106 protein-coding genes, 1 tRNA gene and 9 pseudogenes (1 of these 116 running past the window's edge) are annotated in these 114,791 nt (G+C 45.1%); 65 read left to right on the top strand and 51 right to left on the bottom strand.

The window, feature by feature from the left end:
- Positions 1 to 10: the 3' end of a sensor histidine kinase gene (locus tag NDI42_RS00575; RefSeq protein WP_199311100.1), read on the top strand. The gene continues 2,462 nt to the left of window position 1, outside the view; only the last 10 of its 2,472 coding nucleotides appear in the window; the start codon falls outside the window, past its left edge; its stop codon occupies positions 8 to 10.
- Positions 11 to 120: 110 nt separating this feature from the next.
- A complete protein-coding gene (locus NDI42_RS00570) occupies positions 121 to 1,329 on the top strand; it encodes a DUF3747 domain-containing protein (protein WP_190454065.1) in 1,209 nt (402 codons plus the stop codon).
- A gap of 19 nt (positions 1,330 to 1,348) precedes the next feature.
- Here the strand turns inward: NDI42_RS00570 and NDI42_RS00565 are convergent, their stop codons facing one another.
- The 3 genes from NDI42_RS00565 to NDI42_RS00555 form a co-directional block, all read right to left on the bottom strand.
- On the bottom strand, positions 1,349 to 1,501 hold the full coding sequence (locus NDI42_RS00565) for a hypothetical protein (protein WP_190427845.1): 153 nt from the start codon (positions 1,499 to 1,501) through the stop codon (positions 1,349 to 1,351).
- Between the two features lie 47 nt (positions 1,502 to 1,548).
- Complete coding sequence (locus NDI42_RS00560) at positions 1,549 to 2,103, bottom strand: GNAT family N-acetyltransferase (RefSeq protein ID WP_190454062.1); 555 nt, start codon at positions 2,101 to 2,103, stop codon at positions 1,549 to 1,551.
- Positions 2,104 to 2,345: 242 nt separating this feature from the next.
- Positions 2,346 to 2,921, bottom strand: coding sequence for a DUF924 family protein (locus NDI42_RS00555; protein ID WP_190454059.1), 576 nt, complete (start codon positions 2,919 to 2,921; stop codon positions 2,346 to 2,348).
- A 259-nt stretch (positions 2,922 to 3,180) separates the two neighbouring features.
- Between NDI42_RS00555 and NDI42_RS00550 the strand changes: the two genes are divergently transcribed.
- From NDI42_RS00550 to NDI42_RS00540, 3 genes are all read left to right on the top strand, one after another.
- Positions 3,181 to 8,793, top strand: a complete 5,613-nt coding sequence (locus NDI42_RS00550) for a PAS domain S-box protein (protein WP_190454056.1) — start codon at positions 3,181 to 3,183, stop codon at positions 8,791 to 8,793.
- A 128-nt stretch (positions 8,794 to 8,921) separates the two neighbouring features.
- Positions 8,922 to 9,314 carry a response regulator gene (locus NDI42_RS00545; protein WP_190427841.1) on the top strand — a complete coding sequence of 131 codons (393 nt, stop codon included), beginning with the start codon at positions 8,922 to 8,924 and terminating at the stop codon, positions 9,312 to 9,314.
- A 4-nt stretch (positions 9,315 to 9,318) separates the two neighbouring features.
- The gene (locus NDI42_RS00540) at positions 9,319 to 11,079 is read left to right on the top strand and encodes a GGDEF domain-containing response regulator (protein WP_190427839.1); all 1,761 of its coding nucleotides are present in this window, start codon (positions 9,319 to 9,321) and stop codon (positions 11,077 to 11,079) included.
- 25 nt (positions 11,080 to 11,104) lie between these two features.
- On the opposite strand, the gene NDI42_RS00535 is transcribed toward NDI42_RS00540, so the two are convergent.
- Both NDI42_RS00535 and NDI42_RS00530 read right to left on the bottom strand, forming a co-directional pair.
- Entirely contained in the window at positions 11,105 to 12,844 is a 1,740-nt protein-coding gene (locus NDI42_RS00535; protein WP_190454053.1) for an EAL domain-containing response regulator, read from the bottom strand.
- A gap of 33 nt (positions 12,845 to 12,877) precedes the next feature.
- The gene (locus NDI42_RS00530; protein WP_190454048.1) at positions 12,878 to 17,416 is read right to left on the bottom strand and encodes a PAS domain S-box protein; all 4,539 of its coding nucleotides are present in this window, start codon (positions 17,414 to 17,416) and stop codon (positions 12,878 to 12,880) included.
- A 320-nt stretch (positions 17,417 to 17,736) separates the two neighbouring features.
- Here NDI42_RS00530 and NDI42_RS00525 point away from each other — a divergent pair, with 320 nt between their 5' ends.
- Both NDI42_RS00525 and NDI42_RS00520 read left to right on the top strand, forming a co-directional pair.
- A complete protein-coding gene (locus NDI42_RS00525; protein WP_190454415.1) occupies positions 17,737 to 18,696 on the top strand; it encodes a threo-3-hydroxy-L-aspartate ammonia-lyase in 960 nt (319 codons plus the stop codon).
- An 18-nt stretch (positions 18,697 to 18,714) separates the two neighbouring features.
- Positions 18,715 to 19,419: a Crp/Fnr family transcriptional regulator gene (locus tag NDI42_RS00520; RefSeq protein WP_190454045.1), complete on the top strand. Its 705-nt coding sequence runs from the start codon at positions 18,715 to 18,717 to the stop codon at positions 19,417 to 19,419.
- A 12-nt stretch (positions 19,420 to 19,431) separates the two neighbouring features.
- On the opposite strand, the gene NDI42_RS00515 is transcribed toward NDI42_RS00520, so the two are convergent.
- Positions 19,432 to 19,504: transfer RNA gene (locus NDI42_RS00515), tRNA-Ala, on the bottom strand.
- A 171-nt stretch (positions 19,505 to 19,675) separates the two neighbouring features.
- On the opposite strand from NDI42_RS00515, the gene trhO reads away from it, so the two are divergent.
- On the top strand, positions 19,676 to 20,500 hold the full coding sequence (gene trhO, locus NDI42_RS00510; RefSeq protein ID WP_190454042.1) for an oxygen-dependent tRNA uridine(34) hydroxylase TrhO: 825 nt from the start codon (positions 19,676 to 19,678) through the stop codon (positions 20,498 to 20,500).
- Positions 20,470 to 22,104 (top strand): adenylate/guanylate cyclase domain-containing protein, encoded by a 1,635-nt coding sequence (locus NDI42_RS00505; RefSeq protein ID WP_242017592.1) that lies wholly within the window; start codon positions 20,470 to 20,472, stop codon positions 22,102 to 22,104. Before trhO ends, NDI42_RS00505 begins: the two co-directional genes overlap by 31 nt.
- 231 nt (positions 22,105 to 22,335) lie before the next feature.
- Here NDI42_RS00505 and NDI42_RS00500 read toward each other — a convergent pair whose 3' ends face one another.
- Positions 22,336 to 23,112 (bottom strand): EcsC family protein, encoded by a 777-nt coding sequence (locus tag NDI42_RS00500; protein ID WP_190454036.1) that lies wholly within the window; start codon positions 23,110 to 23,112, stop codon positions 22,336 to 22,338.
- A 136-nt stretch (positions 23,113 to 23,248) separates the two neighbouring features.
- Between NDI42_RS00500 and NDI42_RS00495 the strand changes: the two genes are divergently transcribed.
- The gene (locus tag NDI42_RS00495; protein WP_190454033.1) at positions 23,249 to 23,389 is read left to right on the top strand and encodes a hypothetical protein; all 141 of its coding nucleotides are present in this window, start codon (positions 23,249 to 23,251) and stop codon (positions 23,387 to 23,389) included.
- Positions 23,390 to 23,422: 33 nt separating this feature from the next.
- Here the strand turns inward: NDI42_RS00495 and NDI42_RS00490 are convergent, their stop codons facing one another.
- From NDI42_RS00490 to NDI42_RS00480, 3 genes are all read right to left on the bottom strand, one after another.
- On the bottom strand, positions 23,423 to 23,785 hold the full coding sequence (locus tag NDI42_RS00490; protein WP_190454409.1) for a hypothetical protein: 363 nt from the start codon (positions 23,783 to 23,785) through the stop codon (positions 23,423 to 23,425).
- 119 nt (positions 23,786 to 23,904) lie between these two features.
- Positions 23,905 to 24,135 (bottom strand): hypothetical protein, encoded by a 231-nt coding sequence (locus NDI42_RS00485; protein ID WP_190454030.1) that lies wholly within the window; start codon positions 24,133 to 24,135, stop codon positions 23,905 to 23,907.
- The gene (locus NDI42_RS00480; RefSeq protein ID WP_190454024.1) at positions 24,113 to 24,403 is read right to left on the bottom strand and encodes a BrnT family toxin; all 291 of its coding nucleotides are present in this window, start codon (positions 24,401 to 24,403) and stop codon (positions 24,113 to 24,115) included. Before NDI42_RS00480 ends, NDI42_RS00485 begins: the two co-directional genes overlap by 23 nt.
- 202 nt (positions 24,404 to 24,605) lie before the next feature.
- Here NDI42_RS00480 and NDI42_RS00475 point away from each other — a divergent pair, with 202 nt between their 5' ends.
- Positions 24,606 to 26,057 (top strand): pentapeptide repeat-containing protein, encoded by a 1,452-nt coding sequence (locus NDI42_RS00475; RefSeq protein ID WP_190454021.1) that lies wholly within the window; start codon positions 24,606 to 24,608, stop codon positions 26,055 to 26,057.
- Between the two features lie 187 nt (positions 26,058 to 26,244).
- Here the strand turns inward: NDI42_RS00475 and NDI42_RS00470 are convergent, their stop codons facing one another.
- The 4 genes from NDI42_RS00470 to NDI42_RS00455 all read right to left on the bottom strand — a co-directional run bounded on the left by NDI42_RS00470 (position 26,245) and on the right by NDI42_RS00455 (position 29,169).
- Positions 26,245 to 26,985 (bottom strand): alternative oxidase, encoded by a 741-nt coding sequence (locus tag NDI42_RS00470; RefSeq protein WP_190454016.1) that lies wholly within the window; start codon positions 26,983 to 26,985, stop codon positions 26,245 to 26,247.
- Positions 26,986 to 27,339: 354 nt separating this feature from the next.
- A complete protein-coding gene (locus NDI42_RS00465) occupies positions 27,340 to 27,825 on the bottom strand; it encodes a hypothetical protein (RefSeq protein WP_190454013.1) in 486 nt (161 codons plus the stop codon).
- Between the two features lie 67 nt (positions 27,826 to 27,892).
- The gene (locus NDI42_RS00460) at positions 27,893 to 28,240 is read right to left on the bottom strand and encodes a cupin domain-containing protein (RefSeq protein ID WP_190454007.1); all 348 of its coding nucleotides are present in this window, start codon (positions 28,238 to 28,240) and stop codon (positions 27,893 to 27,895) included.
- A gap of 149 nt (positions 28,241 to 28,389) precedes the next feature.
- Positions 28,390 to 29,169: a class I SAM-dependent methyltransferase gene (locus NDI42_RS00455; protein ID WP_190454004.1), complete on the bottom strand. Its 780-nt coding sequence runs from the start codon at positions 29,167 to 29,169 to the stop codon at positions 28,390 to 28,392.
- Positions 29,170 to 29,511: 342 nt separating this feature from the next.
- Here NDI42_RS00455 and NDI42_RS00450 point away from each other — a divergent pair, with 342 nt between their 5' ends.
- The 4 genes from NDI42_RS00450 (at position 29,512) to NDI42_RS00435 (ending at position 34,020) form a co-directional block, all read left to right on the top strand.
- Positions 29,512 to 30,087, top strand: coding sequence for a hypothetical protein (locus tag NDI42_RS00450; RefSeq protein WP_242017590.1), 576 nt, complete (start codon positions 29,512 to 29,514; stop codon positions 30,085 to 30,087).
- 51 nt (positions 30,088 to 30,138) lie between these two features.
- Positions 30,139 to 32,151, top strand: coding sequence for a glycoside hydrolase family 10-like protein (locus tag NDI42_RS00445; protein WP_190454001.1), 2,013 nt, complete (start codon positions 30,139 to 30,141; stop codon positions 32,149 to 32,151).
- Positions 32,152 to 32,580: 429 nt separating this feature from the next.
- Positions 32,581 to 33,363 carry an alpha/beta fold hydrolase gene (locus NDI42_RS00440; RefSeq protein ID WP_190453998.1) on the top strand — a complete coding sequence of 261 codons (783 nt, stop codon included), beginning with the start codon at positions 32,581 to 32,583 and terminating at the stop codon, positions 33,361 to 33,363.
- A gap of 168 nt (positions 33,364 to 33,531) precedes the next feature.
- Entirely contained in the window at positions 33,532 to 34,020 is a 489-nt protein-coding gene (locus NDI42_RS00435; protein WP_190439642.1) for a hypothetical protein, read from the top strand.
- Positions 34,021 to 34,210: 190 nt separating this feature from the next.
- Here NDI42_RS00435 and NDI42_RS00430 read toward each other — a convergent pair whose 3' ends face one another.
- Together NDI42_RS00430 and NDI42_RS00425 are read right to left on the bottom strand one after the other, a co-directional pair.
- Positions 34,211 to 34,678 carry a DUF4829 domain-containing protein gene (locus NDI42_RS00430; RefSeq protein WP_190453995.1) on the bottom strand — a complete coding sequence of 156 codons (468 nt, stop codon included), beginning with the start codon at positions 34,676 to 34,678 and terminating at the stop codon, positions 34,211 to 34,213.
- 158 nt (positions 34,679 to 34,836) lie between these two features.
- The gene (locus tag NDI42_RS00425) at positions 34,837 to 35,079 is read right to left on the bottom strand and encodes a DUF8620 family protein (RefSeq protein WP_190428018.1); all 243 of its coding nucleotides are present in this window, start codon (positions 35,077 to 35,079) and stop codon (positions 34,837 to 34,839) included.
- 664 nt (positions 35,080 to 35,743) lie between these two features.
- Here NDI42_RS00425 and NDI42_RS00420 point away from each other — a divergent pair.
- Positions 35,744 to 36,484 carry a MerR family transcriptional regulator gene (locus NDI42_RS00420; RefSeq protein ID WP_190453993.1) on the top strand — a complete coding sequence of 247 codons (741 nt, stop codon included), beginning with the start codon at positions 35,744 to 35,746 and terminating at the stop codon, positions 36,482 to 36,484.
- 64 nt (positions 36,485 to 36,548) lie between these two features.
- On the opposite strand, the gene NDI42_RS00415 is transcribed toward NDI42_RS00420, so the two are convergent.
- Positions 36,549 to 37,727 (bottom strand): MFS transporter, encoded by a 1,179-nt coding sequence (locus NDI42_RS00415; protein ID WP_190453990.1) that lies wholly within the window; start codon positions 37,725 to 37,727, stop codon positions 36,549 to 36,551.
- Between the two features lie 263 nt (positions 37,728 to 37,990).
- Between NDI42_RS00415 and NDI42_RS00410 the strand changes: the two genes are divergently transcribed.
- The 5 genes from NDI42_RS00410 to NDI42_RS00390 all read left to right on the top strand — a co-directional run bounded on the left by NDI42_RS00410 (position 37,991) and on the right by NDI42_RS00390 (position 40,754).
- A complete protein-coding gene (locus NDI42_RS00410; protein ID WP_190453988.1) occupies positions 37,991 to 38,149 on the top strand; it encodes a hypothetical protein in 159 nt (52 codons plus the stop codon).
- A 101-nt stretch (positions 38,150 to 38,250) separates the two neighbouring features.
- Entirely contained in the window at positions 38,251 to 39,144 is an 894-nt protein-coding gene (locus NDI42_RS00405) for an SMEK domain-containing protein (RefSeq protein ID WP_190453985.1), read from the top strand.
- Between the two features lie 249 nt (positions 39,145 to 39,393).
- Entirely contained in the window at positions 39,394 to 39,738 is a 345-nt protein-coding gene (locus NDI42_RS00400; protein ID WP_190453982.1) for an ArsR/SmtB family transcription factor, read from the top strand.
- A complete protein-coding gene (locus NDI42_RS00395) occupies positions 39,728 to 40,225 on the top strand; it encodes an SRPBCC domain-containing protein (RefSeq protein ID WP_190453979.1) in 498 nt (165 codons plus the stop codon). Before NDI42_RS00400 ends, NDI42_RS00395 begins: the two co-directional genes overlap by 11 nt.
- A gap of 121 nt (positions 40,226 to 40,346) precedes the next feature.
- A complete protein-coding gene (locus tag NDI42_RS00390; protein ID WP_190453974.1) occupies positions 40,347 to 40,754 on the top strand; it encodes a VOC family protein in 408 nt (135 codons plus the stop codon).
- 23 nt (positions 40,755 to 40,777) lie between these two features.
- Here NDI42_RS00390 and NDI42_RS00385 read toward each other — a convergent pair whose 3' ends face one another.
- Complete coding sequence (locus NDI42_RS00385) at positions 40,778 to 41,335, bottom strand: STAS domain-containing protein (RefSeq protein WP_199311099.1); 558 nt, start codon at positions 41,333 to 41,335, stop codon at positions 40,778 to 40,780.
- 167 nt (positions 41,336 to 41,502) lie between these two features.
- Here NDI42_RS00385 and NDI42_RS00380 point away from each other — a divergent pair, with 167 nt between their 5' ends.
- The 3 genes and pseudogenes from NDI42_RS00380 to NDI42_RS00370 all read left to right on the top strand — a co-directional run.
- Positions 41,503 to 43,902 carry an MASE1 domain-containing protein gene (locus NDI42_RS00380; RefSeq protein WP_190453971.1) on the top strand — a complete coding sequence of 800 codons (2,400 nt, stop codon included), beginning with the start codon at positions 41,503 to 41,505 and terminating at the stop codon, positions 43,900 to 43,902.
- A 59-nt stretch (positions 43,903 to 43,961) separates the two neighbouring features.
- Positions 43,962 to 45,278, top strand: coding sequence for a hybrid sensor histidine kinase/response regulator (locus tag NDI42_RS00375; protein ID WP_190453968.1), 1,317 nt, complete (start codon positions 43,962 to 43,964; stop codon positions 45,276 to 45,278).
- Between the two features lie 124 nt (positions 45,279 to 45,402).
- Positions 45,403 to 45,606, top strand: a pseudogene (locus NDI42_RS00370) (SAM-dependent methyltransferase); the annotation flags it as partial.
- 189 nt (positions 45,607 to 45,795) lie between these two features.
- On the opposite strand, the gene NDI42_RS00365 reads toward NDI42_RS00370, so the two are convergent.
- Positions 45,796 to 46,656 carry a universal stress protein gene (locus NDI42_RS00365; protein ID WP_190453962.1) on the bottom strand — a complete coding sequence of 287 codons (861 nt, stop codon included), beginning with the start codon at positions 46,654 to 46,656 and terminating at the stop codon, positions 45,796 to 45,798.
- Positions 46,657 to 46,668: 12 nt separating this feature from the next.
- The gene (locus NDI42_RS00360) at positions 46,669 to 48,189 is read right to left on the bottom strand and encodes a SulP family inorganic anion transporter (protein ID WP_242017589.1); all 1,521 of its coding nucleotides are present in this window, start codon (positions 48,187 to 48,189) and stop codon (positions 46,669 to 46,671) included.
- 519 nt (positions 48,190 to 48,708) lie between these two features.
- Between NDI42_RS00360 and NDI42_RS00355 the strand changes: the two are divergent.
- Positions 48,709 to 48,859: pseudogene (locus NDI42_RS00355) on the top strand (tryptophan synthase subunit beta); the annotation flags it as partial.
- An 8-nt stretch (positions 48,860 to 48,867) separates the two neighbouring features.
- Here NDI42_RS00355 and NDI42_RS00350 read toward each other — a convergent pair.
- Positions 48,868 to 49,485 (bottom strand): TetR/AcrR family transcriptional regulator, encoded by a 618-nt coding sequence (locus tag NDI42_RS00350; RefSeq protein ID WP_190453953.1) that lies wholly within the window; start codon positions 49,483 to 49,485, stop codon positions 48,868 to 48,870.
- Between the two features lie 166 nt (positions 49,486 to 49,651).
- On the opposite strand from NDI42_RS00350, the gene NDI42_RS00345 reads away from it, so the two are divergent.
- From NDI42_RS00345 to NDI42_RS00335, 3 genes are read left to right on the top strand one after another with little or no spacing between them, the layout of a single operon-like run.
- Complete coding sequence (locus NDI42_RS00345) at positions 49,652 to 50,848, top strand: ABC exporter membrane fusion protein (protein ID WP_190453950.1); 1,197 nt, start codon at positions 49,652 to 49,654, stop codon at positions 50,846 to 50,848.
- Positions 50,845 to 52,017 carry an ABC transporter permease DevC gene (gene devC, locus NDI42_RS00340; RefSeq protein WP_190453947.1) on the top strand — a complete coding sequence of 391 codons (1,173 nt, stop codon included), beginning with the start codon at positions 50,845 to 50,847 and terminating at the stop codon, positions 52,015 to 52,017. Before NDI42_RS00345 ends, devC begins: the two co-directional genes overlap by 4 nt.
- A gap of 9 nt (positions 52,018 to 52,026) precedes the next feature.
- Positions 52,027 to 52,734, top strand: coding sequence for a DevA family ABC transporter ATP-binding protein (locus NDI42_RS00335; protein WP_190453945.1), 708 nt, complete (start codon positions 52,027 to 52,029; stop codon positions 52,732 to 52,734).
- A 10-nt stretch (positions 52,735 to 52,744) separates the two neighbouring features.
- On the opposite strand, the gene NDI42_RS00330 is transcribed toward NDI42_RS00335, so the two are convergent.
- The 3 genes from NDI42_RS00330 to NDI42_RS00320 form a co-directional block, all read right to left on the bottom strand.
- Complete coding sequence (locus NDI42_RS00330; RefSeq protein ID WP_348231347.1) at positions 52,745 to 52,867, bottom strand: hypothetical protein; 123 nt, start codon at positions 52,865 to 52,867, stop codon at positions 52,745 to 52,747.
- Between the two features lie 56 nt (positions 52,868 to 52,923).
- Entirely contained in the window at positions 52,924 to 54,054 is a 1,131-nt protein-coding gene (locus NDI42_RS00325) for a WD40 repeat domain-containing protein (protein WP_190453942.1), read from the bottom strand.
- Positions 54,055 to 54,353: 299 nt separating this feature from the next.
- Positions 54,354 to 55,190: a hypothetical protein gene (locus NDI42_RS00320; protein ID WP_190453939.1), complete on the bottom strand. Its 837-nt coding sequence runs from the start codon at positions 55,188 to 55,190 to the stop codon at positions 54,354 to 54,356.
- Positions 55,191 to 55,731: 541 nt separating this feature from the next.
- Between NDI42_RS00320 and NDI42_RS00315 the strand changes: the two genes are divergently transcribed.
- Positions 55,732 to 57,612: an ABC transporter ATP-binding protein gene (locus NDI42_RS00315; RefSeq protein WP_199311098.1), complete on the top strand. Its 1,881-nt coding sequence runs from the start codon at positions 55,732 to 55,734 to the stop codon at positions 57,610 to 57,612.
- Positions 57,613 to 57,652: 40 nt separating this feature from the next.
- Here the strand turns inward: NDI42_RS00315 and NDI42_RS00310 are convergent, their stop codons facing one another.
- Positions 57,653 to 58,558 carry a helix-turn-helix domain-containing protein gene (locus NDI42_RS00310; RefSeq protein WP_190453938.1) on the bottom strand — a complete coding sequence of 302 codons (906 nt, stop codon included), beginning with the start codon at positions 58,556 to 58,558 and terminating at the stop codon, positions 57,653 to 57,655.
- A gap of 201 nt (positions 58,559 to 58,759) precedes the next feature.
- On the opposite strand from NDI42_RS00310, the gene NDI42_RS00305 reads away from it, so the two are divergent.
- The 3 genes from NDI42_RS00305 to NDI42_RS00295 are packed head-to-tail and all read left to right on the top strand — an operon-like array spanning position 58,760 to position 60,693.
- Positions 58,760 to 59,263 carry an MAPEG family protein gene (locus NDI42_RS00305; protein WP_190453935.1) on the top strand — a complete coding sequence of 168 codons (504 nt, stop codon included), beginning with the start codon at positions 58,760 to 58,762 and terminating at the stop codon, positions 59,261 to 59,263.
- A gap of 34 nt (positions 59,264 to 59,297) precedes the next feature.
- Positions 59,298 to 60,008, top strand: coding sequence for a DUF4336 domain-containing protein (locus NDI42_RS00300; RefSeq protein ID WP_190453932.1), 711 nt, complete (start codon positions 59,298 to 59,300; stop codon positions 60,006 to 60,008).
- A gap of 19 nt (positions 60,009 to 60,027) precedes the next feature.
- On the top strand, positions 60,028 to 60,693 hold the full coding sequence (locus NDI42_RS00295) for an SDR family oxidoreductase (RefSeq protein ID WP_190453928.1): 666 nt from the start codon (positions 60,028 to 60,030) through the stop codon (positions 60,691 to 60,693).
- Positions 60,694 to 60,777: 84 nt separating this feature from the next.
- On the opposite strand, the gene NDI42_RS00290 is transcribed toward NDI42_RS00295, so the two are convergent.
- Positions 60,778 to 61,059, bottom strand: a complete 282-nt coding sequence (locus tag NDI42_RS00290; RefSeq protein WP_190453925.1) for a hypothetical protein — start codon at positions 61,057 to 61,059, stop codon at positions 60,778 to 60,780.
- Between the two features lie 38 nt (positions 61,060 to 61,097).
- On the opposite strand from NDI42_RS00290, the gene NDI42_RS00285 reads away from it, so the two are divergent.
- The 3 genes from NDI42_RS00285 (at position 61,098) to NDI42_RS00275 (ending at position 64,181) form a co-directional block, all read left to right on the top strand.
- Positions 61,098 to 62,216: an AAA family ATPase gene (locus tag NDI42_RS00285; RefSeq protein ID WP_190453923.1), complete on the top strand. Its 1,119-nt coding sequence runs from the start codon at positions 61,098 to 61,100 to the stop codon at positions 62,214 to 62,216.
- Positions 62,203 to 62,763, top strand: coding sequence for a hypothetical protein (locus tag NDI42_RS00280; RefSeq protein ID WP_190453920.1), 561 nt, complete (start codon positions 62,203 to 62,205; stop codon positions 62,761 to 62,763). The genes NDI42_RS00285 and NDI42_RS00280 overlap by 14 nt, the downstream gene beginning before the upstream one ends.
- A gap of 227 nt (positions 62,764 to 62,990) precedes the next feature.
- Positions 62,991 to 64,181 (top strand): GUN4 domain-containing protein, encoded by a 1,191-nt coding sequence (locus NDI42_RS00275; protein WP_190453917.1) that lies wholly within the window; start codon positions 62,991 to 62,993, stop codon positions 64,179 to 64,181.
- On the opposite strand, the gene NDI42_RS00270 is transcribed toward NDI42_RS00275, so the two are convergent.
- Together NDI42_RS00270 and NDI42_RS00265 are read right to left on the bottom strand one after the other, a co-directional pair.
- Entirely contained in the window at positions 64,159 to 64,779 is a 621-nt protein-coding gene (locus tag NDI42_RS00270) for an alpha-ketoglutarate-dependent dioxygenase AlkB family protein (RefSeq protein ID WP_190453914.1), read from the bottom strand. The two genes, NDI42_RS00275 and NDI42_RS00270, sit on opposite strands and share 23 nt — an antisense overlap.
- Positions 64,780 to 64,831: 52 nt before the next feature.
- A pseudogene (locus tag NDI42_RS00265) lies at positions 64,832 to 65,008 on the bottom strand (TrpB-like pyridoxal phosphate-dependent enzyme); the annotation flags it as partial.
- Between NDI42_RS00265 and NDI42_RS00260 the strand changes: the two are divergent.
- Positions 64,968 to 65,138 (top strand): hypothetical protein, encoded by a 171-nt coding sequence (locus NDI42_RS00260; RefSeq protein WP_348231355.1) that lies wholly within the window; start codon positions 64,968 to 64,970, stop codon positions 65,136 to 65,138. The pseudogene NDI42_RS00265 and the gene NDI42_RS00260 sit on opposite strands and share 41 nt — an antisense overlap.
- Positions 65,139 to 65,223: 85 nt before the next feature.
- On the opposite strand, the gene NDI42_RS00255 is transcribed toward NDI42_RS00260, so the two are convergent.
- From NDI42_RS00255 to NDI42_RS00245, 3 genes are all read right to left on the bottom strand, one after another.
- The gene (locus NDI42_RS00255) at positions 65,224 to 66,150 is read right to left on the bottom strand and encodes a hypothetical protein (protein ID WP_190453911.1); all 927 of its coding nucleotides are present in this window, start codon (positions 66,148 to 66,150) and stop codon (positions 65,224 to 65,226) included.
- A 154-nt stretch (positions 66,151 to 66,304) separates the two neighbouring features.
- Complete coding sequence (locus NDI42_RS00250) at positions 66,305 to 66,484, bottom strand: hypothetical protein (RefSeq protein ID WP_190453908.1); 180 nt, start codon at positions 66,482 to 66,484, stop codon at positions 66,305 to 66,307.
- Complete coding sequence (locus NDI42_RS00245; RefSeq protein ID WP_190453904.1) at positions 66,484 to 70,128, bottom strand: CHAT domain-containing protein; 3,645 nt, start codon at positions 70,126 to 70,128, stop codon at positions 66,484 to 66,486. Before NDI42_RS00245 ends, NDI42_RS00250 begins: the two co-directional genes overlap by 1 nt.
- Positions 70,129 to 70,318: 190 nt before the next feature.
- Between NDI42_RS00245 and NDI42_RS00240 the strand changes: the two genes are divergently transcribed.
- From NDI42_RS00240 to NDI42_RS00230, 3 genes are all read left to right on the top strand, one after another.
- Positions 70,319 to 70,915, top strand: a complete 597-nt coding sequence (locus NDI42_RS00240) for a Uma2 family endonuclease (RefSeq protein ID WP_190453901.1) — start codon at positions 70,319 to 70,321, stop codon at positions 70,913 to 70,915.
- A 21-nt stretch (positions 70,916 to 70,936) separates the two neighbouring features.
- A complete protein-coding gene (locus tag NDI42_RS00235; RefSeq protein ID WP_199311096.1) occupies positions 70,937 to 71,770 on the top strand; it encodes an aldo/keto reductase in 834 nt (277 codons plus the stop codon).
- 99 nt (positions 71,771 to 71,869) lie between these two features.
- On the top strand, positions 71,870 to 73,114 hold the full coding sequence (locus NDI42_RS00230) for a family 1 glycosylhydrolase (RefSeq protein ID WP_190453897.1): 1,245 nt from the start codon (positions 71,870 to 71,872) through the stop codon (positions 73,112 to 73,114).
- A gap of 101 nt (positions 73,115 to 73,215) precedes the next feature.
- Here the strand turns inward: NDI42_RS00230 and NDI42_RS00225 are convergent, their stop codons facing one another.
- Both NDI42_RS00225 and arfB read right to left on the bottom strand, forming a co-directional pair.
- The gene (locus NDI42_RS00225) at positions 73,216 to 73,953 is read right to left on the bottom strand and encodes a class I SAM-dependent methyltransferase (protein ID WP_190453894.1); all 738 of its coding nucleotides are present in this window, start codon (positions 73,951 to 73,953) and stop codon (positions 73,216 to 73,218) included.
- A complete protein-coding gene (gene arfB / locus NDI42_RS00220; protein ID WP_190453891.1) occupies positions 73,946 to 74,362 on the bottom strand; it encodes an alternative ribosome rescue aminoacyl-tRNA hydrolase ArfB in 417 nt (138 codons plus the stop codon). The genes NDI42_RS00225 and arfB overlap by 8 nt, the downstream gene beginning before the upstream one ends.
- Before the next feature lie 204 nt (positions 74,363 to 74,566).
- On the opposite strand from arfB, the gene NDI42_RS00215 reads away from it, so the two are divergent.
- Positions 74,567 to 75,316, top strand: coding sequence for a L,D-transpeptidase (locus NDI42_RS00215; RefSeq protein WP_190453889.1), 750 nt, complete (start codon positions 74,567 to 74,569; stop codon positions 75,314 to 75,316).
- A 183-nt stretch (positions 75,317 to 75,499) separates the two neighbouring features.
- On the opposite strand, the gene NDI42_RS29060 is transcribed toward NDI42_RS00215, so the two are convergent.
- Positions 75,500 to 75,748, bottom strand: coding sequence for a peptide chain release factor-like protein (locus tag NDI42_RS29060; protein WP_190453886.1), 249 nt, complete (start codon positions 75,746 to 75,748; stop codon positions 75,500 to 75,502).
- Positions 75,749 to 75,858: 110 nt separating this feature from the next.
- Between NDI42_RS29060 and NDI42_RS00205 the strand changes: the two genes are divergently transcribed.
- The 3 genes from NDI42_RS00205 to NDI42_RS00195 all read left to right on the top strand — a co-directional run bounded on the left by NDI42_RS00205 (position 75,859) and on the right by NDI42_RS00195 (position 78,438).
- On the top strand, positions 75,859 to 77,589 hold the full coding sequence (locus NDI42_RS00205; protein WP_190453883.1) for an ABC transporter ATP-binding protein/permease: 1,731 nt from the start codon (positions 75,859 to 75,861) through the stop codon (positions 77,587 to 77,589).
- A gap of 173 nt (positions 77,590 to 77,762) precedes the next feature.
- Positions 77,763 to 78,038 (top strand): hypothetical protein, encoded by a 276-nt coding sequence (locus tag NDI42_RS00200; RefSeq protein ID WP_190453880.1) that lies wholly within the window; start codon positions 77,763 to 77,765, stop codon positions 78,036 to 78,038.
- Between the two features lie 133 nt (positions 78,039 to 78,171).
- A complete protein-coding gene (locus NDI42_RS00195; protein WP_190427720.1) occupies positions 78,172 to 78,438 on the top strand; it encodes a Precorrin-3B methylase in 267 nt (88 codons plus the stop codon).
- 351 nt (positions 78,439 to 78,789) lie between these two features.
- Here NDI42_RS00195 and NDI42_RS00190 read toward each other — a convergent pair whose 3' ends face one another.
- The 3 genes from NDI42_RS00190 to NDI42_RS00180 form a co-directional block, all read right to left on the bottom strand.
- Positions 78,790 to 79,731, bottom strand: a complete 942-nt coding sequence (locus NDI42_RS00190; RefSeq protein ID WP_190453877.1) for a DUF5995 family protein — start codon at positions 79,729 to 79,731, stop codon at positions 78,790 to 78,792.
- A 117-nt stretch (positions 79,732 to 79,848) separates the two neighbouring features.
- On the bottom strand, positions 79,849 to 79,977 hold the full coding sequence (locus tag NDI42_RS00185) for a hypothetical protein (protein ID WP_277876826.1): 129 nt from the start codon (positions 79,975 to 79,977) through the stop codon (positions 79,849 to 79,851).
- Positions 79,977 to 80,165 carry a hypothetical protein gene (locus NDI42_RS00180; RefSeq protein ID WP_190453875.1) on the bottom strand — a complete coding sequence of 63 codons (189 nt, stop codon included), beginning with the start codon at positions 80,163 to 80,165 and terminating at the stop codon, positions 79,977 to 79,979. The genes NDI42_RS00185 and NDI42_RS00180 overlap by 1 nt, the downstream gene beginning before the upstream one ends.
- Positions 80,166 to 80,359: 194 nt before the next feature.
- Here NDI42_RS00180 and NDI42_RS00175 point away from each other — a divergent pair, with 194 nt between their 5' ends.
- Positions 80,360 to 80,626: a Precorrin-3B methylase gene (locus NDI42_RS00175; RefSeq protein ID WP_190427720.1), complete on the top strand. Its 267-nt coding sequence runs from the start codon at positions 80,360 to 80,362 to the stop codon at positions 80,624 to 80,626.
- A 76-nt stretch (positions 80,627 to 80,702) separates the two neighbouring features.
- Here the strand turns inward: NDI42_RS00175 and NDI42_RS00170 are convergent, their stop codons facing one another.
- From NDI42_RS00170 to NDI42_RS00155, 4 genes are all read right to left on the bottom strand, one after another.
- Positions 80,703 to 81,656: a hypothetical protein gene (locus NDI42_RS00170; RefSeq protein WP_190453873.1), complete on the bottom strand. Its 954-nt coding sequence runs from the start codon at positions 81,654 to 81,656 to the stop codon at positions 80,703 to 80,705.
- A gap of 3 nt (positions 81,657 to 81,659) precedes the next feature.
- A complete protein-coding gene (locus NDI42_RS00165; RefSeq protein ID WP_190453870.1) occupies positions 81,660 to 82,775 on the bottom strand; it encodes an AAA family ATPase in 1,116 nt (371 codons plus the stop codon).
- On the bottom strand, positions 82,772 to 83,944 hold the full coding sequence (locus NDI42_RS00160) for a DUF262 domain-containing protein (protein ID WP_190453867.1): 1,173 nt from the start codon (positions 83,942 to 83,944) through the stop codon (positions 82,772 to 82,774). Before NDI42_RS00160 ends, NDI42_RS00165 begins: the two co-directional genes overlap by 4 nt.
- Positions 83,945 to 84,116: 172 nt before the next feature.
- Positions 84,117 to 84,341 (bottom strand): hypothetical protein, encoded by a 225-nt coding sequence (locus NDI42_RS00155; RefSeq protein ID WP_190453864.1) that lies wholly within the window; start codon positions 84,339 to 84,341, stop codon positions 84,117 to 84,119.
- Between the two features lie 74 nt (positions 84,342 to 84,415).
- On the opposite strand from NDI42_RS00155, the gene NDI42_RS00150 reads away from it, so the two are divergent.
- The 3 genes from NDI42_RS00150 (at position 84,416) to NDI42_RS00140 (ending at position 86,500) form a co-directional block, all read left to right on the top strand.
- Positions 84,416 to 84,736 carry a hypothetical protein gene (locus NDI42_RS00150; RefSeq protein ID WP_190453861.1) on the top strand — a complete coding sequence of 107 codons (321 nt, stop codon included), beginning with the start codon at positions 84,416 to 84,418 and terminating at the stop codon, positions 84,734 to 84,736.
- A gap of 149 nt (positions 84,737 to 84,885) precedes the next feature.
- Positions 84,886 to 85,161 carry a UBP-type zinc finger domain-containing protein gene (locus tag NDI42_RS00145; protein WP_190453858.1) on the top strand — a complete coding sequence of 92 codons (276 nt, stop codon included), beginning with the start codon at positions 84,886 to 84,888 and terminating at the stop codon, positions 85,159 to 85,161.
- Between the two features lie 181 nt (positions 85,162 to 85,342).
- Positions 85,343 to 86,500, top strand: a complete 1,158-nt coding sequence (locus tag NDI42_RS00140) for a WD40 repeat domain-containing protein (protein ID WP_190453855.1) — start codon at positions 85,343 to 85,345, stop codon at positions 86,498 to 86,500.
- 98 nt (positions 86,501 to 86,598) lie between these two features.
- On the opposite strand, the gene NDI42_RS00130 is transcribed toward NDI42_RS00140, so the two are convergent.
- Positions 86,599 to 86,841, bottom strand: a complete 243-nt coding sequence (locus NDI42_RS00130) for a hypothetical protein (RefSeq protein WP_190453854.1) — start codon at positions 86,839 to 86,841, stop codon at positions 86,599 to 86,601.
- Between NDI42_RS00130 and NDI42_RS00125 the strand changes: the two genes are divergently transcribed.
- The 3 genes and pseudogenes from NDI42_RS00125 (at position 86,841) to NDI42_RS00115 (ending at position 91,328) form a co-directional block, all read left to right on the top strand.
- Positions 86,841 to 87,038, top strand: coding sequence for a hypothetical protein (locus tag NDI42_RS00125; RefSeq protein WP_190453851.1), 198 nt, complete (start codon positions 86,841 to 86,843; stop codon positions 87,036 to 87,038). The two genes, NDI42_RS00130 and NDI42_RS00125, sit on opposite strands and share 1 nt — an antisense overlap.
- Before the next feature lie 20 nt (positions 87,039 to 87,058).
- Positions 87,059 to 87,151: pseudogene (locus NDI42_RS00120) on the top strand (Uma2 family endonuclease); the annotation flags it as partial.
- A gap of 43 nt (positions 87,152 to 87,194) precedes the next feature.
- The gene (locus NDI42_RS00115; protein ID WP_190453848.1) at positions 87,195 to 91,328 is read left to right on the top strand and encodes a non-ribosomal peptide synthetase; all 4,134 of its coding nucleotides are present in this window, start codon (positions 87,195 to 87,197) and stop codon (positions 91,326 to 91,328) included.
- Positions 91,329 to 91,360: 32 nt separating this feature from the next.
- Here the strand turns inward: NDI42_RS00115 and NDI42_RS28860 are convergent.
- Positions 91,361 to 91,507, bottom strand: a pseudogene (locus NDI42_RS28860) (IS1 family transposase); the annotation flags it as partial.
- Positions 91,508 to 91,700: 193 nt separating this feature from the next.
- On the opposite strand from NDI42_RS28860, the gene NDI42_RS00110 reads away from it, so the two are divergent.
- The 6 genes from NDI42_RS00110 (at position 91,701) to NDI42_RS00085 (ending at position 98,974) form a co-directional block, all read left to right on the top strand.
- Positions 91,701 to 93,236, top strand: a complete 1,536-nt coding sequence (locus tag NDI42_RS00110; protein ID WP_190453845.1) for a DNA phosphorothioation system restriction enzyme — start codon at positions 91,701 to 91,703, stop codon at positions 93,234 to 93,236.
- 191 nt (positions 93,237 to 93,427) lie between these two features.
- On the top strand, positions 93,428 to 93,601 hold the full coding sequence (locus tag NDI42_RS00105; RefSeq protein ID WP_190453842.1) for a hypothetical protein: 174 nt from the start codon (positions 93,428 to 93,430) through the stop codon (positions 93,599 to 93,601).
- Positions 93,598 to 95,667 carry an AAA family ATPase gene (locus NDI42_RS00100; RefSeq protein WP_190453839.1) on the top strand — a complete coding sequence of 690 codons (2,070 nt, stop codon included), beginning with the start codon at positions 93,598 to 93,600 and terminating at the stop codon, positions 95,665 to 95,667. Before NDI42_RS00105 ends, NDI42_RS00100 begins: the two co-directional genes overlap by 4 nt.
- Complete coding sequence (locus NDI42_RS00095; RefSeq protein ID WP_190453836.1) at positions 95,657 to 96,313, top strand: Uma2 family endonuclease; 657 nt, start codon at positions 95,657 to 95,659, stop codon at positions 96,311 to 96,313. The genes NDI42_RS00100 and NDI42_RS00095 overlap by 11 nt, the downstream gene beginning before the upstream one ends.
- A 101-nt stretch (positions 96,314 to 96,414) precedes the next feature.
- Positions 96,415 to 98,328: a DUF3370 family protein gene (locus tag NDI42_RS00090; RefSeq protein WP_190453833.1), complete on the top strand. Its 1,914-nt coding sequence runs from the start codon at positions 96,415 to 96,417 to the stop codon at positions 98,326 to 98,328.
- A 172-nt stretch (positions 98,329 to 98,500) separates the two neighbouring features.
- Positions 98,501 to 98,974 carry a DNA phosphorothioation-associated protein 4 gene (locus tag NDI42_RS00085; protein ID WP_190453831.1) on the top strand — a complete coding sequence of 158 codons (474 nt, stop codon included), beginning with the start codon at positions 98,501 to 98,503 and terminating at the stop codon, positions 98,972 to 98,974.
- Positions 98,975 to 98,999: 25 nt separating this feature from the next.
- On the opposite strand, the gene NDI42_RS00080 is transcribed toward NDI42_RS00085, so the two are convergent.
- From NDI42_RS00080 to NDI42_RS00070, 3 genes are all read right to left on the bottom strand, one after another.
- Positions 99,000 to 100,163: a DGQHR domain-containing protein gene (locus NDI42_RS00080; RefSeq protein ID WP_190453827.1), complete on the bottom strand. Its 1,164-nt coding sequence runs from the start codon at positions 100,161 to 100,163 to the stop codon at positions 99,000 to 99,002.
- 31 nt (positions 100,164 to 100,194) lie between these two features.
- The gene (locus tag NDI42_RS00075; RefSeq protein ID WP_190453824.1) at positions 100,195 to 100,998 is read right to left on the bottom strand and encodes an HNH endonuclease; all 804 of its coding nucleotides are present in this window, start codon (positions 100,996 to 100,998) and stop codon (positions 100,195 to 100,197) included.
- 111 nt (positions 100,999 to 101,109) lie between these two features.
- On the bottom strand, positions 101,110 to 102,708 hold the full coding sequence (locus NDI42_RS00070; protein WP_190453820.1) for a DGQHR domain-containing protein: 1,599 nt from the start codon (positions 102,706 to 102,708) through the stop codon (positions 101,110 to 101,112).
- A 163-nt stretch (positions 102,709 to 102,871) separates the two neighbouring features.
- Between NDI42_RS00070 and dndC the strand changes: the two genes are divergently transcribed.
- From dndC to dndE, 3 genes are all read left to right on the top strand, one after another.
- Positions 102,872 to 104,488 (top strand): DNA phosphorothioation system sulfurtransferase DndC, encoded by a 1,617-nt coding sequence (gene dndC / locus NDI42_RS00065; RefSeq protein ID WP_190453816.1) that lies wholly within the window; start codon positions 102,872 to 102,874, stop codon positions 104,486 to 104,488.
- A gap of 132 nt (positions 104,489 to 104,620) precedes the next feature.
- Entirely contained in the window at positions 104,621 to 106,624 is a 2,004-nt protein-coding gene (gene dndD / locus NDI42_RS00060; RefSeq protein ID WP_190453814.1) for a DNA sulfur modification protein DndD, read from the top strand.
- Between the two features lie 362 nt (positions 106,625 to 106,986).
- On the top strand, positions 106,987 to 107,379 hold the full coding sequence (gene dndE / locus NDI42_RS00055) for a DNA sulfur modification protein DndE (RefSeq protein WP_190453812.1): 393 nt from the start codon (positions 106,987 to 106,989) through the stop codon (positions 107,377 to 107,379).
- Positions 107,380 to 107,533: 154 nt separating this feature from the next.
- Here dndE and NDI42_RS00050 read toward each other — a convergent pair whose 3' ends face one another.
- Complete coding sequence (locus NDI42_RS00050) at positions 107,534 to 108,751, bottom strand: class I SAM-dependent methyltransferase (RefSeq protein WP_242017587.1); 1,218 nt, start codon at positions 108,749 to 108,751, stop codon at positions 107,534 to 107,536.
- On the bottom strand, positions 108,741 to 109,724 hold the full coding sequence (locus NDI42_RS00045; protein WP_190453809.1) for a PfkB family carbohydrate kinase: 984 nt from the start codon (positions 109,722 to 109,724) through the stop codon (positions 108,741 to 108,743). Before NDI42_RS00045 ends, NDI42_RS00050 begins: the two co-directional genes overlap by 11 nt.
- A 206-nt stretch (positions 109,725 to 109,930) precedes the next feature.
- On the opposite strand from NDI42_RS00045, the gene pedR reads away from it, so the two are divergent.
- The 5 genes from pedR (at position 109,931) to NDI42_RS00020 (ending at position 112,977) form a co-directional block, all read left to right on the top strand.
- Positions 109,931 to 110,206: a photosynthetic electron transport-dependent transcriptional regulator PedR gene (pedR, locus tag NDI42_RS00040; RefSeq protein WP_190427666.1), complete on the top strand. Its 276-nt coding sequence runs from the start codon at positions 109,931 to 109,933 to the stop codon at positions 110,204 to 110,206.
- 52 nt (positions 110,207 to 110,258) lie between these two features.
- Positions 110,259 to 110,837 (top strand): TolB family protein, encoded by a 579-nt coding sequence (locus NDI42_RS00035; protein ID WP_190453806.1) that lies wholly within the window; start codon positions 110,259 to 110,261, stop codon positions 110,835 to 110,837.
- Between the two features lie 150 nt (positions 110,838 to 110,987).
- A complete protein-coding gene (locus NDI42_RS00030) occupies positions 110,988 to 111,635 on the top strand; it encodes a DUF6391 domain-containing protein (RefSeq protein ID WP_190453803.1) in 648 nt (215 codons plus the stop codon).
- A gap of 82 nt (positions 111,636 to 111,717) precedes the next feature.
- On the top strand, positions 111,718 to 112,095 hold the full coding sequence (locus NDI42_RS00025; RefSeq protein ID WP_190427657.1) for a photosystem I reaction center subunit IV: 378 nt from the start codon (positions 111,718 to 111,720) through the stop codon (positions 112,093 to 112,095).
- Positions 112,096 to 112,098: 3 nt separating this feature from the next.
- Positions 112,099 to 112,977 (top strand): DNA-formamidopyrimidine glycosylase, encoded by an 879-nt coding sequence (locus NDI42_RS00020; protein ID WP_190453801.1) that lies wholly within the window; start codon positions 112,099 to 112,101, stop codon positions 112,975 to 112,977.
- Between the two features lie 45 nt (positions 112,978 to 113,022).
- On the opposite strand, the pseudogene NDI42_RS28855 reads toward NDI42_RS00020, so the two are convergent.
- Together NDI42_RS28855 and NDI42_RS00015 are read right to left on the bottom strand one after the other, a co-directional pair.
- Positions 113,023 to 113,154: pseudogene (locus tag NDI42_RS28855) on the bottom strand (ISKra4 family transposase); the annotation flags it as partial.
- A 169-nt stretch (positions 113,155 to 113,323) separates the two neighbouring features.
- Positions 113,324 to 113,746 (bottom strand): annotated as a pseudogene (locus NDI42_RS00015) (IS1 family transposase); the annotation flags it as partial.
- On the opposite strand from NDI42_RS00015, the pseudogene NDI42_RS00010 reads away from it, so the two are divergent.
- Positions 113,745 to 114,513: pseudogene (locus NDI42_RS00010) on the top strand (IS630 family transposase); the annotation flags it as partial. The pseudogenes NDI42_RS00015 and NDI42_RS00010 sit on opposite strands and share 2 nt — an antisense overlap.
- 15 nt (positions 114,514 to 114,528) lie before the next feature.
- On the opposite strand, the pseudogene NDI42_RS00005 reads toward NDI42_RS00010, so the two are convergent.
- Positions 114,529 to 114,645: pseudogene (locus NDI42_RS00005) on the bottom strand (IS5 family transposase); the annotation flags it as partial.
- Positions 114,646 to 114,791 lie beyond the last annotated feature (146 nt).

The following is a 114,791-nucleotide window of genomic DNA, read 5'->3' as shown; positions in this document are numbered from 1 at the left end:
AGGCATTTAGCAGCTTTGTGTCATCGATTCTGATGGCAAAAAATGTGGGAACTTTTGAGCGGATAATTGTATCACATATCTAAAGAAGATAAATCCATCTGAATCATTAAGCTCCTCACCATGACTTTGACTTCAAGCTCCTCCAAGCGTCTACTTCGGTGGTCAATTGCAGCCATAGCCACCGTAGTCTCAACACTAAATGTCGTAAACCCCAGCCACGCTGCCACTTTTGATCAAAAAGAAGTTGAACAATCTAAATTTATTGCCGTAGCCGCACCTTATGGCACAAATAGTCATCAACTATTGATTTTGGAACAGATATCAGACAAGCAGCAGTGCTGGAGCGAAAACGGAGCCAGCCCCGTCATAGTAGATCCGCTACTTGTGAACTTTGACTTCAGTGGCATTTGCGGACGCAGTACGGACAGCAACGGCTATTCTATCCGGATGGCGGGTACAGATTTGGGACTGAAGTACAGCTTCAACATCGTCAAAAGCGGTAATGACTTTGTGCTAGTTGGGAAAAATTTGAGCGATCGCAACGCTCCGGTCATCGAAATCGGTAGAGCCAACGGCATCAACAACGGCTTCGTGAAAATCAATCTCGATCCGGCTTGGCGGTTTGCCAAAAGAAGCTTCAACGGTAAAACACTAGGTCACGTCTATCTTACTAGCGACCAAGCACCACCCCCCGGATTTGGCGATATTGCCACACCTCCAAGCGGAACCTCTTCCTTCCGAGACATCGCCACAGATGTCTATGCTAGAGAAATTGAACAAGCAGTATCCCTTGGATTCGTCGCCGGGTTCAAAGAAGACAATACCTTCCGTCCCCAAGTCGCTTTAACTAGAGAACAACTGGTATCTATGGTATTGGAATCATTAACCAAGCTACCGAGTGCTAACGTCACAATTCCCACCCAAGCATCATCCCGACCATATCCCGATGTCGATGCTACGCGCTGGAGTGCTGCTAAAATTCAATGGGCGCGGGATAACAAAATTGTCAGTGGCTATCAAGACGGCTCATTTAAACCCACCCAACCAGTCACCAGAGCCGAACTATTAGCAGTATTGCGACGTGCTGCGGAATTTGGGAAAAATATGCGCGGACTCCCCACAGAGCTTGCTGTCAAGAACTCAGCTAAAACCTTCTCAGACACAGAAAAACACTGGGCAGCATCACTGGTTAACCAAATGTCTTCTTATTGTAATGTTGCCTCCCCAGTAAATGAAACTGGCAGCAAGTTTGAGCCAAACTCTGCCACTCGTCGCAACTACGCCGCCGCCGCCACTTTGCGAATGCTTAACTGCGTTAAATCGGAATAAGGGGCTGGAACTGGGAACTTTATCCTCGTTCCCATCCCCTGCGGGAACGAGGTAATAAACCATCCACGCTTCTAGGCTTGCGATCGCTTGTAATATGCAACCGCGTGTAACCATCTGCCGCACTTAGATAACCAGTTTCATCCGCTACCGATTCCAACGCCTTTACCGTCATAGTTTCCACGCTTGGTAATTGAAATATTTTATTCTCGTTAAGAAGCCTTATTCCTGGGAATGATTCAGGCGAGGCAAAGCCTCCAGGTATTGCGAATTTTGTAAGATATCAATTGCATAAACGCGAATATTTTTTCCCCACAGCGTTGATTCTTTTTCGTAATTTAAACCAACTTTAATGGCAACTTTTTGAGACGCTATATTTCCCGGATCTATTAACGATATAAGACGGTTACAACCAACTTTTTCAAATCCATAATCTCGAATTGCACAAGCCGCTTCTGTTGCCAAACCTTGCCCCCAGTATTCTTTGGCAAGTAGATAGCCAATTTCAACTTCTTGCTCTCCATCCACCAACTGAAGGCTTAATCCGCATCTACCAATAAATTTATTATCGGCTTTGTAAATGGTTGCCCACAAACCGAACCCGTTTTTATCGTAACAATTGATTATCCGCTCAACCTGTTGCTTTGTCTCTTCGTATGTCTGCGTACTGGGATAGAACTTCATAACAACAGTATCGGCGTAAATCGTCGCTAAGTCGTCCGCGTCATCTAAGGTTAAATGTCGCAGAATCAATCGCGGTGTTTCAGCTACAATCATCTGCTTTTTGATTTGCTGTTATCAACAAAATTATTCCCAAAAGTAACGCCTATTAACGAGAAAAACAAGAGGGCGTAACTACTCTCGTGCCAAGTATAGTTGCCCTCTTGTTCACATTAAATGTTTCCTCCAAACCCGGTTTCAAAGAAGAAACCGGGTTTCTTACTAAGAGCGCGGCGCAACCCAACTTGCTTAGCCTGTCCAGGCTAGGAGGGGCGCGGTTGGGGGAGAGGTTTTTAGTGTTAAAAAGATGATCCGGGCTGCGTGAGAAATTCTGCCTCTTCGGGTGTTGACTTTCGACCCAAAATCAGATTTCGATGGGGAAAGCGCCCAAAACGCTCAATTACCTCCAAGTGTCGAACTGCGTAGGAAATAGTGTCAGCACTATCAGGGTCATCACTCAGTTGCTTAAACAACTCCAGCGACTGACGCTGATGATTCAAATCTTCACTGTGTTCAAAAGGTAAGTAAACAAACCATCGCTGCACTGGTAGCAGTTCTTTATCAAAATTATTAACTACAGCATACTTTGCTGCTGCAAGTGCTTGCGGGTCTGTGGCAAAGGCTTGGGCAGTACCTCTGAAGATGTTGCGAGGAAATTGATCCAACAAGATAATTAAAGCTAGGCAACTGTGGGGTGAAGACTTCCAGTAATCTAACTGACCCGCAGCTGCTAGTTCGTAGTCTTGTCGGAAGCGAGTTTGTATCTCTTGGTCAAACTCCGGTTTTTTTGTAAACCATACCTGACGCGGTTTGCCATAACCCGGCTCATCTTCTCGTCCAAACCAAAAATCTAAAATCTCATTGACTTGTGACATCAGTTTTTCCTGGGTGCTGCTGAGGATAGATGTTATAAAATATACGTTCTATAGCGCGACAGAGCAGGGAAGGAGGAAGTACAGTTTCAGCTTAATAGTATCTTCATAAAGGATAGAGAGCTTTGAGCAAAGTTCTCGGTGGAAGAGTATTTATTTATCTCAGTGAAAATTAAACCTGGAAATTTGGGCATCCTAAGTAGGTAGGACGATATAGCTAAATTTGAGTTTAAATTCACAGCGACCAATCCACTTTTAATATATGAATCACATAGATAACCAAGAGCTACTGCAAAAATTTATCCAGCGATCGCCTGCTGCAATCGCCATGTTCGACCACGAAATGCGTTACCTGCTTTGTAGCGATCGCTGGCGGACAGATTTTAGACTAAGCGGGGATATCAGCCAGCGATCGCTCTATGAGACGTTCAAGGAAGTTCCTGAAAGTTGGAACGACCAACTCTTAACCATCGAAAAGGGTGATGAAGAATTTATCAGGCGTTTGGATGGGACTGGGGACTGGGTAAAGTGGGAAGCCCAACCGTGGACGACAAGTGCAGGTGAAATCGGCGGCATCATTATATTTACAGAAATCCTCAGCTCGCGCAAATGGGCAAAATCGGCGCTCAGACAGAGAGAGCAAAACTTCCAGTTGCTAGTCGAAGGCGTAAAAGACTATGCAATTATTAAGCTGGATACCAATGGACACGTTGTCAGCTGGAACGCCGGAGCCGAACGCATCAAAGGGTATCAGTTAGAAGAAATTGTCGGACAGCATTTTTCCTACTTTTATCCGCCTGAAGAGATTGAGCTGGGAAAGCCGGAGCAAAATTTAGAACTAGCAGCAAAACTTGGTCGGTGCGAAAAGGAAGGCTGGCGGGTGCGTAAGGATGGTACGCGGTTTTGGGCAAACGTAGTGATTACAGCTTTGCACGACAGGGAGGGAAATCTGCGCGGCTTCTCGAAAGTGACGCAGGACATCACCGAGCGCAAACAACAAGAAGAATCCCTACGATTGCTGGAGAGAGCGATCGCATCTAGTAGCAATGGCATCGCCATCAGCGACACCACCCAGCCAGACAACCCAATTATTTATGTCAATCCCCGTTTTGAGCAGATGACTGGATATGCTGCGGCTGAAGTCATTGGTATCAATTGCCGCTTCTTGCAGGGGACAGACACAAATCAACTAGCGATCGCTCAACTTAGAATGGCAATTGCTGAGGGCAGAGAGTGTAGTGCAGTCTTGCGGAATTATCGCAAAGATGGCACCCTTTTCTGGAACGAACTCCGGATTTCCCCGGTACGCAATCCCCAAGGCAAACTGACAAACTTTATTGGTATCCAAACAGACATCACCTACCGGGTGGAAGCTGAAGCAGCCTTACGGCAACTCTTGCAACGGGAATTGCTTTTAGGAGCAATGCAAGAGCGAATTCGCCAATCCTTGAAACTAGAAGATGTCCTCAACACCACTGTAGCGGAAGTTCGACAAGCTCTCCATGCCGACCGAGCAGCTATTTACCGCTTTGAGCCAGATGGGAGTGGTACTGTAGTTGTGGAATCGCTGGGTATCGGGGTTTCATCAACATTAGGCATCAATATTCAGGAAAATTACCAGTCATGCGATCGCACCAGCTTATCCAATTTTAGTGATCCTCTTGCCACCCCGTACCTCACAGGTGAGATTCAAGCTATTGAAGATATTTACACAGCGGGTTTAGAACAGCCTCATATTCAATTGCTAGAGCGGTTTCAGGTCAGAGCCAATCTGGTAGTGCCGATTTTCCAAGAAAGCGTTGCCACATTGAGCAGGGATTCTCGTTGGCATCAGGGAAGGTGGGAAAATGGTTCTACTTCCAACCTTGCAACTGTTAAACCTTCAAACTCCAAATTATGGGGACTGCTAATTGTCCATCACTGTCATGGAACCAGACAATGGCAAAACTGGGAAGTACAATTTCTCAAGCAGCTTTCCGTACAACTAGCGATCGCTATTCAGCAAGCTAACCTTTTCGAGCAGCTGCAAGCTGAACTCGCTCGTACTCAATCCGCCGAAACAGCATTGCGCGTTAGCGAGGAGCGACTACAAGCAATTTTAGATAACTCCACCGCCATGATCTACGTCAAGGATAGGGAAGGACGATTTATTTTGGTCAACCGTCTATTCCAAACCCTATTCCACCTCGACCGAGAGCAGATAGTCGGCAAAACCAACCACGAAATTTTTCCCAAAGAAGTAGCTGACGCTTTTCATATCACCGACCAGCAAGTAATCGCATCTGGAACTCCGATAGAGTTGGAAGAAGTCGCACCTGTCGAAGGTGTTTTACACAGCTACCTTTCAGTCAAGTTTCCCCTACAGGATGCTACTGGTGTCCCTTATGCAGTCTGCGGTATCTCTACCGACATCACCGAACGCCAGCAAGCTCAAGAAAGCTTGCGACGCACTAATTCACTTCTGAAGGCGCAGCAAGAAGCAGCCCTCGATGGCATTTTGGTGATAGACGAGAACAGAAAAGTCGCCTCCTACAATCGTCGCTTCAAAGAATTGTGGCAAATCCCCGACGAGGTGATGAAGTCTGGGGACGACAGACAACTGCTAGGCTATGTACTCTCAACCCTGGTGCAGCCACAAGAGTTTATTGCCAAAGTCGAGTATTTATATGCTCATCCAACTGAATCTAGCCGCGATGAAATTTCCTTAAATGATGAGCGCGTTTTTGACCGTTACTCATCAGCGGTGCTTTCCCCAGAAGGAGACAATTATGGCAGAATTTGGTACTTCCGAGATATCACAAGACGTAAACAAGCTGAAGAGGATTTGCACAAGTCTAACCAGCAAATCAACAAGATATTAGAAAGCATCAACGATGCCTTTCTTTCCTTAGATCGGGAGTGGCGGTTCACCTACATAAATTCACGAGCCGAGCAGCTTTTGTTGAGAACCAAGGATGAGTTAATTGGCAAAAATATATGGGATGAATTTCCAGAGGCTGTTAACTCCAAGTTCTACTCGCAGTATCACAAAGCTGCTACCGAACAAGTCACGGTTGAGTTTGAGGAATTTTATTCACCATTAAACACCTGGTATCAGGTGCGAACTTATCCCTATGCCGATGGTTTATCAGTTTATTTCCACGATATCAACGAGCGCAAGCAAGCCGAGACAGTACAGATACAGTTAAACGCATCTATACAGGAAAGGGAAGAAAGATTCCGAACCCTAGTTGCTAATATTCCTGGTGCTGTTTACCGCTGCGCCTGTGATGCTAACTGGACAATGGAGTTTATCAGTGATGCGATCGCCGGGATTTCTGACTATCCGGCTAGTGACTTTATTAACAATCAAGTACGCACCTTTGCCAGCATTATCTATCCCGAAGACGTGGCGATGGTGGAGAAAACTATTTTAGAAGGTGTGTCAGCAAAACAGCCTTACATTATCGAGTATCGGGTTATTCGAGCTGATGAAACTGTCAGATGGGTTTATGAAAAAGGTCAGGGTATCCTTAATAAGGAAGGAGAATTAATTCGCCTTGATGGGGCGATTTTTGATATCACTGAGCGCAAAGCTGCTGAGGCAGAATTACGCGATTTAGGATCTGCCCTGGAAAATGCCGTTGAAGGGATCTCGCGCTTAGACACGCAAGGGCGCTACCTGGCTGTCAACCGAGCCTACGCCAGCGCTGCTGGATACCAACCAGAAGAAATGATTGGTATGGAATGGCCCTTAACTGTACATCCTGAAGATGTAGAAAAGATGATAGCTGCCTATGAACAAATGCTCAAAGATGGCAAGGTAGAAGCTGAAGCCAGGGGTGTGCGTAAAGACGGCTCTATTTTTTATAAGCAATTAGTGATGATCTGTGCTTACGATTCGCAACGGCGTTTTATCGGACATCACTGCTTTATGAAGGACATTACTGAACGCAAAGCCGCTGAGGAAGCCTTGCGCCAAAGCGAAGTGTTACGCGAAAGCGAGGCGAAAACCCGCGCCCTTCTAGACGCTATTCCAGATGCGATGTATCGCATGAACAAAGAGGGCATTTTTCTAGATTTCAAAGCCGCTAAGAACGATCCTATGGAGATGAGTGCTGATGCTGTTGTTGGCAAAAATATTTATGATGTTTTGCCCATGAGTGTAGCTCAAGCTGCTTTACACTATAGCGCGATCGCTCTTTCCACCAACAAAGCACAAGTGTTTGAATATCAAATGCCTAAAGGCAAAAAGATTGAGACTTATGAGGCTAGAGTTGTAGTCAATGGCCCGGATGAAGTGCTGGCAATTGTGCGCGATATTACTGAGCGCAAGGAGGTAGAGCGATTGAAAAACGAATTTGTCTCAATTGTTAGCCATGAATTGCGAACGCCGCTAACTTCAGTTCGCGGTTCTTTGAGTTTAATTAGTGGCGGCGTGGCAGGTGAAATTCCCCCACAGGCGAAAGCCTTGGTAGACATTGCTTATAAAAATAGCGAACGTCTGATCCTGCTGATCAATGACATTTTGGATATCGAAAAGATTGAATCCGGTAAAATGGATTTCCATCTTACGCCGCTGGAGCTGATGCCATTAGTGCAGCAGGCAATAGACGTGAATCGTGGCTATAGCGAACAGTTTGGCGTGCAGTTGGTGTTGGAGCCGCAACTAACGGATGCTATGGTGAATGTAGATCGCGATCGCTTGATGCAGGTGATCACTAACCTGCTCTCCAACGCCGCCAAATTCTCTCCCCCCAATGGCCAAGTCAAAGTCTGTGTCTCCCGCTTAAACCCAGAAGATAGAAGTCCAGACTTATTGGCAACTGATAATATTTATCCTACCTATTGCCTCCTGCCTTCTTCCTCCTTCATTCGCGTTGCCATCACCGACCAAGGTACGGGCATCCCCGAAGAATTTCGTTCCCGGATCTTTAAGAAGTTTGCCCAAGCTGATTCCTCAGATACCCGTCAAAAGGGCGGAACTGGCTTGGGTTTGAGCATTTGCAAAGCGATTGTCGAAAAACTCGGCGGACAAATTGGCTTTACCACCACTACCAATGTCGGCAGCACCTTCTATTTTGACTTACCAGAATGGCAGGATGCACTTGTGCCAATTGTATCCAGCTCAAACTCATCTGACAGCCTCCGCATCTTAGTGTGTGAAGACGACCCGGATATTGCCCAATTGCTCTGGCTAATGCTAAAGCAAGAGGGTTTGAGCGCAGATATCGCTTATAGTGCAGCACAAGCCAAGCAGCTACTGGGCCAAAACCGCTATGCAGCAATGACAGTGGATCTGGCATTACCCGGTCAAGACGGTATTTCATTGATCCGCGAGTTGCGGGAGGCGCAAAACACCCACAGCCTGCCAATTGTTGTGGTTTCTGCCAAGGCGCAGCAAGGGCGGCAGGAATTCAACGGCGGCGGCTTGGCGGTGATAGACTGGCTGGATAAACCAATCGATCAACAGCGATTGATGGCAGCAGTCCGGCAAGCAGTGCGACAACAAACTGGCACCCAGCTACAAATTTTGTACGTAGAGGACGATCCGGATTTAACCCAAGTCGTCTCAAAAATTTTGCAGACCCTAGCCGAAATTGACTCAGCTAAGAATCTTCAGGAGGCAAAACACAAGCTACGGACAAATACTTACGACCTGGTTATTCTAGACCTAAGTTTACCTGATGGTTCTGGTCTGGAGTTGCTACCTTACCTAAACAATCAGGCTCGCGTCCCAATTCCAGCAGTGGTTTTCTCTGCCAATACAGTTGGTATTGAAGCCGCGAATCATGTGGCTGCGGCACTCGTAAAATCCCGCACCTCAAATCAGCAACTGCTGGATACCATCAAATCCTTAATTGGGCGCAGTGACTCGATAAATACCCTTAAATAACCGTAGCCAGTTACGCTGACGAAATGCCACATTAGAAATGCAAATTAAAAATCGCCAAGAAACTCTTAAATTTTTAATTTGTTTTCTTCAGCAGACTCTTTTTTGGAAGTACAACTTAGAGAAACGCTTTGTCTACCCCACCTCTAAACCGGATTTTGTTTGTGGAAGATGACCCAGATATCCAAACTGTTGCCAGCTTGGGTTTGCAGGCTGTCGGCGGTTTTACTGTGCAAATATGTAGTTCTGGCAGTGAAGCAATTCAAGCCGCGCCAACTTTTGCCCCAGATTTGATTCTGCTTGATGTGATGATGCCGGGTATGGACGGTATTAGTACGCTAAAGGCTCTGCGCGAACTAAGAGAAACTTTAACTACTCCTGTGATTTTTTTGACTGCCAAAGTTCAAACTCACGAAGTAGCTTCCTATAAACAACTCGGCGTTTTGGATGTAATTGCAAAGCCGTTTGACCCGATGACTCTTTCTGCAACTCTTAATCGCTTGTGGTCTCAGTACCATGTTTAATTCTGTGAAAAATCCACAAGAACAACTAAACGCCTTACGTATTGCTTACACGCAGCAACTACCAAGTCGAGTTGAGCAGATTGAAGCTATGTGGAATCAGCTGCTTGCAAGTTTGGAAAAGAGTATCGCAGTGGAGGAGGGGGAGAGTGGGAGAGTGGGAAAAGATAATACTAAATTCCTCTTTTCACCTCATCACCCCATCACCGCCTCACCGCCTCTGCCCCTCTCCGAAGCTTCCTCACTTTTGGTAACGCTGCACAACTTAACACACCGTCTGGCTGGATCGGGCGCTACATTTGGCTTTCTAACGTTAGGCAATGCCGCCCGAACATTGGAACTTGTTTTCAAAGCGATGCTGGAATGTGGGGATTTGCCAACTTCGGAACAGCAAGCACAAATTTTGGTGCTGCTAGGGGTATTGAAACACGCGGCGAGTGAAATTTGTTTACTGTCCACTCAAGAATTGTCGGTAAACCTGCCGCTGACACTTCCTCCCCTACCGGAGTCAGACAATCGGCTGATTTTTCTGGTTGAAGACGATCCACTTTTGTCACAGGATTTAGTGTTGCAAATCGGTTGTTTTGGTTATGATGTTCGCGCCTTTAACGAGTTTGTTGAACTTCAGGACGCGATCGCTCAAACACCCCCAGCAGCAGTCATCATGGATGTGGTGTTCCCTGAAGACAATTTGGCAGGCCCGAAAACTATCACCCAAATCCAGAAAGGGCGCGAACAACCTTTGCCAGTTGTATTTATCTCTTGCAGAAACGATCTGACAGCGCGTTTGCAGGCAGTGAGGGCAGGTGGGAAGGCATATTTCCCTAAGCCGATTAATATCGGAGAGTTGATTGATGCTTTGGATTCGCTGACGGCACCGCAAACCCCAGAACCGTATCGAATTTTAATTGTTGACGATGATGCGTCTTTGGCTACTTTCTATAGCTTAACTTTAGAGCAGGCGGGGATGATGACGGTAGCGATCGCTGATCCTTTGCAGGTGATGCAGCCTTTGATTGAGTTTAGACCGGATTTGATTTTGATGGATATGTATATGCCGGGTTGCGATGGCTTGGAATTGGCATCGGTGATCCGTCAGCAACCTGCTTATATGGGGATTCCGATTGTGTTTCTCTCGGTAGAGACTGATTTTAATAAGCAGCTGACGGCGATTCAGCTAGGCGGGGACGATTTTTTGACTAAGCCAATTTTGCCACACCATCTCGTGGCGTCGGTGATGCCGCGAGTGCAGCGATCGCGTCTTTTACGTTCTGTGATGGTGCGCGATAGTTTGACGGGGCTACTTAATCATACGACTATCAAAGAGCAATTAAGTATTGAAGTGCAACGGGCTAGCCGGGAAAATACCACAGTCGCCTTTGCCATGATTGATATTGATGATTTTAAGTCAGTTAATGATACCTATGGGCATTTGACAGGCGATCGCGTTTTGAAAAGTCTCTCCCGTCTATTGCAGCAGCGTTTGCGTAAAACTGATATTACTGGTCGTTACGGCGGTGAAGAATTTGCTATCATCTTGCCGCATACAGATGGTCTAACAGCAGTCAAGGTGCTCAATCGCATCCGGGAAGGCTTTGCCAAAGTTCGGCAACAGTCTGAAGGGGCTGAATTTTCCGTCACTTTTAGCTGTGGTGTTGCTGTTTTTCCCAGTGTGGTTGATGCGACGCAACTCAATGAAGCCGCAGACAAAGCACTCTACGAAGCCAAACGACACGGACGAAATAAAGTTGTTATTGCTAATTCCTAATAGCTAATTGCTATTAGGAATCTCCTTAAATTAAAATAGGAATCGGCAGTTTCTTACCTTTCCACAGTAGTTTTTCCAATTCTTCCGGTGGTACAGGGCGACAAAACAAATATCCTTGGACTTCATCACAATTATGTTGGCAAAGAAAAGATACTTCTTCTGCCGCTTCTACTCCCTCAGCAATCACTTTTAAATTCAATTTTTGTGACATTTGAATAATTGCCATAGTGATGTTTTTACATCTAGCATCAGTGTTAATATTCCGGATGAAACTCTGGTCTATTTTTAAAGTAGAAAAAGGAAATTTTTTGAGATAACTTAAAGAAGAATATCCAGTCCCGAAATCATCAATAGATATTTCGATTCCTAAAAGCTTCAACTTATTTAATGTCTTGATAGCTGCTGATTCATTTTGGGTTAGTACGCTTTCAGTAATTTCTAATTCTAAAAATTGCGGAGCCAGACCTGTGTTATTTAAAATTTCGACTATACTCTCACCCAAGTTTTCTTGATTGAATTGTCTGCATGACAAATTAACTGCTACTCGTAAAGAAGAAAAACCAGCGGTTTGCCATGCTTGAGTTTGAGCGCAAGCAGTTTTTAAAACCCATTCGCCAATGGGCATAATCAAGCCTGTTTCTTCTGCCAATGGTATAAATGTTGCCGGAGAAATTAGCCCTAGTTCTGGATGTTGCCAACGTATTAACGCTTCTATCCCAACAATCTTTCCGGTTTTTAATTCGACTTGCGGCTGATAGTATACCTGAAATTCTTCTCGTTCTAAGGCACGGCGCAAGCTAGATTCTAGGGTCAATTGATCGACAGAGTCAGCCTGCATATCTGATGTGTAAAACTGATAAGTATTTCCCCCTTGCTTTTTAGCCCCGAATGTTGCTAGAGAAGCATTTTTAATTAAAGTGTCAATGTCACCACCATCCGACGGATAGCACGAGATGCCAATGCTGGAGGTGATAAAGACTTCGTGACCCTCCAGCATGAAAGGTTGAGAAATTGTATTTAAAATGTCGTGGATAACGCCAACATCTGATTTTGTGTCATCAGTTAGAAGAATAATTGCAAATATATCGGCTTGCAAGTGAGCAACAAAGTCGCCGCTACTAACACACATTGTCAGGCGTTCGGCTACAGACTTAAGTAGCAAGTCGCCTAGTGTATAGCCTAAAGAGTCGTTGACGCGGCTAAATCTATCTAAACTAATAGAGAGAATACTAATAGAAGATTGGCTTGGTAATTTGTCTATATGAGCAATCACTTGATGGAACTGTTCTTGTAGTGACAAGCGATTGGGCAGGTCGGTCAAGTTATTGTAATATACCAGGTGATTGACTTTTTCTTCTGTATGTTTTAATTCAGTTGAGTAATGTTCAAACATTACTGTTTGTTTTTTGAATCTAGCAGCGATCGCGCCCAATAATTCATCTCTGGTAAACGGTTTGGTAAGATAATCATCAGCCCCCAGTTCCATACCCTGACGCAGATCGGATTTGGTAGATTTTGCAGTTAGAAAAATAAAAGGAATCATAGCCGTGGCTGGATTTTGACGCAGTTCTCTCAATACACCGTATCCATCCAGTTCCGGCATTGTGACATCACAAATAATTAACTCTGGTTGGTTTTTGAGTGCCAGCTTTACCCCAAGTTTACCATTTTCTGCGCCTATTACATCGAAATTCTCAGCTATTAAAAGGGCGCTCATTCCAGCTAAAACTGGTTCTTCATCTTCAATAACTAAAATCTTGTTCATTTTTGCCGGTTTCTCCCTGACCCTGTTAAGTTTTTATTGATATGGCAACTTGACTACAAACTTCGTGCCTAACCCTAATTGACTGTTTACGCTAATTTCTCCTTGGTGTAATTTAACACATTCTTTAACTATCGCCAGCCCCAATCCAGTGCCGGGAATAGTACCTACATTAGTAGCGCGATGGAAGCTTTCAAATAAATGTTGTTGGTCTTCTATGGGAATACCGATGCCCTCATCTTGCACTTCAAAAACTAACTTTTCATTTTGAAAATAATAGGAAAAATTAATTACACCTCCTTGGGGAGAATATTTCAGAGCATTTGAAAGTAAGTTTGTAAAAATTTGCCGCAAAAGTTGTTCATCTACATAAACTTTTTGAAAGCAGCTAGAGCTTTGCAACATAATAGTTTGTTGACTACCTGCTGTTAGTTGCATTTCGCTCACCAAGTTGCGGCAGAAAACATCTATATTTAAAAAAATTGGGCTAAATTCTAGTTTTCCAATTTCGGATTTCCCGATAATTAAAACATCATTTAGCAGATTGGTCATATTTTTAATGGCAGTTTGAATGCGGAGAAAATACTGGCGTTTTTGCTCCTCATCCCACTTATGGTGATAGTGTTCTAACAATTCTGTATAAAGCAAAATAGTGCTTAGGGGAGTACGGAACTCATGAGAAACCATTGAGACGAAGCGAGATTTTAGTTCGTTGAGTTCTTTTTCTTTTTCCAGTGATGAACGGATTTCTGAGTCGGCTTTTTTGCGCTCAGTGATGTCGCGACTTATGCCGCGATAACCTTGCAGTACACCTTGGCTTTCAAAAACAGGCGAACCGCTGCTTTCTAAAACAATTGAGTGACCGTTTTTGTGAATTACAGTTTTTTCTAGATTGGAGAAGGGTTGCTGTGCAGAAACAAAGTAGTTGAGAACTGACTGAAATCGCTTTGCCTCATCCGGCGACATAAAATTGAAAGTAGTCTTACCAAGAATTTCCCCAACTTGATAGCCTGCAATGTCAGAGGCTTTTGGGCTGACGTAGGTAAAGACACCATTGCTATCAATTTCCCACACCCAATCGTTGGTTTGTTCGACAAGATTGCGATACTTCTCCTCACTCTCCCGTAGTGCTTGCTCGGCTTGCAGGCGTTCGGTGATATCAGTAAAGATGGCAATTGACCCAACAACTTGACCGGAAGTATCTTTGATGGCATCTGTACGAAGGGAAATTTGGATGATGCAGCCGCTACGCGATCGCATCTCTACTTCACCTCTCCAAGATTTACCGCCGTTGACGGTGGCGAACACCTCTTGGTTAACTGCTTTTTGGGTGAACAGTAGCGCTAGACCTCCAGAGGTGTCTAATTCATCCAAGGAGTAGCCGAATAAGTTGCGAAAAGCTTCATTGATATAGATGGGTTCAGCATTTACACCAGATATCCCGATAGCATCGCTGGATTTTTCCACAGCGGCGCTGATGCGTAAAAGAGTCTGCTGTGCTGACTTGCGTTCGGTGATGTCTTCTGCAAGTCCGGTGATGCGGCAGATTTCTCCGGCGGCGTTCCGGATGGGAAAGGCGCGATCCCAGACCCAGCGAACCGAACCATCGGGGCGCACAATTCGATATTCTTCGTTTAAAGTCCGTTGGGGATTGTTACGAATGAGAGCAACGATGCGATCGCGATCCTCTGGATGGATTGATTCCACCCAATATTTAGGATTGTTATACAAACTCTCGCAGGTGCGCCCCCAAATCTTCTCAAATGCAGAACTAATGTAGATAATCTGGGTTTTATCAGGGTTAGTCATCCAGAACACCTCATCAATATTTTCTGCCAGCTGCCGGAACCGTTCCTCACTCTCCCGCAGCGCCAACTCCGCAAGTCTGCGTTGTTGGTACATAGATATTGCCGTTGCTGCCGCTCGGAGAATATCCACATCTGATGAAGCCCAGGGGCGAGCTTCATAGCAATTATCAAAGCCAATAAAGCCAAAGAACTTGTCATTAACAATCATCGGCAAGACTAAAATCGAAAGAATGCCCTGCGGTTCTAAAACCTGACGCTCTGACTCTGGAAATTTTGCCACTACCCCAGAAACGATTTTCCCCCGCGCCAATTGGTTAGCCCAGCGAGGAAAATAGTCGTCATAAGAGAGGTTTTGCAGCAAAGGATTGTCAATTTTGGGGTTGACACCCTCGCCGCACCACTCGGCACGCTGACTCATCCGCAGACAACCCGACTCATCTGTGTGGTTCTCAAACACGTAAATCCGGCTGGCACGCGAAACCGTCCCCAGCGTTTTCAACACCTGTTTGTAGCAGCTTTCTTTGTCGTTCGAAACCAATAACCGACGCCCAATTGTAACCAATGCTGCCCAGTGGCGTTCGCGCTTTGCCAGTGCTTTCTCAGCGGCTTTGCGTAGAGTGATATCCCGACCGACTGCCTGGAATTCGACAAACTGACCAAATTCGTTAAATATTGCCCGGTTTGTCCACTGCTGAATGCAAATCTCCTTGCTTGGCATTACTACCTGATGTTCGTAACTCAGTACTGATTTTTCTGGGGTAAGAAAAGCCATTTCTTGTGTTATCCATTCTTGCTTCTCTTCTAACATGAAGGGAGCAAAAGTTTGCCCTACTAACTCTTTAGGCTGTTTGTTGAAGAAACGACAGTAAGCGTCGTTGACAAAACTTAAGCTTCCATCAGGCAAAAAACGACAGATCATTTCCGTTTGATCTTCAACAACTGCGCGATATCGCGCCTCACTTTCTTGCAGTGCAACTTCTGCTTGTTTACGCTCAGTAATGTCATGGCAGTAAACGCTTAAGCCATCTTCATAAGGATAAACTTGTAACTGATACCAGGTATTTGATGACCCATAAAATGTCTCAAAATGAATTGTAATATTTTCGGATACAGCTTTGTGATATTGCTTTATCAAGCTAGAATTAGCTACCTCTGGCAACTCGTCCCAAATACATTTGCCAATTAATTCGTCTCTGGTTTTTAATAAGTACTGCTCGGCTTTTGAGTTTAAGTAAGTGAAGCACCAGGATTTATCGAGGGCAAAAAAAGCATCTGTGATACTTTCTAAAATTTTAATAGTCCGCTGATTTGACTTTTCTAATTCTGCTTCGGCTCGCTTGCGTTCAGTGATATCAAAGATTGCCCCGTCGAGCCAAAGTACGCTCCCATCATCACTAAAGAATCCTTGACCTCTATCATAGACCCATCTGATGCTGCCATCTGCTCGAATAATCCGATATTCAGCGAGAAACAGTTGTCTCTCTTTCACGGCTTTCAAAACTAAATTTTCACAATTGGCTGTGTCTTCGGGATGAATAATACTAGCGAAAGTGCGAATTTTGTTGTGAATAAAGTCACTAGGTGGATAGCCGGAAATTTCTGCGATCGCATCGCCGATAAACTCCATTGTCCAGTCCGAATCGCAGCCAGAGCGATAAACTACGCCGGGAATATTGGAAACTAAAGAGCGGAACCGCAGTTCGCTTTCCTGCAAAGCAAATTCAGCTTGCTTGCGCTCCGTGATATCGTTCAGCGTACCGCAAGTACCCAATATCGCATTGTCGTCAGCAAATGTCAGACTTACATAAACCTCAATCCATCTGTAGTCACCATCTTTTGTCAAGTACCTAATCTCATGTTTGCAATAGTCTTTCTCTCCATTAATCAATAGTTGAAATAGCTCTAGATTGTGTTGGCGATCGTCAGGATGGATGTAATTTAGAAAATTTGTATCGAGGCTTTCTTCGATGCTGAATCCAGTAATTTCCGTCCATGCAGGATTTAGAAATGTCCAGAAACCTGCTGTATCTGTCTGGAAAAATACTTCTTTAACGTTGTCAACAACCGACTTATACTGTCTCTCTCTTACTAAGAGAGTCTTAAAACTCTGCTCCTTGGCAACTTTAACTGATAGGGTTTCATAAGGTTCTTTTAGGTAAGTTGCAGGCGCTTCTACTGTAATTGCTAATTTTTCCTTCGCCTGTTGCCAGCTTCCTTCTAATTGCTGGTGTTGGCTTGTGTTTGGAGCTATAAGCCCGATTTTCTCGCTACCTTTTGATCTATCCTGGGTGACGCTACTCAAATTTTCCCCTTTCGCAGATTCCAAATTGGCAAATGCAGAATTAAGATTTGAAATTTCTTTTTCCAGCACTCGGCAAATACTTTGAGGGGTGATTACTCCCAATATTTGATCGCGATCGCCTACTACAGGCAGATGGTGAATTTGATGTTGTTGCAATAATGAAGATAATATAAAAATATCTGGTAAATTTGATATATTTAGGGTAATAACGGGTGTCGTCATCACCTCAGCAACTTTAACCTTTTCTAAATGCCTTTGAGCTAGGTTAAGCGATATAATATTATGCTCACTAAACAACCCAACTAACCGGGACTCCTCCATCACTAAAGCACACCGGCTCGAATCTCCAGACTGAAGACTAGCTATAACTTCTGGTAGAGGGTTGTCACGAGCAACAGTTAACAAGTGACGGTCAATTGCTTGTTCTGAAACTAAAGAACAATTGGGCTGATTGTGGAGTTGCATAATAGTAAAGATTAAAATGCCCTGTTCGGGTGTCTTCAGTTTGTTGAGAGGGGAGATAAGATTAAAAAATGTAGTGGATTTTAACTAATTTTTGTGTTTGCTGCTAAATAAAAAAGCTCACAGCTTTTGTCCGCAAAAAAAAGCAGTAGAAAATTAGATATTTTTGGCTTACCTTTGGTAAGCTTACGGGAAAAGATAAAAGAAAAAATCTCTATTTAGAGTAACTTTATAATTTTTACTCAGGAATGCCAACCAAGGATGCGATCGCGATCGCATCCTTGGCTGACAAGGAACCCCCAATTACCAATCCAAAATCCAAAATGGTATTATCCGTTACCATCGCCGAGGTGGAAGCTGCTGCGGTGCGCCTTAGCGGTATTGCCCACCGTACACCTGTGTTAACCTCAAAAACTGTCAATCAGCGCACCAACTCTCAGGTGTTCTTCAAGTGCGAGAATTTTCAACGCACAGGTTCGTTTAAGTTTCGGGGTGCGTACAATGCAATGGCGCAGTTATCAAAAGCACAAAAGCAAAGCGGCGTTTTGACGTATTCATCGGGAAATCATGCCCAAGCGATCGCGCTTGCTGGACAACTGCTAGGCATTCGCACTACTATCATCATGCCTGATGATGCACCAGCAGTGAAGCAAGCCGCAACTCGCGGTTATGGTGCTGAGGTAATTTTGTACAATCGTCAGGAAACGACGCGGGAAGCTTTGGCGAAAGATATGGTCAGCGATCGCCATCTCACCCTAATTCCCCCCTACGATCATCCTCATGTGATAGCAGGACAAGGAACAACAGCTTTAGAACTAATTCAGGAAGTTGGAAAATTAGACTTAGTGTTAGTTTGTTGCGGTGGCGGTGGTTTATTATCCGGCTGCGCGATCGCTACCAAAGCTTTTTCACCCAATTGTCGAGTCATCGGCGTAGAACCCGAACGCGCCGACGATGCTACCCGCTCGTTTCACACCAAAACGCTGCATACTGTTACCAATCCTGACACCATCGCCGATGGCGCACGCACACCCTGTTTAGGGAAAATTACCTTTCCGCTGGTGTTGCATTATGTTGATGATATGGTGACAGTATCTGAAGAAGCCATCCGCAGCACCATGTTTTTCTTGTGGCTCCGCTTAAAGATTGTCGTAGAACCCACAGGCGCTTTAGCAGCAGCTGCTTTACTTTCAGGAGTTGTTACAGATGCAAAGATTGGTGTCATCATCACTGGGGGAAATGTGGATATGACACAAATTGGTAACATTTTCCTAGCCCGCTAAAAGTAACATTAAGAGATAATGCAGGCAACAGTCGAGCAACTTTCTGAGATTCGGGTTTTTGTGGATCTAACTCCTGCGGAATTAGAACATTTACAACCTTACACCCAAGTACAGAAATACAGCAAAGGGGAGATAGTCTTACATGAAGGCGATCGCTTACCTCCTAAACTATACGCCCTGCTGGGTGGCTCTTTGCAAATCACCAAAACTGCAACAACAGGCAAAGAAACGATTCTGCGTACCCTACCACCGGGGGAAATTTTCGCCGCACCCGCCTTATTGGGTGATGGAATTTCTCCGGCGATGGTGACAGCTGAACTTGATTCAATAATTCTTACAGTACAACGAGATGCCCTCTTAGAAGCAATTAGGCAAACCCCAGAAATTTCCCTGCGAATGCTGATGGTTTTCAATTCTCGATTGCAACAACTCCATGACACAGTGCATGGATTGGTTTCTGAAAGGGCAATTGTACGCTTAGCGCGGTTTATTCAGTATTTTGCATCTCAAGGAACCGAACCAACCCCCACTGGCGCATCTTTGAAGGTGAAGCTTTCCTATTATCAAATAGCGCGGAGTATTGGCATCACTTACGAGGAGTGCGTGCGAATGTTCAAGAGTTTGAAGTCGGTTGTGGCTTACAGTCGCGGTGGTAAGATTACAGTGTTGGATGCTGAAAAATTAGAAGCGATCGCTTCCGGCACCTCAGAACTCCATGCTTGAGAGAGTGCGAAATGGAGGTTAGCGGACTCGAACCGCTGACATCCTGCTTGCAAAGCAGGCGCTCTACCAACTGAGCTAAACCCCCGAAATTTCAGTAGGAACTAAACCCACTTTTGTTATAGTAGCTCATATCTTTCTATGAGTAAAGGGGGTAAAGGAAAAAATATCTAGACGCAAGCCATCGTAAAGCTTCCTTTGTTAGGTTAGATGGGAAACCAGAGGAAAATATTTCTACTCCTTCGGGTTGAGGGGGAAAATGAGCCAAGTTGTTGTAACTTTCTATAAATTCGTCAAGTTGCCGGACTTTGCCGAGAAGCGATATCCCTTGTTATTGCACTGCGAAGTACAGGGTATTAGAGGGACGATATTGCTTGCAGCAGAAGGCATTAACGGGACGATTGCAGGATCGCGTCAGGCAATTGACTCGGTGCTATCGTTTTTACGCTCCGATCCGCGTCTGGTTGACTTAGAGCATAAAGAGTCTTATGCCGATTCTCCACCATTTGACCGGATGAAGGTGCGGTTGAAGAAAGAAATTGTCACATTGGGATTGCCCCAAATCGATCCAAGCGATCGCGTCGGCACCTATGTCAGTCCGAAGGAGTGGAATGAGCTGATTTCAGATCCAGAAGTAACGATTATTGACACCCGCAACGATTATGAGGTGTCTATTGGTAGCTTTAAAGGAGCGCAAAATCCCAAAACTGCCTCATTCCGCCAATTTCCCCACTACGTTCGCAACGATCTCAATCCCAGCAAACACAAAAAGGTTGCCCTATTCTGCACTGGCGGCATTCGCTGTGAAAAAGCGACATCATTTATGATGGCTCAAGGGTTCCAAGAGGTCTATCACCTCAAGGGCGGCATTCTCAAGTATTTAGAGGAAATTCCACCAGAAGAAAGTTTGTGGGAAGGGGAATGTTTTGTCTTCGATCAACGTGTCGCTGTCCGTGAAGGTTTGGCAGCAGGAACCCACCAAATGTGCCGCAGTTGCGGGCATCCCATCTCGGAAGCTGATAAGACTTCACCTCATTATCAAGAGAATGTTTCTTGTCCCTACTGTTGCGATCGCCCAGTTTGACACAAGAGCGGTATTCAACAGCACCCCAATTTCCAAATCGACGAGGAAGTCAGATGTACGACTTGACGAGATTCACTTTAAGGGACATGGTGGAATGCGGGTTGGCTCTACGCCAGTTCGGCTTGGGGGCTGAAAGTATGGAAGAGGCGAGTAACAGAATTGTTAGGTATCTTTACGAAAATTTCTGTACTAAGTTAACTGGTGAGAAATCCTGCGCCCTCGTCCGTTTGTTCAAAACTCACCCTTATGAAGACTTAGAAGCCGAACTTGCCGAGTATGCCCGTAGTATGTTGGGCGAATATCCCCCTTTGCCTGCCATGAAGTGCATGACTCCACTGGCAACGGTAGGAGAACAAACGGAATGGAACTCAAGACACACATCCGTTGGACACAAGGCTATTCCACTGGCAAGCGAATCTGTAGTCGCTCAGATGCCGATGATCTCACAACTCATCAGACAGCTTGGCTTAGATATAAAAACAGTTATCAACCCTGACCCGAATCTTTTAGTAGAAATCGAGCAAAGGAAATACAACGTTTTCTATGTGCCTGAAGCGATTGGCAACCCCTATATTCCCGCCCAGGACTCTTTTGTGATTCCATTCGGAATCAAGTCTGTGTTGGGGTTTGGTGGTCTATTGCCTTCGGGCAATCTGTTTGCAATCATCATGTTCTTGAAAGTCCAGATTCCTCATAGCACGGCTCAGATGTTCAGCACTCTGGCGCTTAATGTAAAGACAGCACTGCTGCCCTTCGATCGAGGAGCTGTCTTCGCTCAAAAAGATGAATCTGCTCCAGCCTCTAGGCAAATATTCACAAGAAACACTGAGCGTGAGGTAGCGCAGCTTAAATCCCAGGTAGTGACTTTAACGCAGTTGCTAGATGTTTTTGAGAAATCGATCTTAGTACAATCCGATCGACTCGAACAAGCCATAGAGCAACTGGCGGACTCCGCGCAAAAGTCAGAAGAGTTATTGCTCAATATTTTGCCAGAGGCAATCGCCAAGCAGCTCAAACAAAATCCAGCTGCGATCGCTGAACAATTCAACGAGGTGACAATTATGTTTGCCGATCTTGTTGGGTTTACGCCCCTATCGGCTCGCTTAAAACCGATTGAGCTGGTTAACTTACTCAATCAGATTTTTTGCACTTTCGACGCACTGGCTCAACAGTTGGGATTAGAAAAAATCAAGACGATTGGCGATGCCTACATGGTAGCCGCTGGGCTACCACTTCCGAGAGCCGATCATGCCGAAGCGATCGCAGATATGGCACTGGCAATGCAAGCTGCGATCGAGCGCTTGCGAACCGAAGGAGGTGTGAACGTTCAAATCCGCATTGGTATTAATACAGGCATTGTTATCGCTGGAGTCATTGGCACGAAGAAATTTATCTATGACTTGTGGGGAGATGCTGTCAATATTGCTTCGCGCATGGAGTCTTCCGGTCAAGCAGGAAGCATTCAGGTGACGGAAGCCACCTATGAGCGACTCAAGGATAAGTATGTGTTCCAAAAACGAGGCGCTATCAAAGTCAAAGGGAAGGGAGAAATGGTGACATATTGGCTCGTTGGCTCCTTTGCAAATACAAGAATTGGGGCTTAGTGAGAGCAAAGGTTATTGCCCGTAAGAGTGGGAGAGTTAGTTTATTCTGCACTGGCGGCATTCGCTAGGAACTCACCAAATGTGTCCCAGTTGCGGTCATGCCATCTCGGAAGCTGAAAAAACTTCCCCTCATTATCAACAAGACATTTCCTGTCCCTATTGTTGCGATCGCCTCACGCAAGAGAAATGAGTACGATAGGAAGCAACAACATCACTGCTAGGATTGGCTGCTTAGCCTGTCGTCGTGACACCTGCGCTACTTGCAGCAGAATTTTTCTTTGCTTCATAGAAGCGGCTGGCAACATATCCTAGAGTGTAAATCAAACTAGCGTTACTCGACGCTCCAACCACAGCACCGATTACAGGCAGGATTTCTACAAAACTCAGCCCGCCTTTGAGGACTCCAGAACTTCCCACAGACAAACCGAAAATTACCAAGACTTCGCCCCGGCGTGTGGGATCTTTTAGCGGAAATCCGTATGCCGCAGCAATGCGATAGATCATCTCAGATTGCAGTGCTGCGATCGCAGCTAGCTCGATCCCGAACAAAGCAAGCGCTAAAGGAGGCAAAAAGTTAGTAGCTAATCCAATTCCCCCCGCTTTCAGGGCAGTATCGACCATGATTCGGTGAGCCAGTTGCTCAGGTTTTTCTAGAGGATATTCTTGTCGCAGCTTGTCTACCTCATTCTGAGCCTTTTGGACATCAACCTGACCGAGGGCAGTCATTAACACATTAATGCCTGGTACTTTGGCAGCATATTTGATTAACGGATTTTCAGCGATAGGAGTAACGATTTTGCCTACCGTTTCCGTCCCCTGCTCCACGAATTGCACAGCCGCAGGTACCGCCGACTTGCTGACAGCAGTAGTAGTATTTGTAATCTCTTCTGCTGTAACCATTGCTACATTAGAACCCCACTTAGCCGCACAAGCAGCCATTTGAGTTGCTGTAGCGATCGCTTCACTCATTTGGTTTGTGGATGAACCTTCTCTGCTCTTTACTGGCATAGTTTCAGTTAATATTTTTACATCTTTTAATTAACTTACACTCTAGAAGTCCGAGGAATTATCTATCCTCTGATAGTAATTTGATACTCTTGGGAATGAGATAGAGCGATCGCTTTCCTTTAATGCAGAGGAGAAAATGCGATCGCGCGGGAGCCTTGTAGAAGAGGAAAAAGTGCGATCGCATTTATGGTTGCACAGGAGGGAAGATGCGATCGGTTATGCTCACCGTCCGACATCCGGCAATATTAGCAGCATCCTTTCGCATGATCGTAAATGAGGCGTCGTAGCGCGGATGGGATATACGTGCTGCTCATCCTTGACTCAATTTCTTGAGTTTTAGGTATGCTTTCGCCTTCGCCAGCCGAATTAAGTGTTCAAGGTACTGATACTGTTCCCAACTCTGTGCTTCAGCAAGCGTTAGACTTTGGGTGCGGTTGTTCTCTAGCAGGCTACTAATCTGAGCTTGCAGTGCTTCGGAGGGACGCAGGGCAATAATTTCTTCGGGTGTGGGAAGTGTTGCTAAAAATTCCAATATTTCGGCTACACCTGCAAAACCCGTTTGAGAACTTGCGTTAAACTCACGCAGTCCCAATTCCAAGATTTGTGGTAGTTTGTCTCCTAGCGAATTCAGTTGCGATACCAATTCTTCGGGGAGATCGAGCGTAATTTGCATCATTATCTCTCTGAGGCTTTGAGATAACTATAACAACCGTGGGTACTCCCTTTCAGTCGAGAGCTGGATAAAGTGCGATCGCGCTTATCGTTGCCCAAGAGGGAAGATGCGATCGCCATTTATTTTACCGTCTTTGGAATTGCAGATAATAAAGCACGGAGCGCATTATTTACTGCTTCTGATGTCTGGAAAACCTCAGCAATATCTGGATCTAGGATGATTGTTACAGCAGCTTTGTCTGTTTGAGTAGCAAAACGGTTAGGACGAGCTTTGCGATAGTCAAAGTCGTATTCTGGGAGCAGATCGTTATCTGTGTTGTCCGGAGATTCAGAAGCCTGTGAATTCTTCATAGTCTTTGCGTTCTTTCTTGGTTGCTAGACGTGCGCTGATGATGCGGATCACATTTGTTGCCTTCTGAGTAAAACAGATCAGCAACAGCCGATTATTTTGATCATGCCCAATAATGATTTCACGTTGCTCACCGACAGAGTGCAATTCATCATCAAAGATATAAGCAAGGGGGTCATCGAAGACTGTTTTTGCGACTTCAAAACTGACACTGTGCTTTTTGAGATTCAGGTTAGCTTTTTGGTCATCCCACTCAAATTGTAGATTCATGCACTAATGTAAGGCTAATTCAGAATCGAGCCGGAAGCAATGTTACACGTCACAACCTACTCTATGCAAGCTGTTCGCGATCGCTCTCAGGGACGTGCTCGCGTTTATTTTTGCACAAAAGGAGAGGTGTGATCGCGACGAGTGGCTAAACAAAGCGCTAAGTTATAGTGGGGTAATGGTGAAGCTGGTGGGTTCAAACTAAATGGCGAATGAGGAGCATCTTGAGATACTTAAGCAGGGAGTAGAAGTTTGGAATCGCTGGAGGAAAGAGAACCCTAATGTAAGTCCCGACCTTGGCTATGTTAGCTTCAGTGGCATTAATCTTGATGGATTTGACCTCAGCAAAACATGTCTTTGGTATTCTTCTTTCGGTGGTTCGTCACTTAGGGGAACCTTACTTACTTGGTCTTTTTTACAAAATAGTTACCTTCTTGGAATTGATCTAACTGGAGCTGACCTCCGTAGAGCATCTCTTCATGAAGCCAATCTTACTGTAGCTTGCCTTTATAGGGCAGACCTTAGAGGAGCATTTCTTACTCAAACTGATTTAAGTAGTGCAGACCTTAGAGAAGCTAATCTCTACCAAGCCCAAATTTCTAAGACACATCTTATTGCGACTAATCTTGAGGGTGCTAACCTGAGCGAAGCATTTTTAGCTTATAGTCATGGCTTAGCTGCAAATTTTAAGAGAGCTATATTAACTGGAGCTTGTATTGAAGCTTTAAACACTGATGACCGCACTAGCTTTGATGATGTAATTTGCGACTACGTTTATTTACGATATGACAAGCAAGAACGCCGCCCCCATAGCGGAAACTTTAAGCCTGGAGAGTTCACAAAATTATTCCAAAAAGCTAGAGTAACTGTTGACTTGATATTCCGTCACGGTATTGATTGGCAAGCATTCCTTGTTTCCTTTCAGCAATTACAGGTTGAAGCAGGGGATAAGGTTTTATCCATTCAAGCTATTGAGGACAAGAATGATGGTGCTTTTGTTATTCGTATTAGTGTTCCTCCTGAGCTAGATAAGGCAGAAATTGAGAACTTTTTCAAGCAGAAGTATCAACTTGCACTCAAAAACAAAGATGAACAATATCGAAAGTATCTGCGAGAACGGCTAAATGATAAAGATAGTGTGATAAATTGCTATAATGAACAGATAAAATTGATGCGTAAAGAAAACACAAATTTACTAGAATTTATTAAAATAATGGCTGAGCAAGAAAATTCTAAGATTAACAATACTTTCTATATCTCTGGTTCTCCAGGCAGTATTGCTAATCAAGGTAATTTAGGCAGTTCTGGAAATCAAAACTCTATTGGTAATACGGCTGGTGATGTTAAAGGCAACCAGGAAAGCATTCAAAACAATTACAACTATACTTTTGAACAAAAGCAAATATTAGCTGAGGCTGAGGCTGAGATTCAAGAACTCCTCAAGCAACAACGAACTCAAGGATATAGCCCAGAAGCTGCTCAACAGAAAGTCGCTAGTGACTTAGCAATCAAAGCCAATAATGATCCAGCCGTCAAGAGCAAGCTAGAGAAGTGGGGTCAGTATCTAGGTGATGCTGCTGTTAATGGTCTGATAGGTGAAGCAGTAGTGACTGTGGTGAAGTCAGCTTTGCAATTTTTAGGCTTACCAATTCCATAAGGCAAGGCGATCACGCTTATCGTTGCACAAGAGGGAAGATGCGATCGCCTTTGCGAATAGTAGTCTTGAGAATTGCAAATGTTTCGCTAATTATCGGCAACAGATAGCGAAAAACTCCCCTGATCAAGGGGAGCAAACTTGCGATACCAAACAATTTAACTGGTAGTAGAAATATTCTGGGTACTAACTACGACATTTCTACTGGCTCTTTTTCTGCCTGCTGTGCAATGTTAGCAGTATGCTCGTCAATGGCAGCTCTGATTGATTCTGGTAGAGGTAGTTTGTTGGCGCTGTGAGGACTCTGGAAAGTTTGTTGAGCGTTGGGTTGCTGACAAGCAATCATCGTTTTGACGTGTTCTAATTCGTCATCTCGGATAGCAAAAAACACATCATAGAGATTTTCGATGTGGGGACGACGTTGTTGGGGATCGCGCATAGTTTGAAATTCATCAAATAAATACAGGTCGCCGTTATGGTAGTAATCGATGGCTACTTCTGGGGCTGGCAAAGTTTTAAGTTCCTCGCCATGCTCTTTCAGAAAAGTGTCATAAGTGTGGTATGCGTGTTCTTCCACCTGTTGCATGAAGTTATAAGCAGACCGGGGAGACACCATATATACCAAGACAATAATCCAGTAGTAAACGAAGGCTCCCGTATGAGCAACAAAGCGATCAATCCAGTATTTATTACCACCAAGTGACTCGGCAATTAGCAGGTGATGTAATTCGTTCCAAGATTCGGCAAAGTGGACTTTTAACCAGTCAGCCTTACGCCACCAACCCATAGTTTCATATAGGTGCAGGACTGAGGTGTAGGCGAAGTAGGGAACGCGAGCAACTGTTTCTAAGACAAAAAATCGCGGATATACACGAGTGCGATAAAAAGTGTTCAACAGTGCTTCTAGAAAATTCACGAGGAGTCTGATCATTTTGGTATCCTCTTAATCTTTTTCAATGGAAATACTTGCATTTAGTATCGCCCTCCCTCTTCAGAAAGAACTAATCCTGAAATGGTACATTTTATACAGTAGAGGGCGATAGTAATTAGGCTTGCGATCGCATGGCACACCATCTCTAAAGAACATGGATTTATTAACCCCCCATTTCCTGCTCTTGGGCATGGCATTGCCATGCCCCTACAGAGCGCGAATGAATGTAAGTTATTGAATCCACGTTTTTAAGATTGTAGAGACTAGATTAATAGTGTCTCTATACTTTGCTTACGCAGATTGATGGTGAAAATGCTGCTGGAAAAGTACCAGTGCAACAATCCTCAACAAAAATTAGACAGCAACTAAACGAGACTGAGCCTCTTCACGGGCGGCGACAACTAGAACTAGACAAAGGGCTGCGATCGCTTGTTGCCATTCTTGACGCACTTGGGTATCTTCTACACCGTCAAACAACCCCACTAAGCGAGGAATTGAGGCTTCCAAAGCCGGACGCGGAACTGGACGATGCAGTTCCACCAAGCGCGTCAGACTTTCCTCCTGTTTAAGAAAATTAACAACCCATTTGGTAGTATGGTCAGGGCTATCTGGAACGCGCTTCAGTCCTAATTCGTTTTTCAGCCAATTATAAAAGGGCGGCAATTCATCGGCTAAAACGGCGGCAGCGGTGGGTAAAGTTTGTTGCAGCAACCCAATATTCAAACTGTCGAGTTTCTCCTTAAAATCAGGTGTGTTGAGTAACTCCGAAAACCGTAATGAAAGCAGTTTTTCTAGTTCGGCTTGGGAGAGATTGAGGTGTTCAGTAAAAGTGTTAAGCATGATTGTCTATTGGTTTGCTACTACAGATATTATGGTGTTTGAGAAGAGTTGGCAACTATGAGCTACCTCAGTTTTCATGTGAAGGATTTTCAGAAAGTGTTAGCAAAAACGCTAGATTTTCCTGAGCTTGTAAAGCATGGGGGGCATTAGCAGGCATAAAGACGAATACACCTGCTTGGAGGGGGATTTCTCTTTCTTCCAAAGTTAGAATTCCTCGTCCTTCGATAACCGTAACTGTGGCATTGCGAGTTGAGGTGTGTTCGGCAATCTCAGTTCCAGTTGCTAAACAAAAAAGCGTATGTTGACAGTTGTTGTCTTTTATCAGTACCTTGCTCAAAACTCCAGATTTTGGATACTCAATCTGCTCTCGAAGATTACTAACGAAAGATGTACTGTTTGTTGTTATAGAAGCCATAATTAACTTTCCACCTGAATAGTTGATTTGGTTAATGAACAAAGAATGGGGATTGGGGATTGGGGACTAGGGACTAGGGACTAGGGGCTGGGGACTAGGGACTAGGTAAGATTCTTCCCAATCCCCAATCCCCAGTCCCCAATCCCCAGCTACGCGATCGCGCACACAGCGATATATCCCAACTCTTGCTGGTATTGGCTGAAAACGCGACGCATTTCCAGAACTCGGCTGCGAATAGCAGGTTTAGTTAACACATTCCACAAAATACGTGCCGTATTCAGCAACCCTTCATCCCGCAACATTTGCCGCAGATTTAGCAATGCCATTGATCCAGTTTGATGTTGCTGTACCTCTAACCCAGCGGTGGAAAAAGCGGCTATCCAATTGGTTTCTGATAGAGGTGTGCTATTCATGCGAATTACCTGGGCTAAATCGCGGTGAATTTGTTCTTCGCGATCGCGTGCTAAAAGTTCATGAGAGAGAAATTTTCCTCCCGGCTTCAGGCGGTCGTGGATGGAACGCAGAATTTTAGCCTTCCCTGATGGAGATTGCATCGTCAGAATTGCTTCTGCTAAGACGTAATCAAACTTCTCAGATATTGCATCCAGGCGGAAAATATCGCCCTCAATGACCTCCACCTGACCCACCAAACCCGCCGCCGCAATGTTGGCACGCGCACGCGCCACACTGTCGGGGTTTTTCTCCACACCGACCACTCGCACGCCGTAGCGTTGGGCTAATGCGATCGCGCTGTAGCCAAAACTAGAAGCTAATTCTAGAACTGTCTCGCCTGCTTTGAAGTCAGCCCATTGAAACAGTTTCTCTGTAGCAACTCCTCCCCCCGGACGCAACATTTTCTTCCCAGCTGCTGCTAAAACTTGATGCCCCGGAGCCGTTTTAAAATTGAGGGTAGTAGTAGTATTGGTCATATCCTTGACCCTCCCGATTGCTGATATCTCCACTCTGACAGAGGTTCAAGAGTGCGAATATGAGCCAGCTCATATTTATACCACTAGAATCAATTTGCTGGTACCAGCTACTCTTACGAAACTCCCTCAATCCCCCCGTTTCAGCAGGGTGGTTTCATTTATTAAAAGAAAATTCTGTAACGTTAATTTTGGTTGGCGGTAGGGGCTTTTTGATTGCCATGCCCTACAAAATGTCACAATTTTCGATATTTTCTAAGGGTTGTATGAAACCACCCTGAACCAACCGGCTTGGGGAGCAGTTCTTTGAGAATTACCCAATGGGTACTCTAGCACTACCCGAAATTGGCTATCATCGCAGGAGAAAGAGTTTCAGGCACGATGATGAGCGAATTTGCGTTTACAGTTCCAGAAACAGTCACATTTGAGGAAGCGATCGCCCTCACCCAATCAATTCTCGACAAGATGCAAGCGGGTGAATTATCGCCAGACGCGATCGCCGCCGCAATCTCAGAATTAGTGAAAACTAAAAATGGTGCCAGAGGCTTTTTTGTCAACTATCTAACATCGGAAAGCACAATTGCAGACAATCCCAGTCAGGAAGTCGTGCAGGCATTGCAATCAAATCCAGACACAGTTTCCGAATTATTAGTGAAAAATCTGGCAATGTCTGCGACGATGGCAATTACCCATCGTCGCAATGATAATCAAGAGATGGCTGAGGGTTCGGATAGAGTGCGATCGCGTACTGCCCGTATCATAGAACTGGTTAAACTTCCCCAAGTGTACCAACAGGCTCAAAGCTTGCTGGAAAGTGCCATCACTGGCGAAGGCGAATACAAAGCTTTTTTAGCAAAATGGGGTTATGATGCCGAACAACGCCAAGTTATCTCGGAAGAATTGCAACAAATTTTGAACTAGCTAACAGCTAAGAAATCTTAAACAATTAGCAATTAGCAATTAGCAAAAACTATGGTTACATCCCCTCCTCAATTCTCTGATATTCAAGATCATTGGGCGCGTTTATTCATAGAAGCCCTCGCCAGACGTCGCATCATTAGCGGGTTTCCCAATGGCACTTTTCGCCCTAATCAATCAATGACCCGCGCTGAATTTGCTACTATCATTAGCAACGCCTTTGTGAGACCTGTAAAGCGAAAATATGTCCGCTTTGCCGATGTTCCATCTGGCTACTGGGCAGGGGCGGCAATTGTAAATGCTTACGAAAGAGGATTTATCAGCGGTTTTCCCGATAATACCTTTCGTCCGACAAACAGAATCTCCAAGGTAGAAGTTTTAGTTTCCCTAGCCAGTGGCTTAGAAGTTGCCGCCAATATAAAACCTCACCTCCAAACATCACTGTCACAAATATATTTAGATGCTGCTCAAATTCCGAACTATGCAACAGATGATATAGCCGTAGCTACCAGTGCGGGAATGGTAGTTAACTACCCGAATATAAAATTACTAAATCCCAATGGTGCAGCAACTCGCGCCGATGTTGCAGCTTTTATCTATCAAGCTTTAGTGTATCAAGATGAAGCTCCAGCAATTGCATCTCCCTATATCGTAGTTCCCCCAAAACCGGGAACTTTACCGCAAACAGTTAAAGTTAGTCATCAGCGAGAATTTCGGGGTGCGTGGGTAGCAACAGTCTGGAACAGTGACTGGCCCTCCAAACCGGGATTGCCCGTTGAACAACAGCAAGCCGAATTAAGAGCAATTCTAGACCGGATGCAAGCAATGAAGCTGAATGCTTTAATCTTGCAAGTACGACCGGAAGGGGATGCCTTTTATGCTTCGCAATTAGAGCCTTGGAGCTATTGGCTCTCAGGAGCGCCGGGAAAGGCACCAAACCCATTTTACGATCCTCTGGAGTATGCGATCGCCCAAAGCCACCAGCGCAACATTGAACTTCATGCTTGGTTCAACCCCTACCGCGCCAAAGTTAGCGCCAAGCTACCGCCAAACGTCCGCCCTCACATCTCTGTCACCAATCCCGAAGCCGTTTACCCCTGGGGAAATCAGCTGTGGATGGACCCCGGACTAAAAGTAGTTCAAGACAGAGCATACAACGTAATTCTCGACGTAGTGCGTCGCTACGACATAGATGGCGTCCATTTAGATGACTACTTCTATCCCTATCCCATCGAAGGCAAATCCTTCCCCGACAACAAAACCTACGCCGCATATCAGGGGAGTGGTGGCAAACTCTCCTTGGGCGACTGGCGGCGAGAAAATGTCAATCAAATGGTTCAACGCCTCTCCACAGGCATTAAAGCAGCAAAATCCCACGTCAAATTTGGCATTAGTCCCTTTGGCATTTACCGCCCCGGACAACCGGCGCAGATTAGAGGACTAGATGCCTACAGCGTACTTTATGCCGACTCAAAAAAATGGCTAGAACAAGGTTGGATAGATTATCTAGCCCCACAACTCTATTGGCGCACCGACCAAACCGCCCAGAGTTACCCCGTCTTACTCAAGTGGTGGACTGAGAACAACCCCAAAGACCGACACATTTATGCAGGTAACAATTTAGGACAGCTGGACGGAAAAGCTTGGACACTTGACGAGATTAAAAAGCAAGTTCAAATTACCCGCAACTTGAGTGATAACTTGTCACTGGGGAATATCTTCTTCAGTATGGAAGCTTTCACCCAAAATCGTCAGGGCATTTACGACAACTTCAAAACTTCAACTTATACCCAACCAGCACTCGTTCCTAATATGTCATGGCGGGACACAATACCACCAGCCCCCCCAGCCGGAGTAGCGGTGAAAGATGGCAAACTAACGTGGAATGCTGCCAATCCCGATATTCGTTCTTGGACGCTTTATAAACAGAATGGTTCTACCTGGACGCTACAAAGAATCCTTCCAGCAGGAACCACATTTGCCACTCTGGAACCAGGAAAATATGCCTTAAGCGCAGTGGACAAAATGGCAAATGAAAGTGGAGGAGTCCTCGTTTCCGTCACTTAAAAACTTGTAGTTTCTAGCTTTGTTTGAGGCACCTCACCCGACAAATGCTTATGTTATTTTCATTCCCAGGCTGCGGTCTGGGAATGAGGATAAAGAGGTGCCTCCATTTATTGAGAACACTGCATATTCTTGAGTATTCAAACTTCAGACAGAATAGAAATCTAGGCAACTATGTTAATTTATATAAAATCTGCTTCTCACCCAATACTTCTCGGTTAGGAAAAATTGTAGGTTGGGGAACCAGCCCCGTGCGCGGGGGTGCGTGGCGTTTGAGGTGAGCGTTACCCAATGCTAAATAATATTAGGTTTGTTGGGTTTCGCTATCCCACAGGCCCAACCTACTTGATCTCAAATTGTCGCTTATCCGAGAAGTATTGCTTCTCGACCTATTTACCTAAAAATCATCTCAACAAGTTAAAGGATAATTCAATGGAGCAACAATTTATCGAAAAACAAGTTAATTTAGGGGAATGTTGCATTACCTACTTTGAAAAAGGGGTAGCATCAGGATTATCTCCCATACTGTTTATCCACGGCTGGGGTGTATTAGTTGAACCTTATCAAGCCAGCTTAAATATTTTATCGGAGCGTTATCACGTTATCGCGCCTATATTACCAGGTTTAGGACAATCAACCGCGCCTGAAATTATCCAAGATTACACAGATTATGGGCGGGTGTTAATTGATTTTTTAATGGCGCTGAATCTGAAAAAGGTTCATGTACTTGGGCATTCCGAAGGCGGAGCAATAGGCATGGCATTGGCAGCCTTAATGCCATCTATGGTTCGCAGTCTCACAATAGCAGATAGTACGGGAATTCCTCTGGGTTCCGTGCTGGAAGTCGTTGCCAAAAGGGCGGTTGAGATGCCTGCACAAATGTGGCAAATGAAGGTTGAACCTGTGACTGAGGTTTTTAAAAACTTGCTTTATAACAGCCTTACCAATACTCAAAATCTGATAAATATGGGATTTATTGGTATAGAAAAAGACATCAGACCGCTGTTGGCAAGTATTGAATCTCCCTGTCTAATTTTGTGGGGTAAAAACGATTTGCTTACTCCCGTTTCATTTGCTCACGAATTTTATCAAAATATTAAAGATTCGCAATTAATTGTCGTGGATGAAGTCTATCACGAATGGGTACTCTTTTTCCCCGAAAAATTTGCATCTATGATTCTCGATTTTATTGATAAAATTGAAAATATCAACTAATAGCAAGTAGGTTGGGAGTCCACCCCCTCCGCTGTGTTCCCCGCGCCCTTGGTGCGTGGCGTTTGAGGTAAGGAAACCCAACGCTAATATTACGTTTGTTGGGTTTTGCTGGCACACGAGTCCAACCTACAATTTTTAATAACCGAGAAGTATTGACATACAAACCCCATGAGTGAAGCTGTTCTAGTTAGCATAAGAAGTGCTTTTCTTAATGCCCCCGGTTTATGGGAAAGTACCCTAAAGCCACGCCAAGGTAATTGGTGCAAAATTATTGATGGTATTGATAAGACGCGGACTGATGGCTATTCCATTGAAGGGTCGTTTGTAAGTCAAATCGACTTGGTAACTTATCAACAACCAGGACTTTATCTGTTCTGCGAAAAGAAGGGACGCAAGCAGGGCAATCAGGTGCAATTATATGCCCTTTTTGCACTTGAGCCAAATGCCGAAGTTAAGGTTTTTAGGGAACTGAAAACAACTACTAAAGATTGGGCGGTGCAGTTGTGGCCTGATATTGAAGCTTATATGCAAATACAGGAAACAAGTGCAGAAATTCGTCGCCAGGAATTGTTGAGAATAATTCAATCTTTGGAATTTGAACTGAGTCAGCGACGTGCTGAACTGGGGGTTTTAGAAATGCAAATTGATGAAGAGTAAGTAGAGGGATCTAATTATTTGTAGGATGGGTAGAGCGTAAGCGAAACCCATCAAACCCATGTCCATGTTGGGTTTCATGCCTCAACCCAACCTACATCAGATGTTTAGTTTAATTATGTCTATCTACTTATTAAGTGTTATATAGCAAGTAATACTCCCCTCAACCCAGTCTATGTTTATTTAAAATCGATTATGGGGCTGTACCAATGCCATCGATCAGCCATTCACCAACTGAACTGTTCGGGGCAACTAAGGTGTAAAATTCGGGCAACTGCTGATCGCTGCTAGAGAAAACTGGCTGGATATAGGAGGCGCTGTACTCCACAGCAAATTTGTGACCGTTGTTAGTCGAGAACTCCGGCATTAGCTGCACAGACTGGATACTGACACCTTTGATGATGTAGTCTCGATACATCTTCACGAACTGCTGGTAGGATATCTGCGCCCGATAGCGGGGAGAAAGCAGATTGTAAGCTTCTTGATAGTTTCGGAGTGCGATCGCTTGAAAATATTTTTGCAGTACGCTTTCGGCACGCGCTAGAGTTAAACCAGCAGCAATTTCCCTGGAAGATTGGGTTTCAACTGTTTGCGCCTGCACTGGTGCAATAATACTACTGGTCAGAAGCAAGGTTGCGATCGCTAGAATTGCGCGTTTCATAGTTCGCGGCTTTTAGAGGCTGGAAACAAGTAAATCCTCTGTTGTCTCTAGCTTCGCTTCTCTGACCTTGTGATGACTTCGTACAATAGGATCGCCCGATTGGGTGATTTCTTTAAAATTTGGTAATGGATTGTTCTCTTATTCCCCATTCCCCGTCTTCAGTTGGAGTTCAGCCGCTTGGAAATTTGGCTAACCAACGCACTGAGAATTGCTCCTCCCATGAGAACGCCAAGCGCTGGGGTAAACAATGGTTGCCAAAGCTTATACCATAAATCGAGTCCAAGGGGAACCCCCACCGAGTGACCGAAGACTGCGATCGCTAACCATCCAAAGCTTAGGAATACTAAGAATACATCAGCTACTAAAATCAGGTTTAGCCAATTGAGGAGTTTATCTTTCATCATCATATTTTGTCAAAAAATTGTCCTTAAACAACGCTTTCAGGTTTTCCATCCGCAGCTTAAACATTGTCTCCATGAGCTTACCAGACTTGTTCTACTGATAGAGCAACGGTTTCGCGCAACCTTTACAAATTAAAGCATATTTTGGCAAAATTAAATTTTATATTATTGCTCTTCAGTACCTAGCATCATAAAAAGTAGTTTAGTAGGTAAATGAAGGGGAATAAAAGCCTAAAAGAGTAGCGCTAAAAACTTTCTAGGGTTGACATCCAAAACTTATTTATAACTTAGTAATAGTTAAGAAAAATATAATCTTAAAGCAGCAGATGAGCATGACTATACAGTGCCGAATTAAATGAGATCGGGACAAATTCGTGTCATCACGCAAGCCGGATCGCTGCACGCTTACAGCAATTTAGGTTGATGCTCCGCTTGTAAGTTCCTTGTACTCACTTAGAGCTGAACGCTAGAAAAGCCAAGCTTCACACTCCCGATAACACTAATTTGGCATCTTAACGAATAAAGAGGCACTGTACATTCTTCAGGGTAACGAATGCAATAGCTAATTTGTTTGCTTTTCCCCTTGACTCTCACGCAACGTGAGGCTCTTACGATGAATTTATAAATTGGAATTGTCTCGGAGCGGCAAGGAGGAAAGAAAGAAATGCAACCCGTTGCAATGAAAGTCGGTGATCTGGCAAAACAGACAGGAGTTTCCGTTCGGACATTGCACTATTACGACGAGATTGGATTGCTCTCGCCTTCTCGAAGGACGGAAACAGGCTACCGACTGTATATCGACGATGACATTATCCGGTTACAGCAAATCGTGTCGTTACGGCAAATTGGCTTCTCCTTGGAACAAATCCGAGAGTGTCTGGAGCAAAGTCAGTTTTCGCCTCACCATGTGGTGCAACTGCACCTCTCCCGGTTGAAGGAGCAGATGGAGTTACAGCAGCAGCTTTATGCGCGACTGGAAGCGATCGCTGCTCATCTGCAATCCGCAGAAACAATCGACCTTCAGGAATTTATTCAATTAATCGAGGTCACGATGATGGTAGAAAACTACTACACCCCAGAACAGCTAGACTATCTCAAAGAAAGACGGCAAATGCTGGGTGAGGAACGGATTCGGCAGGTTGAAGCGCAATGGCAAGAATTGATCGATCAAGCTCGAACGGCAATGCAAAACGGCATTGATCCAACCAGTGAAGCAGTGCAGAAATTAGCTCGACGCTCACAAGAACTGATTCAAGAATTCACCGGAGGCGATGCCGGAATTGAGCGATCGCTTAGCCAGATGTATCAGCAAGAAGGTGTCGAAGTTGCCAGCCGAGGCGCAATGGATTCAGCTTTGATGGAATATATGAGCAAAGCAAGATCAGCCCTGAAGCAACCCGAATAGTGAATATCAGATTACCACTGGCAAGACTGCGAAATGAATGCAAAGCCTGCCAGTGGTAAAGAATTCAAAAAAGCCCAATCAGTAAGGCAATGGGTGCTGCAAGCAACATCCACATCGTCGGTTGCAAACCATACTGTTGAGCAACCAAACCCAGCGCCAACGGAGCTAAACCACCCACGAAACCCGCCAGGTTATCGAGCGTCATGACGGTACCACTCTGACCCGGCATCGCTGTGTACAATTGCCCTTGGAGAATTAAGTACCAACCCGAATTAAGGAGACCCAGGAAGCCAAGAATGACCAACTTGATATTGATATTGGGTACAACCAAAAAAGCTGGATAAAGACACAAAACAAGGATGGCGCTAATCCTCAAATAATCTAATCCTCGCACCCGCTCTAGTAAGGGAATGAGAAGAAAATCTCCTAGCAAGCCAAACCCTAACCAGACCGTGAGAGCAAAACTTGCTTGCGTATTGTTTACACCCACGACATCAACAAAATACAGTGCCAAAAAGCCACGCAGAACATCCAACATCAAATCGCAAAATTGCAACAAGGTTAGCCAACGTAGCACGTTGCGTCGTTTTAATGCGTTGATGGCATTAGAGACACCATCTTTGAAACTAAGTACAGGCTCGTCAACTTGAGAAGATGTTGTTGGAGTTGCAAACGGATACTTCCACAACATCCCTACAAGTAATACCGTTAGTACCGCCAATATTAAAAATACACTCCGCCAACTTTGATGGAATGCGATCGCACCCGCTAAAGCCAAAGGTCCCAGGACATTGCCGACAGAACCCGCCAATGCCCAGCGTGCCATGTTTTGCTCGTGACGAGTCGGTTCCATGTCCATCAGCGTCGCCTGGGAAAGACTGACAAAGGCACCGGATGCTGGATAAAACAGCACAAAGGCTGCTAATAACCAGGAAAAGTTATCGCTAAGGGAGATGAGCAGTAATGCGATCGCAAACCCAATACCTCCCCCTAAAATCAATTGTCGTCGCTGACCAATATCTCCCCAAATTCCCAGAATTGGCTCTATCAGGCTGCTGATTGTATTGGGTATGGTCAGTAACAGTCCAACTTGCAGGTAAGAAAGATGCAGGTCATTGCGAATCAATGGATACGCAGCACCCCGGACTCCATCCACCAGTTCGTCTAATAATTCAATCACCAGGAAGATCATCGTTAATAAAATGACAGTCCTGGTCGTTTTGTTTTTACCATTCAATGACATCGTGAAATTCTCCCGTCCTCAAAATTTGAACACCAGCGCAACATCTTCAAGGGCGTTGGCGAAAGGAGGGGGAATCCACGAACAAACTCTCCGCCTTAGTTGTAAGGCGAATCGCTGGTTGGAACGGGTTCTAGAAGATTACCAGGGAGGGAAAGTCATAGAAGCGAAGGGTAAAGAAAGGACTTGCAAAAACGTCTGTAACTCATTGTATGCATCCCAGAAGAGATTGTCTTCTTACACCTGCACTCCAATGGGCTGCCAACATGACTTGGAAGGGAATTACTCCGATTGTCCACCGGCTCGATACTCTCTATGAGAAAGGAATCAAAGTTCCTTTGCTAGAACTAGAAGAAGACTACCTGCCGTTTTGGCAACGCTATGAAACTTTGCCCAAGCGGGATATTTCAATCAATCCGGCGTGACTGGTATTTTATTTAATCCCACCTCCCTTATCACGGTCTGGCTGTTAAATATGCACTTCTAAGAGTACAATCGCACTAATTAGGCTTACAGAATTAGCTTTATGCTTGTTCAAGAAGAACTCCAGAAGAAAATAAGCGATTTTTTAGCAGTCTTAGAATTTTCGGTGGAAAATCGAGGGTTAATTGGCTTGCTCGATCAAAATCTCATTGCTCAGTCGTTTCTTGCAAACCTCCTTAATATTGTATACGGGTACGATCTTGTTAATTTAGATACGGGCAATCGCCAGAGTCCTGCAATAGACTTAGGAGACTTTTATAGAAGAATATCTTTCCAGGTAACATCTACAAGAAAAACGATCAAAATCAGAGAAACTATAGAGACATTTATTCGTAAAGAAAGGTACAAAGAGTTTAGCCAAATAAAATTTTTCATTATTGGGAAGAAGCAGGGGAGATATCCCAAAAATCTTCAAAGGTCTGATCTTTTCGAGTTTGATCCATGCAGAGACATTTTAGACATTAAGGACATTGTGCGAAAGCTTCCATCCTTGAGCCTAGAGAAGCTTCAACGTTTGAGTTATTTGGTTGACTCTGAATCTCTTATGACAGGAGTTTTCAAGACTACATATCAGATTCTTCATAGATCGAGTCAGGAAGACTATTCACCTATAGAGGAAGTTACACCAGATTCTGTTGTAAGAACTGTCTGTCAAGTAAATGTACCCTTGTTCTCTGACCCAAGTTGTCAATATTTGCGCTCAGACATAGTGGGTATTATTCTTGATAATAGACAGCAAACTGGAAATATTTTTGCAGGATATTCTATTCATCCAACAACATCTACTGTTTTCAAAAAAGGATTGCATGTAATCCGTGTATGGAGTAGAAACAGTGCTTGTGATGAGTCTTGGTATCGAAATCCAGAAACAGATGAAATAACTTATGCATGGAGTAGTTCGTGTGAGTTGATAGGTCGTATAATCGAAAGTCCTTGAATCGCGTAATCTTTTCCGGACTCGGATGCTGTTGCTGTAAAATCACTGACCAAACCACCGCGATGAACGTTCGTGCGACAACACAGTCCTCTAGTATTTCAGGATCAATTGTGTTGCCGTAGCCTTAGGGACTGTCAGGGCATACCCTACTGCAATGTACTAGTCCAAGCAATTCATGAAATAAGGGCTTGACATTCTTGGGTAGTACATTTAACCTATTAGTTAATTAACTGTGCGGTTAAATACAAGATGTCTTCCGATCAACTGAGCGTCACCTTTGCCGCCCTTGCTGATCCCACCCGGCGTGCCATCCTGGCCCACCTTGCCAAGGGTGAGGCATCGGTCACGGAGTTAGCTAAACCCTTTGAGATGAGCCTTCCTGCTATCTCCAAGCATCTCAAAGTGCTGGAGCGTGCTGGACTGATCACGCGGGGTCGGGAGGCTCAATGGCGACCCTGCCAAATCAAAGCGGAGCCACTCAAGGACGCAATGGATTGGATCGAGCAATATCGCCAATTTTGGGAAGAGAGACTTGATCGGCTGGATGATTACCTGCACGAGTTACAAACCCAGGAGAAACAAGATGGGCAATAAAAATGATTCCATTGATGCTCAAAGCGATCGCGAGATCGTCATCACCCGCGTCTTCAACGCGCCCCGTGAACTGGTGTTCAAGGCGTGGACTGACCCGAAACACGTAGCGCAGTGGTGGGGGCCGAAAGGCTTCACGACGAAGGTGACTGAGCTGGATCTGCGTCCAGGCGGTAAATCGCGCTACGTCATGATTGGCCCAGACGGTACGGAGTACCCGGTCAAAGGTGTCTTCCGCGAAGTTGTGCCTCTTGAACGGATTGTTACCACTGATGAATTTGATGAAGGCTTTGAACAGGTCGTGAACGCCGATCTGCCAAAGGGAATCGTGATGACGGTGCTGTTCGAGGATTTGGACGGCAAGACCAAGCTCACACTCCGCATTGTGCATGAGTCTGCCGAAGACCGCCGGAAGCATGAGGAGATGGGGGTTATTGGTGGGTGGAACTCCAGCTTTGACTGTCTTGATGAGTTTTTGGCGACGGCTTGAGTCTCCTTTGCCACGCATGAGATGGCCAATTGATGGTCTTTTGTGAAACGACTCAAGCGGAACATAAGTATCGCCTTGCCGATACTTCCATATATGCAATGAACTCTCAAAAGGAGAAAACATGGCTACTAAAATTTTCGTAAATCTGCCTGTAAAAGACCTCAATCAGTCGGTCGAGTTTTTTACAAAACTTGGCTTCAGTTTTAACGCTCAATTTACTGATGAAACGGCGACTTGCATGATCGTCAGCGATGACATCTTCGTGATGCTCTTGACTCATGACAAGTTTAAAACGTTTACTCCGAAAGAAATTTGTGATGCAACCAAAAGCACAGAAGTGCTGGTTTGCTTATCTTCTGATAGCCGAGAACAAGTCGATGAAATGGTTCGCAAGGCAGTCGCCGCTGGTGGGTCAACTTACAATGAACCACAAGACCACGGTTTTATGTACGCACATGGCTTTCAAGATTTAGATAGCCACATTTGGGAACTTGTCTACATGGAACCTAGTGCAATAAATCAAGGTTAAAAATGGAATCAGAGGAATGCTATTCACGGGTCGATCGTTGTGGTGGTGACAGGAATTTCGGGTTGAGCGATCGCTAATGCAGATTGCAACGCCTGGAAGCGGTTTTCTAGTTGGTAAATTTGTGGCGGTATGGCAGCAGTTTGTCCATTTAAGCTGTTGGCTGCTGCGGAAAATCGTTGTAATTTAAGTTTCTCAATGCGGCGCTGAACTTGTCCGGGTGTGATGACAATCCATACATGACGTTGCCGTTTTACTGCATCCTCCACCATTGTTTCGATTGCTAAGGCAGCCGTAACACCAATCGATGGGACTTCACTCAAATCCAGCACCAGCGCTTGATAGTCTTTAACGATTGCCATCGCTGAGAGATAATCTTGGCGGCTCCAAAGCTCAAGGGGCCGCCCAATTGGAATAGCAAAATGTCTCCCCCAGCCTGGGTTAAGGTATCTTTCTCGGCAGGAGTCAGGTTCGGAGATTGAGCCGGGTCGGTGATGGCTTGGACGCGATCGCGTCCAACATCCGCGCAAACTTATCAATAAATTAAGAGGGCAGGACTCCTCGGCAAGCTGAGTAAGTTTCAAAATGATCTGAAACGCAGGAGTCCTTGCCTTAGCCCAAATTGAGATTTCTGTGGCTTAACCTATCTCAATCTCACCTGCTGTTAAATTCAAATTCAATTTGGGAACTATAAGGGTAGCAGCCTTTCTAGAGATTGGCTGCTCTTATGGTATGTGCGCGGAGACCGGAAATGCAGCCGATAGCGATAAAGCAGAAATTCCCAGTTAAACTCGACCGCACTTTCTTGATAGCAGCACTGGTAATTCCGGCTGTTCACCTCTATTTAGGATACATAGGATTATCCACGACATTTGTCAATGGTGCCTCCGTATTTTGGCCTTCACTCGGTGTCTTTTTGGCAGCAATGCTGATACTGGGCTATCGCGTCTGGCCGATTTTATTTGTGAGTGATTTCATTGTTAGTCATATTCTTTTTTTCCCAAACAATCTTTTAATCAGTCTGATTATTCCCGCTGTCAACCTGCTCACTCCATTCAGCGGGACTTTTCTAATTAATCGCTTCATCAAACGCCACAATTTTTTAGAGCGATCGCAAGACGTTTTTAAATTTATCATCCTGACCATCCCCACCCCCCTGCTCAGTTCTCTCCTAGCCGCCGTCACGCTTTGCACAAGTGGGATTGCTCCCTGGACAGCCTTTGCAGAAGTGTTTCGTACCTGGTTGGCATCAGATAGCACGGGCATTTTGGTCGTTACACCCCTATTGCTGGCATGGTGGCAAAAATCTGAACATCCCAAAAAATTTAACAAGCAACAAATTATAGAGTTTGTATTTGTATTGGTCTGCGTAATCGCACTCGACCATATAGCTTTTTCGGGAGGATACCCAATCGAATACATGGTGATTCCCCCACTGATTTGGTCGGCGTTTCGGTTTGAAGCGCGGATATCAACGCTACTCGTGCTAATTGTGTCAGCGATCGCAGTTTTTGGCACCGTTCGCGGTTTCGGTTCGTTTGCCAAACAAGCCTCGCCCAATGAATCGCTCATCTTGCTGCAATCGTTTATTTGCGTCATCGCAATCATCACATTTGTCATCTCTGCGGTGACGAATGAAAATCGCAGGGCAGAAAGAAAACTCCGGCAAGCGAATGATGAATTGGAGCAACGAGTCGAAGAACGGACGACTGAACTCAATGAGGCGAAAAATTCTGCCGAAGTTGCCAACCAAGCTAAAAGTGAATTTCTTGCCAACATGAGCCACGAACTACGCACCCCTCTCAACGGTGTCCTGGGGTATGCTCAAGTTCTTTCTGCTGCCCCCAACCTTACGGAACAGCAACAACACGGCATCGAAATTATCTATAATTGCGGCTCTCATTTGCTCACGCTGATCGAAGACGTACTCGATCTTTCCAAAATCGAAGCCCGGAAGATGGAACTGCATCTGAGCGATTTACATCTACCTGTCTTCCTGCAAGGAGTCGAGGAAATTTGCTGCATCCGCGCCGAACAAAAAGGCATTCAGTTCATTTATCAGCCACCCGATAATTTGCCCATAGCGATCGCCACCGATCATAAACGCTTGCGACAAGTGCTGCTGAACCTCTTGGGCAATGCTATCAAGTTTACAGACTCCGGTAGCGTCACATTACGAGTAGAGGTGACTGAAAATTCGCTGCAACCCTCGTTGACTCGACTTCGCTTTGTTGTAGAAGACACTGGCATTGGAATGTCACCAGAGCAACTAGAACAAATTTTCCTCCCCTTCGAGCAGGTTGGTGATCTCAAGCGACAAGCGGAGGGGACTGGATTAGGACTTGCCATCAGCAAAAAAATTGTCGAGATAATGGGAGGAGACATTCACGTTAAGAGCTTACTAAATGTCGGTAGTACGTTTGAGTTTGAGATCGAGTGTGCTTTAGTAACAAACTCGATAGCAACCAACACACTGAACAAAGCAGGACGCATTACGGGTTATACAGGCGATCGCAGAAGCATCTTAATTCTGGACGATCGATGGGAAAATCGCTCGGTCTTTGTTAACTTGCTGCAACCGTTGGGATTCACCGTCATTGAAGCCAGTGATGGACGGGAAGGCTTGGAGAAGGCGCATCAAGTTCAACCAGATTTGATTATTACTGACCTACTCATGCCCAACATGAACGGTTGGGATTTTCTCGCGCTTCTGCGCCAGTCAGAAACGTTCAAGGATGTGCCAGTCATTGTGTCATCGGCAAGCGTTTACGATACCGATCGCCAGAAAAGCCTAGCAGCAGGCGGCAACGATTTTCTAGCTAAACCCTTGCAAGCCGAGGATTTATATCACATCTTGGCACAACATCTACAACTAGACTGGATCTATGCGGAGCCAAACCCTATTGAATCAGCGATCGCAACGCGCTTGGCAAACGCAACCCCAACGGAACTCGCTGTGCCACCCCTATCTGAACTGTCGAGCCTGCTGGAATGTGCCAAGCGAGGACAAATCAAAGGCATCCAACAAGAACTGGAACGACTTGCCCAGCTAGATGAAAGCTATCAGCCGTTTGTCAATAAATTAAGTTTGTTTGTGAAAGAATTTAACATTCGGAAAATTCGCCAATTTCTTCAGGAAAAGGTAGGGTAATTTTCCCGTCTCGCCTATCTATAAATACACCGGGATTCGACCGCAGGAGCAATTAAATCATGTCATTTAATGCCACTCATGAAATTATTTTAGTAATTGACGACAACCCAACCAATCTAGAATTACTGCATAATGCTTTGGGTTCGTGTGGCTATGAAGTTTTGGTAGAGATGGATGGTTTTAGTGGAATTGAGCAAGCCAAGAACTATCCGCCAGACTTAATTTTGTTAGATGTTCAGATGCCAGGAATTGATGGATTTGAAACCTGCCGTAAATTGCAGTTCGATCCGTCTACAAAAAACATTCCAGTGATTTTCATGACGGCAATGACTGATACGACAGACAAGGTTAAGGGGTTACATTTAGGGGCAGTAGACTATATTACAAAACCGTTTCGCCAAGAAGAAGCGCTTGCCCGGATTCAAACCCACTTAAAAATTCGACGTTTAAGTTTGGAACTCGAACAACAAAAACAAGAACTTGAGCAAGTTGTTCAAAAACGCACGTCTGAATTAACATTCACGCTACAAGAACTAAAAAAAACGCAATTGCAATTAATCCAAAATGAAAAACTATCTACAATTGGTCAGTTAGTTTCTGGGATCGCTCATGAAATTAATAATCCAGTTGGTTGTATTACTGGCAATCTAGAGCAAGCTACTCTTGCTGTTAAAGATGCGGTCGATTATATACGTCTTTATCAAACCAATTTTCCTAATCCTGGCATAGAAATTGAACAAAAAGCGGAAGAGATTGATATTGAATTTCTTCTAGAAGACTTACCTAAAATGTTCGTATCTATGCAGACAGGAATCGAGCGAATTCGCAACATTAGTACATCACTCAGAACATTCTCGCGTGCTGATGTAGATTGCAAGGTATCAGTTAACATCCATGAGGGACTTGAAAGTACCCTGATGATTTTGCAACATCGTTTGAAAGCTCAGGATTATCGTCCGGCAATTCAAGTAATCAAAAAGTATGGTGAAATTCCTAAAGTCGAGTGTTATTTAGGACAACTCAATCAGGTATTTATGAATATTTTGGCAAATGCGATCGACGCCTTGGAAGAAGCGAACTTGGGGCGCAGCTATGAAGCGATTAAAGCAAGTCCCAACCAAATTATCGTTGAAACCGAAATGAAAAATGAACAGCAGGTTGCAATCCGAATTATAGATAATGGGATGGGGATGACGAAAGATGTCAAACAACGTATCTTTGACCATCTATTCACGACTAAACCCGTTGGAAAAGGAACAGGTTTAGGACTGACGATCGCTCATCAAATTATTGTTGAAAAGCATGGGGGAAGCATCGAAGTAAATTCTGAATGGGGAGGAGGTACAGAGTTTGCGATAACGCTTCCAATTATGTAATCTAGGCTCTAGCGTGATATCAAATTACTCAATGTTTCAATCAGCTCTAGTTGAGTTCATTAGGGCTGAATGTAAATGCTGACTATAAATTCATGAGTGAGACGATTGGTGCTAAGGTGGCAATATGACAGAGTGGTACAAAGAAGACCTCGCCTTTATTCATGACGTTGGTTTCAGTGAATACGCTCTCAAATCTGCTCCCGGTATATTAGAAATTTTGGAGCGGAGCAATATACGAGAAGGTTTAGTAGTAGATTTGGGTTGTGGAACTGGGTTGTGGGCGCAAGAACTGGAAAAGGCTCACTATCGGGTTTTAGGAGTTGATATCTCTGACTCTGCGATCGCGCCCGCACCAGAAGAAACCCCAAAAGCTAACGCCAGTGGTAAAGCCACAATTGCCGCTGTTAAGCCACCAAACAGATCGCCCCGCAGGTTTCGGAAATGAATGCTGTTGACAAGTTTGCTCGACACGGTGTAACTCAATTCAAGTGTTTGAGTAGATGATATTCCCGTGTTGTTATCGAAACAACAACACGGGAATATGGCTGCTGCGGAGCATCTGAGCAGTCGTGCTGCCAATAACCAGATGCCGAATCCGGCTGTGTCCATAAGCACCCATTAGCAACAGGCTGATGTCTTTTTCTTCAACATAGTGAGCAATAACCTTCTCAGGCTCACCCTGAATCAACTGACGAACTGGATTGAAACCAGCCGCCTTCGCCTTTTGTTCTGCCTCATTGAGATGAGCGATCGCTTCGGGATCATCCGCTTTTTTGGAAACCGTCAAAATATGTAATTCCAATCCCTTAAAAGCCGGAGATTGAACCAAAAATTGCAGCATCTTCTGACCGCTTTGACCGCCATCATAAGCCAACAGCAATCGCTCAATCGGTTTAAATTGCCGTGAAGTCACCAAGCAAGGTTTGTGACTAGCGCGAACAATCCGTTCTAAGTTGGCACCCAAATGACCAGAGGCAAACTCAGCCGCTTCACCCCGTTTCCCCAACATAATCAGGTCGGCGGTGGCTTCAAACTCATGGAAGCTATCCACCAAAAAGCCGGTTTCGTGAATCAAATTCACATTCTGGATGCCTTGGGTGTCGAAAAACTGCCTTGCTTCTTCCAGAATCAGCTTGGCACGCTGGTGATTGACCTTGGCTTTTTCATGCTCCAAATCAACTAACTTATTGAGCAACTCTTTAGACGCATCAATGCCAATGCTGCCGCTGAGATTACCCGTTGACGCAATCTGACTACGCACATCCGTTACATAAAGCACATCAACACCAGCATTTAGACGGGGCGCTAACCAAGCAGCGTAGCGATAGCTGCTCTGGGCAAAGCTAGACCCATCAGTACACAGAAGAATTCGTTTCATGATTGTATTTAATTAGTGACTAGAGAGGCTTCCGAGGGCATCAGGGCGATTGTGAAGGGCTAGCTGATCGAGCATTTTAGAGCTGGCTTCGTTCAGCCCAATCAGTTCTACCTCTGCCCCATTACGACGGAATTTCAGTACCACTTTGTCGATTGCTGTTACTGCGGACTGATCCCAAATGTGAGCATGGGTCAGGTCAATTAGAACAAATTCCAACTCTTCGTCAAAGTTGAACACACTCAGGAAATCATCTACTGAGACAAAGAACAATTGCCCTGCAACACTATAGGTTCGCTTGGTTCCCTCAGGACTCAACACCGTATCGACAAACACAACCTTGGCAATCTGGCGCGAGAAGAAAACAGTGCTGAGTGCAATCCCAATCACGACCCCGATTGCCAGATTATGAGACAACACTGTAATCAAAACAGTTGTCAGCATTACCGCAGTTTCACTGCGGGGAACACGTTTAATATTGCGAATGGAAGCCCAGCTAAAGGTTCCGATGGAAACCATAATCATCACCGCCACCAGGGATGCCATCGGAATTTGTTTAACCCAAGTGCCTAGCGCCAAAATAAAGAACAGCAGGAAAACTCCTGAAGCCAGTGTAGAAAGGCGTTTTCGTCCGCCCGACTGGATATTAATCACCGATTGTCCAATCATGGCGCAGCCTGCCATACCGCCAAAGAATCCGGTGACAATATTGGCAATTCCTTGCCCTTTAGCTTCCCGGTTTTTATCACTGGGAGTATCAGTTAGTTCATCCAGCAGTGAGGCGGTTAGCAAAGATTCTAGTAAGCCGACGGTTGCCAATGTCAGCGCGTAAGGAAAGATGATTTGCAGCGTTTCTAGATTCAGTGGCACATTGGGTAGTAACAAAGAGGGAAATGCGGTCGGCAATTCTCCCATGTCGCCTACTGTTGGCACGTCAATGTTGCCAAAAATTGATGCCGCAGTGAGTACCACAATGGCAACTAACGGTGAAGGCACAGCTTTTGTGAATCTGGGCAAAATGTAGATAATTGCCAGCCCAATTGCTGTCATCGCATACACTGTCAAGGATGTGTTGGTGAGTTGGGGAAGCTGCGCCATGAAAATCAGAATCGCCAGCGCATTCACAAACCCAATCATCACTGCACGAGGAATATATTTCATCTGGCGACCCAGTTTGCAGACTCCAAACAAAATCTGAATTATTCCTGTCAAAATTGTGGCAGCAAATAGATATTGCAATCCATGATCTTTCACTAAGTGAATCATCAACAGTGCCATTGCACCTGTCGCGGCGGAGATTAATCCGGGTCGTCCGCCCACGATCGCGGTTACAACTGCCATAGTGAAAGAGGCGTATAACCCAACTTTAGGATCGACTCCAGCAATGATGGAAAAAGCGATCGCTTCTGGAATCAACGCTAGTGCAACCACTGCACCCGCCACAATGTCTTTTTGAGTGTTAGAAAACCACTCTCGCCTCAAAATGGTTGCGTCCAATTTTCCTCCTAATGTTGTCATTAAATATAGAATTGCCATTTTGACACGCTCAAATTGGCTCACTTATCGTGCAAGTGATAAACCTGAATGTAATAGTTGAAAAGCACTCGCCAGTACGCTCGATAGGCAAAAGAATAAAATAAGTCCAGTACAGCTAGATGCTGCACACCAAGCACAGGGACGCACTTGCTTCGCTCGCCGCAAAACGTATTTCTGTTAGCTCAAAGGCTGACAAAATCAAAAGGTATTTGATTTATCTGATGCGATCGCGCTCACGTTAAATTAGAGTTCAGCCTAAATCTTTGTATGGCTAGGTCTAAATGTCGTCCACTATACAAAAGTCCGAACTATCCTTAAGGTGGACAATCCAAACGATTTAAAACTACCGCAGAGAGCGTGACTTGCGACATTTCCCAGACCTACTTACCGCTGTATCCTTATAGAGGAACAGATATTTGAGGCAAGTTTAGCATGGGAATGTAACAATCGCAATAAAAGTATATGTTTTCTCTTTAGAGCCAGGAGAAGGGCTGCTGATGAGCTGATGTTAAGGCTTCCCTCTGGCAACTAAAAGGAATTATTTCAGCACTGGAAATAGCTGATGCGATCGCATATCTAGAAATTTGCTCACAACTAGATCGGTAGCCCCCGAATTGTCATCAACTGTTCGGGGTGTGGTGACAAGAATGTGCAAACCGTTGCTAATATCAACTCCGCTCAAGCTTCGGATTCCTTGAGGAGATGCATTAAGCTATCGATCAAGCGATCGCTCTCCATCGGCAAAATATCCTGACCGTGAAGCATTTTCTGTACCATCATGAAATGAACTAATGCACCTAAAAAAATGCGTGCGGTTGCTTCAGGATCGGCAATCTTTAAGTTTGGACTCGATGCTAGATACTGGCTTAATGTTTCAACGCCCGGTTTTACCAACGTCCGAACAAAGATTTGCGCCAGTTCGGGAAAGCGTCCAGACTCGCCAATAATTAGCCGCAACAGGGCAATTTCTTCACCATCGCAAATGATCTCATTCAGTGCCTTCGTTAATAGCTGCCGCAGCACGACGAAAGCATCTCCTTCCGACGGCAGGAAACGTTGGATGATGGAAAACTTTCTCTGAGCAAACCGTTGGACGAGGGCAGTGAACAGTCCTTCTTTATCTTGAAAGTAGGTGTAAACCGTTGGTTTGGATACGCCAGCCGCCTTCGCCACCCGATCCATGCTAGTCGCGGCATAGCCATGCACCAGAAACTCTTGCATTGCGCCTGTCAATATCTGTTCAGCTTTCTCTGCTAACCCATCCTGCTTCGGTTCCGTCATCTTCGTCCGTCTCATTCATTCCTGATCTGATTGTCACAGTCATTCTAGGGGTATTCGCTTTGAGGAGTTCTAGAGAATTTTCAGGACTCCCTTGACGTTATTGTACTAAACCGTTTAGTTTAGTTGTATAAAAACTAAACCGTTTAGTTTAGTAACCTCATAGAACTGGGGAATCTGACAGATGATGCAAGAAGTGGCAGCAGGTAATCCATCCTCTAAACGTCTTTCTCGACCACTGACTCTGCTGGCGATTGCTGCAACCTTGGCAACAGGTGGAGTGATGGCATATACCGTTTGGCAAGGGCGTATCCAGCAATCCAGTCCCATCGAATCCACAGTGATCAGTACGCCCCAAATCAAAACTGTGACAGCGTTGGGACGGCTAGAGCCAGAGGGTGAAGCGATCGCGCTTTCTGCACCCACATCTGCTGAAGGGAATCGAGTGGATCAACTGTTAGTCAAGGAAGGCGATCGCGTTCGCAAAGGACAAGCAATTGCGATACTCAACAGTCGCGATCGCCTCCAGGCATCTGTAATGCAGGCACAAGAACAGGTGCGAGTTGCCCAAGCCAAACTCGATCAGGTGCGTGCGGGAGCAAAGACAGGCGAAATCCAGGCGCAACGTTCCCAGATAGCCCAACTGGAAGCGGAACGGGTTGGGGACTTGAACGAGCAAGCCGCTACCGTTGCCCGTCTGGAAGCGGAAGTCCAAAATGCACAGGTAGAGTATCAGCGCTACGCATTGCTTTATCAAAACGGAGCGGTTTCGGCATCCCAGCGCGATAGTAAGCGACTAGCATTTACAACTGCCCAAAAGCAACTCCAAGAAGCGCAAGCCGCCCGCGATCGCACTCAGAATTCTCGCCAACAGCAACTGAATGAAGCCCGCGCCACTTTGGATCGAATTGCAGAGGTGCGTCCAGTTGACGTGCAGGTAGCCCAAGCGGATGTCAGACAAGCCCTAGCAGCCGTTGAGCAAGCCAAGGCAAACTTAGAGCAGGCATCCGTGCGATCGCCTCAGGATGGTCAAATCCTCAAAATCTATACCCGTCCTGGCGAACTAATTAGCAACGACGGGATTGCCGAAATTGGGCGAACGCAGCAGATGTTTGCGATCGCAGAAGTTTACCAGAGTGACATCAAGAACATCCGTCCAGGGCAAACGGCACAGGTAAGTAGTGACTCCATTGACAGCGAACTTATCGGTACTGTCGAACAGGTTGGCTACAAAGTGCTACGCCAAGACATTGTGAATAGCGATCCGTCCGCCAATATTGATGGGCGGATTGTGGAAGTCAAAATTCGTCTGGATGCAGACTCCAGTGGCAAGGCTGCTCGACTAACGAATCAGCAAGTTAAGGTGGTCATTAAATTATGATTGGCTTCCAACAACTCCAACGCCGGACACCTTTAGGATGGCTGCAACTGAGTCATCAAAAAGGAAAACTGGTCGTAGCCTGTGCGGGCGTTGTCTTTGCAGATGTCTTGATGTTGATGCAGTTGGGGTTTCAAGGTGCGCTATTCAACAGTGCCGTTCTTGTCCACAATAGCGTTCGCGCCGATGTCGTTCTGCTCAGCCCTCAAGCGCGCAATCTAACCAATATGTCGTCCTTCCCGCGACGGCGTTTGTACCAGTCGATGGATATTCCGGGCGTTCAGTCTGCGGAAGCGCTGTACGCCAACATGGTGAACTGGAAGCATCCGACCACCCAGCGCGAAACCAGTATGCTGATGTTGGGATTTGACCCTAATAGCTCAGTCTTTGAGCAACCAGACATTAACCAACAATTAAACTCGATCAAGCTACCTAACACAGTTTTGTTTGACAGCGGTAGCCGTGGAGACTACAAAGCAGCGATCGCGCAACTCGAACAAAACCAGCCACTAAAGACAGAAATTGAGCGCCATAGTGTTACCGTTGCTGGCAAAATTCGCATCGGATCTTCCTTTGGTGCAGACGGACACCTGATTACCAGCGACCAAAACTTTCTGCGGCTATTTCCCCGCAGACAGGCAAGCAGCGTCAGTGTCGGCTTACTGCAACTGCAACCTGGAACCGATCCAGTGCAAACGGTACAAGCTTTGAAAGCACACTTGCCGAATGATGTTCAGGTTCTGACTCGGCAGGAATTTATCGAATTTGAAAGAAGCTACTGGGCAAAGAATACACCGATTGGATTTATTTTTAACTTGGGCGTGACAATGGGCTTCATTGTTGGCGTCATTATTGTCTACCAAGTTCTCTCAACGGATGTGAACGCACACATGGGAGAATACGCCACTTTCAAGGCAATGGGCTACCGCAATCGCTACCTACTCATGGTGGTGTTTGAAGAAGCCGTTATCTTGGCAATCATCGGCTTTATCCCTAGTATTGCCATTTCCGCAGGATTGTACCACCTGACTCGTAATGCGACGAATTTGCCTCTCTACATGACTGTGGCACGAGGAATTTTCGTGTTGATGTTGACGATGGTGATGTGTACCTTGTCTGGAGCGATCGCTACCCGCAAATTACAATCGGCTGACCCGGCTGATATGTTTTAGGTTTATATTATGTCTCTTCAACCTGTCATCTCTATTCACAACCTCGATCACTACTTTGGTCAAGGTCAACTCCGCAAACAAGTTTTATTTGACATCAGTTTAGAAATTAAAGCTGGTGAGATTATCATCATGACCGGGCCTTCTGGTTCCGGCAAAACCACACTGCTAACTTTAGTTGGTGGATTGCGATCTGCCCAATCGGGTAGTCTCAAGGTGTTAGGACAAGAACTCTGTGGTGCAAATCCAACAGCACTGGTACAAGCGCGACGGCACAATGGTTATATCTTTCAGGCACACAACTTGCACGGTAGCTTAACGGCACTCCAGAACGTCAAGATGGGCTTAGAGTTGCACAGGGATATTTCTCTGCACCAGATGCGCCAGCGCTCAGCCGAAATGCTAGAACAGGTAGGATTGGGAAATCGGATCAATTACTATCCCGCCGATCTATCGGGTGGGCAAAAGCAGCGAGTAGCGATCGCCCGCGCCTTGGTAAGCCATCCTAAACTAATTCTTGCTGATGAACCGACTGCTGCTCTCGATAGCAAATCCGGTCGTGAAGTCGTTAGCCTGATGCAAACACTGGCAAAAGAACAAGGTTGCACAATTCTACTGGTCACTCATGACAACCGCATTTTAGATATTGCCGATCGCATTGTTCACATGGAAGATGGACACTTAATAAGTGATACTGCCAAGGTTGCAGCGGTCACTTAGAAATTATTTGTTACGATATTGGGCGATCGCCTTTACGGATGTCGGGCAACTGCCAGCCGGTTAGATCTACACGCCAGGGAACTTCCCTTTGTGCATCCACAATCTGGAGATTTGCATTTACGAACAAAGACACCGTTTTGATGAATTTCTCTTACGACGCTAACTTATCAAAATGCGATCGCCACTGCTTCAAAAAGACCCGCGCAAAACACTGATTCCAAAAGTGGACAAAACACCCCCAGAACCGATGGCAATCTTTTTGCCATCCGGGCTAAAGGCAATGCTGGTTGAGTATATGCGACCAACGTGTTGGTCGTTAATGGAAGGCTCAAACAAGGTTTTAACTAACGTTCCAGTCCGCAAATTCCACAATTTGACTGAATGATCCCAAGCAGCCGTAACCAGCTTCTGCCCATCCTGGCTAATTGAAATGGAAGCGGAACCTCCAGGTAATGTGTGGAGAAGCTGCTTTGTTCTCAGGTTCCATATCTTGATGGAATCTGCAACACTGACAAGCGTCTGCCCATCGGGAGCGATCGCAATGGAACTAATTGGGCTAGTCTGTCCTTCGAGAGTACCCAGCAGTTTTCCCGTCTTGATATCCCATAGCTGAATGCTGGTGTCCTTACTGGTATTTTGATCCACACTCTCTCCACCACCAGTCGCAAGCAGCTGACCGTTTGGGCTGAGGGCAATCGCCAGAATCGGCGTTGATTGGGGATTGATGGTCTGTAGGCGTTTGCCTGTTTTCAGGTTCCACACCAACACTTTCTTGTCATTACTAGCACTGACTAAAGTTTGCCCATCGGCACTAATTTCAAGGTGATTGACTGGTTGTGAATGACCGTTCAAGGTGCGGAGAAGTTTATTAGTTTTCAGGTTCCACACCTTAATCGTTTTGCCATTAGCCTGTGCCTTATGGTCAACAGTCACCAAGGTTTGGGCATCGGGAGTAATTGCAACAACACCTGCGGCATATACGTTTTCATTCAGGGTACGCAGCAGCTTACCTGTCTTGAGGTTCCACAGCTTGATTGCCTTACCAGCGCTATGGCTGACCAGGATTTGACTATTCGGATTGAAGGCCAGGAAAGTAACATCGTATTGATGCCCGCTTAAATTGTAGATTTGCTCAAAGTCTTTTTTGGAGTTAGAGGCTGTTGGTGTTGTTGAGTTGGGTTGGATTGAGGATTGGGCTGTTGATGGGAGTTTAGCGATCGCTTCGAGCGCTGCGCTCCGCGCAATCGCGCCAGTGGCAATTGTTGCCATAACAGCCAGAGCGATTGCGTTTTTCCAAGACAACTGGTTGAGATTTTTCATATAGATAGGTATGTAGCTCTAGTAGGACAACAACTCTATTACTAGCCGATACAATCCAATAAGACGGCAGTTGTATCCGCCAATGTTTCTGTCATAACAGTTACAACAACCCGACCTTAACAAAGTTATGTGCTGCACATCACCCAGTTTATTCACCTAATTGATTGATGCTTTTTTGAACTGGCAGGAGTGAATTATGTGGCGTTGCTGAATACGGGTATGATTTCCTAAAATTTAGAACGAGCCTTCGAGGTTCTAGCGATAGCTTTATACCTGCACTCAGCAACGCCATTTCCTCTTTAAGGAGTTCTCAAAAGTTGATTGCATCGCTCTAGTACCATCAGCTCAATCTCAGGTAGTACTTCTTGAAGATAGTCATGCTTTGTACCTGCATATTGCATGAGCTTGAAATCGGCTTTAATTTTGTGTAGGAAATCTATAACTTTTTCAGGCGGTATGGCATCTATGACATACCAATATATACTTTTTAGTAACGGGTATAGCTCGGTTCGGTGTTGAAATTGATAAAGTGACAGATTATAGAAAGATTTTTCGGAGGTGTTTACAAAAATGCACGCTGTGACTCTGCTAAAAACAGTTTTCACATTGATATCCGTATTAGGTTCAGCCGCTCTAACGAAATGAGTAACTACGCAATAACCTTGCAAATCTCTTTGATAAGACACCACATTTTCAGATATACCTGATGTTCCTTGTGCGATGTACGCTCTGACCTGTTCTCCAGAACATCCGCGTAGCTGCTTTCCAAGGCTATCAATATATAAACCATCTTTATCTCTGAATTCCATTTTACTCCAAAACATTGGAGAGTTGTAATCACGCTCTATCCTTCCCATATGTAACTTACTACAGTAATGATTTTGGTCGTTTAATAATATTTTGAAGTGAAACTTATTATTTTCTTTATCAAAAAATATCGAAGTTCCTTTTAAGAAAGATAAATTGAAATCCGAAAATAAACTTTCTGCAATTTCATGATGAGAAAATCCAGCCATGTATGTAATGAAGTTACTTTCAATTTCAGAGAATCCTTGTCTAGCTGAAAGCACTTTCCTAAGTAATTCGATAGTCGGTTTTCTACACTGGGTGACTACCTCTGCAAATTTCTCATTCACAGTCTTGTACCTTATCTAAATGTTTCAACAAGTATATAATGTCTTGATACAGAGGATAGAAACAATTCAATCATAACTGGGTTGGAATTATCGGTGTTACTGAATGTAGATATGAAGCGAGCGCTGGAACATCGAAGGCTCGTTCTAAATTTTGGAAAATCATTCCCATATTCAGCAACGTCAATTATGTAAGCTTCAATTGCACCTTGCAGCGAACTAAAGTTCCGGCTCAAAGCTCAAACCCGTTAAAACGGGTTGAAATGGTCAAGGGGTCAACACATCAGTCAGTTCTACCACCCATCGCTTGGGCAACAAGACAAACCCCTTACGCTCTTTTTGTCGCAGCACCACCAGCTTGATAACTTTTAATTAACTTCTTACACCTAACTACAAAAATGTCCTGTTGATCAGGGGATATTACAGAGGTTCGATTGAGGATTTTTGGACAGGAGTGAAAACCCAAAGTAGATTCCTGACCTCCCCAGTCCTCTGACATCACCCAATTGGTGCATTGTCCTGCTTAGAGTCACCCAGCACATTCATGACTTTTCCACTCAAAGCACGTTTAAAAACCCCTAAAAATTCACCAAAAATGGTGGTGCCTTCAATCAACCAACATTGGTTGCTGCGGATCGTCCTCCGGTCTATTTCCTACTTCCGCAAGGACTTCTGGCTGATCGTCACGCTCTTATTTTTGATCGGGGCATCGGTGCTTTTCAACCTTCTCAACGCTTGGCCTATGGCGATTCTAGTTGATACGGTTCTCTCACCAACCCCGAAACCCAACTGGGTTCATACGCTGTTTCTTGCCCCGTTCGGCGAAGGCAAGCTGAACCGAATTTTCGGAATGGCGTTCGTCGCGACGATCATCAGGATCATGAGCGATACCGTCTTCATGCTTCGTAAGATGTTGAACTACCGCATCCAGTACAACGGCACCTTGCGGGTTCGCACCGAATTATACGACAAAATGCAGGCGCTGAGTCTAGGCTGGCACGGTTCGCGATCGCAAGGTGACGCAATCTATCGGTTGAGCTACGACAGCCTCGGCCCTTGGGGGGTGATCGATACGCTCATCGGCTCTACCGCCGCATCGGTGACGCTGACGGCGATGATCTGGATCATGCTGTCGCGCCACGTCCTTCTCACTGTGTTCGCACTTTCATTCACGCCGCTTCTGCTACTGGCGAATTGGTACTTCGAGGGAAGGATTAGGCGTCGAGCGTTTGAGTCGAAGCAGACCGATGCAGTCATGACCTCAACCATGCAGCAAGCGATAGAGTTGATTGGACTGATCCAGTCTTTCCGTCGAGAAGCGACAGAGTCGCGGCGCTTCGCACGGATGGTCGATCGCAGCGTCGGTGCCGCCATGCGACTCCATTGGCAGGAGAACCTCTATCCGCTCGCGGTTCAGGTAGTCTTTGCTCTGGGAAGCGGGGTAATCTTCGGCTATGGCGGGTATCTGGTCTATCGCGACCAGTTTTTGCGCCAGGTGCCGAACGGCCTGACCCTCGGCGATCTGATCGTATTCTTGGCGTACCTTAATCAGTTCTGGGACCCAATCGGTTGGGTGTTGGGGTTCACTACCAAGATCCAGACGTTTGTAGCTTCATGCGATCGCGTCTTTACAATCATTGACGAGCCGCCTGCCATAACCGACGAGCCTGACGCGCGATCGTTTCCCGTCCATCCCCGCACTCTAACCCTTGCCGACGTAAGCTTTGAGTACATCTCTGAGCGACCCGTGTTACGGGAAATCGATGCGACTATCGAACCGGGTCAGATGGTGGCGTTTTTGGGGCCTAGCGGGACGGGAAAAAGCACGCTGCTCAACCTCTTGCCACGCTTCTACGACCCGACACACGGGAGCGTTCAACTCGACGGTTTCGACATCCGCACGCTTAAGGTTGCCGATGTCCGCAAACACATGGCGCTGGTGACGCAAGGCAGCCCACTTTTCCCCGGAACGATTGCGGAGAATATTGCCTACGGCTGCGCGGACGCGACCTTGAACGAGATTCGGGAGGCGGCGGTGGAATCCGGGGCGGCTGAGTTCATCGAAGCCTTGCCGGATCAGTACGATACCCTACTTAGTGAGGGCGGACAAAACCTATCGGGCGGACAACGGCAGCGTCTAGCGATCGCGCGGGCGCTAGCTACTAAGGCTCCAATACTCATCCTCGACGAACCGACGAGTTCGCTGGATTTGAAGCACGAGCAGTGGGTAATAGAAACCCTCCAGCGTCTGCGTCGCAAAAGAACGATTATCTTAGTGACGCACCGACTCGAAACCGCCGTAGACTGCGATCGCATTTTTGTCATGCAAGAGGGCGAGGTCGTCGAGGAAGGCACCCATGACGAACTTCTGTCCCAACAAGGACTTTACTTCCGAATGCTGGGCTACAAGCCATCCTCGACCTAACGACCCTATACAGCCGCCGTCATCAGTAATGCTGGCATTGTCAGAGAATGGGTAGCTGTAGCCCCTTCTCCTGTTGGTAACGTCTTGGGGTTGTCTGCAACATTCTCCGAAACACGCTGGTCATGTGACTCTGGTTGCCAAATCCCGCTTCCACTGCAACTTCAGCTAGCCTGCGGGTTGGGTCATGCAAAAGTTTCTGGGCATATTTCAACCGACACCGCAGGACGTATTGATAGGGTGACAGCCCCGTGGCTGCTTTGAATGCCCGTGCAAAATGGTACGGGCTAAACCCCGCCGCCGCAGCAATATGGCTCAGGTTCAATTCCTGTGACAGGTGTGCCTGGATATATTCCAGGCTAGTTTTTAATAGCTTGGGTGACAAAAATTCTGGCGGACGTTTGAATTGTCTAGCGCGATTCGATCTCCGGTAGATCATTTGACCTAGGACTGCCGTTGCCACGGATTCTAGGTAGAACGCACCACCAACCTGTCCGCTGTTAAAAAACTCCTGTATCGCGATCGCTGTACTTAAACCCCAATGCGTCTTTGGAATCTGCCCCGGCAGTAACTCAACTCTTTGCTCATCTGCCGCTGTGCGCGACAGGAACGCTTGCGAATACGCAAACACCACAAAACAGGAGGCATCTTCGACAGAACGGTAAGTGCTGCCTTGAGGCACAATATCAAATCCTCCCGGCAGGGCTTCGTAAGGTCGCAGGCGATCGCTATCAAAGGCAGCAACTCCACGAGTTACGCCAAAACTGGTGACTACCAGATGAAGTGGCGATCGCAGATTCACTTCCAGATGTCCCGGTGGGATGATTGCCACCATCATCTCTGGCGTTTCCAGCCAATGTCCCCATTGCGGTAAGGTTTCCATCGGTGGCTGGTCGAGGGGAATTTTGCGATCGCTTGGGTTGAACAGAAACTCTTGCAAGAGATTCATAGGCAGGGGCGATGGATCATTGAATTGCTACTCAGATACCCGGCTTCTTCAAGAAGCCTGCTATCTAGATCCAATTTCGGTGACATTCGCTCAAAATTGATTGTCCCAAAAAGCTGATGGCGATATTCCGCAAGAATTTAAAAGACTGCGATCGCCAACATCAAATAACCTCAGTACCAGAATTGCGATTGTTGAGTATCAATGTCTGCACTGATTCCGATTTCAACCTTCTTCATTGGCTGTCACGGGTTACTGGCTCTAGGTTTGTCCTATCGGGTGGCGATGGAACGTACCCGGACTCGCATTTGGCATGGTGCGACCCCCGCAGAAATTGCCTCACAGCCCAATTACTTGAAGCATCCCAACGCCTGGGCAGCATTTGTAGAGAAACTGACGCAACAGTCCGTTGCCAGGAAAGAGGTGGATGATGGCGTGTTACAACGGACAATCCGGGCGCATGGCAATTTCACCGAGTACGTACCCCTCGGCTTATTATTTCTGATTGCCTTGGAGTGGATGCAAGCGGCATCTGGGCTGCTGTGGCTGCTGGGTGCAACGCTGATTCTGGCGCGGATTGCTCATGCTTGGGGATTAATCCAAACCTATGGGCCGTCACCAGGACGGGCGATTGGCTTTTTCGGCACCTGGTTAGTTTATATCGTCGGCAGTTTGGCGTGTCTCTACTACAGCGTGCGGCAATTCTAATCCTTCACCCACCGAATCTAATTGAATCATCACAATGCTGAGAGCTATTGATACCGACATTTGGGTTGCTGAACAACCGCTGAAATATTTTGGGTTAGAAGTTGGGACGAGAATGACGGTGATTCGTCTGAACGATGACAGATTAATGGTCATCTCGCCAATTCGCATTGATGAGGTACTGATTCATCAATTGAATCAATTAGGAGACGTTGGTTACATCGTTGTTCCCAATTTGTATCATCACTTGTTCGTCGCCCAGTTCAAGCAGATTTATCCTGATGCAGAACTTTGGGCAACACCGGGTTTAGAACAGAAGCGCCCCGATTTAGTGATTGACCGGATTCTTAGCGATCGCACCAGCCAGCTTTTTGATGGCGTTGAAGCTGCAATGGTTACAGGGTTCAACACACTGGATATCAAAGGATACTCTCCTCTGAATGAATGGGTTTTCTTCCATCCCAAAAGTCGCACTTTGATTGTGACCGACCTGGCATTTCATTTTGATGGAAACAGTTCGCTCACCGCACAGTTAGTTGCCAAACTGCTCGGTGGCTACCAGCAACTTCGTCCATCATTACTGGAAAAAATCGCAACTCAGGAGAAAGACCAGGTAAAGCAGTCCATTCAACAGATTCTCACCTGGGATTTTGACCGAGCGATCGTGGCACACGGCAGCATTATAGAACACGATGGTAAGCGACAGTTTCAGGTAGGCTATGAGTGGTTTCTAGGAACGTCTCTCTAATCAAGACATTGGAGTTCGCATGGCAACTTATCTGGTTACGGGTGCTAATCGCGGCATTGGTTATGAATACTGCCGTCAACTGCAAGCGCGGGGCGATCGCGTTATTGCCGTCTGTCGCAGTGCTTCTGAGGAGTTGAAGCAGCTAGGGGTGCAGGTTGAGGAAGGGGTTGATATTACCTCAGAGGCTTCGGTTGCTTCTTTACGCGATCGCCTGGGTGATACCACCATTGATGTCCTGATTAACAATGCGGGAATTATCAAGCGTGTCACCCTTGAAGACTTAGATTTTGAGAGCATTCGAGAGCAGTTTGAGGTAAATGCTCTGGGGCCTTTACGTGTCACTCACGCGCTATTGCCACTTCTCAAAGCCGGCTCCAAAATCGCCTTGATGACAAGTCGGATGGGGTCAATTGCAGATAATACCTCTGGCAGTTCCTATGGCTACCGGATGTCGAAGGTGGCGTTGTCGATGGCTGGCAAGTCGCTATCTCTCGATCTCAAACCTCGTGCGATCGCGGTGGCAATTCTGCATCCAGGCTTAGTTCAAACCCGCATGACGAATTTTACATCTGGTGGCATTACGCCGGAGGAGTCGGTGAAGGGGTTGTTGGCGAGGATTGATGAGTTGACACTGGAAAATACAGGTACTTTTTGGCACGCTAATGGTGAGGTGCTGCCCTGGTAATGTGTCTTTGCTTCTAGATCACGGGTTTGTCGCGATCGGTTTCTTTTTCTCAAGCAGGGAATTATAGCGATCGCTTCTGGTATGCTATGCGATCGCTCTCCCTTCATCAACAATGCGATCGCCCAAATGCTCAAAGAAAGTTCTCAGCAGATGGAAGCGATCGCAATCTAGGAAAAATCTAACCAAGTGTTTGACTGCCTCATTGCACCTGTAGCGATCGCACTTGTTTAGTGTTGGGTAAGTGCGATCGCTCCCACCTTTCCTACGAGAAGCTGGGTGAACGTTCCCCAAGTCCACTTGATACCCCACTTGCGGTTCAAGTTGATTACTCTGTCGATTAGGATGGATTGAGGAGAAAAGAATCAAACACCTTTGTCTATAGTAGTTTTTACTGAGAAAAATTGATGCTGAAACGTATATATATTGATAATTTTCGCTGCCTAGTTAATTTTGAACTTAATGTTGACGCCATTAATTTATTTCTAGGTTCTAACGGAGCAGGTAAATCCACTGTTTTTGAAGTATTGCAGAAAATTCAGGCATTTGTCAGTGGTGATAGTAAGGTCGAGGGAATTTTCAAATCTGTGGACTGCACCCGCTGGCAAACCTCCCAAATTCAACGTTTTGAGCTAGAGATTTTAGGTAATGGCGGCAGCTACAAATATGAGTTGGGTATTGGTCCATATCGGGATAAAATTCGCGTTGAGTACGAGCGTCTGTGGTTTGATAATCGGCTTTTACTGAAATTTGAGTTAGGTAGCGTTGAACTCTATCGAGACGATCATTCCGAGGGATCGAAATACTCGTTTGATTGGTCTCAGTCTATGCTGCCATCTTTAATGCCGATAAGGGATAACACAAAGTTAACTTGGTTTAGAGAACGGATGGCACGATTTATCATCGTGCGAATCATTCCCAGTTTGATGGTTGATGAGAGTAACCAGGAAGAAATGCGTTTGGTCAGTAAGGCAGAAAATTTTGTTTCTTGGTATCGCTACCTTTCTGAAGATCAAGGCAAGGTCGCTGAAATTGGAAATATTTTAAGAAATGTACTGGATGGCTTCACAAACTTTAGATTTGAGCGAGTAAGCGAACAAAACTTGGTGCTAAAACTACGTTTTTCAGGAGGAGCAGCGACCACAAAACCGATTGAATATCGCCTGGGAGAATTGTCCGATGGACAAAAAACGTTAGTTGCTTTGTACACACTTATTCATGGTACCAAATCCGAAGACTATACCTTGTGCATTGATGAACCTGAAAACTTCTTAGCATTGCCAGAAATTCAACCCTGGCTTATTGAGCTTTACGATTTTTGTAGCGAAAGAAAACTTCAAACGTTACTAATTTCTCACCATCCTGAATTAATTAATTACCTTTTGGCTTCACCAATCGGCTATTGGTTTGAGCGTCAAAGCAATGCCCCTGTCCGAGTAAAACGAATTAGTAGTGAAGTAGCTGAAAATTCTGGACTACCCGTTTCAGAACTCATTGCACGGGGCTGGTTGAATGAGCCAGCATAGAGTCCAGATTGTCATCCTCTGTGAAGATAGACAGCAGGAGGTTTTTGCTCGTTATTTCTTAAAAAAACGAGGTTTTGCAGGTCGATTCCGAGCTGAAATCTGTCCTCCAGGTAGCCAATCTGGGGAACAGTATGTACGCACTCAGTATCCGGCGGAAGTAAAAGCATATCGCCAAAATAAAAACCGTGTATCGATTGGATTAGTCGTGTTGATTGATGCAGATACTGACACATCGCAGGAACGACTCAATCAGTTAGCTCACGCCCTCAGCGAAGATTCCCAGGAAAATCGTCAACCAGATGAAGCGATCGCAGTATTTGTACCTAAACGCAATATTGAAACCTGGATACACTACTTGCAGGAAGAACCTGTAAACGAGGAAGATACCTATTCAAAATTTCTGAAAAATGAAGCTTCTTGCAAGCCCTATGTTGAGAAACTGGCAGATCAATGCCGTTCTCAAAACTTACCAGAAGATGCACCAGAATCACTTCAGGCAGCTTGTGGAGAATTACAGCGGCTATTACCACTTCTTTTGGAGCAATGAGTCTTAACTGGAGTGCGCTCGCTCTTCTTCTCAACCACTATTGTCAGGCGCGATCACGCTTGTATGCGATGTTGTGCGCTCGTCAAAACGGCGTATTTGCTTGCTGATGCTGGGGAAAGCGGGTCGCTATGCCTTTGTATCTCAAACTGAAACAAAGTAACCGATTCAATCGCAAACTTGCCAGACTGGAGACGACATCAAGATCGAAGAATACTTAATCTAGCGATATGAAGCGCTCTATTGTAGTTGGGTTACTAACATTTCTGGCTATTGGCTGTAGCAGCAATCTTCCAACATCATCCACTCAATCTCCCACGCCTGAGGCAATTGCCGCCAAACCTGCTCCCAACGCCTCAATGCAAAGTCGGGATGTGTTTTACCTGAGCGATCGCTTTGGGTTTCGCTTCGTTTCCCCAAAGGGCTATGTGATTACGCCTACCAGTACGACTCAATCGACGAAGCCAAGCCCCCCGCTAGAAGTTCTAGAGGTTTGGCAGCAGCAAGATTTTGTGAACCGGGAGAGTCTACCTGAAACCCCTCCGATCATCAGCATTAGCATCTACGACAACTCTAAGCGGTTGCCCCTGACAAGCTGGAAAGGCGAATTGAGCCAGAATGACGATCGCCCCCTCACCGTTGCTGGACAGAAAGCGATCGCCTACACTTCCACTGGACTCTACGAGTCTGATAATGTGCTGTTCAGCAGTCCTGATGGTCGCTATGTATTTCGCCTACAAGGAGCCTACCTGCAAAAGAACGATTCTATCCGACAGGTATATCAGGACATCGTTAAAAGCGTTACCTTCGATGCGATCGCAAGCACTTCTCCTAACAAATGGCGCATCAACTACAGCCGCCTCAAAAGCCTTTTGGCAGCAGGTGACTGGCGGGGTGCGGATGTCGAGACTCGCGCCATTTTTCAGCGATTGCAGAAACTACAAGGACAGGGTGCGGACTTACTCTATGGCAGCAAAACCCTGCTCAATCGCTTTCCCTGTGAGGATTTTCGTAGCATAGACACCCTCTGGTCGCAAGCCAGTAAGGGACGCTTTGGGTACAGCGCTCAAAAGCGTATCTGGCAGCAGACTGCCTCTCAGACGAAAAATCCGAAAGCACGAGTTGAAAAGTTTGGTCAGGCAGTGGGATGGTACAGATCCCAACCATTACCGGAAAACAATCCTTTTGGGGTCGTGTTAGCTGGAACCAAATGGCGGTTGGATTCGGAACTAAACTCTACTGCTACGGCACCAATCGGACAGTTTCCTTGGGGGGGGATTTCCTCTAACTTATTGAGTGACATTCTCAGCGAACCTGGTTGTGGCAGTTGTACCACAGATGCCATTTATCTTGCTAGCGATCGCTATTACGACTATGTGCCTGCTTTATTTACTAAGCTCAATCAGTGTCAAGTTCGCTAGTTAGGCGAACTGACAAGTCAATGACTCGAAAGGTCAAATTAATCCGGGGAGGAACCGGACGTTTAGTTTTCGGAATTTGATGCTGCCAGTAATGTTGCGTTGTCCCCTGCATCAACAAGAAACTACCAGAAGTTAACTCCAGTTGATGCTTCAAGCCTTTTCCGGCTCGGTGCCGCAGTATGAACCGCCGTGTTCCTCCCAAACTCAGAGAACCAATGACCGGATTTTGCCCTAGCTCCGGTTCATCATCGCTGTGCCAGCCCATACTGTCGTTGCCATCTCGGTAGAGATTGAGCAGCACACTGTTGAACACGACACCAGAAACGGCTTCAGCCTTTGCCTTGAGGTCAAGTAATGTGCCTGTCCAGGGAGAAGGGTGCATCGTGATACCAGAGTAAGTGTAGGATGTACCAGGATCGCCATACCAAGCCGTCAGTCTCGGTTGAGGCATTGAGCGCCCGTAGATGGTAATCCAGTCCTGTCGCCAGTCAATCGTTTCAGTCAGTTGTGTGAGCAAGCGATCGCTTTCCTGCCCATCCAGCAGAGACGGGTAGAACACGATATCTGCGTCAGGCAGTTGCAGAGGGACACTGAGCATAACACAAACACAACCACAACTGAGGACGGCAAGAAATCAGCTCTCCAGAACCCTAACCGACAACAGGTAATCCTGCCAGAGCGATCGCGACTTCCTCTGCACTGTACTCAGTATCTACCAGTTTTCCGGTCTGATAGTTCATGTACGCCTGCATATCAAAGTGTCCATGACCGCCAAGGTTAAACAAAATGACCTTATTTTCTCCCGACTCTTTGCACATTCGGGGTTCCAGAGAAAGTAGCGGCTTTCTTGAGTTGAGGTTTCTATTGTCGCCCACTCCACAAAGCGGACGCTATGCGATCACTCCTCTGAGCAAAACCTTGGGCATGGAAGTGTTATGGTTCACTGAACAACAGTGAGGTATTCTCCCCTCGTGTTCTAAAAGGTGAAGGGGCGTAAGCGCTAGCTTTAGTTTTTACGAAGCATACTAGCAGTTCTGTTCATTTAACTTGCCTCATAGCGACTGATGCCAAAGGCGATGTAATTGTAGGGAATCAACTGGTCGCGGCTGTAGTCTTTAACGATTTGTCCTGTGCTGGTGTCGTAAATCCAATCGCTCCAATCCCAGACACGGGTAAGTGTTTCGGGAATTTGCACAGCGATGTAAACTCCCTCTGCTAAACGAGCACCCATCGGATTGTTGCTGAAATCCAGACCAATATGGATATCTTGCACGGGAACGTTCTTGCGACGATTGGCAATTGCCTTAGTGAACCCAATCGCCATTTCCGACAGAGGCTTGATCGCAGGTTGTACAGTGGTTGCCAATTGCAACCCAGTTTTGAATACATCGGACTCTAGAAACTGAATAGCGGCTTCATCTTCTTCGTTTTTGACGTTGACGGTGAAGCACTTAAAGATCAACCCATTGTTGCCAACATTCAATCCCAGGAAGATGGGGTAGTTAAGCAGGGCAGCACGTTCGCCTTCTCGGACTCGATAGGTGCTGTTGAAGTGTAGATGTTCCGTAGTGTCAGGAAGTTGGTTCTGAGCGTAGAAGTCAAACAAAATTTGATGGGTGCCACTACCAGGGTAATCGGCAACCCGTAAAGCGTTGAGGGTAATTTTGATGCGATCACTTTTCAGGGTGAGGTTAGGAGCGATATTGCTGGCAGACTGAATCGGTAAGTCGTGGCTATTGGGAGGAGCAGGTGCAAGATAGCCAAGTGTGTGAGCCGTGTGCTGCCAGGGTTTATCGTGGAAAGGCCAAGAACTTCTTGCACTAAAGTTAGCGATGTTAGGATCTACATCTTCCTCTAAAACTTCAGCAGTAACTTCATCTCCAATTTCCCTGAGTTTTGCAGCAGCCTGTAAATGAGGAAGATGACCTAAAACAGGTTGGTCATCAAACCAAAGAGCAGTGTCCATCATGCAGTAAAGATTTGAGAGTTTAAGAGATTGATCATACTCAATTGTGATCGCTTTTCACGGTGAGGTCAGGAGCGATATTGCTGGCAGATTGAATCGATAAGTCGTGACTGTTGGGAGGAGCAGGGGCAAGATAGCCAAGCGTGTGAGGCGTGTGCTACCAGGGTTTATCGCCTAGAAGAGACCAGGCAGCATAAGTTTGCGGAACATCTTTCTCAGCAGATTCTAGAACCTCAGCATCAGCAATTTCACCAAGCTCACGTAGCTTAGTTGCAGCCTGTCCAGGAGCTAACTGCCCAAGCGTAGGCAAATTGTCGAACCATAGAGATGATGTCATTAGCTTAATCCTGATCTTTCAAGTAACTTCTGCTCAAGGTTTGAAATCAAATCTTTTGTTGGTTGTATCTTTTCGTTTATTCCACAAGTTTCTACAGTCCTTAGTGCAGCTTGTGCATAGAAAAGAGCATCATCATATCTTTCTGCCCGTGCAAGAGTGATAGCAGCGCTATAACGCGCTTGAGCTGCTTTGTAAAAGTTTCCGATTTCTTCACTGTAGCGAATTGCTTGTTGATAATACGATAAAGCTAACTCAAATTCGACTGCATCGCTGTATGTATCTCCAAGACCTATAGATGCCTCAACCAAGTCTGCTACAGCATTGGAAGGCAAAGACTTAAGTGCTTTGTGATAAAACTCTATTCCTAGATTTAGTTCTCGAAGCAGGGCTTTCTCCTCTCCAAAAGGCCGCGCTTTTTCGAAACGCTCATGACACACCTTACCAAATAGAATTGCGCTTTTCCCTTTTCCAAGGAAATCATTTTCACCATATAGTTGAAAAGCTTTTAAGAGCCACTCTTGGGCTTCTGTATAATTCTGAATTTCAGATATATCTTTATATGCTTGAGCCAAATTGTGTGCAACCACAGCTTCAGCAGTTCTATTACTGATCTTTTGATAAAGTGATACAGCTTCTTCAAAATAGCCAACACATTCAGGGTTATTTTGCGAACGAAAAATTACACCTATACCTTCAATTGATACAGCCAGGTTCCTAATATCGATTTTTTGGGTCTCATCCAACTCTTCCGGCGACAGATTTATAATTGTCTGAGTTTGCTTTCGATTCCACTCGACTTTTTTCTGTTGGAGTTGTTTTGCTTCTTCCATTCGCCCATGATGAAGTAGAAGTTTGAAGTAATGGTGAGTGAGCCTATCCCACTCCTCTTCTAAATTTAATATTGGTTCTCTAGTTTTAGAATCAACAAAATAGGGAAGTAATTTTACTGTAAGGCTCTCTTCTTGGCTTCTATCACCTATATGTTCATAGAGTGCAAATAGACCTCTCGCTACATCATTCAACTCTTTTTTCCAGTTATTAACTATCGCTAATTTTAAGGCATACAGCAAGTTTAATTCCTCAGCAATTAGAAAAGCAGCCACATCTCGATTCCCATCAAAGTAAAGGTTGTGATAGCCTGTCCCCCAGTCTCCTATTGCTCTTACAAATGCATAAGTGGCAGATAGTCTAGTTTCCTTAAGTGCGTAAAGCTGTCTAAATAAGCGATTGAAATACCAAGGTAAAGCTGGATGAATCCAATAAAAATCCACTTCGATTTCTTGGAGAAACCCAATTTCAGTTGCACGCTTCAGTATTGATATAGCTGTACGATAAAATTCTTCAAAGTCTGCAACTTTTGGAGTTCTCCATTCATTATCAGGATAACCGATCGTAGAAAATACAAAAGCAGTAACAAACCCTTGAAAGAAAGATAGTAAAGCGAGTCTCTCTTTCTCCTTTAGGGTAAAGTTATGTTCAAATCCGTAGCTCAAAGATGCACTTAGAGATTTAGCTCGCCCGTCGCTCTCGTCATCATCCAATTCAGCTTCACCAGATTGCAAGTCAGCAACAAATTTTTCAATTTGCTCTTTGCTTCTATATCCATTACGCAGTGCTTGACCAACTACTACCGTAATCGTCAACGGATTTCCTTGTGTGTATCTCAGCAACGGTCGCCAATCCTCTACATTTGTTAGACGGTGCCCATGTTTCTTTGCTAACGCTCGTGCGAATTGCACCCGTTCTTGCATAGGCATTGGTAGCACTTGCACTCGCACAGGTAAATCGCCTAACCATCCTCGTTCATCGCGTCGAGAAGTCAGCAAAAATTTAGCTTTAGTGTCTCGCGCATCTCGAAGAAAGTCTGCCAGTTCCTGCTGCTCGGCTTCGCTCCAGCGTTGAGTCTCGCCATCAGGAAATCCTGCAACAGGTTCCACATTGTCCCAAATCCATAGCACCGGAACTTGGGATAGCACCTGCAACGCAACAGCCCTTTGCTGTTCATCACTCAATGCCAGCCACTGAATTCCAGATCGTTCCAAATCGCGCTCAAAAACCTGACCGAGCTTATCCAGCACCCTTGATAACGGCAGATATCGCTGAAACGACGTGAACAATACGTATCCCTGTTTTCCAGCCTCAAGCAATCCACCTGTTAATGCATACCAACGACCAAACTCAGCCGCCGTGCTGGTCTTTCCGCTTCCAGCAAACGCATGGAGTAATATGATCGCATGATGGTCAAATGCTCGGTCAATTGCCAACAACGTCTCATCCCGTCCAAAGAATCCAGCATCTGGAGCTTTGGGTAGTTGAGCATCCAACATTCCAGTTACAGGGAGAGCATCATTCTCATGCAATTGGATTGTTAGCTTTTGCGAGTGAACAGGTGCTGGGAAAAGGGTGATCGCAGCTGCCTCATACACCACAGGAACCAGCCAGTCTTGCAATGCCACAGGTTTGTAGGCAACTTCTCGCTGAGGTTGATCCTTGAGTTGTTTCCGTCCTGAGGTTACAGCCTCGCCTAACGTCTGCCCCTGCACCAGCGATGCATACAGATCCGCCACAAACTGAGCGGCTGTCATCACATAAAGGTTGTAACGCATGGCAACCACACCAGCTACCCCTGCATCCATCACTTCCTGCGCCAATGAACCAAATGATCGCACCGGTGAATGGGCATCACCTATCTGATCTGAAGTTGCACCCTCGATTTGTGTTGGAGCATCCTGTGCCTCAGCATGACCTGAGCGACAGGCATTCAGCACTAAAACTGGGACATCCGTCTCTACCAGCAGTTGCCCTAAATCTGAACCACTGACAAACTCAACATTCTCGTCAGCCATCCCATTTTCAAATGCCAGGTAGCCGTGCATCCCCGGACGACGATCCGCAAAAAATAGCGGATTTTTGTTTAGCGTCAGTTGACTACTATCCTGGTAAACTCCATGTCCATCGAAGTGAACGACATGATACGGTTTGCCTTGCGCCTTCGCCTGCCGTAGAACACGGCTGAGTTGCTCGAAGGTCGGTGGACGCAAAACATCTAACTGAAACCCATCAGTTCTGGTGCCAAGTCCCTTAATCAACCGACTAGCAACAGAACGAAATGGCACATCGTCCCTACCTTGAGGACGACAAATCACCAGTAGAATCCGAATGGTATCTCCATTAGTTTGAGGCAGTCGTGGACGTTGAGCAGGTTGCGAATAGCTACGAACAAACGCAGGCGATCGCAACGCCAGACAAGCATCGGTTTTGGGATCGCGCAACAATTCCCAGGGAATCGCTGTTGCCTGGGCAATATCCGTCAGAATTTCCACACGAGTATGATTCAAGTTCTGACGCAGGGTTGCCCACAGATCACGAGCATCATCATTCGCCTGAAAAATTTCTTTAAATAGCTCAACTCCGATCTCCGCCATCCGTCTCTCTACCTTTGCTGCAATCTGAGGGGCAGGGTCGGAGAGATACTGGAGATAATCCTCCAAATACCAACGGATGTTTTCCTGCTCCTGCTGAGTCAGCTTGAACTGGAAACGTACTGTCGCCGTTTGTCTCGAACCATCACCCTTCAAGGCAACTTCAACCCGATAGTAGGCTGGTTGACTATCTGCGTGTTGGGTAAGGCGAAGCGTGAGCATAGACTATCTTGCAGGGTTTTATCCAAGATAGCTCAAGTACTTTGAAGGCAAGGAATTTTAAGGATAGCGATCGGTCTCTAATACCAGGCTCCTTCTGATTTAATAAACCCATACTATAAAAGAAGTTACGTTAAAGCGATCGCCATCCAAACCCAATCACTCCTAATCTGGAAACAGACCAGAGACTCTTATGACCACGGCAACGATAGCAACACCCCAAAGGGAAGAACCCCTCCTGTTTGAGGGATTGACCTGGAGAGAGTTCAAAGCAGTTGAGCAATTGTTAGACCGTCCAGGATATCGGCTTTCCTTCCTGGATGGAGTACTGGAGATTCGACGGATGCCAGGAGAACCCCACGAAACAATAAAGGAGAGGATCGGCGCATTGTTGGAGCTTTACCTGCTTATGGCAGAGTTTGACTTCACCCCAACTGGCTCCATGACCCTAGGAAGTGAAGGGGGTGCCGTCAAGCGAGAGGCAGATAAATCCTATAAACTTGCCCCTGGTCGAGTGCGTCCCGATCTGGCTATCGAAGTGGTGTTTACCAGTGGCGGCATTAACAAACTGGAGACATACAAGCGGCTGAAGATTCCTGAAGTGTGGTTCTGGGAAGACGGAGTGCTAGAGATTTATCACCTGCGGGGAGAGGGCAACACTCTGGACTACGAAAAGATTTCCAATAGTGAGGAAATCAAAGGGATCGATGTGGATTTGTTGTTACGTTGCATCAATATGGTGAATCACGTTGATGCTATCAAGACCTTTCAACAGACGCTCCAGAAATAGCTTGAATGGATGAAAACTGCTATGCGAACACTTAAACTACCCTCTGGACAATTAATTCCGATTCTTGGTATGGGCACCTGGCAGATGGGGGAAAATGCCAGGAATCGCCAAAGCGAAATTGATGCCTTACGCCACGGACTCGATCTGGGTCTAACTCTGATTGACACTGCCGAAATGTATGGCGAAGGCGGTGCAGAGGAAGTAATCGCAGAAGCGATCGCAAGTCGTCGTGCATCCGTTTTTTTAGTCAGCAAAGTTTATCCGCACAACGCCTCCAAGCAAGGTGCGATCGCTGCGTGCGAACGAAGTTTGAAACGGTTGAAAACTGACTATCTTGACCTTTACCTATTGCACTGGCGCGGTTCTGTTCCATTAGCAGAAACTCTCGAAGCATTTCAGACGCTTCAACAAGCCGGGAAAATTCGCAGCTATGGGGTGAGTAATTTTGATGTCGAGGATATGGAGGAAGCCAGCCAGATGGAGGACGGAAACGCGATCGCGACCAATCAAGTCCTCTATAACCTAATGCGACGGGGAATTGAGTGGAATTTATTGCCCTGGTGCCGGCAACGAAGCATCCCAATTATGGCGTATTCCCCAATTGAGCAAGGTCGTTTGCTGAACAATGGAACACTCAAGGCGATCGCTCAAGAACGAGAAGTTACTGCGGCTCAAGTAGCGATCGCCTGGTTGTTGCATCAGGAGAATGTAATTGTTATTCCCAAATCCAGCCGCATTGACCATGTAGAGCAAAATTATGCTGCCCTGGATTTGAAATTGAGTGCTGATGAATTGGCTTCCTTAGATGCCGCCTTCCCACCGCCCACTAAACCTGTTTCCTTAGAAATGCTGTAAACACTTCTCTAAGGAACTCAACGGATTTATCTCGCGTTGGATAGTGTTTCAAATGAGCAAAAGTGCCTACCATGACGAGTAAACTTACAGAGCAAACGCATGGCTCAACGACCTGGAATCTTCCCTACTTTCTTCATTTCTGGCTTTGAGTGTTCGACATTTCTCTGGAAAGACAAGGGACGGCGAAATCTGATTGCAGAGACACAGCACGGTCGTCACGCACAGGAAGACTACAACATCTTGCGATCGCTGGGGATTGATGTGGCGCGGGAAGGGATTCCCTGGCCCCTAGTCGATCGTAATGGCGGCTACGACTTCTCTAGCATTGACCCGATGATCGAAGCAATGCAGCAGACGCAGATCGTTCCCATCTGGGATCTCTGCCACTACGGGTATCCAGACGATCTCGATCCATTTAGTAATGAGTTTAGCGATCGCTTTGCCCGTTACTGTCGCGCAGCAGCTGAGTATACGATCTCCCGCTTACCTGGCCCCTATTTTTTCACCCCGATTAATGAAATTACCTTTTTCTCTTTCTGCGGTGGAGAATGGGGCTGGGTGGCTCCGTATAAAACCACAAAAGAAGACCGTTTTCGCTTTCGTCTAGCCTTGTGTAAGGCAGCGATCGCAGGTGTTAAGGCAATTCGAGAAGTGGAACCCTCCGCCAGGATGATCCAGATCGATCCCTTGGTTCAGGTGGTCGCACCGCGCGATCGCCCGGATCAAATCGAGGCAGCACATCACGAAACCTATGTAGATACGTTTTTAGCGTGGGATATTCTCTATGGGAAAGAGCATCCCGAACTCGGCGGTTCCCCAGAAATTCTCGATATCGTTGGCGCAAATCACTATTCTTTCGGTCAGATGGAATACCGGGAACAAGGCCCCCATCAGGCGCTAGAACCCCACGACGATCGCATCAAACCGCTCCATGACTTAATGCAGTGGGTGTGGGAACGTTATCGCAGACCGATGATCGTTGGCGAAACCAGTGGGATGGAAGCAGGCAGAGATGAGTGGCTAAAGGACGTAGTAGAAGAGTCTCTAGCAGCGGTTAATTCTGGGATGGATTTGCATGGCATTTGTTTATTCCCTGCTGTTGATATGCCGGATTGGCATACCGGAAAGTGGCTGCACAACGGGATTTACGATTTAGTGGAGGAAGGGGATAATCTAAAGCGGGTGCCTTGCGAACCATACATTGCAGAGCTACGACGCTGGCAGAAGGAATTCAATCGGGTCACGACACTTGATGATGACCCCTTGAGCGATCCAGTAGAACTGCAAGATGTGATTGATGCGGCTAAACGATTGCAGCCAGAACCCGACCGCAATTGGCATTAAAGATTCAATCCAGCACGCTCATTCATCCGTAACCTTCCCTCGCATCGACTTAATCTGCGATCGCTTAAAGTCTTGATGGCTGCCGGAACAACCGGGAACAGTCAAGGGTTGTTCATAGACTTTCTGGCAATCAATGCAGCATGGGCGTTGGGTAAAGCAAACTGACCATAACAACGCTGAATTTCGACTTGGTAGCCCACTTGTTGCAACATCGTGGCAATTTCTGCTGCTGCATATAGTTGCTGGCGATGAACCTCGTCATCTCGACGATAATCGTTTCCTACTTGCCGAAAGGTAATGATTCGCCGAGTCAGGATGTGCCGATCTGGGTCTTCCTGTTTTTCCACCAAAACAATCCAATCTTCGCCTTCGGTAAAGCTTTTGACTGGAGTTGCAGAAGTCAGCTGTCCGGGTTCTGCAATATCAAAGATAAAAACGCCTCCCGGTGCGAGAGCATCATAGATGCGTTGAAACACTTGGATAAGTGTTTGGTGGTCGGGGTCAAACAGGTAGTTAAAACATTCACTAATCGAAATCACCGCATTACAGTCAGGAATTTCAACCTTGAACAACGAGCCTAGCTGAAATTCAGCCATAGGAACTCGACAACGGGCAATCTCAATCATGTCAGCTGAGATATCAACTCCCAATACTTGGTAGCCTGCCCTAACCAACTCCTCAGCTGACAAACCACTACCACACCCCAAATCTACAACCAGTCCATCCTGAATGCCATGCTGTTTGAGAGTTGCCAGAATTCCTGGCATTGCTTGCAGAACATAACTCCTGAAGCCGACATCGTGAATATAAGCAAGGTCTTTTCTGTACCACTCACTCATCCGTAACCTTCCCTCGCATCGACTTAACGTGCGATCGCTTAGTTTTACTATCCAAACGCTTTCTTTGAGAACTCCGAGTTGGTTTGCTCTTTTTGCGGAGTTTGACGACGGCGATCGCACTCTTAATCAAGTCTTGCAGTCGTTGCAATGCTTCTTCCCGATTTTGCTCCTGGCTGCGGTGTTCTTGAGCCTTGATGACAATTACCCCATCTTTGGTAATGCGCTGGTCGGAAAGCTTCAACAGCCGCTCTTTGTAGCGTTCAGGTAGTGAGGAAGCCACAATGTCAAAGCGCAGGTGAATGGCGGTTGCTACCTTATTCACGTTTTGCCCGCCAGCACCTTGCGATCGCACCGCACTCATCTCAATCTCATGCTCTGGGATACTCACGGTGTTAGAAATTTGCAGCATGATTGATTCGGTTGACTATAAACAGTGCAGCATTGCACGGAAATGTTTGCCCGGTTTCGCTCTATTGGTGCTGATTCCAGCATAAAGTAGTAGCTTCGCCTCTAGCTCCCTCTCTAGCTGCAATATCAAACACGGCGTAGAACAACTTACAGGGTCTCCCTTATATTATGAGAATTAGTTGAGCAAGCCTCAGTTAGGTTAGTTGTGTTCAGAACATCTCGTCTCATCTCAAACTGGATCTTAGTTGCAGTACTACCAATAGCCCTATGCGCTTGTACATCATCTGATGCTGTCGTTCCAACTCCAAAAAAAGCAACTGAAGCCAAGCCACAATTCTCCCCAGCATCCGTAAAAAATGCTGATAAACTCAACAGCATTCAAGAAGAACGTTACTCGCTGCTCATTCATCGAGTAGACAAGCGCTTAGAGGTACTCAATAACCAAAGCGTTCCGATTTACAAGGCAAGTATTGGTATTGGTAAGGGCGGACTCAAAGACAAACAAAATATGAATGACTTTGTTACCCCCACAGGCGAGATGAGCGTAGACTTGATTCTCTACAAAAAGTCTGAGTACAACCAGATTGCCCAAGATAACGTTAAGCGTTTTGTCAAGGTTACTCAATATCGCAGCTTAGTTAACCCTCGGCAAGGATTAGCTCAGCTATTCAAGAACATGAATTCTCTTGATTTTGATGGGAACGGTAGCCCAGACAGAGCCTATGGAAATGGCTATATCGGACTCACTTCAACGACAAGCATCACGGGTCCCAAGATGAGTACATTTCAGGGAACGCCCTACTGGTTCTCAATCGCACTTCATGGTACACCCAATCCGGAGAATATTGGTCAAGCTAACTCAGGTGGCTGCATCCATCTCGACTCAAACACATTGCAGCAGTTGATTGAGAAGGGTTGGGTGAAGTTAGGTACCACAGTAACGATTGTTGATTAATGTATTGACGTGGTTGTGTTTTCTGCAATCGGGGTAATGCTCTTTGTTCCCAAATCAAGCTGAGTATAAGTAGAAGCACTTAATTATTTGTAGGATGGGTAGAGCGGTAGCGAAACCCATCAAAGCCTTGACCGTGTTGGGTTTCGTGCCTCAACCCAACCTACATTACTGAGTATAAACAAGCTAGTTTTCCGCTAAAGTTGCCCTTTTCTCACTTATTATTCGTGCCTTTGTACAGTTAGCTTTTGCAATTGGCACCGCACTCCGCACCTTTACATCTGAAGATTTGGCAGAAGTTTGTATTGATTGGCTGCAACTACGCTCAGAAGTTGCCACCTTGTTGACGTTTTGCCCTCCTGCCCCTTGAGAGCGGACTGCACTCATCTCAATCTCATACTCTGGAATACTTACGGTATTAGAAATTTGTAGCATAATTTAACAATTGCCCAGAGATGAGTCACACCAGTATTTGAGTAAATTTTGCTCTGATTCACCTTTACTTATTATCTCCCGGCAGACCGAGTTGTAAGGGAAGCAAGCCGATGGATCGATTGAATTTCAACGTATTTCAGCAGTTTTGGACGATCGCCAAGTCCTATTGGTCAGGGGATGAGAAATGGCAAGCCAGAGGGTTACTGCTGGGCGTTGTGCTATGTTTGCTGGCGTATACGGGGTTGAGCGTCATCCTCAACAATAAGCGAGGGGTGCTGATTTCATCGCTCTCAGCCCAGGATGAGCCGCGCTTTTGGCAAACCGTGATCGTTTTCATCGGCGTGCTGGTAATCTATGCACCCCTTTTAGCAGGCTATACCTATCTGCGCGATCGCCTGAGTTTGCAATGGCGCAAATGGCTAACCCATCGATTCGTGGATAGCTACTTTCGCGATCGCTCGTACTATAATCTGCATATCTCAGGCACCGAAATCGATAACCCAGATCAGCGGATTTCGGAAGATGTTCGCAGTTTTACCCAGGAATCCCTCACCTTTTTGCTGCGGTTGGTGGAGTCAGTGCTGTCAACGATCGCCTTCAGCAGTGTACTCTGGGGTATTTCTAAACCTCTGGTGCTTTTTCTGGTGCTGTATGCCTTGATTGGCACTCTGGTGACGACGGTTGTGTTTGGGAAGCCGCTTGTCCGACTGAATTTTGAACAACTGAAGAAGGAAGCGAATCTCCGTTTTGGTCTGGTGAGAATTCGGGAGAATGCGGAAGCGATCGCATTCTATCGAGGGGAAGAACAAGAGTCAAACCAAGTTAAGCAGCGGTTTTTCGATGTGTTTGAGAATGTCAAGCGGCTGTTGGTTTGGGAATTGAACTTAAATGTTCTCACAAATGCTTATGAGTTTATCCCGTTTATCTTGCCTGCTTTAGTGGTTGCACCCGCAATTTTTGCTGGAGAAATGGAGGTGGGCAAAGTTTCTGAAGCGCAAGGCGCTTTTGTAAGAGTCTTTTTCTCACTGAATGTTGTGGTTGCTCGTTTCCAGCAATTAACCACGTTTGGCGCTGGAATTAATCGTCTCTATACCTTTGCAGAATTTTTAGAGCGGAGGGAATCGAATCAGGAACAGCCCAAAATTCAAACCGTGGAAGCAGAACGCCTCGCCGTCGAACATCTCAACCTGCAAACGCCCAACTATCAACGCACATTAGTAGAAGATTTGTCGCTAGAGTTAGCTGCTAGACAAGGACTTTTGGTGATGGGGCCAAGTGGTTGTGGTAAGAGTTCGCTGCTGAGAGCGATCGCGGGTTTGTGGGATTCTGGTACAGGAACGATTATTCGTCCTGAATCGAACCAGATCCTATTTTTGCCGCAACGTCCTTATATGGTGTTGGGTACTCTGCGCGATCAATTGCTCTATCCCAACACGCACCTTGAGGTTGACGACGAACACTTAAAGCAAGTGCTGGAACAGGTTAATTTAGCAGGTTTAGAGGAAAGATTTGGTGGCTTTGATGCCGAACAGGATTGGGCAGATGTCCTCTCTTTGGGCGAACAACAACGGCTAACTTTCGCCCGGTTGCTGCTAAACAAACCCAACTACGCCATCTTAGATGAAGCAACCAGCGCCCTAGATTTGGATAACGAGGAACGGTTGTATAAACATTTGCAAGCGAAAGGGACTACTTTCTTGAGTGTGGGACATCGCGCTACGTTGGCAAATTATCATCAGTCTTTGCTGAAACTTTCCCAAGATAAGACGTGGCAAATAAAACAACCTCTGGCGCTGATTGAAGAACAACCGGAGTTGTTGGAACTTCCATCAACCACCTGATATTTTAAGGCGATCGGCGGAAGCATCCCATTTGTGCAAAAATACCTGGTCATTGGAATAGCCAATTCAATGGAGGCTGGCAAGCACAAGTCCAGCCACAACCCAATCCATGACCATAGACAAATCAAATCTAAGGTTTAAATCCCGTGCAGTTCGCTAAAGTTTAAAAAGATATGAATAGTATTGATGGAGAACCCAAATCCCAAATGATACCGCTGTGGAATAAATCTTTTAGTGCTTTTTGCTTGGGTCTGCTTGTGATGTTCGCAGGTAATATCGTTCTAGTTGGTTGTAGTGAACCCGCTAAAAATTCCGAACCTGTAGAAGAATCGGAACAAAAATCCAACCAGGTTAATCAGGCTGATGATGACGATGACGAGGGCCATGAGACCACTGGCTCCTCCGATAAAGATGACGATGAGGAGAAGGATGGAGAAGATAAGGATTAGCAGTGGCGATTCACCTAGCGCGATCGCTTTATAGCCGCAGCCAGCGATTCGCGTGTACTCGGACAACGAATTGCTGGTTCCTTTATTACTTTTATTACTCAAGATTCTCACCGTAAGGCGTTCTGATTGAAGTATGGCAAAGCAGGAAAATCCCCTCACGGGAGAAGCACTCATTAAGGAAGTCTGTCGGCGGATTCGGGTTGCCCGTAGCTACTGGGATGCTCATAATAATGCTGCTTGTCGGGGAGAACGCGATCGCGCTTTAGCCCTTTACAACACGCTGACGAAAGAACAAAAAGACCAGATTCCGCAGCAGTTGCGGGTGTGGCTTCGCTATCGCAGTGAAAAATACTTTGGCGCACATCGAACGCCGCCTAAGTCGAAGCGAAAGTCGAAGTAAGATTCTGGGGAAAGTGCGATCGCAGCCTCATCCCCAAAAGAAAGGGAGGCAAACCGCCCTAGAAATTCCTGTTGCTGTTCCAGAGTTCGAGTTGGGTTGTTACTTCGCCGCGCACCATAGAACAACTCAGCTTTGACAACCGAACGCACAGTCATATCTTCAAGGGGTACAGAAAATAAGCGATCGCGCACCGAGGTTGAACCCTTTTTTGACGTGGGGGCGATCGCTTGGGGATGAACAACTAGAATTTCATTGATGCTGCGGGACTGAAGTTTAGGTTAGTGTCAGGTGCGATTTTTCAGGAGTGAATCGCACCCATACCGGACACAATGGTTCTCAATCTCGAAACGACTAGGAACGTTGAGAGGCAAATCGTTTGGGTTTGAACTTGTTGATGAGCAGCCAAATGCCACTCACCACCAATAATCCCGACCCAGCATGGGGTTCGGGAACGGAAGCGTGATTTCCTTCTTGGCATCGCTGACAGTAAGCATCCCTGGCAGAGCTATCCGTGCCGGGTGGGTAAGCAAATCCCAGTTGCACTCCCTGTGCGAATGCTGCTGAATACCCTTCAATTTCTGCTGCCACCTGTGTTCGCTCTGCGTCGGTAGAAGCATCTCGGAGTCGTTCAAAATTGCGGAAGGCTCTTTCGCGCCACTGAGCGATGAGTTGAAACTGCTGCTGGTCATCTTCTTCACCCGGCAAGTCTGCGTCGTCAATGGTCGGGTCAAACTTCTGTACCAGTTCCTCGGTTACATCCACTTGTTGGAGGAATTGGTTGGCGCGGTTATGGTCTGAGTAACTTACGGGAGTGCCTTGGGTATAAAGGTCGTACAGCACAAAGGGTAAGTCCCGTTGAATGTGGGCGTTGAAGCCTAAAAGTAGGTTTCCTGCGCCTGCCACTGAACGATTCTGTGCTGCATCAAAGGCAATCTGCCAAGCCGGTGGTACGTTGCCTTGTCCTGAGTGGTAGGCGTCGTAAGGGCGAAAATAGTATTCTGCGAACAGTGCATCCTCTCGAACCACGGAAGCAGGGTCGTCATACCCAATTTCGTCGAGTGTCTCTAGAAACGTTTCAGTACTTCGCAGGTAGGTAAGTGCAAACAAGGCATCATGGTCGCATAGCTCTGCGAGTAGCTCGTATCGGCGCTCCATCTCTTCGATAACGAGGTCTACGCACTCTGGTTCTCCCTTCTGGCAAGCTTCTGCGGAGGTGAGATTCTGTGCGCTTGCTCTTGCTGTCCCCGACAGTGCAAGCAGCAGCACTATGCTTCCTAAAAAGAAGTTTTTCATGGGTGTTCCTTTTCTAGTAGTTTTGGACTCCGATGCTGAGTATGCCCTTCAATGAAGCTCTATATTGAGTGAGCAGATACCAAAATATAGATGTGCGTCCGATCTTTGCAGACGTCCCTACAATATGGTGAAAGTCAGAAGCATTGACACTTCAAGAGCGTACCATTGAGCATTGCTGCACCGCTGTCCCAGGAAGCGATCGCTACTTCTCAGTAAAGCATTGGTATGCAACAGATAAGTTGTCATCAATCGTAAATATTCTCCCGTCGCAAGGCTTCGTCTGGCAGATTAGGGCCATCCTTGTGGTGTACCCACTGGTGAAGCCGTTCAGGACGTTCTTCAGGCGTGGCGGTTGCCCAAAAGGGTTGCTCTAGGGGAACGGGGGACAGGATTAAGCGGTATTGCTTCGCAACGCTGTCGCGATCGCTTTGCACCTCTACTACGAAGCGGGTATTGGGCGCAATTGCCTGTAAAATGTCGGCGGGTAGCTGTAAGTGCCTGATTCACTTACTTCAACGCTCGAAGACATTGCTATCGCCTCCAAGCAATCAACAAGGTACCTGTTTAGAGCAGCTATTTTATTAATTCTTCAATAAGCTACGATCGCACCAGTAAGCAAAATTCAAGTATGGCAAAGCAGGAAAATCCCCTCACGGGAGAAGCACTAATTAAGGAAGTCTGTCGGCGGATTCGGGTTGCCCGTAGCTACTGGGATGCTCATAATAATGCTGCTTGTCGGGGAGAACGCGATCGCGCTCTAGCCCTTTACAACACGCTGACAAAAGAACAAAAAGACCAGATTCCGCAGCAGTTGCGGGTGTGGCTTCGCTACCGTAGTGAAAAATATTTTGGCGCACACCGAACGCCACCCAAGTCGAAACGAAAGTCGAAGTAGTTTTTTTCTTGGGTTGTTAGGAAAGTGCGATCACTGATTATTCAAAACATTTCATAAGAACTCTTGAATATTGAGATTAATTAGAGTATTTCACAGTGCGGAGGTGACAACCAACATAACCGATAATCATCCTTCTTTGCTCATTTGGTAAGAAATAAATACGCCAACCAAATGATAGCTTAGCGTGCCAACTGAAGACTTGCTTCTGACCATCGGGACAAAGAAACATTCGCTCTTTGCTATACGTGGGATTCTGAAGTGTGACTGGGCTTTCTACTGAGACATTTTTTAGGCTCTTTGGACCAAAAGCCTCATCTGTCCAAATCTTGCAGTAGCCTTCAATCTCTGACAATTTATTTTTAACATGGTGCAACATCGGGTGTTTCGCGCCAAGGTTCTGCAATTGCTCACGGACAGCCTCACAGAATATCAGGTTGGGAAATAACTCATCTTTACGATTCCAGAGTTCTAACCCATCAACCACTGTTGAGCGGATACGGTTGTTAATCCAATTAGAGTGTTCCTGTACATGGTTGCTACGACTGGCGTGGATAATTTCTAGCGGTTCATCAATTAATTCTTCATTTTCATCCAACCGTCTGATTTCCAACTCTAAGCGGCTACAATCCCATCGTGCTTCTGAAATCAAGCTCACCACAAGTCCATCAATCACTACAGCAAAGCCAAGTCCTCTTGCTTCCTCTCCTTGATGCCAAACCTGAGACAAATCAAAGTCGTTTTTAATCTCTTCAGCAACATCTGTCCAGAAGGGAGCTTTTGCTGTGAGAGTTCTGAAGAAACTACGCTCTTCCCGATTTACCGTCGCATCGTTGCGCCAACGAGCCACAGGATAGCCAGGTGCGAGTTCGATGGTGTTAATCTCATCTGAAGTGCGAAGCACTCGCTTCACACCACTGGAAGTTGCTTGACGCACAGTGCCAATCAGCTCTGACATTAATTGCTGTGCTGTTGGAATATCAGCAGCAGGAGTTCGCAGAGACAGTTCATTGAGTACCATCTCTAAATCCATGTCTTATTCTCCTGCTGGTTCTAATAAAGCCTCTAAACTTTTATCCCATTCATCAAAGAACCCTTCTGGCCATTGATCAATTCGTCCGTTGCGATCAATGTGTGGCGATACTACTTCTGTGTAAGCTTGTCCATCTTTTTCTTTACGCTCAAAGTAGTGCAACTGGACATCTTTGGGGTTAAGCTTACCGTCATGAACAGCAAGACGAATACCGTTTAAAACATGGTCGCTATGAGTTTCTATCACAACTTGAACGCCACAGCTAGCTGCAAGCGCCAACAACTCACCCATTTTGGCTTGCCCTTTAGGATGGAGATGTGCTTCTGGATTTTCTATTAGGATTAGTGTGCCAGGGGGGGATGAAAGCACTGCCACAATGATGGGAAGGGTGTAGGTAATTCCAAACCCAACGTTGGTTGCACGGTAAGGGTTGCTTAGTCCGTAGGAGTATTGAAAACTCACCAAATCCATATCTGGGTTTGACTTAATTTCGATGCGTGTACCTGGGCTGACTTCTCCCATCCATGCCTCGACCTGATCTCTCAGATTAAATGACTTTGCCTCTGGATGGCTCAGATTACTGTTAGGAATATCTCTATCTCTATAAGTTGAGAGGAAGTATGCTGTGTATTCGCCCCTGGTGCCGAGTTGCCCATGCTGTCGTACCTGAAAATCCGATATCTCAAAGTATGTGCGCGGACCAATACGTTCTGCTTGAATATAATGGAAATTATCGCTGAAAAGATTTGATTTATAGACATCAGGAGCAGTTTGTGATGCGGAAAGAGCTATCACGTCTGCCTCTCGGTTGTAGTCGAAACGCCATATCCCCTTGATGCCATCTTCCCAAACAAGCTCAAAACCAATTGAATCATCTTTTGCACCCTCAAAAAGCGCATCTTGAGCCGTACCAATACAAACCAAGTCACCATTGAGCGCCAAGCCTGTTTTTCGCAGTAAGCCTTGTTGGTAAGATTGACGTAGCAGCAGCAGGGATTGAAGTACTGAGGATTTGCCTGTGCTGTTGAGACCAGAAAGCAGGGTGAGTGATCTGAACTCAAGAAACTCGGCTTCAAAAGGTTTGAAGTTTTTCAAGCACAGAGAACGAATCCGAATCATGCCAGCACTTCCTTTAACAAGTTCTCAATAGTACTAAACCGATACTTAACTTTACTAACACTGTCAGTACTCTGGGAAATAGACCCCATAAATTTAGCATCACTTTCCAGAATTGCAATAAAATTATCGATTAAATATTGCTTTCGCTCTCTCAGAGTGTCAATTGCTTGCTCCTCTAGCTTGCTAAGGTTGACTGCCCAAGCCTCAAACAATGCTTTATTGAGGGGATTCTTTTGTTCTTTATTATGCTTGGATATTTTCCGAAAAGCATAGTCTCCGAATATGTCAAATGCTATGACCATCGTTCGCAAAAAACTTTCTCCGAGGATATTTATTTCTGAATCAGACATTTTATTAATATCAACCATCGTTTCATTTAGAAAAAAATCTAGGCTCTTAGCTTTGTAATCCGTGTATGAGGTAAGAGTGAAAGCTAAAAAACGAAGGACAAAATCACGATCCTCCATACGAAGCTGTTTACGAGTATTTGTAATACCTGTTGTCTGCTTGAACTCTTGCGAATCAGCAAGCTGAGCCAAAAATTTTGTTGCTTTCCCCTGGTTTAAAGCGTGGCGAAGTTCCTGGGGTGAGAGAGGTAAGCCCCCTGTGTTAATGCGTCTGAAAATATTAAATTTAACTTCAGGGGGGGTGCCTTTTTCAATCAGATAAACGGTGATCTGAGTCTCCTGGATTCGACGCTGGTACTTACGAGGCAGTTCATCATAGGTTTTGCCCTCAACGTCGGTGAGGTACTCTAGTCTACGTAGCTTAAGTTGCTTATCAAGGACAAACTGCTTAAGGGCAGTTAGCCGTTGTAGTCCATCTATAACCAACCATTTATCCTCATCAGTTGCGTCCATATAGAAGGCTGGAAGTGGAATACGGATGAGGATAGACTCAATCAGCCGGCTTTTAGCGGCGTCTTTCCAGATTCCCGCTTGACGCTGAAAATCAGGGGCTAAGTCAATTTCTTTAAGCTTAATTCTGCCAAGCACCAAGTCGATCGTTATTTGTCTGGTGTCAACCCTAATCTTGGTTGGGTCAAACGGCTCAGTAATTTCCTCTTCCTGTAACTCAACATCCTCTTCTTCTAGCTCGATCCAGATATCATCATCGATTTCAGTATCTTCGTCCGGGAATTCTGTGTTTAGGTTCTTCAGCTCTGTCACGACGGTACTCCTTGGCATTAATACTTATTTACTTATCTGCAAGCATAATCGAGTATTTATTATAAAAATCCTTTAGTTGCGTATTGAATAGGAACTGCTTCAAGTCTCTGCTTTAAGTTCAAATTTCTGCCTTTTAGATAAATGATGTAGACATTTGTATCAAGAAGATATTTCATTCCAGAGGCTTGCGTTCAGGTTGTTCGTTTTGAGGATGCCGAATAAATGAGTCATCCTGAATACATCCGTAAAACTGTGAAACAGATGCAGCTTCAACACCTTTGGGCAGGGTAGTTTGATAGACAATGACAACCTCGATATCGGTATCTCTCATGTCAGGTAAATGAACCTTCAAAAGACTATCGCTACCGATATGGGATTTTAGTATGATGCTGTGCATAGTTCTCACTCCGTACCTACAAACTGATTTCCTCATAGAATAGCGAATAGTGTAGCTATTGCGTGGCTCTCGCTGTGACAACTATCACGATGGAAATTCCAGACGACCTCTCCGAACAACGGACTAAATTAGGCGATCGCCTGCCAGAACTATTACGGCAGTGCGTTCAGCAGGCTGTCCTTCCGGCTCATGTCTACCGCTACATTCTGGACTTTCTAACAAGTCAGCCAACCCCAGAACAAATCGCCGCCTTTCACCCCACACCTGAAATGCAAGAGCGACTCAGTACGTTACTTGCCAAAAATCAAAGCGGCAATATCACAGCAAGTGAGATTGAAGAACTCAACGAGTATGAGCGAATTGAACATCTCGCGATCATGCTAAAGCTTGGCTGAATAAACTTAGCAGGAGAAAAGCTGTAACCATTAAATCTGGATTTATATTAAGTTCCATCCACTAGAGAAGAAAGCGATCGCTAGTTTAGACCTTAGAATTGGAAGCATTCAATCAGCAACTCCAACTCATAAACGGATCGGGAAACCCTATGCCCTGCCAACACCTCAATGAAGTGACTCTAGAAAACCTAATCTCTAAAGCCAACTATCCCGTGTTTCGCTGTGAAGAGTGCATTCGGATCAATGGTCGCTGGGTGCATCTTCGCATTTGTCAGACCTGCGGTAAGATGCTGTGCTGCGACTCCTCAGAAAATCAGCATTCTCGCCGTCACTATGAGGAAACGGGACATACTGTAATCAGTTCAGCAGAATTAGGAGAGCAATGGCTGTGGTGTTTTGCCGATGAGCAGCAGAAGAATTATTGAAGATCGGCTCAATTGCGGCATCCACCCAACTTACAAGCAATTCTAAAAGAAGGCGATCGCAAACAAAGCCTCATCCATTCATGCCTCTATCTTGGGCGAAGTGTTGCCAAGCGAAGGGAAACAGAATCATTCATCGAGAGTCATTAGTTAGTAGTGAATCACTACTACTTTTGCCTTGAGTATGAAGAAAACAACTGCCTTAACAGTGACCGTCCTCGCGATCGCTACACTTGTGGGGACATCTGTGGCAAAATCGGCTGGCTTCTTCGCTCAAGCACCAACCCCTTCCGTGGTTCAAGCTAAACCATCTTGGGAAAACTCCAAGCTAGTTCACAAGTTGCCCACTGTCGCGAACTATGCCAAGTTTAGCTCTAATGGACTTCTACTCGTCTGTAATGGTGAACAGGGTAAAGCCATTCAGTTGTGGGATGTAAGGAAAGGGGAATTACTCTCATCTATCAAAGCCGACGATACCACTTCCTTTGGAGATGTTACCATCAGCCCTGATGGACAGTTTGTTGCCAGTATCGTCTACTCGCAAATTGATAAATCAATAGCAGTTGGTGTGTGGAATAGCAAAACCGGAGAAGCTATCTGGAAAAAACCAATTTTTACCAATAGCGCAGAGTTTCGATCCCCTAAGGATTCTGGGGAAAATTTCCCGGCTAGCATTGTTTCCAGCCTGGAATTTAGCCCAAACGGACAATTTATTGCCAGTAGCGCCCGAAAATATTTTGGTTCCGAAAATCCGCAGATTCAGCTATGGGATGTAGCAACCGGCGAAAAGCGTTTTGTACTCAGGAGTAATATCAAATCTTTACGAGGGATGAGTTTTAGCCCTGATAGCCAAGTCTTAGCCAGCCTCGGTTCCAGTCAATCTATCCTCAAGGGAGGAACTTATCACTGGCAAGGCTTGATTCAACTTTGGAATCCTAAAACAGGTCAACTCCTCCATACCCTAAAAGAAAAGAATGAGTTAATTCCCATGAGCATAGCCTTTAGCCCGGATGGTCAAACGTTAACCAGTCTGTCAAAAGACGCGATATATGAAGCTCACCTCCGGACTTGGGACGTGAAAACGGGTGGAACTGTGCGTACTGTTTCGGCTTCGGTAGACAGAACGGATGACCAGTTATCACTCAGTCCTGATGCTAAAACCTATCTGGTTGCTGGTCAGGTAGCTGGTTCACGTATTTTTAATGCCGAAATTCGCAAGGAATGGCCTCTTAGTGGTTTTGATGTGAGTAGTGGTGCTAGTACAGGATTATTTAGTCCAGATGGTCAGATGTTGGCTGTTCCAACGGTAGGAGGAATTCCGATTTGGCAAGCTGGTAATTAGTCATTGGGGTTTTGCTGAAAGAGTAATAAACTAACCTTGAACAGGAACTATTCGATATTTCAAATAGTGGAGCAGCAAGCGGAGGGAACACTTCAACATCAAGGGTTGACGCAGGAGTAGCACTTTCGTTTTACGGTGCAGCCGTGCCAAGTAATGCCCCTTTCTAAATTGCGATCGCTTCCATCTGCTGAGAATTTTCTTTGAGCATTTGGGCGATCGCACGCTGAGCGATCGCTACAAAAATGCACTACGTTTGTCTTGGTGAAGGGGGAACTCGTGCAGGCGATCGCTTTCACTTGGATACTGGTTATCCTATCGTAATAGAGCCAAGGTAAATTCAATGGGAACCGAATCGATAAAAACTGCCATGCAGGATAAACTGTTTGAGCCGAAAACACTCCTCGGATGCAAACTGTGGGAGATTCGCCAAAAAATTGTGGCGAGTGGTCAACCTTTACTGGGGTGGGAAGAAGTAGAAAAAGAAGTGAGCGCCGAAATTAGCGCGATCGCACAATTGAATAAAATGCACTTATATTGATTCTGGGAAAGCAGCAAGCCATGACTCAAGCCTTACCCAAAGCGATCGCATTTGAAGACTTTCTAGAGTGGAAGCCCGAAATTGGACGCTATGAACTGCATGACGGGGTGATTCAAATTTTTAAGATTGGAGTGCTGACTGAACAGCAACAACAAAATGAAAGCTGAGGAAACAGAAGTTTTTGTATTTCCAGCATCTTTTGCTCAACAGCGATTGTGGTTTCTCGACCAACTCTTCCCAGGCAATACCTTTTACAATGTAGCGGCTGCACTTTGCCTAAAAGGTTCGCTCAACACTTCGGCGCTGGAAGAGACGTTCAACGAAATTGTGTGTCGCCACGAAGCTTTGCGTACTACTTTTAGGATGCTTGATGGGCAACCCGTCCAGGTAATTGCTCCCAGCTTAACCATACCTCTGCCAGTAGTAGATTTGCAATCGCTACCAGCAACCGAACGGGAAGCGGAAACTCGACGGATAGCTACCGAGGAGCGATCGCGTCCTTTCGATTTATCTCAGGACTCGTTACTGCGAGTGATGCTGTTACAGCTAGACTCTTCAGAATATGTACTCCTGCTGAATCTGCACCACATTATCTGTGATGGTTGGTCTATTGGGGTGCTAATTCGGGAACTAGGAACACTCTATGCAGCCTTTGCAAATAAAGAGCGCTCGCCCTTGCCAGAACTGCCGATTCAATATGCAGACTTTGCCGACTGGCAGCGCGAATGGCTACAGGGTGAGGTTCTGGAGTCTCAGTTAGCCTACTGGAAGCAGCAGCTGGACAATATCCCCTCACTGAATTTGCCTAGTGATAAACCTCGCCCAACCGCTCCAACCTACCGAGGCGCGACGAAATTTCTAGAGTTACCGAAAAGCCTGAGTGAGGAATTAGAGGCGCTTTCGCAGCGCCAAGGCGTGACTGTGTTTATGACTCTCTTGGCGGCATTTCAAATCTTACTCCATCGCTACACTCAGCAATCAGATATTGTTGTCGGCTCACCAATTGCTAACCGCAACCGTCGCGAAATTGAGGGATTAATTGGTTTTTTTGTCAATAGTTTGGTGCTGCGTACTAATTTATCAGGCAATCCAACATTTCTAGAATTGCTGAGCAGAGTACGGGAGGTTACGCTAGGAGCTTATGCCCATCAAGACTTACCCTTTGAGAAGCTAGTAGAAGAACTGCATCCAGAGCGCAACCTGAGCCAACATCCCTTGTTCCAAGTTGCGTTTAGTCTGCAAAATACTCCCATTGAGGCATTAGAATTGCCAGGTTTAATGCTCTCGCAGTTGGAGTTTGACAGCCTAAGCGCCAAGTTCGATCTAGAGTTTCACTTGTGGGAATCGCCGGAAAGTTTTAAAGGACAAGTAATATACAGCACTGATTTATTTGATGATGCTACCATTACTCGAATGCTGGGACATTACCAAACGCTGCTGGAAAGTATTGTTGCAAATCCACAAAAACGCCTTGGTGAATTAACAATCTTGACCGATGCAGAGCAGAAAGAACTATTAATATTTAGCCAGAATAAATTTGAAATCCAAAATTTACCATCCAAAATAGAGCAGTGTTTTCATCAGTTATTTGAAGCGCAGGTAGAGCAAAGCCCGGATGCGATCGCGCTCATTTTTGAAAATCAGCAGTTAACCTACCGCGAATTGAACATCAGAGCCAATCAACTTGCACACCACCTGCAACAATTGGGAGTATTTCCAGATGTTTTAGTGGGCATTTGTGTAGAGCGTTCTGTAGATATGATAGTGGGACTATTGGGCATCCTCAAAGCAGGTGGAGCATACCTACCTTTAGATCCAAGCTATCCGCAAGAACGTCTTAACTTCATGGTGGAAGACGCTCAAATATCCATCTTATTAACGCAATCCATATTAGCTCCCCTTTGGAAGCCCTGTTGGGGGGATCGCCAACACGGTTTGTCTGTAGTTTGTTTGGATACAGACTGGAATGCGATCGCTTCCCATCCCCAACACAACCCAACCAGTAACGTAACATTTGATAATCTAGCTTATGTTATCTATACCTCTGGCTCAACCGGAAAACCAAAAGGCGTTTTAGTACAGCATAGAGGACTGTCTAACTTAGCAGAAGCTCAGATCGAAGTTTTCAAGTTACAGCCAAGCGATCGCATCTTACAATTTGCATCCTTGAGTTTTGATGCCTCAATCTTTGAAATTATCATGGCATTGCGAATAGGAGCAACACTTTACATAGCTAAAAAAGAATCTCTTTTGCCTGGACAAGCTTTAATAAAGCTATGCAAAGACAATAATATTACTTGCGTCACCCTTCCGCCTGCTGTACTTGCAGTATTACCAAAAGAAGAACTTCCCGCACTGCATACTATAATTTGTGCAGGCGAATCTTGTTCTAAAGATATTGTCAACAAATGGACTTCTGATCGCAGATTTTTTAACGCTTATGGGCCAACTGAAGCAACTGTTTGGGCTACAATTGCAGAAATTAATGACGATAGCGAAAAGCCGCCCATCGGTTGCCCAATTGCTAATACTCAAATTTATATATTAGATGGATATTTACAGCCAGTACCTATCGGTATTACTGGCGAATTGTACATCAGTGGTGATGGACTAGCACGCGGCTATCTAAACCGTCCGGAGTTAACTGCTGAACGGTTTATTCCTAACCTTTTTATAAAGGCCAAAGTAAAAATAGAAAATGAAGCCTCAATACAGGAAAATTCTTCTTTATCCTCCCTTAAAAAGGAGAGTAGAACCGAGCGTCTTTATAAAACAGGTGACTTAGCGACGTTTAAACTAGACGGAAACATTGAGTTTTTAGGACGCATCGACCAACAGGTAAAAATTCGCGGTTTTCGCATCGAATTAGGAGAGATTGAGGCGCTGCTGAGGCAGTATCCAGCAGTTAAAGAAGCGGTGGTAATTGTGCGCGAAGATATACCTGATAACAAGCGTTTAATAGCTTATATTGTACCGCAGCAAAATCAGGCGTTAACCACCATTGAAATTCGCGATTTTCTGAAGAAGAAGTTACCAGATTACATGGTGCCTTCATTTTTTGTATTGATAGATTCTCTACCGCTGACTGTTAATGGAAAAGTAGATCGTCTAGCATTACCTACACCATTCAACTTAAAATCAGAAATCTCGAATTTAACCTTAAACGTTGTTCCTCGTACTTCTACAGAATCAACGTTAGCAAAAATTTGGGCTGAAGTTCTTAACATTGAGCGTGTAGGTATTGGCGATAACTTCTTTGACTTAGGTGGAAATTCCCTGCTGGCTATACGCCTCATGGATGAGGTATACAAGCAGTTTAAGCGCGAGTTACCGCTGTCTACCCTCTTCTTAAATCCGACAGTTGAAAGTTTAGCAACTACTTTATTTGTAGAAAATAATTCTCAGTCTTGGTCGCCTTTAGTTGCAATTCAGCCTAAAGGTTCAAATCCACCTTTCTTCTGCGTACATCCTATTTTTGGCGTAGTTTTCCCTTATTACGAATTAGCGTATCATTTGGGCAAAAATCAGCCTTTTTATGGGTTACAACCGCGAGGTATTGACGGAGAACAGCCCCCAATAAATCGCATTGAAGATATGGCAGCTTATTATATTGAAGCGTTGCGCGTGGTGCAGCCAAAAGGCCCTTATTTTTTAGGAGGGTGGTCTTTTGGAGGTTTGGTTGCTTTTGAAATGGCTCAACAATTGCAAAAATCCGGGCATGAAGTGGGTCTAGTTGCTATGCTTGATACTTTAGCACCAGGTTCGGATAATCAACCTTCTTTTAAAGATGGTTTCAGGTTTCTTTTTACCATAGCGACGCGATATATATGGTCATTTGTTATAGATTATTTTTATTTGCTTACTCCTAGTAAAAACGAGTATCAGAGTTTTATATCTCGGTTTCCTATTTTAAATAAGTTGGTTCTGCGGCTGGGAGAACATCTTTTCTGGCGCTCGATATTGGGCGAGGAGGCTATAGGTAATCTCATGTCTCAGGAGTCTAGGTCGCAGATTTTAAGAGAGTTAACAATTCAGCCTATGCTTCGCGTTTTCCATGCTAATAGCGAAGCAACTCTCAACTATACTCCACAAATCTACCCAAATCGAATTACTCTTTTTAAGACTAGCGTTCAGTTAAAAACGGAGCAAGATACCAGTATGGGCTGGAGCAATCTAGCTGTTGGAGGAGTGGAAATTCATAATATTCCTGGCAATCATCTAACTATGCTAAAGAAACCTCATGTTCAGGTTCTCAGCGAACAGCTAAAAGCTTGTATTGAGAAGGTATAAGTTGTAAGTTTTCGATTTTTGGCGTTGCACAGTCAGGGGATAATACTGGGAGGTACGGGGACAGTTTTATACTTTAGGTAATGTAACAAGCGAATTGATAATTTCAGCATCTCTTGCGACTTGGAATAACAAAGTGTCTTTCCTTTAAGTTGAGCCAAATAATGTCTTAGTCCACATTCCGCCCCCTCAAGTGTCATATGTCGAAATGAGGATGCGGAATGGGGATAAAAATAGTCTTCGGAAAGGCATTTTGTCAATAAATATGAGTTTTTGATAATAAAATTTACGCATATAGTGTGAAGTTACTGTGAAGGGAACCCCATAAACACTAGATGTATAATTCATTAGATTATATGCTGTCCTGTATCTACCATGAATGCCGCCTACAATGCCCCGAAACTAACGCCTACGATTCCCCCCAAGGCAACTCCCCGATTTGAAGGACTTCAGTTCAGATTAAGATTACCTGTAGCGGGCGAAAATAAGGGTAGCTACTCAACGGAGGGAAATCCACCGCGAAAGGGATGTCCCCGAATGCCACCATCTATTCAGCTGCGACAGTATCAGCGGGAAGCTGTTGCTAATTGGTTTGCCAACAAAGGGCGTGGTACGCTGAAGATGGCGACTGGTAGCGGCAAGACTATTGCGGCATTAGCGATCGCAACTGAACTGTATCAACAAATCGGCTTGCGAGTGTTGCTGATAGTCTGCCCATATCGGCATTTGGTGACGCAATGGGCGCGAGAATGCGAGAAATTTGGATTAGAACCAGTCTTAGCTTTTGAGAATGTCCGCAACTGGCAAAGTCAGCTATCGACGCAACTTTACAACTTGCGTTCTGGCAACCAACATTTTCTCACAGTCATTACTACAAATTCCACACTGATCGGTGAGGGGTTGCAGTCCCAATTAAAGTATTTTCCCCCAAAAACTTTAATTGTGGGAGACGAAGCTCATAACCTCGGCGCACGACGTTTAGAGGAAAGTTTGCCTTCTAGTATTGGGTTGCGCTTAGGACTTTCGGCAACACCAGAACGCTATTTTGATGATGCAGGTACGCAATCTTTATTTGATTACTTTGGCACAGTTATAAAACCAGAATTTACCCTGAAAGATGCAATTCAACAGGGGGCGCTGGTACATTATCTTTATTATCCCATACTTGTAGAACTAACAGAAGCGGAAGCGCGTACTTATACCAAACTAAGTGCCAGTATTGGCAGACATCTTCTGTTTAAACAACGGGATAATATTGCCGCAAATTTTGAAGACAATGAAGAATTGAAGCCGTTGTTGATGAAGCGGGCGAGGTTAATTGGCGCTGCTGCTAATAAGTTAGAAGCTTTGCGCGAGTTAATGAGTCAACGCCTGGATACTTCCCACACCTTATTTTATTGCGGCGATGGTTCCGTACATAGCGATTTCGCTAACTCAAATAATTTCGTTTCACGCCAATTCAAAGCTGTTGTTAAAATTCTGGGAGAAGAACTAGGGTATCGCGTTAATACCTACACTGCCGAAACACCTTTGTCAGAAAGAGAGAATTTGCGGCGACAATTTGAAAATGGCGAATTACAGGGTTTGGTTGCTATTCGTTGTTTAGATGAAGGTGTCGATATTCCAGCAATTCAAAACGCGGTAATTTTGGCGAGTAGTAGCAATCCGCGCCAATTTATTCAGCGTCGAGGGCGAATTTTGCGCCCTCATCCAGGCAAGCAACGCGCTACTCTATTTGACACAATTGTACTGCCTCCAACTTTAGATAGAGACACTTTTGAAGTAGAGAGAAATTTGCTGCGAAAGGAGTTGCGGCGCTTTGTAGAATTTGCCGATTTAGCTGACAATGCAGGAGAAGCCAGAATGAAATTGTTAGCTTTGCAAAAGCGCTATGAATTGTTGGATTTGTAAATTATCTAAGAAATGAGAAACCAACCGTTCCAGACGCTTAGAACGCAGAGAAAGAGAGAATATTAATTTGCTTCTAGTTTCTTTTCTCTTGTTCCCTCTTTTCTTTGCGTCTTTGCGGTTCATTCCTCTTACCACTTTATGCTTTTATAAATTTAAGCTAAAATTAAGTAACCTTTCAGGGTGGCATAAAAATGACAAACGAAGCGAATACAAATGATGTGCAAGAGCCAATAAAGTCAGCTTCACCGGAAGTGCAACAAATTATCGAACGAGTGTGCCAGTTAGAAAAAGGCAGGCTAGATAAGAAAAGTCTTGGACATATTAATAATGATATTTTAGCAATTGTAAAGGAAGTTGTAAAATGAAGCTTACTTCAATCAAACTTTGCAACTTTCGCTCCTTCTATGGCAAGACACCAGAAATTTTGTTAGCCAGTGGAGATGTTCGCAATACTACTATTATTCATGGCAACAACGGCGCCGGAAAAACCAGTTTATTAAATGCGTTTTCTTGGGTGCTGTACGAGAAATTTAGCGCGGCTTTTGCCTCAGTTGAGCAATTAGTGAATAAGAGAGCGATCGCAGAAGCGAAATCGGGCGAAGCTGTCGAATGCTGGGTAAAAATTGGCTGGGAACATGACAGTAGACGCTATCAAGCTCAACGCCTCTGCCGTGTTTATAAAAATGAAACTGACTTTGAAGCTGGCAAAAGTCAATTACTGATGTATGTAGCTGGAGATGATGGGCGCTGGTTACTGCCGCGAGAACATCCAGAAGATATAATTAATCAAATTTTACCAGGTAGTTTGCATCAGTATTTTTTCTTTGACGGAGAGCGAATTGAACAAATAGTTCGCTCTGATAAAAAAGCCGAAATTGCCGAAGCTACTAAAAAGCTTCTGGGTGTGGAAGTGTTAAATAACTCTATTAAGCATCTGAAAGAAGCTGAAAAAACTCTCAGAAGTGAGTTAGAAGCGATTGGCGACTCCGAAACCAAACAACTATTAAAACAGCAACAAAAACTCGAAAAGGAAAGCGAACAACTTGCCCAGCGTCAACATGAGATAATCCAAGAATTGTCAAACCAACAAACCTTAAAAAAAGAAACCAGTCACCGTTTGCGCGAACTTAGTGCAGCTAAACAGTTGCAAGAAAGACGGCAAGAATTAGAAAACCTGAAAGCATCCAACCTAGAAAACCTTAAAAGAAGCAAGGAAGCACTGAAAAAAGCAATTTCTACGCGGGGATATACGGTACTGCTATCGGAAACCACCGCTCAATTTCGGACAATTGTGGATAATTTGAAGCAGCGAGGCGAGTTAACGACTGGAATTTCGCGAGAATTTGTTAAAGATTTACTGAACTCTAAACGCTGTATTTGTGGTGGAGAATTGCACGATGGAAATCATGCTCATGCAAATGTGAGCGGTTGGCTAGATAAAGCGGGAATTGCGGCTGTAGAAGAAACAGCAATTCGCATGATAGCTCAGGTAGATGAAATTGATAAGCAAGCTCCGGCTTTTTGGGAAGAAATTGACAGAGAGCAAGCTAATATTAGTAAATTTAGACAAGATATTTCTCAGATAGAAGCGGAATTAGATAAAATTCAAGAAAAATTGAGAAAAGATCCAAGTGATGATATTCGCAACCTACAAAAACGGTTGGATGAAATTGAATCCAGAATTTTAGAGCTAACGCTAGATCAAGGAGGAAATCAGCAGCAAGTTATAAATTTAAAAGCTGAAATTGAAGACTTAGGGAAACAAATTTCTAAACATAAAATGAATGAGGAAAAGCAAGCATTAGCTCAGCGACGCATTGCTGCAACTCAAGAGGCAATTGAACGTTTAACGAAAGTGAAGATATTGCAAGAACAACAGTTTCGCTTAGAGTTAGAGAAAAGAGTACAACAAATATTTACGGACATTTCTTTTACGCCTTACATCCCCAGAATTAGCGAGAAATACGAGCTGACTCTAGTGGAAAATACCGCAGGTTTAGATGCTCCTGTTGCGGCTTCTACGGGCGAAAATCAAATTCTCAGTCTATCGTTTATCGGTAGCATTATTGACAAGGTGCGAGAATGGAGCCAAAACAAAATGCTGATGGTTCCAGACAGCAACACCTTCCCGATTGTGATGGATTCTCCGTTTGGCAGTTTGGATGAAATTTATCGGCGACAAATTGCTAAGATAATTCCAAAATTAGCAAATCAATTGGTAGTGTTGGTGACAAAAACTCAGTGGCGGGGTGAAGTTGCCGAAGAAATAGCCGATAGAATAGGTAGAGAGTATGTATTGATTTATTATTCTTCTAAACCTGACTGCGAACAAGATTCAATTGAGATAAATGGAAATATATATTCTTTGGTGCGGCAAAGCCCGAATGAGTTTGAATATACGGAAATTGTAGAGGTCGATTATGGTTTCTAGTTCAGCGCCTAATGTGCAGGATTTGGTGACAGATACCTGGGTAAAAGCCAGTTGGGATGAGTTTTTAGTATTTGCTAATAGCCCAGATTATGACAAAGGAAGGTTCTATTACCATAAAGGGTACATGAGGATTGAAATGGCAGCAGTAGGGCCTCGACACGGACGACAAAATTCAATTGTTTCCTACATTATTCTTCTTTATGCAACTATTAAAAATATTCCAATTGTTGTGTTCACAAATACCAGTTTTAGAAAAGCAGGTTTAGATGAATTTCAACCTGACTTGGCTTTCTACATCGGTTCGGAATTGAAGATACCTCCTGAAACTAATTCACCTGTTGATTTGAATGAGTACGATCCCCCTACGTTGGCGGTAGAAATCGGTGCATCTACTATTAGTGATGATTTGGGGCGAAAGCGGTTATTATACGAACGTTCGGGAGTAGGGGAATATTGGGTTGTTGATGCTAATTTAAGGGATGCGATCGCATTCTCTATCTCTGAAGGACGCAGCGGTGAAATACACGAGTCGCTAGTATTACCAGGATTAGAAATAGCTTTAGTTAAAGAAGCACTGCAACGGAGTCAAACAGAGGATGATGGGGCAATTACTCGCTGGTTACTCCAAAGATTTAGCAAAAATTAAAACAGCGCGATCGCATTCCTTCCCTCGTTATCAGCCTTAAGTAAGGGAACGAGAAAGCGTAAAAATACTTCTTTTATTTTAGTTGACATAAAAACATTTTCATGAGTAAAAGTCTCAAAGTCCTAACACATCCTTTCGTTGGTTCCCTGCTTTTCGCTTCCCTATTGATCGCAACTCCTAATCAAGCCGCCTTTAGTGACATTAACAGCCATTGGGCGAAAGAATGTATCAGCCAGATGGCACCGCGAAAGCTAGTCAGTGGCTACCCAGATGGCACTTTTCGCCCCAACGCTACTATCACTCGCGCTGAATTTGCCGTGTTGATGCTGAATGCTTTTCCCGATGCACCAATAAAGCGCAATGGCACGAGTTTTAAAGATGTGCCTACGAGTTACTGGGCGCATAATGCAATTCAAAATGCTTACAGACGAGGCTTTTTTTCCGGCTATCCAGGCGGAGTTTTTCAACCCAACCAAGCTATCCCGCGATCGCAAGCTGTAGGCGTTGTGGCTGGTGCTAAAAATTATAGTATCCCGGAAAATCCGACTCAAACTCTTGGGCAGTATTTTAACGATGCCGCACAGATTCCAGAATATGCCAAGAATGCGATCGCATCCGCCGCAGTTAACAGCATCGTCGTCAACTATCCTAATGTCAAACAGCTAAAACCTAATCAAACTGCCACTCGTGGGGAAGTCGCAGCGTTGATGTGCCGGGCGTTAAATATATATGCTGTACCGCCACAATACATCGCCGGGGTGGAAGTGCAACCGATGGAAGTGCGGACTTTACCGGGAAAACTCGATACCGTTCCCACGTTTAATAGTAATAGCCCCGAACTTGTGACAACTGAAGGTATTTTGCTTTCTACCTTTCCCCCAACTGGTAAACAAGTACCCCAAGCACATTTAAACTTTCCCTTTCAAGGGCGATTTGATATATTTTCTCACCACATCGCCAGATCGGAAACTCAAAATAGCACTTTATATCAAGGCATAATTGTCCACAATCCAGGCGATCAACCCGCCACTGTGGAAGTGTTGCAAGCTGCTAGTTATCTCTCTACTCCAGAAGCGCCTTTTATAGCTTTACCCGACATCGTAGAAAATCCCAATGGAACAGTCTATTCTGGCCCTGGCAGTCGTACTATGAATGATGTGTTGCGGGGAGTTAGACAGTCGAATTTTCCCGAAAAGTTGGTAGTACCCCCTGGACAATCGGTAATGTTGATGAATCGGGCAATTCCAGTGCAGGCTCCTTCATCAAATGGTCGCACGACGATGATGCGGTTGTCGAGCGATCGCGCTGTCTATGTCGCCAACTTAGCCAAGAATTCCAGTCGTCCGCCCACCTTAGCAGAGTGGCAAAAGTTACTCGATACAGGCAGTTTAGCAGGAAAGCGCGATCCAGTTCCCACGCCTTTAGATCCGCCCAGAGAACCAACCATTTTCAGTCGCGTGGCGGGTGTCTCTCAAGGGGCGCAGTGGCAGGCTCAAATTACTGATAATAATAGTTCGGATTTGAGCATTCCTCCACCAGGAAAAGCAATTTCTTATCCTTTAGGTACTCTACATTTAATTACCCTTGGTACTGGGCAAATTCAAAGCGCTCCGATGTTAGCTAGATATTCGGATACGGCATATTTTGCCCATAGTAACTATGGAGTAGAATACAATCTTAGTTTACCCCTGAATAACTCTACAAATCAAACCAAAACTGTTACTGTATCGGTACAAACACCGTTGAAAGATGAAGGTGGTAGAGACAGGCTTCTGTTCTTAAATCCACGAGTTAATCAAGTGTTTTTTAGAGGTACAGTGAGGGTAAGTTATAGTGATGATAATAAAGTTGGAAAAACGCGCTACGTTCATCTGGTACAGCGACGCGGACAACCTGGTGAACCGCTGGTAACGCTGAAGATGCCACCAGGCGAAAAAAGGCAAGTACGGGTAGACTTTCTTTATCCCCCAGATTCTACTCCACCGCAGGTTTTGACTGTGAAAACGGCAGGATGATTCAAATGCGATCGCATCCTCAAAAACTTCTGACACATTTGTTATAAAAGTTTAAATACGGCTTGGGGATAGCGATCGCGTTATTTGGGTGATGGATGCGATCGCGTATTTTGGGAGAATGCGATCGCTTCCAGCTTTCAGTTAAGATGTCAAAAAACCATATATTTATAAAATGGCTGAAACGGGCAGAATTAGAGTTGCTAAAGATAAAGCAGATTTAGTGAAGGCTTTAACATCGGCAGATGGTGCAACAGGACCTTTCCAAACCTATGCTGATGCGATCGTGTTTGCAGCAGCTTTAGGTGCAAAGCATAAAAAGCGTGTACCTTTAGGGGAAATTTCTAAAAGAGAACCTTCTCCCATTAGGTTAGAGTATTTTGCAACAATGGGTCATGATTGGGTAATCAAATTATTAGGCATTACTGAAACTCAAGATATAAAAATTTTATCCCTTAATGAAGAAGAATATGAAGCTAAACGCAATCATATCTTTGAAGAGTACGCTAATGGTGGACTAGAGATCCTGCAAAATGAGTTGCGCGGATCAGTAGATTATTCAGAGCGAATTTTATTATTTTTAAGTTATGAACGAACGTACAAAGAGCAGCAAGACGAGGAATTTGACTTGAGCAAGTTTTTGTCTTGAACTAATCTTTGAAATCGTTGGGTCATTACCCTTCTGTTATAGGTAAATTTAAATCTTCGTTCCAAGGCCTTCTTAGCCTGCAATTGTCTGCTAACGTTGACAAATCTTCTTTTATTTGTTTTCTCACATTAGCACTATCTTGAAGCTTAATAGTCCATTCTGCTTTCCAAAACTCTTGAGGAAGTAATTTAACAATATGTAAAACCTGTGTTTCTAATTGTTCAGAATTAAAAATATCTACAAGGCTTAATTCCCATGCAAACTTCAAACGATCAGTAATGAACTCATTCAAGGCATTGATATTTACTTTCTTCATGAATGTGTTTTCTTTACCCCATAATTCTGTATAGTTGTCTTTTATAACTCGCCATATAGCACAAAAAATCTCAACTAAAGAATCTTCATCCTCATCCAAAAATGTAAACATTGCTCTTAAATATTTTATAGATTGTTCTATTGCTGCAATTTCAACTAATTGATTACCCTCTTTATTGTATGGCCACTTAAGTAAATTTTGAAAAGGGCTTATATCTAGATCATTGACATCTCGGAGTGTAGGTGATGTATTTCCATATTTTACGCCCGCTTTTAAAAGGCGATTTTGAAGTTCTTCTTCATTTAAATTAGCAATTATAGCCTTAACATTATTTGTAGGAACTCTTACAGCTTTATTATTTATCACTATGAACTGAAATGCCTGTTCTTCTATACTAGCATTGACCAAGCTCACAACAAGTATAGGTAAATCTTCAGAATCAAACTCTGACAAACCATAGAGGCGATGTTGTCCATCTACTACATATGCACAATAGTCATTTCCAGAAGTATTACAGGAGAACTCAAGTGTTCCCCATTCCATCTGTTGTTCACAACCATTATGAAAGTTAGCTTCAGAAAGACATCCAGATAACTTTTCTTCTAAAGAAGAAAATTTTGCTTTGTCAGGCTCAAATGCCAAAAGAATATTATTAGGAATGGTATTATTGAAGCCAGATTTTACAAATCTAGTTATTGCCTTGCTTCTAGTTTCTCGTAACAAGCGTTGGGTACCGTCTGTAGAATCTTCCACTCGCCGAACTCTAGCCCACTGCTTAATATCTTTTACACGAGCATAAAATACAAAGAAAGGAGTAGTATTCTTATCTATGCGTTGCCTTACAAAACAACCAAAGTAAATTCTATCTTCCACAAAAACCTCCTCATTATGTCTAGTTAAAAACTTATTCTGGAGTATGTTCATCGCAATAGGCTTCAGTGTTAAGAAAGTGCCAGCTGTCATCTGGGTTGATGCGACCAAAATTTAATGTACCCACAATTGAAGCTGGCTCTCCACATACTGTGCAACTATAATCACTTTTTGCCCATACCGCTATTCTATACTCTTTTTTCATTTCCTTAGAAAAGTTTTCATCACTCTTATCACTTACCAAGCATATTTGTTCATAGTGAAAGTCACTTGCATCAATATAGTGCTGTTTTTTATCGTTGCAAATAGAACAAGATATTTTGAGGTTGAAATCTTCAGTAGCACCACCCATCGTTCTTGGCCATATATGTTCAATCTCTGATTCCTGTTCATCTAAATCCTTGCCACAAATATAACAACGCAGTTCATTTTTAGCCTGATATTCTTTGAGCAGGCGTTTCTTACGAGGTGGTTTTACTTTTCTGCCTTTTGACTGAAGACAAGCCTGTAATAAAACTAAAAGTTTTTCGGTTTTGTCTCGTGGAATACGGGTTGCTTTTATAATGAAACGTCTAAGCTCCTCTACAAATTTTTCTGGTGGAAACTCGTCTGATTCATACTTCCTTTTTAAATACTCAGCAGTATTTATAAATCTCCTTACCATATAATTTATACTGCTTTCATAAACTATTTGAAAAAAATTACCATTAGCTATTAAAGCGCTGTCAATTTCTGAAATAAAAGATTCTATTTCCTTAAAATCTGTATTGTTATAATTATGAGGATAAAGCTCTTTTAAAAAGTTGCGTAGTTCCTGTCCTGGATTAGTACCATTCATTGATTAACATAAAAGACTTCATGTTTAATTTTAGTTGATTGGAGTGTATCTGAGATCCAAGTCTTACCCGGAACTACTCCATACTCAGAAACACCCCATTGACTCGGCGTGTTAAAGGACTGGTGGAAGCCCTACTGCTTTCGGTTCAACAAACTTACCATCAAAGCCCATCGTTTGTTTTTCAATAGTTCTTGCATCAGCCAGAGCCTTGCGAAGTTCCGCACGTTCCATCTGATCCTGAATTCCACCCAAGATGTAAACTACTAACCTCGCCGCCAAATCCCTTCCAGAAACCTGCACCCGCTTTTTATTTGGGTCATATAAAACCCCATACCACAGAGATTGCGGGTACTCCATACCACTAAATCCGCCTTCCAGGTCGAACTTCCGCAGCTTCTTAAAAATGTCTTCCAGCGATAAACCTTTCCTAAATACCAAGATTCCCAAAGCTTGAACTAAAGCCACTTGACCAACAGGACGGAAAAGCATATTTCCCTCACCGCCATCCTTCTCAAAGCTGAAGCGTCGTAATTCCGGCGTATCCATGTCTTCGAGTATCTGATAACTTGGAAGGTTTGCCAAATTATCGAAAAGCTTCTGAAAATCCTCTATTCCCTCCTTCAGTTCCTCATCCTCCGGCCGCATGGCAATTAGACCTTTTTCCAAGGGTTTCCAGTGAGGAAATTTTTGCCCCAAATATCGCTCAGACATCTCTTTGAGAGCTTGTAACGTCGTCAAAACCGTTGACTTCGCTGCAACAGTCGCACTATTCCAATTAACGCGGGGCTTGCGATCTGAGTGCTGTTGCAAAAGCGGATGGGTTACAGCGATTTTTCTAGCAACAATCGAAAACCCATCATCCTCATTCAGCTGTGCTAACTGTCCTTTGCTCAAAGGTGTAGCCATCAGGTTGACATGAACAAAGAGCGATCTCACCCGTCGCCTTGCTTGTTCGTGGGTTTCCCCAGCAGCGATCGCGCAGATGAACTCAATACCAATTTTTTCCTTGGGTAAGCTTTGCAGATAAGCAGGTTCGACTTGATACTGTTCTATCAAGTCAGCAAGCGTAATGAAAGTGTCGTAAGGAGTTTTATCCTTTTTGTACCGTTGGAGTTTACCAGTTCTAATCAACTCCATCAAACCCTGCACCCCCATCAGTCGATGTTGACCATCCAGCGCATAAACGGTTACATCCGCCTCAGAAAGGTTGAGCAAACCGACTTTACCATCTTTATCCAGTGGCGTGAATTCGGTAGTAGATTTTGTGGCTCGTCTGTGGCTATCCCACTCACCAGCTTTGGGAGTATCCACCCAAGGTTGGTTAATAACTACGAGAACTGGCGGAAACTTGTGATTTTTCCGAGCCGCCAAATACTGCACTAGGGGTGCTTGACGCGACCAATCAAGCGGACGCTGCTGAATTTCATCAATGCTATCCGCGTCAATCTCGATGTTACCCGTCTCTGGATTGTATTTTTTCTGAAGCAGGGGTAAGCAAGAGGCGAAGTTAACCCGATTTGCAAACCATTCCAGGGTGACAGAGCCTACATAAGCCTCAATACCACCCATCTCAGTTTTCTGAACGAAAATCTGATCGTTCCTCCCAAGATAGTTCTCCAGCAGGACAGCGAGTATCTGTTGATCTCGGATTTCCCCCTTCTGGTATTCGCTAGGGACATCAGCGGTCGGGTCAAATGCACTGTCATTCATAGTGATTGGCTTTCAGAGTATGGGGTAGTACAGCTTAATTTTCTAAAAAAGTCCGTGCTAAGATATAGGTTTTTAAAAACCTTTAAGCTTTAAAATACAGAAGTTACCCTTGCAGTAGATATTGTTGGGTGAAGAATACTCATGTTTTGGTAGGTAGGGAGAAATGGCTACAACGCAACAGCAAGAAAATAAAAATCAGCCAGCGCGTACTGTGGCAGAATTAGTGGATGATATCCAAGCTCTCACCACTGAAATCCAAGAGTTATACTGCTTAGACGAAATACCTTGGTGTGTCGGCTATAGTGGCGGGAAAGATTCTAGTGCAACCTTACAGTTGATCTGGAATGCGATCGCTTCCCTCCCGCCCGAAAAGCGGACTAAGACGATATATGTTATCACAACAGACACGCTGGTAGAGAACCCAATAGTTGCTGCCTGGGTACGCAATTCCCTTAAACAGATGAAGTCTGAGGCTGAAGCGCAAGGACTGCCCTTTGAACCCCATCTGCTACAACCAGAATTCAAAGAGACATTTTGGGTAGGTTTGATTGGTAAAGGGTATCCAGCGCCGCGAGGAAAATTTCGCTGGTGTACAGAACGCCTCAAAATTAATCCCTCTAACCGCTTTATTCGTAATGTTATTCGCTCCAGCGGTGAAGCCATTCTTGTCTTGGGTACTCGCAAAGCTGAAAGCACAAAACGTGCTAACAGAATGAAAAAAATGGAAGCTCAACGGGTACGCGATCACCTCAGCCCTAACATGAACTTGCCCAACTCCCTGGTTTATAGCCCTATTGAAGACTGGGAGAACGACGAAGTTTGGATTTATCTAATGCAGTGGCAAAACCCTTGGGGATACAGTAACAAAGACTTATTCGCCCTGTATCGGGGTGCTACCGCTGATAATGAATGTCCTTTAGTTGTTGATACATCTACTCCTAGTTGTGGTAGCTCTCGTTTTGGTTGCTGGGTTTGCACAATGGTTAGTCAGGATAAATCACTGACAGCAATGATTCAGAATGACGAAGAGAAAGAGTGGATGCAACCTCTACTTGATTTCCGTATGGAATTAGATGCTGAAGAAAACCGTGAGCGCCGTGATTTCCGGCGGAGAACTGGTGAAGTGCAACTCTATGAGCGCAACTTAGAGGGTGAGATATCGGTTGAGCCTATTCCTGGCCCCTATCTTAAAGAAGCGCGGGAGGATTGGCTTAGAAAACTCCTTACTGTTCAAACACAAATCCAGCGCACAGCACCAGAAAATATGCGTGACATTACGCTAATTACAATAGAAGAAATGAGCGAAATTCGTCGCATCTGGTTAGAAGAAAGACACGAGTTTGATGATAGTTTACCTCGCATCTATGAGGAAGTCACAGGCGAACCTTTCAAAGATCCGCGTCCTGGTGCTGGCAATAGTTTATTAGGTAGCGATGAATGGGCTGTGCTAGAGGAAATCTGCGACGACGATAAGATGCACTTGGAACTCATCGCGAAGCTGCTAGGCACAGAACACGAGTATCGCAAGAAGTCTCGCCGCGTCGGGATATACGACACTCTAGAGAAATGCTTTGAGACGAGTTCGCGATCGCCAGAAGAAGCGATAAAAAACGCCCACTTGAAACGCGATCTAAAAACAGCAGTTCATGAAGGCAATATTCCCAAGGTAAAACAGCTAACCTTGGGGGATGCTGTCGATGAAGATAACAGTGAAACTGTAAAACAAGAAACTTGGGCAAGTATCAAATTCCAAGCCAGAAATATAGATGATGGAAATTAACTGACCTCCCAGACTCTGACTGGGAAACCTTTACGTTTAGGCTCTGGCAAATAATTAAATTTCGGGAGGCTCCAGCTTCCTGAGTACATTCCCACGCTGAGCCTGGAAGAAACTTGCCAAGGCATTTGTCAAATGATATTTCTTGAACTCGTACTGCAAAATTTTGGCCCCTACCGCGGACATCAAGTTATCAATCTTTATCCACAAGTTGATGACAATTCTCGTCGCCCAATTATTTTATTAGGTGGGATGAATGGCGGCGGAAAGACTACCTTAATGGATGCTATTCGCCTCGCGCTTTATGGACATCGCGCTCAATGTTCCACTCGCGGCAACTTGAGCTATAGCGATTTTCTCTCCCAGTGCGTTAACAGCCACACTCTACCATCTGAAAAAACCCGCGTTGAGTTGGCTTTTGAACACATTGAAAATGACAAACCTGTAATTTACCGCATCGTAAGAACTTGGGAAAGAAATCCTAAAGATGGTAAAGACCATTTAGGAATTTTGGAATTAGATATCGCCAAAAAGGACGATTGGCTAAGAATAGAGCTAGTTAATACTTGGGACGATTATATTGAAAATTTACTGCCATTAGGGATCTCTAACTTATTTCTATTTGATGGCGAACAAGTTAAAGAACTTGCAGAACAGGAAACACCCCCACCTATTGTAGTTGATGCGATTCGCGGACTTTTAGGGCTAGAACTGGCTGAACGTTTATCCAGTGATTTAGAAATATTAGTCAACCGCAAACGTAAGGAGCTGGCAGATACTCAAGACTTAGCCAACTTAGAGGAGATGGAACAAAAGCTAAAGCACCAACAAGAAGAATATGATGGGCAAATAGGAAATTTAAAGACTATAAAAAAGAAGTTGGATGAAAGCGAAAAAGAGCAGCAAGAAGCTTTTGATAAATTCATATCTGAAGGAGGTAAAATTGCAGGAGAACGTAGCCAGCTAGATAAACAGCGTCACCAAAAGACAGCGGAAGCTGATGAAGCTCGTCAAGGAATGTGTGACTTAGCGGCAGATGTTTTACCGCTAGCCTTGATTGAACCTTTACTTACTCAGGCACAAACCCAAGCAGAAAAAGAATTTCGCATTCAACAGGCACAAAATGCACGGGATATATTGTTTGAACGGGATAAGCGCCTGCTGAATTGGATTAGTCAGGTGGGTATTTCAGAAGAAGAAATTGAAAAAATTAAAACTTTTCTTGACCAAGATGTAGATACATTGAATTCACATTTTATCCAGCCTGAAAAACTGTGGTTATTAGCTGATACTGAAAGCTTGAGCCAATTGGGTAATATCCTTTACTACTTGCAAAATGCCAAAAATCTCGCAAAGCAGCAAATAGGAATTATTAAAAATAAAGAAGAAGATATTATAAGGCTGGAAAGGCAAATACAGACTGCTGCATCACCTGAAGATTATAATCATCTGCTTGTAGCACTTAAAGAAGCACAAAATAAAGTTGCTGAAGCTAAGGCCGCATATGAAACAGCTAATCGTCGTTTAGTTGAATTAGACGCTGCGATCGCTAAGTTAAAAAAGGACTTAAAACAATATACTGAGCAAAATATTGATCGAAAAAATAACGAGCATATTATTGCTGCATCTGCTAAAGTTCAAGAAACACTCAAGGTTTTCCGCGAACGATTGACGTTGAGAAAACTCAATAAATTAGAAGTTGAGGTGACAGAGTGTTTTCGATATCTTTTGCACAAATCAGATTTAGTGCATCGCGTGGCAATTGACACCAACAGCTTCAGCCTTTCCCTTTACGATTTACAGGGTAAGTCAGTACCTAAACATCGCCTTTCAGCCGGGGAGAAACAACTACTAGCCATCAGTTTTCTGTGGGGATTAGCGCGGGTTTCCGGGCGCAATTTGCCAGTGGCAATTGATACGCCTCTCGGACGTTTAGATTCCTCACATAGAGCTAATTTGGTAGAGAGATACTTTCCCTCAGCCAGTCATCAGGTAATATTACTTTCTACTGATACTGAGATAGGAAAAAATGAGGTTGATAAATTGCACGAAAATGAAGCGATCGCTCGTGAATATCTCTTAAAATACGACTCCGCTAAACAGCAGACGGTAATAGAACCAGGTTATTTCTGGGACTAATCCAACCTCGCGCCGTCTCATCCAACCGAGTCCGCTTAACCTGGGATTGGCTACAAAATTAAACAGAAGAAGCGGGGTTTGAAACCCGCCTCTGAAACCTTATTTGAGTACGTTTGGGTAAATTCCCTATGTCACCATTATTGACTCGCTCACCATAACTGTGCAATCGATCAAGTCATTTTTTGCACAATCTTTAAGAACTCCTGCTTAAATGTAAAGAATATACCAGCGATGTTCCAAAGGGACGACCCTTGTGAGGGGTTCGCACTTAATTAACTCAGCTTCCCGCTTCCCCCATAAGCGGGAGCGTCACCACTCTCATAAGCATATCTCTTCTTTTACTACAGCCGAGCCACTTTCTCATGGAACCACCACTTGACAGAATTAAACTTTCCCAAACTGCCAAAGAGCAGCTCACTAAGCTAAAGCGCAGCACTAAAATAGAGCAGTGGAATATCCTTTGCCGTTGGGCGTTTTGTCGTTCTCTCTCCGAACCAAGTATTCCTTCACCAGTGCCAATTCCTGCTGATAGCAATGTCGAGATGACATGGCGCGTCTTTGGCGGAGAAATGTCTGATATTTTGTTAATCGCCCTGAAACAACGCTGTCACAATGATGGCTTAGGTACTGAACGAGAAACTTTAGCTAATCAATTTCGCCTCCATTTGCATCGCGGAATTGGTTATTTAGCTGGCGATCCAAATATTAAGAAAATTGAGGATTTAGTTGCTGTGGCAATGGAAATAAAAAGTTAAGTTAGGCATTGACTTTAGCCGTTTTTCTCTGATATCATGTTTTTGATAAGGAAGAAATAACATTTAAATTGTTTTAAAATAGATCTCCATTATTTAAAAATCCCCCAAAGAAGGTGCAAAGGTAAATAAAACTTTCTCTTGCATCGCTTACTTATCACATCAATGGCATTTTTAAACCTTTGAGACTTCGCGCCCTTTCCTCCTCCCGCAACCCTTTGGTTTGCACCAATACCCCAAAATTGCCCAAACCCATTGGATCAATTAGCTGGTGTAGCGTATCTCGACAGCGGAGTAAACCAGAAATGCCTTGCGACTTAACGATATTTTCTCCCCCTGTGGAAAGGGCAGCAATGCGATCGCCCAAACCCAACGCCATCAAAAATAACCCTTGCTGAGTAAAACCCAACTTTGGCAATTGCAAGCGATCGCCCCAGCGCTCCAGAGCCGTAAAATCCACATGAGCTGTGATGTCCTGCTGCCCAATATTTATATAAGGGTTGTCATGGTGCATATGGCGGTAATAGCACTGTAGCGTCCCCTGTCTCCGCCCTAGACTATAATAACGAGTCGCCGGATAGCCATAATCAATTGTTAAAAGATACCCACGTTGTAGCGCTTCGGCGACTGTACTCAGCCAGTTATAAGCTGCTAAATTAATTTCACTGCGATACCCATCTGCATAAACACTAGAAGGTAATTCAATCCCCACCAAGTCAAAATATTCTGTCAGCTTTGGTGTCGAAGGAACGCCCGTCACTTCCTCGAAAGTCACTCCATCCCTCGAAGTAACATAAACTTCCCGAATTTGCCCTTCTTCAATAGCAAACTGATGCACTGGTAACGCATCCACCAACTCATTAGAAAAAAAGCAGCCGACAATAGAGTTTTTCGGTATTTCTTCTAGAGAACACCACCTTACTAAGGCAGCAGTTTTACCCAGCATATTCTGTAAAACTTGCTGTTGTTGAGAAATTAACCCAGGGGCAATTTCAACAATAACGTACTCCAAAACCTCAAAAATTTCTGGATAGTGTTGTTGCAAATAGCGTAAAATATCTGCCGCCAAGATTCCCGCACCAGCGCCCATTTCCACAAGGGTAAAAGGCACCGGATTCCCTAGAATATCCCACATTTCGGCGAATTGTTCAGCTAGTAATTCGCCAAAGTCAGCACCCAGGTGAGGGGAAGTAAAAAAGTCACCCTCCGCCCCAATATTAACCGCATTAGTAGCATAGTAGCCGTGCTGCGGTTCGTACAGCACCCACTCCATATATTGTGCAAAAGTGATGCGCCTTTCGGGACTTTCTGCGATGCGACTAGCAATTAAACTTCGCAGCAGCATTTCAGAAGGCTGAATTAATTCATCCTTCATCCTTCATTTTTCCCAGAAACTCTTCCACTTGGGCTGCTGTTGGCTGGGAAGCGATCGCTCCCGGCTTCATTGCACACGTCGCCCCCACCGCACTAGCATATGTCACCACACGCTTAGCCATTTCTGCATCGGTAAGACTTTTGATGCCATGTTGACACAACTGATGGATGAAACCAGCAACAAACCCATCACCCGCACCTGTTGTATCCACCACCGGGACGGAAAAAGCAGCCAGCCTACCTTCATTTTCACCCAGACAGTATGCACAACCTTTTTCCCCAGCAGTCACTAAAACGCCTTCTACTGAGTCCAGACGATAAGTAATAGCACCAGCATCCATTGTGTCAAATAGCCATTCGGCTTCTTCTTCAGCAACCTTGAGGAAATCGACGTGCTTTAAGAGTTCTAAAATCAGAGGCTTAGATACGCTAGGGTCAGGCCAAAACATATCGCGCCGATTGACATCTAATACAATTTTGACATCGTACTGATCTGCGAGATTAAGCGCTTGAGCGATCGCTTCCTTACTATCGGGATAAGCTAACTCCAGCGTCCCCAATACTAGAAAATCAGCCTCTTCAAACAAAGCCACTGGCAGATTAGACGCACTCAGGTGAGTATCAGCAAATTCTGTGGTATCAAGTTCGCCAAACCCGGCAAACGTGCGATCGCCCTCCAAAGAGCGTGTAACATAAACTTGTCGCGTTGGTGCCGTAGGATGGCGCTGTACGCCCTTAGTATCTACACCTACATCCTGCAACAACTTTACCAATTCGTTTCCCGGCGCATCTTCACCAACACAGCCAATAAATCCAGATGGCGTTCCCAACTTTACCAGCGCACACGCCACATTAGCTGGTGCGCCGCCTGGGTATGGTGTCCAAGATTCGACATCTTCAAGCGATCGCCCCAATTGCTCGGCTAGCAAATCAAACAAAATTTCTCCGAGGCAGAGAACACGGGGATGAGTCACAGCTGCACTCCTTGTGTACGTAAACTCAGCCTACCAGAAAAGGAAAAAGTTACCCCAAGGATAAAGGATAAAGAATGAATTATTCTTCCAAGTCCTCCTTGTTCCTTGCCCCTAGCCCCCAATCCCAGTCGGGATCGGGCTTACCCGCCAAGGATCTTCTAAAATTGAAATAGATAATAAGTAGTTATACTAAGGAAGAAATACTTATGTCCAGTAGCGAGACCCATATCCCCGCGAGTCTTTCCGATCGCGAACTGCAAATCATCGAGCTAGTTTCTGGTGGTTTAACCAACGACAAAATTGCCCAGAAGCTAGAAATCAGCAAACGCACAGTTGATAATCACATTAGCAATATCTTGACCAAGACCAAAACTAACAATCGTGTAGAACTACTACGCTGGGCGTTGCAGTGGGGAAAGGTTTGTATAAATGATGTTAACTGCTGCCCCTTGCCAACGCCTAGTGATGAAGTGATTTCCTAAAATGGCTAATAGCTAATGGCTAATTGTCAATAGCTATTAGCCATTAGCCATAATGATTATTCGTTATCTGTCAGTTTTAGCAGTTGGATTATTCGCTGGATTGAGCAGTTGTAGCAATGGTGTCTTGCTCACCCCACCCCCACAATTGCTCGGAGCCTCCTTAAATAGCTTAGCTGCCGAGCAAGAACCCCAGCTATCCTACGATGGGCGCTACTTGGTCTTTACCTCCTCCCGCCAAGCCCATCGAGGCATCTTTCTTTATGATGTCCGCCAACGTCGCCTGATTAACTTACCAGGACTCAATCAGTCCAGTATCATTCAGGAACAACCAGACATCAGTGCCGATGGTCGTTACATTGTGTACATCTCCGAGGAGCGAGGCAAGCCAGATGTATTCGTTTATGACCGCCAAGCCTTGCAATCTGAAGTCATTACTGACAATATTTCAGGCGAAGTCCGCCATCCGACAATTAGTGGCAATGGTCGATTTATAGCCTTTGAATCTAACCGTTCGGGACAGTGGGACATTGAAATTTACGATCGCGGCCCCAGCATAGAATTATCCTTACCTAGACCCGCGTCGCTTCCAGAAGCGTCACAGCCTGCGCCTCCCAACACTCCTAGCCCCTAGAAAAGGAAAAAGACAAAAGTGAAGAATTCTTGTTTTTTTCCTTTTACCTTTGCATGATTGCCATTTTTTCCTAACGACTTCCAGGCGTAAACGCTACAGTTGAAAAACATCTCAGTTAATCAATCTGCAAGTTTGGAGTAGTTCTGATCTATGACTACTGCTTCTGCTTCCTCTTATACTGGCAACTTCTGGAGCTTTGATTCTCCCGCCCCTCAAGCCACACAAGATGCTGATTTACTCAAACAGCTAAACTTTGTTCCCGGCTTGAAAGAAATTCTGATGCTGCGTCAGGTTCACGCTTTGGAACACGCCACAGTTTGGGTTTTGAGCGATCGCTTAAACTCATATTCCTCAAGAAGTGCTTCAATGTCCCGTCAAATGGACAACGACACCTTGGGCGGTTTATCCACCGACCAAGGCTTTTACATCTACGGTCAAGTTAACACCTCCGAGTTGCATCGTGCAGTTCGCATCGCCCGCCAGCGCACCACCAGCGGCGAATGGAACCTAGCTGTGCATCCCCGTTGTGGCACGAATTTGTCTGTCGGGATGCTCGTGACCGCCGGGCTAGCCTTGGGTGTCCATCTCATCCTACCTCGCAGTCCTATAGAGCAAATCTTGGGTTTGGGCATCGCTGCCACAGCTGCTGCCCAATTAACACCTGACCTGGGTAGTCTCGCCCAAAAGTACATTACAACATCAATTCCCTTCAACTTGGCAATTGATGAGATTTCCGCGACACCTGACATCTGGGGGCGTCCCGCGCATTTCGTCCGAGTGCGCTGGCGGGAGCGGTAATAAAACTTAAAGGCTAGATGGTTGGTGCGAGTCCCGATCCAGTAGTACGCTTTAGCTTAATGACGTAAGGGAAAAAACACTTATGGTTCAACGTGGTTCAAAAGTTCAGATTCTCCGCAAAGAATCTTTCTGGTTTCAGGATACTGGGACTGTTGCATCCGTAGACCAAAGCGGCATCAAATATCCAGTAATTGTCCGCTTCAATAATGTCAACTACGCTGGTGTTAATACCAACAACTTTGGTATGAACGAAGTGCTAGAGATTGAAGCGCCGAAGCCAGGAGCCAAGAAAACTACTACGGCCGCTTCCGGTGGCAAACAAACCACCATCGACGAACGTACTCGCAGAACAGGTCAGGGGAACCGAGTTGTTGATGGCAACCCCGCTGCCGCACCAGAGTCTGGAGAAGGTAGCTCGGTTGTACAAGGCGCTCCCAATCAGGGAACTGACTCGCGTTAAGTTGTGCCAGAACTGCCTGAAGTAGAAACAGTTCGTCGGGGTCTAAATAAACTGACCCTCAACCAAGAAATTGGGGGTGGTGATGTGTTGCTTGAACGCACCATTGCCCACCCCCTTTCCTCTGTAGATTTCTTGGCTGAGGTTGCAGGTTCAGTTATTACCCAGTGGCACCGACGCGGTAAATACCTGCTTGCTGAACTTTCCCCCGCAGGCTGGTTGGGGGTTCACCTGCGGATGACTGGTCAGTTGCTGTGGGTCCCTTTGCAGGAGCCATTACAGAAACATACGCGAGTGCGGTTGTTTTTTACAGGTGATTCGGCTGAAGGCGATCGCTTCACTTCACAAGAATTACGTTTTGTTGACCAGCGAACCTTCGGTAAAATGTGGTGGGTACCCCCACGAACTCCTCCAGAAAGAGTCATCACTGGGTTACAGAATTTAGGACCAGATCCCTTTTCCGCAGATTTTACCATTGAGTACCTGGCTCTAAAACTGCAAAATCGTCGTCGTCCCATTAAAACTGCCCTGCTCGATCAGTCTCTGGTGGCTGGAATCGGCAACATCTACGCCGATGAAGCTTTATTTCTCAGTAAAATTCAACCAACAACACTCTGTACTAACCTGAGCCTAAAGCAAATTGCGCGTCTCCTCGAAGCAATTATTCAAGTTTTGCAAGCCAGTATTGATGCTGGAGGAACAACCTTTAGTAACTTTCTCAACGTCCAAGGGATCAACGGTAACTATGGCGGTGTCGCCTGGGTTTATAACCGCGCTGGTGTCCCCTGTCGAGTCTGTAACACACCCATTGAACGAATCAGATTAGCCGGACGCTCGGCTCATTTCTGCCCCCAGTGCCAACAATTTACTTCTCCGAAAAATTGAAACCCAGTCTGTGTCTAGTGGGTGCATCACGGTTTTGCAAGAATGTCAAGCTAGTAAGAGTTTTCTCAGGTAGGCGCCAGGAAGTCTTAGCATCTGATTCACATTTTTGGGTAACCATTGTGCCCCGGAAATCTTTAACCTTCGAGCTATTTGTTTAACTGCCCACTCAACGGTTCCTTAACCAATTGCATATACATTTTCTCTTAAAATTTACTTGTATAGCGCTCCAAGCAAAGGTGAGGAGATAATAGAGAAAAAGGAAACGTCAAAAAAAATGCCTGCACCCTACAGCTACGACTTAAGAAAAAAGTGCTTTCTTGCCAGAAGTTTCTGAAAGAGTAATGATTTAAGCGAAAAGAGGAACTGTTCGATACTTCAAATAGTGGAGCAGCAAGCGAAGCGAACACTTCAACATCAAGGGCTGAGGCAGAAGTAGTACAAGGTTTTTCGGTGCTACCGTGCCAGGTAATGCCCCTGCCCTTGTGTTCGCCCCCTCAACCCGACTCATATAGGTCTTGCTGATAATTCTGGTCGCCCAACTCAATGAACATCGGATAGACCTTCCATCCATCGGTGACATAGAACAAACAGTGCCAGCACTTGACGAGCAGCCACAAGGGCTTAAAGGTTTCTGCACTGCGCACCCTATCACCCATGCCAGAATTCCAGCTTGTTTGTGATTAACGGCACACCAAATAAGCAAGTTTGTTGGGCGGCATTGCCAACAAAGGGAAAGCAGTTCATCCAAGTCGGTTACTTCTGGCATCTCTTATGACCAACAGGGAATAAATGGACTGCGCCTGAAGCATAAAGGAAGGAAGAGCTACCTGAGCCAACAGCAGCTCTAAGAAGTATTAAGTTGGCTGCTTTACGATTGATATCTGGGAACTCGGAGAACTCGAATATAAATTAGCTTTTGAGTATGAAGTAACTTACGAGTCAAAACAGAGCTATTACGAGCTGTTCGAGGCAGCAGGAATCAGTTGGAAAAAAAACTACAAAACTGAACCCCAAAGCCGACCCAGAGGCGGTGGCTAAAAAAAAAGAGATTAAAACCCTGTGGGCAAGGCACCGAAAGGAAATCGAAGCAGGACTGCCCTTGAGTATTACTGGTGGATGAATGTCATTTGCTCTGAGGAAACTTAAGTGGATATGTCTGGGGACTCACCGACCAAGAAATAGCAGTCCCAGTAGTCAATGAACGAGACAAGCAGACATACTACGGGGCGGTTGACTATCTGGAAGGAGAATTACGCACTCATTGCCTACGATGCGGGTAACTCCAAAAATACCATTAATTACCTGCGTTATTTATTAGCCCAGTCTCTCCATCAAAGATTGCTGATTTTTTGGGATGGGGCAAGATATTATCGTTCCCAGGAAACCCAGAGCTTTCTAGCCAAAATCAACCAAGGTTTACCAGAAGAGGAATGGAAAATTCACTGTGTTCGCTTTGCTCCTAATTGCCCAGAACAGAATTGGATTGAGGATATCTGGTCGCAAGCGAAAACGGGGGTTCGACGTTTTTGTACCTTAGACCTCCTGCATGAATCAGGAAGCATGTGCCAGTTCATAGTTGAGTAGCCCAGCAATCAAGTTTAAGCGCAAACCAAATCGTTTCCTACGGTTACGATAGCGCCCTGAAAAGATGCGAAAAATCTTGAAGCGAAGAATTATAGCAACCGCCAGGGTAGTTAGGATGCTATAGCAGTCCTATTGGATTTACAAACTTGTGGTAAATTTGTACTAAACTCTTGATTGCGGCCTATACCTATGAAGAATTTTTTACTGGAACAACAACAAAAAGAAGAAAG

The sequence above is a fragment of the Funiculus sociatus GB2-C1 genome, assembly GCF_039962115.1.
GTDB classification, from domain to species: Bacteria; Cyanobacteriota; Cyanobacteriia; order Cyanobacteriales; family FACHB-T130; genus Funiculus; species Funiculus sociatus.
The sequence above is the reverse complement of the archived record's forward strand: the minus strand, read 5'-3'. Positions and strand labels throughout refer to the sequence as shown.

Excerpts from the sequence above, each read along its gene's own strand:
- NDI42_RS00570 (WP_190454065.1), top strand. The coding sequence starts at position 121 with ATGACTTTGACTTCAAGCTCCTCCAAGCGTCTACTTCGGTGGTCAATT.
- NDI42_RS00565 (WP_190427845.1), bottom strand. The coding sequence starts at position 1,501 with ATGACGGTAAAGGCGTTGGAATCGGTAGCGGATGAAACTGGTTATCTA.
- NDI42_RS00560 (WP_190454062.1), bottom strand. The coding sequence starts at position 2,103 with ATGATTGTAGCTGAAACACCGCGATTGATTCTGCGACATTTAACCTTA.
- NDI42_RS00555 (WP_190454059.1), bottom strand. The coding sequence starts at position 2,921 with ATGTCACAAGTCAATGAGATTTTAGATTTTTGGTTTGGACGAGAAGAT.
- NDI42_RS00550 (WP_190454056.1), top strand. The coding sequence starts at position 3,181 with ATGAATCACATAGATAACCAAGAGCTACTGCAAAAATTTATCCAGCGA.
- NDI42_RS00535 (WP_190454053.1), bottom strand. The coding sequence starts at position 12,844 with ATGAACAAGATTTTAGTTATTGAAGATGAAGAACCAGTTTTAGCTGGA.
- NDI42_RS00530 (WP_190454048.1), bottom strand. The coding sequence starts at position 17,416 with ATGCAACTCCACAATCAGCCCAATTGTTCTTTAGTTTCAGAACAAGCA.
- NDI42_RS00525 (WP_190454415.1), top strand. The coding sequence starts at position 17,737 with ATGGTATTATCCGTTACCATCGCCGAGGTGGAAGCTGCTGCGGTGCGC.
- NDI42_RS00520 (WP_190454045.1), top strand. The coding sequence starts at position 18,715 with ATGCAGGCAACAGTCGAGCAACTTTCTGAGATTCGGGTTTTTGTGGAT.
- trhO (WP_190454042.1), top strand. The coding sequence starts at position 19,676 with ATGAGCCAAGTTGTTGTAACTTTCTATAAATTCGTCAAGTTGCCGGAC.
- NDI42_RS00500 (WP_190454036.1), bottom strand. The coding sequence starts at position 23,112 with ATGCCAGTAAAGAGCAGAGAAGGTTCATCCACAAACCAAATGAGTGAA.
- NDI42_RS00495 (WP_190454033.1), top strand. The coding sequence starts at position 23,249 with ATGCGATCGCGCGGGAGCCTTGTAGAAGAGGAAAAAGTGCGATCGCAT.
- NDI42_RS00490 (WP_190454409.1), bottom strand. The coding sequence starts at position 23,785 with ATGCAAATTACGCTCGATCTCCCCGAAGAATTGGTATCGCAACTGAAT.
- NDI42_RS00485 (WP_190454030.1), bottom strand. The coding sequence starts at position 24,135 with ATGAAGAATTCACAGGCTTCTGAATCTCCGGACAACACAGATAACGAT.
- NDI42_RS00480 (WP_190454024.1), bottom strand. The coding sequence starts at position 24,403 with ATGAATCTACAATTTGAGTGGGATGACCAAAAAGCTAACCTGAATCTC.
- NDI42_RS00475 (WP_190454021.1), top strand. The coding sequence starts at position 24,606 with ATGGCGAATGAGGAGCATCTTGAGATACTTAAGCAGGGAGTAGAAGTT.
- NDI42_RS00470 (WP_190454016.1), bottom strand. The coding sequence starts at position 26,985 with ATGATCAGACTCCTCGTGAATTTTCTAGAAGCACTGTTGAACACTTTT.
- NDI42_RS00465 (WP_190454013.1), bottom strand. The coding sequence starts at position 27,825 with ATGCTTAACACTTTTACTGAACACCTCAATCTCTCCCAAGCCGAACTA.
- NDI42_RS00460 (WP_190454007.1), bottom strand. The coding sequence starts at position 28,240 with ATGGCTTCTATAACAACAAACAGTACATCTTTCGTTAGTAATCTTCGA.
- NDI42_RS00455 (WP_190454004.1), bottom strand. The coding sequence starts at position 29,169 with ATGACCAATACTACTACTACCCTCAATTTTAAAACGGCTCCGGGGCAT.
- NDI42_RS00445 (WP_190454001.1), top strand. The coding sequence starts at position 30,139 with ATGGTTACATCCCCTCCTCAATTCTCTGATATTCAAGATCATTGGGCG.
- NDI42_RS00440 (WP_190453998.1), top strand. The coding sequence starts at position 32,581 with ATGGAGCAACAATTTATCGAAAAACAAGTTAATTTAGGGGAATGTTGC.
- NDI42_RS00435 (WP_190439642.1), top strand. The coding sequence starts at position 33,532 with ATGAGTGAAGCTGTTCTAGTTAGCATAAGAAGTGCTTTTCTTAATGCC.
- NDI42_RS00430 (WP_190453995.1), bottom strand. The coding sequence starts at position 34,678 with ATGAAACGCGCAATTCTAGCGATCGCAACCTTGCTTCTGACCAGTAGT.
- NDI42_RS00425 (WP_190428018.1), bottom strand. The coding sequence starts at position 35,079 with ATGAAAGATAAACTCCTCAATTGGCTAAACCTGATTTTAGTAGCTGAT.
- NDI42_RS00420 (WP_190453993.1), top strand. The coding sequence starts at position 35,744 with ATGCAACCCGTTGCAATGAAAGTCGGTGATCTGGCAAAACAGACAGGA.
- NDI42_RS00415 (WP_190453990.1), bottom strand. The coding sequence starts at position 37,727 with ATGTCATTGAATGGTAAAAACAAAACGACCAGGACTGTCATTTTATTA.
- NDI42_RS00410 (WP_190453988.1), top strand. The coding sequence starts at position 37,991 with ATGACTTGGAAGGGAATTACTCCGATTGTCCACCGGCTCGATACTCTC.
- NDI42_RS00405 (WP_190453985.1), top strand. The coding sequence starts at position 38,251 with ATGCTTGTTCAAGAAGAACTCCAGAAGAAAATAAGCGATTTTTTAGCA.
- NDI42_RS00400 (WP_190453982.1), top strand. The coding sequence starts at position 39,394 with ATGTCTTCCGATCAACTGAGCGTCACCTTTGCCGCCCTTGCTGATCCC.
- NDI42_RS00395 (WP_190453979.1), top strand. The coding sequence starts at position 39,728 with ATGGGCAATAAAAATGATTCCATTGATGCTCAAAGCGATCGCGAGATC.
- NDI42_RS00390 (WP_190453974.1), top strand. The coding sequence starts at position 40,347 with ATGGCTACTAAAATTTTCGTAAATCTGCCTGTAAAAGACCTCAATCAG.
- NDI42_RS00380 (WP_190453971.1), top strand. The coding sequence starts at position 41,503 with ATGCAGCCGATAGCGATAAAGCAGAAATTCCCAGTTAAACTCGACCGC.
- NDI42_RS00375 (WP_190453968.1), top strand. The coding sequence starts at position 43,962 with ATGTCATTTAATGCCACTCATGAAATTATTTTAGTAATTGACGACAAC.
- NDI42_RS00365 (WP_190453962.1), bottom strand. The coding sequence starts at position 46,656 with ATGAAACGAATTCTTCTGTGTACTGATGGGTCTAGCTTTGCCCAGAGC.
- NDI42_RS00360 (WP_242017589.1), bottom strand. The coding sequence starts at position 48,189 with ATGGCAATTCTATATTTAATGACAACATTAGGAGGAAAATTGGACGCA.
- NDI42_RS00350 (WP_190453953.1), bottom strand. The coding sequence starts at position 49,485 with ATGAGACGGACGAAGATGACGGAACCGAAGCAGGATGGGTTAGCAGAG.
- NDI42_RS00345 (WP_190453950.1), top strand. The coding sequence starts at position 49,652 with ATGATGCAAGAAGTGGCAGCAGGTAATCCATCCTCTAAACGTCTTTCT.
- devC (WP_190453947.1), top strand. The coding sequence starts at position 50,845 with ATGATTGGCTTCCAACAACTCCAACGCCGGACACCTTTAGGATGGCTG.
- NDI42_RS00335 (WP_190453945.1), top strand. The coding sequence starts at position 52,027 with ATGTCTCTTCAACCTGTCATCTCTATTCACAACCTCGATCACTACTTT.
- NDI42_RS00325 (WP_190453942.1), bottom strand. The coding sequence starts at position 54,054 with ATGAAAAATCTCAACCAGTTGTCTTGGAAAAACGCAATCGCTCTGGCT.
- NDI42_RS00315 (WP_199311098.1), top strand. The coding sequence starts at position 55,732 with ATGACTTTTCCACTCAAAGCACGTTTAAAAACCCCTAAAAATTCACCA.
- NDI42_RS00310 (WP_190453938.1), bottom strand. The coding sequence starts at position 58,558 with ATGAATCTCTTGCAAGAGTTTCTGTTCAACCCAAGCGATCGCAAAATT.
- NDI42_RS00305 (WP_190453935.1), top strand. The coding sequence starts at position 58,760 with ATGTCTGCACTGATTCCGATTTCAACCTTCTTCATTGGCTGTCACGGG.
- NDI42_RS00300 (WP_190453932.1), top strand. The coding sequence starts at position 59,298 with ATGCTGAGAGCTATTGATACCGACATTTGGGTTGCTGAACAACCGCTG.
- NDI42_RS00295 (WP_190453928.1), top strand. The coding sequence starts at position 60,028 with ATGGCAACTTATCTGGTTACGGGTGCTAATCGCGGCATTGGTTATGAA.
- NDI42_RS00285 (WP_190453923.1), top strand. The coding sequence starts at position 61,098 with ATGCTGAAACGTATATATATTGATAATTTTCGCTGCCTAGTTAATTTT.
- NDI42_RS00280 (WP_190453920.1), top strand. The coding sequence starts at position 62,203 with ATGAGCCAGCATAGAGTCCAGATTGTCATCCTCTGTGAAGATAGACAG.
- NDI42_RS00275 (WP_190453917.1), top strand. The coding sequence starts at position 62,991 with ATGAAGCGCTCTATTGTAGTTGGGTTACTAACATTTCTGGCTATTGGC.
- NDI42_RS00270 (WP_190453914.1), bottom strand. The coding sequence starts at position 64,779 with ATGCTCAGTGTCCCTCTGCAACTGCCTGACGCAGATATCGTGTTCTAC.
- NDI42_RS00260 (WP_348231355.1), top strand. The coding sequence starts at position 64,968 with ATGACCTTATTTTCTCCCGACTCTTTGCACATTCGGGGTTCCAGAGAA.
- NDI42_RS00255 (WP_190453911.1), bottom strand. The coding sequence starts at position 66,150 with ATGATGGACACTGCTCTTTGGTTTGATGACCAACCTGTTTTAGGTCAT.
- NDI42_RS00250 (WP_190453908.1), bottom strand. The coding sequence starts at position 66,484 with ATGACATCATCTCTATGGTTCGACAATTTGCCTACGCTTGGGCAGTTA.
- NDI42_RS00245 (WP_190453904.1), bottom strand. The coding sequence starts at position 70,128 with ATGCTCACGCTTCGCCTTACCCAACACGCAGATAGTCAACCAGCCTAC.
- NDI42_RS00240 (WP_190453901.1), top strand. The coding sequence starts at position 70,319 with ATGACCACGGCAACGATAGCAACACCCCAAAGGGAAGAACCCCTCCTG.
- NDI42_RS00235 (WP_199311096.1), top strand. The coding sequence starts at position 70,937 with ATGCGAACACTTAAACTACCCTCTGGACAATTAATTCCGATTCTTGGT.
- NDI42_RS00230 (WP_190453897.1), top strand. The coding sequence starts at position 71,870 with ATGGCTCAACGACCTGGAATCTTCCCTACTTTCTTCATTTCTGGCTTT.
- NDI42_RS00225 (WP_190453894.1), bottom strand. The coding sequence starts at position 73,953 with ATGAGTGAGTGGTACAGAAAAGACCTTGCTTATATTCACGATGTCGGC.
- arfB (WP_190453891.1), bottom strand. The coding sequence starts at position 74,362 with ATGCTGCAAATTTCTAACACCGTGAGTATCCCAGAGCATGAGATTGAG.
- NDI42_RS29060 (WP_190453886.1), bottom strand. The coding sequence starts at position 75,748 with ATGCTACAAATTTCTAATACCGTAAGTATTCCAGAGTATGAGATTGAG.
- NDI42_RS00205 (WP_190453883.1), top strand. The coding sequence starts at position 75,859 with ATGGATCGATTGAATTTCAACGTATTTCAGCAGTTTTGGACGATCGCC.
- NDI42_RS00200 (WP_190453880.1), top strand. The coding sequence starts at position 77,763 with ATGAATAGTATTGATGGAGAACCCAAATCCCAAATGATACCGCTGTGG.
- NDI42_RS00195 (WP_190427720.1), top strand. The coding sequence starts at position 78,172 with ATGGCAAAGCAGGAAAATCCCCTCACGGGAGAAGCACTCATTAAGGAA.
- NDI42_RS00190 (WP_190453877.1), bottom strand. The coding sequence starts at position 79,731 with ATGAAAAACTTCTTTTTAGGAAGCATAGTGCTGCTGCTTGCACTGTCG.
- NDI42_RS00185 (WP_277876826.1), bottom strand. The coding sequence starts at position 79,977 with ATGACAACTTATCTGTTGCATACCAATGCTTTACTGAGAAGTAGCGAT.
- NDI42_RS00175 (WP_190427720.1), top strand. The coding sequence starts at position 80,360 with ATGGCAAAGCAGGAAAATCCCCTCACGGGAGAAGCACTAATTAAGGAA.
- NDI42_RS00170 (WP_190453873.1), bottom strand. The coding sequence starts at position 81,656 with ATGGATTTAGAGATGGTACTCAATGAACTGTCTCTGCGAACTCCTGCT.
- NDI42_RS00165 (WP_190453870.1), bottom strand. The coding sequence starts at position 82,775 with ATGATTCGGATTCGTTCTCTGTGCTTGAAAAACTTCAAACCTTTTGAA.
- NDI42_RS00155 (WP_190453864.1), bottom strand. The coding sequence starts at position 84,341 with ATGCACAGCATCATACTAAAATCCCATATCGGTAGCGATAGTCTTTTG.
- NDI42_RS00145 (WP_190453858.1), top strand. The coding sequence starts at position 84,886 with ATGCCCTGCCAACACCTCAATGAAGTGACTCTAGAAAACCTAATCTCT.
- NDI42_RS00140 (WP_190453855.1), top strand. The coding sequence starts at position 85,343 with ATGAAGAAAACAACTGCCTTAACAGTGACCGTCCTCGCGATCGCTACA.
- NDI42_RS00125 (WP_190453851.1), top strand. The coding sequence starts at position 86,841 with ATGGGAACCGAATCGATAAAAACTGCCATGCAGGATAAACTGTTTGAG.
- NDI42_RS00115 (WP_190453848.1), top strand. The coding sequence starts at position 87,195 with ATGAAAGCTGAGGAAACAGAAGTTTTTGTATTTCCAGCATCTTTTGCT.
- NDI42_RS00110 (WP_190453845.1), top strand. The coding sequence starts at position 91,701 with ATGAATGCCGCCTACAATGCCCCGAAACTAACGCCTACGATTCCCCCC.
- NDI42_RS00105 (WP_190453842.1), top strand. The coding sequence starts at position 93,428 with ATGACAAACGAAGCGAATACAAATGATGTGCAAGAGCCAATAAAGTCA.
- NDI42_RS00100 (WP_190453839.1), top strand. The coding sequence starts at position 93,598 with ATGAAGCTTACTTCAATCAAACTTTGCAACTTTCGCTCCTTCTATGGC.
- NDI42_RS00095 (WP_190453836.1), top strand. The coding sequence starts at position 95,657 with ATGGTTTCTAGTTCAGCGCCTAATGTGCAGGATTTGGTGACAGATACC.
- NDI42_RS00090 (WP_190453833.1), top strand. The coding sequence starts at position 96,415 with ATGAGTAAAAGTCTCAAAGTCCTAACACATCCTTTCGTTGGTTCCCTG.
- NDI42_RS00085 (WP_190453831.1), top strand. The coding sequence starts at position 98,501 with ATGGCTGAAACGGGCAGAATTAGAGTTGCTAAAGATAAAGCAGATTTA.
- NDI42_RS00075 (WP_190453824.1), bottom strand. The coding sequence starts at position 100,998 with ATGAATGGTACTAATCCAGGACAGGAACTACGCAACTTTTTAAAAGAG.
- NDI42_RS00070 (WP_190453820.1), bottom strand. The coding sequence starts at position 102,708 with ATGAATGACAGTGCATTTGACCCGACCGCTGATGTCCCTAGCGAATAC.
- dndC (WP_190453816.1), top strand. The coding sequence starts at position 102,872 with ATGGCTACAACGCAACAGCAAGAAAATAAAAATCAGCCAGCGCGTACT.
- dndD (WP_190453814.1), top strand. The coding sequence starts at position 104,621 with ATGATATTTCTTGAACTCGTACTGCAAAATTTTGGCCCCTACCGCGGA.
- dndE (WP_190453812.1), top strand. The coding sequence starts at position 106,987 with ATGGAACCACCACTTGACAGAATTAAACTTTCCCAAACTGCCAAAGAG.
- NDI42_RS00050 (WP_242017587.1), bottom strand. The coding sequence starts at position 108,751 with ATGAAGGATGAATTAATTCAGCCTTCTGAAATGCTGCTGCGAAGTTTA.
- pedR (WP_190427666.1), top strand. The coding sequence starts at position 109,931 with ATGTCCAGTAGCGAGACCCATATCCCCGCGAGTCTTTCCGATCGCGAA.
- NDI42_RS00035 (WP_190453806.1), top strand. The coding sequence starts at position 110,259 with ATGATTATTCGTTATCTGTCAGTTTTAGCAGTTGGATTATTCGCTGGA.
- NDI42_RS00030 (WP_190453803.1), top strand. The coding sequence starts at position 110,988 with ATGACTACTGCTTCTGCTTCCTCTTATACTGGCAACTTCTGGAGCTTT.
- NDI42_RS00025 (WP_190427657.1), top strand. The coding sequence starts at position 111,718 with ATGGTTCAACGTGGTTCAAAAGTTCAGATTCTCCGCAAAGAATCTTTC.